We start from the raw sequence: 104,504 nt of genomic DNA on the forward strand, positions 1-104,504 counted from the left end.
ACGCAACCGGATACTTCTTCTGCGAGGACACGACACCCCTGCCCGGCCGAACGGAAACGACAAGGGGAGCCTGCCCGACCCTCAACTCCACCAACCAGAACAATACTTAGCCGCAACAATCTACTAGGCTTGGGTGGATTTGACTCTTTGCGATCACTTCTCAGGGGGAGTCCCACCTATGTCCCGCACACCGTCCAGACGCAGTCTGCTCCGCGGACTCACGGTCGTCGGCGCCGCGGTGATCGGCTTCGATCCCGCCACCCGCAGTTGGGCCGCTGAGGGAACCCAACCGGACACGGGCGCCGATGCCGCTCTCGCGACGGTGCCCAGGCTCGACGGCACTCTCGTCATGGACGAGGCGTCGCTCGCCGCAGCGTCCGAGGACTACGGTCACATGGTCCACCACCGCCCCGTCGCGGTGCTGCGACCGGGGTCGGCCAGCGACGTCGTCGCCATGATCCGCTTCTGCAACGACCACGACCTGCCGGTCGCGCCCCGCGGCCAGGGCCACCAGACCTTCGGTCAGGCCCAGGTGCAGGACGGCCTGGTCATCGAGACCGCGACGCTCGCGGAGATCGGCCCGCTCTGCCCGCAGAGCAGCACCGTCACCGTCGGAGCCGGCGCCAAGTGGAGCGACGTGGCCCGGGTGACGCTCGCCCACGGCCTCACGCCGCCCGTCCTCACCGACTACATCGAACTCTCCGTCGGCGGCACGCTGTCCGTGGGCGGCATCGGCGGCCAGGCCCACCGGTACGGCGTCCAGGTCGACAACGTCGCGGAACTCCGCGTCGTCACCGGCGCGGGTGAACTGGTCCGCTGCTCCCCGGCTCGCCGCTCTGACCTCTTCCACGCCGTCCTGGCCGGTCTCGGCCAGTGCGCCGTCATCGTGGAGGCCACGCTGCGCCTGGTCCGGGCGCCGGAGCGGGTGCGGCACTACCTGCTGACCTACCACGACCTGGAGACCTTCGTCGAGGACCAGCGCCTGCTCGTCGAGGAGGACCGCTTCGCGTACGTCGGCGGCCAGATCTCCGCGGACGCCGGCGGCGCCTTCCGCGTCCACACCCTGGAGGCCGTCGCCTACGGCCCGCCCGTCGGCCCCGCTCCCGACGACGCCGCCCTCCTGCGCGGCCTGCGCCACTCCGGCGTCGAACAGGCCGACCTGCCCTACTTCGACTTCCTCGATCGGCTGGCCCCGCTCGTCGCCTCCCTGAAGGAGGCCGGCTTCTGGACCTATGCGCACCCCTGGCTCAACCTGATCCTCCCGGGCGACCGCGCCGCAGCGCTCAGCGCACCGGTCCTGGACGCCCTCACCCCGGCCGAACTGGGCCCCGGGGTGATCCAGCTCTACCCCATGCGGCGCGACCGCCTCACCACGCCGCTCTTCCGCGCCCCGGACGACCCACTGCCGTACCTCTTCGACGTCCTGCCGGCCACTCCGCCCGACGACAGCGCCGCCGTCGACCGCCGTCTCGCGGCCAACCGCGCCGCCTACGAGGCCGCCGCCGCGGCCGGCGGAACCCAGTACCCCGTCGGGAGCATCCCCTTCAGCCGCGAGGACTGGCAGACCCAGTTCGGGGAGGCCTGGCCGCGGCTGGCGGAGGCGAAGTGGAGGTACGACCCGCGCCAACTCCTGACCCCCGGCCAGGGCATCTTCTGATCGGCACGCCGTGGACGGGCCGCCCGGCGGACCCGGTGGACGATCGCGCCCACCGGGCGGCCCCCGGTGTCAGGAGCAGACCTTGCCGTCCTGCGGCACCGAGCCCTTCAGCAGGTAGGCGTCGATCGTGGAGTCCACGCAGTCGCTGCCGCTGCCGTACGCCCCATGGCCCTCGCCCTTCCAGGTGAGCACCACCCCGACGCCCTTGCCGAGTTCCTGGGCCATCCGCCTGGCGCCCTCGTAGGGCGTGGCCGGGTCGCCGGTGTTGCCGACGACCAGGATCGGCGCCGAGCCCGGCGCGCTCACCTCCGGGGTGTCGTACTGGCCCGGCACCGGCCAGTCGTGGCACCAACCGGCCGTGTCCCAGCCGAGGAAGGACCCGAAGACGGGGGAGATCTTCTCGAACTCCGGCAGCCGCTTCTTCGTGTCCGCCACCGTCGGCCGCTGCTTGTCGTCCAGGCACGAAATGACCCGCTGCGAATGGGTGGTGGTGCCGTAGTGCCCCGAGCCGTCGCGATCGTTGTAGCCGTCGGCGAGGGCCAGCAGCTCGGAGCCGTCGCCCTCGTCGGCCGCCTTCAGGGCGCTGGTCAGGCTCGGCCAGCTGTCCTGGCTGTACAGCGGCAGGACGATGCCCGTGACGGCGAGGGTCTGCGTGAGTTTCCGGCCCGACGAGGTCGGCAGGGGCTCGGAGTCGAGCCGCTTCAGCAGAGCAGCGATCTTCCGGCTGCCCCGGTCGGGGTCCTGGCCGGTCGATCTCAGGTAGTCCTCCAGGGCGCGCTGGAAGCCGCGCGCCTGGTTCTCGGCGTGGCCGACCGTGTCGGCGCTCGGGTCGACGACCGCGTCCAGCACCAGGCGCCCCACACGGCCGGGGAACAGGTGGGCGTAGACGCCGCCGAGCTCGGTGCCGTAGGAGATGCCGAAGTAGTGCATCCTGTCGTCGCCGAGGACCTGGCGCATCAGGTCCATGTCGCGGGCGGTGTCCGTGGTCGACACGTGCCCCATGAGCTTCCCGGCGGCCTTCTGGCAGCCCTTGCCGAAGTCGGTGGCGTCCTTGAGGTACGCCGCCTCCTCGGCCGGGGTGTCCGGTGTGGCGTCGACGGACTCGGCGGCCTGGATCGCGTCGTCGCTGCGGCAGCGCACGCCGTGGCTGGCGGCGACGCCGCGCGGATCCCAACTGACCAGGTCGTACCGCTCGTGCAGGGAGGAGACGAGCGAGGCGTAGGCCGGCATCGTGGCCACGCCGGAGCCGCCGGGGCCGCCGAAGTTGAACAGCAGCGACCCGATGCGGTCGCCGCCCCGGGCCTTCTCTCTGATCAGGGCGAGTCCGATCGTCTCCCCGCCGGGCTTCGACCAGTCCAAGGGGACCTTGAGCGTTGCGCACTGCCAGTCGCCGCCGGGCGCGGGGGAGTCCGCCGTGGCCCGGCAGCGCCCCCAGCCGAGCTTCTGCGCGGTCAGCGACGACGGCAGCTCCGCCGCGGAGCCGGACGGGGCGGACGCGCTGCCCGTCCCCGCGCTCTGGCCCCCGCCCCTGCCGTCGTCGGACGACGATCCGCTGCTGCATCCCGCCACCAGCAGTGCGGCGGCGGCACCGAAGGCCGTCCACCGAGCCAGTCGCACCATGTGCCTTCCCCCCTCGTGAGCCGTCCGCATCGGGCGTCGGACGGCGGTCAGGCCATAGTAGGCGGATCACAGCCCACCCGTCCGAGCCTGTGGATAACCTCCTGACCTGGCGGTTCACTGGATCGGAGGGGAATAGTCCGGGGTCACGGGCCGCAGACGGTGCCGGCGGTGGGCACCTTCCCCTCCAGCAGGTAGCCGTTCACCGCGCTCTGCACGCAGGGGTTCTTGCTGTCGTACGCGCCGTGTCCCTGGCCCCGGTAGGTCAGCTCCACGCCGACTCCGTCGCCGAGCGCCTGCACCATCTTCCGCGCGCCCTCGTAGGGCGTCGCCGGATCGCCGGTGTTGCCGACGACGAGGATCGGCGCCGAACCAGGCGCGCTCACGTCGGGGTGGTCGGCGGCGCCGGGCACGGCCCAGTCCGTGCAGCTGACCATGCCCCAGGCGAGGTAGGCGCCGAACAGCGGCGAGGCGGCCCGGAACTCCGGCAGCTTCTGCTCCACGTAGGCCGTGCCGTACCGGGGCTTCTCGTCGGCGCAGTTGATGGCGACGTTGGCGGCGGTGATGTTGCTGTACTCGCCGTTCTCGTTGCGGCCGTTCAGCGAGTCGGACAGCGCCATGAGGATGCTGCCGTCGCCGCCGTAGGCCTGGTCCAGCCCTTCGGTGAGGTACGGCCAGAAGTCCTTCGAGTACAGGGCCTGCGCGATGCCGTTGGTCGCGTCGGTCTGGGTCAGCTCACGCGGGAAGATGCCCGGGATGGGCTTGCTGTCGAGGCCCGTCAGCAGCTCGGCGATGCGGGCCTTGACGTCCTGAGGGGTGTTCCCGACGGGGCAGTCCTCCTGCTGCGAGGTGCAGTCCTCGGCGAAGTTGTCGAGCGCGAGCTGGAAGCCCTTCGCCTGTCCCAGGGACCCCTGCTCGGGGGTCTGCGACGGATCCACGACCGCGTCGAAGACGGCCCGGCCCACCCGGTCGGGGAACAGGTGGGCGTAGACGCCGCCGAGCTCGGTGCCGTAGGAGATGCCGAAGTAGTACAGCTTGTCGTCGCCGAGGACCTGGCGCATCAGGTCCATGTCGCGGGCGGCGTCGGTGGTGCGCACATGCGGCAGGATCTGCTCGGAGTTCTTCTCGCAGGCCGCGTTGAACCGGCGCGTGTTGTCCAGCAGCGAGGCGCGCTCGGCCGCGTCGTCCGGGGTCGCGTCCTGCTGGAAGTAGGCGTCGAGCTGCTGGTCGTTCTCGCACTTCACGGGGGCGCTGCGCCCGACCCCGCGCGGGTCGAAGCTGACCAGGTCGTAGCGGGTGCGCAAGGTCGCGTAGTCCTCGCCGAAGGCGGGCAGGGTGGTGACACCCGAGCCACCGGGGCCGCCGAAGTTGAAGACCAGCGAGCCGATGCGCCGGCTCTCGGCGCCGGACGTCTTTGCCCGGATGAGCGCGAGGCCGATCGTTTCGCCCTGGGGGTCGTCCCAGTTCAGCGGCGCCTTCATGGTGGCGCACTGCCACGGGGCGCCGTCCGGGAGCGGCGAGGGCGCCGCGCCGCCGCCCTCCGCCGCGGACGGGGCCGGGCAGTCCTGCCAGTTCAGCTCCTGGGCCGTCAGGTCGCCGTCCGCGTCGGCGGTGTCGCTGCACCCCGCCAGCGGGGACGCCAGCAGCAGCGTGGCGGTCAGGGCGGCGGCGCGCAGCCGGGAGGGGTTGGGCATGGTCCCATCCTGCTGCGCGCCGCGCGAACGCGCGCGGGACGCGGGCCGTACGAGGTACGGGGGCCGCGCCTGCTACAGGGCGCCCTTGCGGGTCAGGTGGTTGAACGCCAGCCAGCCGGGCAGCACGGGCAGCCACAGCGTGAGCAGCCGGTACAGCAGGACGGCCGGTGCGGCGACCTCCTTGGGCAGGCCGACGGCGATCAGACCGACGGTCAGGGTCGCCTCGACGGCGCCCACGCCGCCCGGAGTCGGCGCCGCGGAGCCGAGGGCGTTGCCGGCGAGGAAGACGACGGCGACGCTCGCGATGCTCAACGTCGTGGACTCGCTGCCGAAGGCGCGGATGGAGGCGTCCAGGCACATCACGAAGCAGACCGTCAGCAGCAGGATCCCGCCGATGCCGGTGAGCAGCTTCTGGGGGCGCTGGAGCACGTCCAGCATGCGCGGCACGACCCCGGCGAAGAGCGACCGCACGCGCGTGACGACGAACTTCCGCAGGAACGGAACCGAGGTGACCACCAGCACGAGCACCGCCACCGTGAGCAGCCCGGCGATGACCGTGCGGGACGGCGACAGCGACGGGGTCTTCTCGGTGCCGGTGAGGTAGCCGAACGCCAGCAGCATCAGGATGTGCGCGCCGAGCCCGGCCAGCTGCGAGGCGCCCACGCTGGCCACCGCCAGCCCCGGACGGACCCCCGACCGCTGCAGGTAGCGCGTGTTCAGGGCCACGCCGCCGACCGCTGCGGGTGCCACGATCTTCACGAACGAGCCGGCCACCTGGGCCGCCACGGCGCGCAGGAACGGCACCCGCTCCGGTACGAACCCCAGCAGCTGCATGGCCGCCGCGACGTAGCTGAGCGACGAGAACAGCACCGCCGCCGCCACCCAGCCCCAGTTGGCATGGGCGATGAGCGGACCGAACTCGATGTGGGTGAGCTGTGTGAGCAGGAAGTACGCGCCGATGGCGCCGGCGAAGACGCTGATCAGCGTGCGCGGGCGCACACGCTCCAGCCGGGCGGGCTCGACGGGTGCCTGCGGCCGGATACGCAGCACCTCGTGCCGGATCTGCGTGAGCAGGTCCTCTTCGCGCGCCTCCTCCGCGGCCTCGTCGATGGCCCGCTTCTCGGCGCGCGTGTGCGCGCGTGCCGCCTTCTTGTCGGCGACGGACTCCGCGTCCTCGCCGGCCGCCTCCGCGCGGGCCAGCTTGGCCTGCCGGGAGGCGTCCAGCACCGCCTCCCGCTCGCGCTGCGCGCGCTCCCGGGCCAGCTTCCGCAGCGTCGCGCGCGTGTCGCGGGTCAGGGCGATCGGCTGGAGCATCGGCAGGCAGTCGGCGACCGCTTCGGGGCCGAGCACGCTCACGGCGGAGGCTGCGGCCCGTTCGGCGCCCACCCGCAGGGCGAGCGTGGTCACGAGCTGGGCGACGTCCATGCGCAGCAGCAGGTCGCCGGCGGCGATCTCGCCGCCGCGCAGGTCGGTCAGGATCACCTTGCCGGAACGATCCACCAGAATCGCGTCGCCGGCCAGCCTGCGATGCGCGATGCGGCGCGACTGCAGCGCCTGCACCTGCAGCCAGGTGCTGGTCAGCAGTTCGTCGGTGATCTCCTCGTCGGGCAGCGAGTCCAGTGTGTGTCCGCCGGTGTGCTCGTAGACGAGCATCACCGCGTCCGGGCCGAGCTCGGAGGTCGCGATCAGCTTGGGCGCGTTCGCGCCGGCCGCGATGGCCGCGTAGGCGAGCAGCGCCTCCTGCTCCAGGGCCTGCCGCAGCGACTGCAGGCTGCTGCGGGTGGCGAAGCCGCGCAGGGTCAGATTGCGCCAGGCGCGGTAGAAGAAGCCCTGTGCCTGCTGCTCGCGGTCGACGACCGTCACGTCCAGCGGCGGACCGTCCTCCAGGGTGACGAAGTAGCGCCGGCCGCGGTCGGCGTTCTCGGCGGCCTCCCCGGCGTCCTCGCGGGCCGCGCTCACCGGGTGGAAGCCGACGGTCCGCAGGCCCGCCATCAGCGTCTGCCCGGTGGGGCGGACGTTGGGGGAGCCGACCGCGTACAGCGTGCCGTACGCCACCGTCCAGCCGATGAGGACCGTCAGGATGATCGAGAAGGGGGTCGTGTAGCCGGTGACGAGCATCGAGAACGCGTCGAGCAGCAGCACGATCCACAGCACCGACCGCCAGCGCGGTCTGCGGGACATGCCGACGGCGGTCATGTACGCGATGACGGGCGCGAGATAGCCGTGGACCGGGTCCGTCAGCGCCTGGATGTCGCTGGGGGAGGGCTGGGTGAGTGCCTCCTGGATCGAGCCGGGTGCGGCCTTGGCCACCCACAGATCCGTGGCGAGGGTCACACCGTGGGCGAGGACGGCCGCCAGTACTCCGTCGGCGATGCGCAGTCCGTCCCGCTTGATCAGGCGTTCGATCGCGAACGCGACCGGCACCAGCAGGATCGCGATGCTGGAGGCCAGTCCCGCGATCTTGATGAGCAGATCGGGAGCCTGGCCGGTGCCCTTGTTGATGTCCTGTTCGAGACCCGAGGTCGTGCCGTGGGCGAAGGCCGCGATGCCGAGCAGGACCGCGATGGCGAGCACACCCACCAGCAGCCGCATGAGGTCCGAAGGGCGGTGCACGCGCGCGGGGAGCAGCGGCTCGTCGCCCTCCACCTCGTCGATGTGCGCCACCTCACGCGCCTCGCCGGGGGCAGGAGCGTCGTCGTCGCTCCGGTCGTCCGGGGCGGGCTCCGCGCCGTCCTGATCGCTCCGGCCGTCCTGGCCGTCGGTGCCGGGGCGCGACGCCACGCCAGAGGTGCCCTCCGCGTCCCCGGGGTGCACACCCTGCTGTTTCATCGTCTCTTCTTGGTCTCGTATCACCGGTCACCGCCCGCACGATGGTGGCATGCCGCACCGACACACGGGGGCATCAGGGTGCAAATGCGGGGGCGCACAGTCTGCCGGAAGCGCCGCCCCGGGGCGAGGGCCACGCACTGTCCCGCGGCCGTCGCGCGGCCGTCGCCCTGTCGGTGGGGTGGTGCAGGATGGGGCGAATGAGCGAGCAGAGCCTTCCGGGCGACGCCCACCCGGCGTACGCCGACGCGCTGCCCGAGTACGCCGAGCGGGTCCTCGAGGTCGCGGAGTCCGTGCCGCCCGGGCGGGTCCTGACCTACGGGGACGTCGCCGAGTGGCTGCAGGAGGGAGGGCCGCGGCAGGTCGGCCGGGTGATGGCCCTCTACGGGGGTGCCGTGCCCTGGTGGCGTGTCGTGCGCGCCGACGGCGTGCTGCTCCCCGGGCACGAGCTGCGGGCGCTCGCCCACTACCGCGAGGAGGGGACGCCGCTGAAGGAAGCGGGCAGAGCCGCCGAGGGTCATCTGCCGCGCCTCGACATGCGCCGGGCGCGGTGGGACGGCGGTGGACACGCACAGGGTCACACCTGACAGCTTCCGGCATCGTCCGCGTCCCTGTGCGACGCGTGATCCGTACGGGGGAATCGGGGCACGCGGGTGCCATGACGTACGTTCGTGAGGCGAGGGGCCGGCGTGGCCCGGGTGCCAGGAGTGCCGCGCGTGCTCCGCGAGAAGAAGGGGAAGCCCTGCTTCCGCACTGGTCGCCCGCGTAGCGTCGGCCGCGCACGCCCCCTTCATCCCGCCGCCACCGATCCGCACGCGCGGCGGTCGCCCCACCAGAACACCCACCAGGACCGGCGAACCACGTGAGCTCCTCTTCCTCCACCAGGCGCCTCGCGCACCCCCAGGTGCGCGGGGGGAACCGTGGCGCTCACCGACTGGTCCGTACCCCGCCGGCCCGTCTGGCTCCCCCTCGTCTGGACGCCGCCCAGCGCAGCGTGGTTGACCACCGGGTCGGCCCGCTGCTCGTTCTCGCGGGCCCGGGCACCGGTAAGACCACCACACTGGTCGAGTCCGTGGCCGCCCGGATCGCGCGCGGCGGCGACCCCGCCCGGATCCTGGTGCTGACCTTCAGCCGCAAGGCCGCCGTCGAACTGCGCGACCGCATGGCCCTGCGCATGGGAGCCGCCCGCGCCCCCCAGGCGACCACCTTCCACTCGTTCTGCTACGCCCTGGTCCGCGCCCACCAGGACAGCACCCTGTTCGCCGAACCGCTGCGGCTGCTGTCCGGCCCCGAGCAGGACGTCACCGTCCGGGAGCTGCTCGCGGGCCAGACCGGGCTGGAGCGACTCGGCCTCGCACACGTGCGCTGGCCGGACGAGCTGCGGGCCTGCCTGACCACCCGGGGCTTCGCCGACGAGGTGCGGGCCGTCCTCGCCCGCAGCCGCGAACTGGGCCTCGGCCCCGACGCCCTGGCCGCCTTCGCCCGCCGCATCGGCCGTCCCGACTGGGGCGCCGCCGCCGCGTTCCTCGCCGAGTACCTGGACGTCCTCGACCTGCAGGGCGTGCTCGACTACGCCGAGCTGGTCCACCGCGCGGTTCTTCTCGCCGGCCGCCCCGAGGCCGCCGCCCGACTCGCCGACCGGTACGACGCCGTGTACGTCGACGAGTACCAGGACACCGACCCCGCCCAGGTCCGGCTGCTGCACGCGCTGGCCGGCGGCGGGCGCACCCTCGTCGCCCTCGGCGACCCCGACCAGTCGATCTACGCCTTCCGCGGCGCCGACGTCGGCGGCATCCTCGACTTCCCGCAGTCCTTCCCGCGCACGGACGGCCGGCCGGCGCCCGTCGAGGTCCTGCGGGTCTCCCGCCGCTCCTCGGCCGCCCTGCTGGCCGCCACCCGGCTGCTGACCCGGCGCATGCCCCTCACCCGTCTCCCGGCCGACAGGGTGCGCGCCCACCGGGAACTCACCCCCCTCCGCGAGGGGGGCCGCGTCGAGGTGTACACCTACCCGACGTCCGGCACCGAGCTGGACAACATCGCCGACATCCTGCGCAGGGCCCATCTGGAGGACGGCGTCCCCTGGCGTGAGATGGCCGTCCTGGTGCGTGCGGGCTCCCGCACGATCCCCACGGTCCGCCGCACCCTCACCGCGGCCGGCGTCCCGCTGGACATCGACGGCGACGACCTGCCGCTGCGCCACGAACCCGCGGTCGCCCCACTGCTGACCGCACTGCGAGCGGTGGCGGCCGCCGAGGCCGAGCGGCCGGGGGACCGCACCGCGGACGCGCCGCCCGACGAGGACGCCCCGCCCGACGGCGAAGCCCCGTCCGACACGACGGACGCGGAGCCAGGCCCCTGCTGGCTCGACACCGAGACCGCCCTCACTCTTCTCGCCTCGCCCCTCGCCGGCATGGATGCCGCCGACCTGCGCCGTCTCGGCCGTGCCCTGCGCGAGGAGGAGCGCGCCGCGGGCAACCCGCTGCCGCCGCCCTCGGACCACCTGCTCACCCGGGCCCTCGCCGAGCCCGAGCGGCTCGCCGTGCACGACCCGGCGTACGCACGCGGCGCCCAGCGCCTGGGCGCCCTCCTGGGCAGGGCCCGCGAGCGCCTCGCAGGCGGGGGCACCGCCGAGGAGGCGCTGTGGGACCTCTGGGACGGCACGCCGTGGCCCTCGCGCCTGGAACGCGCCGCCCGCCGCGGCGGCGCCGCCGGCCGCAACGCCGACCGCGACCTGGACGCCGTGTGCGCCCTGTTCGCGACCGCCGCGCGCGCGGAGGAGCGCACCGGCGGGCGGGGCGCCCTGAACTTCCTGGCGGAGATCGAGGCCGAGGACATCGCCGCCGACACCCTCACCCGGCGCGCCCAGCGGCCCGACGCGGTCCGCCTGATGACCGCGCACCGCGCCAAGGGCCTGCAGTGGCGCCTGGTCGTCGTCGCGGGAGTCCAGGAGGGCCTGTGGCCCGACGTGCGCCGCCGCGGCTCGCTGCTGGAGGCCGACCGCATCGGCCGCGACGGACTCGCCCAGCCTCTCACCCCGGGCGCGCTCCTCGCCGAGGAGCGCCGCCTGTTCTACGTCGCCGCCACGCGCGCGCGTGAACGTCTCGTCGTCACCGCGGTGAAGGCCCCCGCCGACGACGGCGACCAGCCCTCCCGCTTCCTCACCGAACTCGGCGTCGAGCCGAAGGACGTCACCGGCCGGCCGCGCCGCCCCCTGTCCGTCGCCGCGCTCGTCGCCGAACTGCGGGCCACCACGGTCGACCCGCGTGCCTCCGCCGCCCTCCGGGAGGCCGCCGCCCGCCGGCTGGCCCGGCTCGCCGCCCTCAGCGACGACGACGGCCGCCCCCTGGTGCCGTCCGCGCACCCCTATCGGTGGTGGGGCATGTGGGACCCGACCGAGAGCAAGGTGCCGCTGCGCGATCGCACCCAGCCCGTCGCGCTGTCCGGCAGCGCCCTCGACCAGCTCGCGGGCACCTGCGCCCTGCAGTGGTTCCTCGGCCGCGAGGTCAGGGCCGACGCGCCCGCGACCGCGGCCCAGGGCTTCGGCAACGTCGTCCACGCCCTCGCCGACGAGGTCGCCTCCGGCCACACCCCGGCCGACCTCGCCGTCCTCATGGAACGCCTGGACTCCGTCTGGAACGCGCTCGCCTTCGACGCGCCGTGGAAGTCGCAGCAGGAGAAGGACAACGCGCGCGTGGCGCTGGAGCGCTTCCTGAGGTGGCACGTCATGGACCGCGCCGGCCGCACCCCGGTCGCCAGCGAGCACGACTTCGACGTCACCCTGGAGGCCGGGGACCACACCGTGCGCATCCGCGGCCAGATGGACCGCGTCGAGTCCGACGGCGAGGGCCGCGCCTACGTCGTCGACTTCAAGACCGGCAAGCAGGCCCCCAGCGCCGCCGAGGTGGCCCGCCACCCGCAACTCGCCGTCTACCAGCTCGCCGTGCGCGAGGGCGCCGTCGACACGGCCTTCGACGGGGTCCGCCCCGCACCCGGCGGCGCCGAACTGGTCCAGCTGCGGCAGGGCGCGGCGAAGCGGGAGGGCGGCGAGACGCTGCCCAAGGTGCAGGCCCAGGAGGCCCTGGACGGCACGTCGGGCGAGTGGGTGGGCGAACTCCTCGCCACCGCCGCCGGCAAGGTCCTCGACGAGCGCTTCACCCCGACCGCCGGGCAGCACTGCACGCACTGCGCCTTCCGTACCTCCTGCAGCGCCCGGCCCGAGGGGCGCCACGTGGTGGAGTGACAGGCCGGGCGCGGCCCTGTGACGGAACGCACCACACGCGCTGACCTGCGCCGGCCCCGGCGCGGCGGAGCGGGGCGGCCGTCGCTGTCGGTACCCCCCGCTAGCCTCTCTGAGGTGTCCGCGCGCCTCACCGACCCCGAGCAGCTCAAAGAGCTCCTCGGCATCCCCTTCACCCCGGAGCAGACGGCCTGCATCGTCGCGCCGCCCGCCCCGCAGGTGATCGTGGCCGGAGCCGGATCCGGCAAGACGACGGTGATGGCGGCCCGCGTGGTGTGGCTGGTCGGCACCGGGCAGGTCGCCCCCGAACAGGTCCTCGGCCTGACCTTCACCAACAAGGCCGCCGGCGAACTCGCCGAGCGCGTCCGCAAGGCCCTGGCCGCGGCGGGCGTCACCGACCCCGACGCCATCGACCCCGACCACCCGGCCGGCGAGCCGGTGATCTCCACCTACCACGCCTTCGCCGGCCGTCTGCTGACCGACCACGGCCTGCGCATCGGCCTGGAGCCGACCGCCCGCCTCCTCGCCGACGCCAGCCGCTACCAGCTCGCCGCGCGCGTCCTGCGCGAGGCCCCCGGCCCCTACCCGGCCCTCGTCCGCTCCTTCCCCGACCTCGTCAGCGACCTGCTCGCGCTCGACGCCGAACTCGCCGAGCACCTCGTACGGCCCGAGGCGCTGCGCGCGTACGACGCCGAGCTGCTGTTGAGCCTGGACGGCGTCCGACTCAGCAACGCCGACCTGCGCAAGGTCCCCGAGACGGCCGCCGCCCGCCGCGAGCTGGCCGAGCTGGTGGTGCGCTACCGGAGCGCCAAGCGCGAACGGGACCTGCTCGACTTCGGCGACCAGATCGCCCTCGCCGCGCGGCTCGCCCGGCTCCCCGAGGTCGGCCGCATCCTGCGGGAGGAGTTCCGCGTCGTCCTCCTCGACGAGTACCAGGACACCTCCGTCGCCCAGCGCATCCTCCTCGCGGGCCTGTTCGGCGGCGGCACCGGCCACCCGGTGACCGCCGTCGGCGACCCGTGCCAGGCGATCTACGGCTGGCGCGGCGCCTCCGTCGCCAACCTCGACGACTTTCCCGAGCACTTCGCGCACGCCGACGGCCGCACCGCCACCCGGCAGGCACTCAGCGAGAACCGGCGCAGCGGCGGTCGCCTCCTCGACCTCGCCAACGGCCTGGCCACCCCCCTGCGGGCCATGCACGCGGGCGTGGAGGCCCTGCGCCCTGCCCCCGGAGCCGAACACGACGGAAGCGTGCGCTGCGCTCTGCTGCCGACCCACGCCGAGGAGATCGACTGGATCGCCGGCTCGATCGCCCACCTGGTGCACACCGGCACCGCCCCCGGCGAGATCGCCGTACTGTGCCGGACCGCGACCGACTTCGCGGAGATCCAGGGCGCGCTCGTCGCCCGCGACATCCCCGTCGAGGTCGTCGGCCTCTCCGGGCTCCTCCACCTGCCCGAGGTCGCCGACCTCGTCGCCGTCTGCGAGGTCCTGCAGGACCCCGGCGCCAACGCCTGCCTGGTCCGGCTGCTCACCGGGCCCCGCTGGCGCATCGGCCCGCGCGACCTGGCCCTGCTGGGCCGCCGCGCCCGGCTGCTGGTGTCCCACGCACGCGTGGACGGCGACGAGGACCCCGACCGCCGGCTGGCCGCCGCCGTCGAGGGCGTCGACCCGGCGGAGGTGATATCGCTCGCCGACGCACTCGACACCTTCCTGGAGACCTCGCTCGCCGACGCCGGCCACGACGACGGGCTGCCCTTCTCGCCGGACGCGCGCGTGCGGTTCGCCCGCCTCGCCGCCGAACTGCGCGACCTGCGCCGCTCGCTCGCCGACCCGCTCATGGACGTGCTGCACCGTGTCCTCGCCGTCACCGGGCTGGAGGTCGAGCTGTCGGCGTCCCCGCACGCCCTCGCCGCCCGCCGCCGCGAGACCCTGTCCAACTTCCTGGACATCGCCGCCTCCTTCGCCGCCGGCGACAACGAGGCCTCGCTGCTGGCCTTCCTCGGCTTCCTGCGCACCGCCGCGCAGTACGAGAAGGGCCTCGACAACGCCCTGCCGGGCGGCGAGAACACCGTCAAGGTCCTCACCGCGCACAAGTCCAAAGGGCTGGAGTGGGACGTCGTCGCCGTCCCGGGACTGGTCACCGGCACCTTCCCCAGCGGCCAGGGGCGAGAGAAGTGGACCGCCCAGGCCAAGGTGCTGCCGCACGGCCTGCGCGGTGACGCCGACACCCTGCCCGACGTGCAGGCGTGGGACGCGCGCGGCCTGAAGTCCTTCCACGACGCCATGAAGGACCACCAGCACACCGAGGAGCTCCGGCTCGGCTACGTCACCTTCACCCGCCCCCGCTCGCTGCTCCTCGGCTCCGGGCACTGGTGGGGACCCACCCAGAAGAGGCCGCGCGGCCCGTCCGACTTCCTGCTCGCCCTGTACGACCACTGCGCGGCCGGGTACGGCGAGATCGAGGCCTGGTCCGACGCACCCGAGGAGGGCGAGGAGAACCCCGCCCTGCACCGGGCCACCGCCGACCTGGCCTGGCCCCTGCCGCTCGACGACGAGGCCCTGGCCCGCCGCCGTGCCGCCGCCGAGACGGTCCTGGCCCACCTGGACGCCCTCACCGCCGGGCCGCCCGGCCGCCCGACGGCCACCCATGCCCCGGACAGCCACCACGACCCCGACTGGCCCCCGCCGCCCGCGGAGGACGACCTGCCGTACGACGACGCGGGCTCCCCGTACGACGAGGCGCACCCGGGGGACGAGGACGGTCCGCCGTACGACGGTACCGACCCGTTGTACGAGGACACGGCGCCACCGCCCGACGAGGCCGAACCCCGGTACGACGACGGTGACCCGCCGTACGACCGGGACGACCCGTTCGAGGCCGGGCAGGTGGACGCCGGCCCGCACGGTCACCACGCACCCGGTCGCAGCCCGTTCGACGGCACCTCGCCGGACGGCGATCCGTCCGACGGCCCTGCCCCCCCACGGAACGCGCACCCCACGGATCGGCCGGTGCTCCCGCACCAGGCGACCGCGCCGGAGCCCAGCAGCGCGCGCCCGGGGCGCCCGGAGCACACCGGCGCGCCCGCAGACCCCCGCGCGCCGCTGGCCGCATCCCTCACTCCCGAGGAGGCCCGCACCGTCGCCTCCTGGGACCGCGATCTCGACGCGCTCGCCGGGGAACTGCTGCGCGCCCGGCAGACGGTCACGGAGGTCCCCCTGCCCACGTCGCTGAGCGCGTCGCAGCTCCTGCGCCTGGCCGCCGACCCGGACGGCTTCGCACAGGAACTCGCGCGCCCCATGCCCCGCCCTCCGCAGCCGGCCGCACGCCGGGGCACCCGCTTCCACGCCTGGGTCGAGGCCCGCTTCGAGGAACTCACCCTGCCCCTGCTGGAGCCGGACGAGTTGCCCGGCAGCGAGGCCGAGATCGCCGACGAACGCGAGCTGGAGGCCCTCAAGGAGGCCTTCGAACGCACCGCGTACGCCCAGCGCACGCCCCACCTCGTCGAGGCCCCCTTCCAGATCGACATCGCCGGCCGCGTCGTGCGGGGCCGCATCGACGCCGTCTACAGGGAAGGCGACGGCGACTCGACGACGTACGAGATCGTCGACTGGAAGACCGGCCGCACCCGCGACGCCGACCCGCTCCAGCTCGCTGTGTACCGCCTGGCCTGGGCCGAGCAGCAGGGCGTCCCTCCGGAGTCGGTCACGGCGGCCTTCCTGTACGTCCGCACCGGTGAGGTCGTCCGTCCCGACGACCTGCCCGACCGGGCCGCGCTGGAGCGACTGCTGCTCGGTGAGCCGCCGTGTGACGAACGGCCCAGCCGGGACGTCACCGAGTGCCGATAGGCTCGTGACCATGAGCCAGACCCCGGACAGCGCCGTCCGCACGTACATCCAGCACCACCGCGCCGCCTTCCTCGACGACCTCACCGCATGGCTGCGCATCCCGTCCGTGTCGGCTCAGCCCGATCACGCCCCGGACGTGCGGCGCAGCGCCGACTGGCTGGCGGCCAGGCTCACGGAGACCGGCTTCCCGACCGTCGAGGTCTGGCAGACCCCCGGCGCCCCCGCCGTCTACGCCGAGTGGCCCTCCGCCGACCCCGCGGCGCCCACCGTCCTCGTCTACGGCCACCACGACGTGCAGCCTGCCGCTCGCGAGGACGGCTGGGACAGCGAGCCGTTCGAGCCCGTCGTCCGCGGCGACCGCCTCTACGCGCGCGGGGCCGCCGACGACAAGGGGCAGGTGCTCTTCCACACCCTCGGTGTCCGCGCCCACCTCGCCGCCACCGGCCGCACCGCGCCGGCCGTCCATCTCAAGCTGCTGATCGAGGGCGAGGAGGAGTCCGGCTCGCCGCACTTCCGCGCCCTGGTCGAGGAGCACGCCGGCCGGCTGGCCGCCGACGCCGTGATCGTCTCCGACACCGGCATGTGGTCCGAGGACACCCCCACCGTCTGCACCGGCATGCGCGGCCTAGCCGAGTGCGAGATCCGCCTGAACGGCCCCGACCAGGACATCCACTCCGGTTCCTTCGGCGGCGCCGTGCCGAACCCCGCCACCGCCGCGGCCCGCCTGGTCGCAGCCCTGCACGACGAGCACGCGCGCGTAGCGATCCCCGGCTTCTACGACGGCGTCGTGGAGCTCACCGAGCGCGAGCGGGCGCTCTTCGCGGAGCTGCCGTTCGACGAGGAGCGCTGGCTGCGCACCGCGAAGTCGCACGCCACCCACGGCGAGGCGGGGCACACCACCCTGGAACGCATCTGGGCCCGCCCCACTGCCGAGGTCAACGGCATCGGAGGCGGCTACCAGGGCCCCGGCAGCAAGACGATCGTCCCGTCCTCGGCGACCGTCAAGCTGTCGTTCCGCCTCGTGGCCGGCCAGGAACCGGGCCACGTCGAGAAGGCCGTGCGGGCCTGGGTCGCCGACCAGGCGCCCGCCGGAGTCCGGCACGAGATCACCTTCAGCGGCGCCACCCGCCCGTGCCTGACGCCACTGGACCACCCCGCCCTGCAGTCCGTCGTCCGTGCCATGAGCCGCGCCTTCCAGCAGCCCGTCCGCTACACCCGTGAGGGCGGCTCCGGTCCCGCCGCCGACCTCCAGGACGTCCTCGGCGCTCCCGTGCTCTTCCTGGGCATCTCCGTCCCCTCCGACGGCTGGCACGCCCCCAACGAGAAGGTCGAACTGGACCTGCTGTTCAAGGGCGTCGAGGCCAGTGCCTACCTGTGGGGCGACCTCGCCGAGTCCTGGCGCGATGCGCCCTGACCTCCCGCCGCCGCTCGGAGCGCGTCGAGGGCAGGGGCACACTGGAGGGGCTGCCCCGCGCCCGCCGAACGTCGCCGAGCACCCGCCGAGGCCCGCCCGGCCCGGCGGCCTCCCGCTGTCCGCAGCACTGCCGAACCGCCGTCCGAACCAACCGTTCCACCGGGGGAGTTGGAAGCACCCGTGACCACCTGGACCGATCACACCGCCGACCGACCCATCTCACTGACCGCGCCCAGCGGCATCGACCGCGCGGCACACCACCGTCTGGACGAGGCCTGGCTCGCGGCGGCATGGAGCCATCCCTCGACCCGCTGCTTCGTGGTCTCCGGCGGCCAGGTCCTCATCGACGAGACATCCGACGGCCGGACCGAACTCGTCATGACCCCGTCCTTCGAGGCCCCCCTCACCGAGGCGCACCGCTACTTCCTCGGCATCGACCAGGACGGCGTCAGCTACTTCGCCCTCCAGAAGGACGCACTGCCCGGCCGCATGGACCAGTCCGCCCGCCCGGCCGGTCTGCGCGAGGCCGGCCTGCTGCTGTCGCCGCGCGACGCGGGCCTGATGGTGCACGCGGTCGGCCTGGAGAACTGGCAGCGCACCCACCGCTTCTGCTCCCGGTGCGGCGAGCGCACCGTCATCGCCGCCGCCGGCCACATCCGCCGCTGCCCCGCCTGCGGCGGCGAGCACTACCCGCGCACCGACCCCGCGGTGATCATGGCGGTCACCGACGAGGACGACCGCATACTTCTGGGCCGGCAGGTCCACTGGCCCGAGGGCCGCTTCTCCACGCTCGCCGGCTTCGTCGAACCGGGCGAGTCGATCGAGCAGGCCGTGCGCCGCGAGGTGTTCGAGGAGGCCGGCGTCACGGTCGGGCAGGTCGAGTACGTCGCGAGCCAGCCCTGGCCCTTCCCGTCCAGCCTGATGCTGGGCTTCCTGGCCCGCGCCACCTCCACCGTGATCGACGTCGACGGGGACGAGATCCACGAGGCCCGCTGGTTCTCCCGCGACGAACTGGGGGCCGCCTTCGACTCCGGCGAGGTGCTGCCGCCCTACGGCATCTCCATCGCCGCCCGCCTGATCGAGCTCTGGTACGGCAAGCCCCTGCCGACCCGGAACGTCCGACCATGACGCCAGGGGGCGTCCCGGACCGCTCCCGGACGCCCCCTGGCGTGACCGGCCACGTGCCGGTCCTCCGCCTCACCCGAGCCGGTGTCCGGTGCCGGCGAACCGTCCGCGGCACTCGGCGCGCTCCTCTCAGGTGACGTCGTCGGTGAACGAGTCGGGCTCCCGTGCCACGCAAGTCGATCCGTAGGCCCTGGCGAGTACGGCCACGGTGTCGGCCATGGTCCGCCGCAGCTCGGCCGGCCCGACGACCTCCACGTCGACACCGAGCCGCAGCAACTCGCCGCAGGCGTGCTCGGTGCTCTCGGTCGGGATGACCGCCTCGATCCATCCCTCGTCGCCGACGGCGGTCGCGGTCGAGTCGACTGCCCGCACCACCTCCGGGGGGACGTTGTCGGGCAGGCGACGGCGTCCTTTGCGGGACAGCCGGACGGTGGCCGTGCCGGTGTAGCGGCGCGTCCGGAACTCGTCGAGGTACGAGGTCCAGTACGTGCCCAGATCGAAGTCGTGCGGCCGGTCGAACCGCTCGTCGCTCCGCACCGCGTCGAGGACCTGGGTGACCCGGTAGGTCGCGATCCGGGACTCCGCCGCGGCCACCAGGTACCAGACACCGGACTTGAGCACCAGGCCGTAGGGGCGAAGGCGGCGGCGCACCTCCTGGGGCGCGCGCCAACGGCGATAGCGCACGTCCACCGCGCGCCGGGAGAGCACGGCATCGACCAGCAGGGTCAGACACGGCGTCGGCTCGGGCTCCCGGTACCAGGACGGAGCGTCCAGGTGGAAGACCGCCGCGGTCCGCGCCGCCTCGTCGCGCAGTCCCGCCGGCAGTGCGGCCAGCAGCTTCAGCCGAGCCGCCGCCACGTCCGCGGCGAGCCCCAGGTCGGCGGCGGGCCCGGGCAGCCCGGCGAGGAACAGCGCCCGCGCCTCCCCTGCGCTCATCCCGGTCAGGCGGGTGCGATAGCCGTCGACCAGCTGATAGCCGCCTCCTCGCCCCGGCTCCGAGTAGACCGGCACCCCGGCGGCCTGCAGGCGTGCCAGGTCGCGATAGGCGGTGCGCACGGACACGCCCAGCTCATCGGCGAGCCCGCGCGCCGACACGCGGCCCCGGGATTGCAGCAACAGCAGCACCGACAGCAGACGACCGGCAGACATGCGCGCATTCTGCCCGGAAACCCTGACAGCACCTGGCACACAGCCCCCGTACGGTCGACTCGCGCCCGGCTCAGCCCGATGGAGCCCGAAAAGCGCCCCCGCAGAAGAGAACCGAACAGGAGACTGTCGTGCCCTCCAGCGCCCCCGCAGGCCGCCCCGCCGTGATCGAGCTCCGCCAATACACGCTGCGGCCGGGTCGGCGCGACGAGCTCATCGACTTGTTCGACCGGGAGTTCGTCGAGTCCCAGGAAGAGTCCGGAGCGGTCGTGCTCGGCCAGTTCCGGGACCTGGACGACCCGAATCGCTTCGTGTGGTTGCGCGGGTTCCGGGACATGGCGGCACGGCATCACGCGCTGACGGCCTTCTACGGCGGCCCCGTCTGGGCCGAGCACGGCCCCCAGGCCAACGCAACCATGATCGACTCCGACGACGTCCTGCTCCTGCGCCCCCTGTCGGACGCCGGGGGCCTCGCCGTCCTCCCGTCCCGGCGGCCCCGGCCGGGCGCCTCGGCACCGCAGCGATTCGTCTCAGCCACCGTGTGGTCCTTCCCTTCCGGGCGGCACGAGGGCAGCGCACTGATCAGGGACGGTCTCCTCCCCGTGCTCCGCGAGACAGGACCCGCGCCGCTCGCCGCCCTCACCACCGAGACGGCCCCCAACACGTTCACCCGGCTGCCGGTCCGCGCCGGGGAGAACGTCGCCGCGGTCCTCGCCTCGTACCCCGATGAGAACGCCCACCGGCAGCACCTCGCCCGGGTACGGGCCCAGCCCCGCGCACGGGACGAGGTCCTGCCGGCCGTCGAGCGCGAACAGTCGGCAGCTCCACGGACACTGCGGCTGGCCCCCACAGGCCGCTCCCTCCTCTCCTGACCCGGCTCGTCCGGCCTCGTGCCCGGCCTCGCCCCCGACCTGCGAACGTACGCGGGCCGGTACGCGACACAGGCGGGGTCGCGCCGTCGTACGGCCCAGCCCTCGTGCCGCCGAGCGCTCACGCTGCCGAGCCCTCGTACGGTCCCGTACGCGGGCGGGTGACGTCGGGCGGTGCCGGGGTTCTCCGCCCGCTTCCAGGGAAAGACGGAGCGGCCCCCTCCGGTGGCCTCGACCGGAGGGGGCGCGGTGCCGGGGGCGTCAGGCCGCGAGGGCCTGCCTCACCTGGGCAAGGCTGGGGTTCGTCATCACGACCTCGCTGCCGCCCGCTTCGGGAACCACCCGCACGGTGGGCACCGTCTGGTTTCCGCCATTCGCCTTCTCCACGAACGCCGCGGACTCCGGGTCCTGCTCGATGTTGATCTCGTTGTACGTGATGCCCTCGCGGTCCAGCTGGCTCTTGAGTCGGCGGCAGTAGCCGCACCACGTGGTGCTGTACATCGTCACAGTGCCCGGCATGTGTCTCGTACTCCTTCAGGGGTCGGGATCAGGTGCTCGCAGGGAGGAAACGTACGTGAAAGCGCCACCATTCCCCCGGTCGGCCGCCGCCCGGAGGTGACGCCTGTCGCATTCATAGGACTGCGAGCCCCCGCCTGTGGACAACCGCCGCTCCCGCCTCCGGCGACCTGGCAGCATGGCCGTGTGACAGCAGCAACGCACTCCACCCTCTTCCCGCAGGCACCGGACTCTGCCGACGCGGTGCTCGAAGGGCTCGACCCCGAGCAGCGCGAGGTGGCCACCGCCCTGCACGGCCCGGTGTGCGTGCTGGCCGGAGCCGGTACGGGCAAGACCCGGGCGATCACCCATCGCATCGCCTACGGTGTCCGCGCCGGTGTCCTCCAGCCCTCCAGCGTGCTCGCCGTCACCTTCACCAACCGCGCCGCCGGTGAGATGCGCGGCCGGCTGCGCCAACTCGGCGCGCAGGGCGTCCAAGCCCGCACCTTCCACTCCGCCGCCCTGCGTCAGCTGCAGTATTTCTGGCCGAAAGCGATCGGTGGAGCGATGCCCCGGCTGGTCGATCGCAAGATCCAGCTCGTCGCGGACGCCGCCGCCGCCTGCCGCATCCGCCTCGACCGGGGCGAGCTGCGGGACGTCACCGCCGAGATCGAGTGGTCGAAGGTCACCCGGACCGTCCCCGCCGACTACGCCCTCGCCGCCGCCAAGGCCGGCCGGGAGGCCCCCCGCGACCCCGCCGAGATCGCCCAGCTCTACTCCGTCTACGAGGACCTCAAGCGCGACCGCGCCGTCATCGACTTCGAGGACGTGCTGCTGCTGACCGTCGGCATCCTCCAGGACCGGCACGACGTCGCGGAACAGGTCCGCACCCAGTACCAGCACTTCGTCGTCGACGAGTACCAGGACGTCAGCCCGCTCCAGCAGCGCCTGCTGGAGTTGTGGCTCGGCGACCGGGACACCCTGTGCGTGGTCGGCGACGCCAGCCAGACCATCTACTCCTTCACCGGCGCCACCCCCGACCACCTCCTCGACTTCCGTGTCCGCCATCCCGGCGCCACCGTCGTCCGGCTGGTACGCGACTACCGCTCCACCCCGCAGGTCGTCCACCTCGCGAACGGGCTCCTCGCCCAGGCCCGCGGGCGGGCCGCCGACCACCGCCTCGAACTGGTCTCCCAGCGCCCGTCCGGACCCGAGCCCGTCTTCACCGAGCACACCGACGAGCCCGCCGAGGCAGAGGGAGCCGCCCGCCGTATCCGGGAACTGATCGACGCGGGGGTCCCGACCAGCGAGATCGCGGTCCTGTTCCGCACGAACGCCCAGTCCGAGACCTACGAGCAGGCCCTCGCCGACGTCGGCATCCCCTACCAGCTGCGTGGTGCCGAGCGCTTCTTCGACCGCCCGGAGGTCCGCAGAGCCGGCATCGCCCTGCGCGCCGCCTCCCGCTTCGGCGGCAACGACTCCCTGCTCGCCGACGCCGTCGATCTGCCCTCGCAGGTGCGCGCCGTCCTCTCCGGCGAGGGCTGGACCCCGCAGCCCCCGGCCGGCTCGGGGGCGGTGAGGGAGCGGTGGGAGTCCCTCGCCGCCCTGGTGAACCTGGCGCAGGACTTCGCCGCGGCCCGGCCCGAGGCGACCCTCGCCGATCTGGTCGCCGAACTGGACGAGCGAGCCGGTGCCCAGCACGCCCCCACCGTGCAGGGCGTCACGCTCGCCTCCCTGCACTCGGCCAAGGGCCTGGAGTGGGACGCCGTCTTCCTGGTCGGAGTCGCCGAGGGCATGATGCCGATCACCTACGCGAGAACCGACGCGCAGATCGAGGAGGAGCGCCGCCTCCTCTACGTGGGCGTCACCCGCGCCCGCGAACGCCTGCACGTGTCCTGGGCGCTGTCCCGCTCACCCGGCGGCCGGCCCAACCGCCGCCCCAGCCGCTTCCTCGAAGGACTGCGCCGCGGCGCCTCCACCGCGGGCGCCGGCCGGACCGGCTCGGGCGGCGCCGTCGTCGACCGCGGTCACCCGACGGGCGGCGGGGCGCCGGACAGCGCCGTGCCGCGCCGGCAGCGGCGCACCCCGGCCCGCTGCCGGGTCTGCGGGCGCACGCTCACCGACGCCGGTGAGATGAAGCTGATGCGCTGCGAGGACTGCCCCTCCGACATGGACGAGGGCCTCTACGAGCGGCTGCGCGCATGGCGCGCGGAGCAGGCGCAGCGAAGCGGCCAGCCCGCCTTCTGCGTCTTCACCGACCGGACACTGATCGCGATCGCCGAGGCCGTACCCGACGACGAGCGGGAGCTGTCCCGCATCCCCGGCGTCGGCGCCCGCAAGCTCGGCCGCTACGGGGCCGAGGTGCTGGCGCTCTGCGCGGGCCGGGACCCAGGAGAGGACGCCGGGGAGGCGTCCTCCGAAGACAGGGACGCCAGTTGATGCGAACTCGTCGAAAAAAAAGTTTGCGCATGCCCCAGCAGTCCCCATAGGTTCTTAGGCACGGGGACGGCGGCCTTCTCGAAGGCCCCGATTCCGTGTTGTACTTGCATATCCGCAGGGCTGGGTCACCAGTCCATGAGACGCCGAGAGGAGGCGAGTCCAGTGATCAGCATCAACACCAGCTTCACCAGCACGGTCAAAATGACCGATCGCTCGGCCGTCTCCACGTGCATGCTCGGCGCCTTCGACCTGGGCACCGGTCTGTCCGGCATTCGTGCCGTCCGGCCGGCGTCCTCCGTTGCCCTCACCGGTCTTCCCATCTGTGAGCGCAATGAGCGACCGACGAAGGCACGGGAAGCAGTAGAGGCGCAGGCGCATGCCTATGCCTTTGCGGCGGCCGGTGCCGGATTCCGGAAGCAGACGAAGCAGCACCACCTGATGTGGGCCTTCCGTGGGCCAGAACCCTGGAGTGATCCAGCCTGATCGCCGATCAGGCCGGCGCCTTCAGGGCCGCGGAACCCCATCCGGGATCCGCGGCCCTTCTGCTTTCCCCGAACGGGGAGAGCGGAGCGAAGGGGCCTCGGGGCAGAAAGAACCCGGTACCAGCCGACCCCCGGTCCCACCGGACCGGAACGACCCCAGACGAGGAAGACACACCGTGCAACTCGAAGCGCACGCCCCGTCCGTACCGCCTTCCGACACGATCCCCAAGCCTGGCCTCACGGAGGACCCCGCCTTGACTCCGCTCACCGCGCTCACCGCGCTCGACGACGCCATCGAGAACCTCGGCGTACCCGTCCCGTGCCGCTCCTACGACCCGGAGGTCTTCTTCGCCGAGTCGCCCGCGGACGTCGAGTACGCCAAGTCCCTCTGCCGCACCTGCCCGCTGATGGAGGCCTGCCTCGCCGGCGCCAAGGAGCGGCGTGAGCCCTGGGGCGTCTGGGGTGGCGAGCTGTTCGTCCAGGGTGTCGTCGTCGCCCGGAAGCGGCCGCGTGGCCGCCCGCGCAAGAACCCGGTCACGGCATGAACATCGCAGGAACGATCGACCGCCCCTTCACGCACGACCCCAAGAAGCAGGCCCCGATGAAGCCGTCCACCAGCGAGCTCACGAGCTCCGTGATCGAAGACGTCACCACCACCGGCGCGACCGACTCGCGTCAGAACAGGACCCGAGAGATGCAACTCATCCAAGAAGCCCTGGCGCGTGCGCATATGCACGACCGCCTGCACGAGGCTGAGCGGGAACGCCGGGCCCTGCGCCTGGCCGCCGCCCGCCGGATGCAGCGCCGAGCGGAGCGCGCGTCGCTGCGCGCCCGCCGCGCGCTCGCCATGGCCGTGATGCAGTAGCCGCCACGCGGCAGTGACCTCCCGGGAACGGGAGAAGCAGGCTCCCCGCGGGGGCCGGTCCGAGCGAACGGACCGGCCCCCGCGGTGCGTTGTGAGCGGCGATCCCCCGACCTCGGCGATATCGTCGCCGGGTGAGGAGTCCTTCCGGAGACAGCGACGACGGCGGCGACGCCGAGTCTCAGCAGCGTCTGGTCTGCGCTCGCTGCGGCACCGAGGCACGACCCCCGCAGCCGACGTGGACGTGTTCGGTCGAGAACGGAACACGCCGCTACTTCTGCGACACCTGTTCCCGCGAGCACCTCAGAGCGATCGAGGGACGGCTGGACTCGTCCTGGTGGTAGCGCCGAGGCCGACCCGTCCGCTCATGCCTCCACGGCAGGTGCCTCCCCGATCTCGTCGTCGGTCTCGTCGGGCTCGCCCGGCTCGAATCCCGGCAGCCATTCCTCCAACTCCTCCCGCAGGCGGACCGTCGAACCGAGCTGGCACAGCACGCCGATGGTGCTCAGGGTCACCCGGTGGATCAGCAGATAGGCCGGCGGCAGGTTGAGCTGCTTGCCGAGCTGGTAGGCGGGGGAGCGGGGGTCGGCGATGCGGGCGGCCTGGCTGCGCATCCAGGTGCGGGTGAAGGTGAACGCCTCCACCTGGGCGGGTTCGATGATCGGCAGGAGATAGTCGAGGACCGCGTCCGGGTCGAGGTCGATGGACTCCTTCACGAAGCCCTCGGTGCACAGGAGCTCGTAGACAGACTCGGCCTCCCCGTCCAGCGTCATGCGCAAGGACTCGCCGATCGGGTCGGGCAGGCCGCCCGGGAGACGGTCCACCGTGCCGAAGTCCAGCACACCGAGTCGCCAGTCGTCCTCGCCCGCCGGGCCGCCCGGCAGCAGCCGGAAGTTGCCCGGGTGCGGGTCGGCGTGGAGCAGGCCGGTGCGGGCGGGGCCGGAGAAGAGGAAACGGGCCAGGAGCTGTCCGGCGCGGTCGCGCTGCTCCGGGGTGCCGTCGGCGATGATCTCCGACAGCGGTATGCCGTCGATCCATTCCGTGATCAGGACCTGTTCGCACTGGTGGACCACGGCCGGGACCAGGACGTCCGGGTCCCCCTCGAACTCCTCCGCGTGCGCCTGCTGAGCCCGCGCCTCCAGGCCGTAGTCCAGTTCCTCCGAGACGCGGTCGCGGAGCTCGGAGATCAAGGGCTTGACGTCCATGCCGGGAATGAGCGGACCCAGCAGTCGGGCAAAGCGGCTCAACTGGTTCAGATCGGACAGGAGTGCCTCGCCGGCGCCCGGATACTGGACCTTGACCGCGACCTCCCGGCCGTCGTGCCACACCCCCCGGTGCACCTGGCCGATGGAGGCCGCGGCGGCGGGCTTGTCCTCGAACTCCAGGAACAGCTCCTGCCACCCCTCGCCCAGCCGCTCCCGGAGCACCGTGTGCACCGTGCGCGTCGGCATCGGGGGCGCCGCCTCCTGCAACTTGGTCAGGGCGGCGCGGTACGGGCCGGCGATCTCCTCCGGCAGAGCCGACTCGAAGACGGACAGGGCCTGCCCGAACTTCATCGCCCCGCCCTTCAGCTCGCCGAGCACCTTGAACAGCTGCTCCGCCGTGCGCTGCTGCAGCTCGCGGCCGACGATCTCCGCGGACTCGCCCACGATCCGCTTGCCCAGCCCCCAGGTCGCCCGGCCGGCGAAGCCGAGCGGGAGTGCGGCGAGCTTGGCGGTCCGGGTGACCGCCTTCCGGGGAAGATCAGACATGCGCCCTCCAAGTCCCAGCCGGCCGCGCCGCGCGTGCCTTACGACCCATCGCCGTCGACGACCGTTGCCCACCCATTGTCTCGTGCGGCGCCCCGTCCTCGGGAGCGCGTCCCTCTCTGTCCCTCTCCGCTGCCCCGCACGGGCACGCCGGATGCGCCCGCACCGGCCGGGCGTGCCACTGCAGACCCGGAAGGGAGACCTCCCAACGGCTGCCCGCACTGGAGGGCAGGCGGCCGTCGAGGACGGCGAGCGCGTGCGCCGCGGCCAGCCCGGCCACGGTCGTCGCCAGCGCGAGATCGCACGCACGCACCTGCCGGCGTCGCCCCGATCGCCACTGGGTGACCAGACGCGGCCAGGCCGGGTCCCGGTCGGACCGCGTGCGGTCCAGGCAGCCGGCGCAGCCGGTCTCGCCGGGGAGGACGAGTGGCCCGACCATACCGGTTGCCTCCACCACGCCCGCGTACAGATGAGGCGTGCCGGAGGACACGAGGTGGTCGGCGGCGGACGGGGCCGGGGCATGGACGGCCACGTCGTCCCGCGGGGTGAGGACCACCAGGGAGAAGCCCGGCTCGGCGCCCACGGCAGGGAGGCCCGGGCCGCGGCGCGGTGGCCGGTCCGGCGCGGCGCGGCGCACCGAGCGCCGGGCCGCCTCGTCCCGGCGCTCGCCGACGGCGTCGGCGGGCAGTCCGCCCGGCGCGACGTCCCACGGCTCGACCTGGCCGCCGTCGCACACGTCCACCTCGCCGACCCCCGCGCCCGACAGCAGTGAGGCCAGCACGGCTCCGACCCGGCCCGTGCCACGCACCTGCACACGCAGCGCGCGGCGGGCCGCCAGCCGGCGGATCGCGTCGCCCGCGTCCGCAGTCGTGACGGACAGGGAGGCCAGATCCGGGCGCAGCCGGTCGAGGGCCTCCTTGCTGCCGCGCAGGGTGTCGGCGGCCGGGCCACCGCCGCGCGCGTCGTCCAGCAGCCCGGACCGGGCCAATCGCTCCACCATGAGGTCGGCATGCCCGTCGGGCAGGTCCATCCGGCGGGCCTCCTCCCGCAGGAGCGGCAGCCCGCGCGTGCCGTTGAGCAGTTCCAGGAAACTGCCCGTCGCCGTGTCCATCGGAGCGAGTGTCACCGCGTGCGCCGGAGTCATCCCGAACTGCACGGTGTTGAGGTCGCGCCAGCCGCGCCGCAGCGCGGGCTTCACCACTGGATGCATGACAGGCCCCCGTAGCCCGAGAAGGGTCGTGTATGCCGAAAGTCGCGGAGTCGCCCGTACTTCCGGATGTCGGCGAAGCGGGGGCGTGAGGGTGTCCCCGCTCCGCCGACGAAAGCCAGCATGCCCCGACCGCAGGAGTGGGCGCGGAGAGTTTTCCACAGACAAGGGAGTTCGTCGTACAAATCGGTCGTACAAATCCGGCGAGCGGTGGGGGATGCGAACCGAACCGTCCCGGAGCCGGGACTTCACCCCTGCCCAGCGGGTACGGTCGGGGCGTGTCCGCCGACCCACTGCACCGCGCCGGAACGTCACAGCGCAGTACGACGAGCCATCCGCCGAGCGGCTCGGGAGCGGGCGCGATCGAGGTGCGCCGGAGCACCAGGCGACGCCGGACCGTCTCCGCGTACCGGGAGGGCGATCGCACGGTCGTACTCATCCCCGCCCGCATGTCGGAGGCGGAGGAGCAACGCTGGGTGACCGTCATGCTGGACAAGCTGGCCGCCCAGGAGAGCAAGCGGGCCCTCGGCGACGGCGAGTTGGCCGAACGGGCGCGGCGGCTGTCCGAGCAGTACTTCGACGGCCGGGCCCGCCCCACCTCGGTGCGCTGGGTCACCAACCAGAACACGCGCTGGGGTTCGTGCACCCCCGCCGAAGGCAGTATCCGGCTGTCCCACCGGTTGCAGGGCATGCCCGAGTACGTCGTGGACTACGTCCTTCTCCATGAACTGGCCCACCTCCTCGTACCCGGACACGGCCCCCGCTTCTGGCGGCTGCTGGAGGGCTACCCGCGCACCGAGCGGGCCCGTGGCTACCTCGAGGGCGTGGTGGCCGCCGAACGGCTCCCCCATGTGCCCGGCGCGCGCGACGAGTGAGGCCCACCCAACCCTGCGCCACGACCCGGCAAGGGTTGTGTAGCGGGTGTGTACCGGCATCGTCCGCTGTCCGAGTTTGCCGTTAGCCTGGCGCGACGCACTCACATTCGGGATGGGGGACGGTCGTAACGCATGGCCAGGGAATTCCAACGCGGCCACAAGGCCAGGATCAGTGACCTCACCGCGGGCACCGATCTGTACGTAGGCGTGCAGATCGGTGCCCCGGGACTGAAATTCGACATCAGCTGCTTCGGTCTGGACGCCGACGAACGACTGTCGGACGACCGGTACTTCATCTTCTACAACCAGCCGAAGTCCCCCGAGGAGGCCGTCCAGCTGCTGGGCGCCCAGGCGGGTGACACGGAGTCCTTCCGGGTCACGCTGGACCGGATCCCGCCGCAGATCCACAAGCTGTCCTTCACGGCCACCGTCGACGGCGCCGGGCAGATGTCGCAGATCGCCCCCGGATACCTCCGCATCGTCGCGGGCGGCGAGGAGGTGGCCCGCTACGCCTTCAGCGGGGCGGAGTTCTCCACCGAGCGGGCCGTGATGCTGGGCGACTTCTACCTGAAGGACGTGTGGCGGTTCGCGGCCGTCGGGCAGGGCTTCGACGGCGGCCTGGAGGCGCTGTTGAAGAACTTCGGCGGCGAGGTCCTGGAGGAGGAGGCTCCGGCCGCTCCGCAGGAGCCGCAGTCCTCCGCCGCCCCGGGTTTCGCGCCCCCGGCCGCCCAGCCCGCGGCACCGCCCGCGTTCGGCGCCCCGTCGCCCCCCGAGCCCGCCCCGGCCCCGCAGGGCTATGCGCCCCCGGCCGGCGCCACGCCGCCCCCGAGCCCGGCGCCCGCGCCGTCCGTGCACGCCCAGCCCACCATCGTCGCGCCCTTGGCGCCGACGGGCGGCACGGTCCCGCCTCCCCCGGCCCCGCCCGCCCCGTACGGCGGGCCGCAGCCCCCGCACGGCCCGCACCCGGGGCAGGCGACCATGCCGCCCGGCTACGGCCGGCCCCAGGCGCCGCAGGCCCCGGCCCCGCCCCCCGGCTACGGCCAGCAGCCGCCCGCGCCCCCCGGCTACGGCCAGCAGCCCTACGGCCAGATCCCGGGCCAGCAGACCGCCCCTCAGGGAGCCCCGCAGGGCCCCGGGGTCGCCGCGGCGCTCCAGCAGTTCAAGGAGACGCCCGCAGGACAGCGCTGGACGCAGCAGAACAAGAAGCTCGTCCGCGTCGACCTCGGCGTCGGCGGCCAGCCCGTGCTGGCCCGGCAGGGCAGCATGGTGCTCTACCAGGGCAAGGTCGACTTCAGCTACAAGGGCGCGGGTTTCGCCGGCCGACTCGTGGGCAACGCGACCGGCCAGGAGATGCAGCTGATGCGCTGCACCGGGCACGGGCAGGTGTTCCTCGCGGAAGAGGCCACGCATCTGCACCCGATCGAGCTCCAGGGCGACGCGATCTGCGTCTCCGCCGAGAGCGTCCTCGCTTTCGACGAGAGCCTGCAGTACGAGGTCCGGCGCATCGAGGGCCACGGCATCCCCGGCGGCGCCCTGTTCACCATGCAGTTCAGCGGCGTCGGCACGATCGTCGTGAAGACCCACGGCACCCCCGTCGTGCTGCCGGTCACGCCCACCACGTTCGCCGACTGCAACGCCGTGGTCGCCTGGTCGGCCGCCTCCCAGGTGATCGTCTCCAGCCAGGTGCGCATGCGCCGCAACGCCTACGCGGGCGACACCGGGGAGAGCGTCAACCTCCAGTTCCGGGGCGCGCCCGGCAACTTCATCGTCGTCCAGCCGTTCGAGGTCTGAGGGAGCCCGTCATGAACCAGCCGCTCGCGGGCCATACCCCCGCACCCGTCGCCGCCCGCATGGAGAACCACGGCGACCACATGCTGAAGGTCGCCCTGCAGTCCGGACAGGACCTCTTCGCGCGCGTGGGGTCGATGGTCGCCTACGAGGGCTTCATCCAGTACGAGCCCAACCCCTCCGCCGTGCGCCAGATCGCCCGCGACTGGATCACGGGCGAGGGCGCGCCGCTGATGAAGTGCTCCGGAGACGGGCTGCTCTACCTCGCCGACTACGGCGCGAACGTGGTCGTCATCAATCTCAACGGCGACGGCATCTCCGTCAACGCCACCAACCTGCTCGCCTTCGACGCCCACCTGCAGTGGGGCGTCGAACGTGTCAAGGGCCTGGCCAAGTTCGCCGGGCAGGGGCTGTGGAACACCAGGATCTCCGGGCAGGGCTGGGTCGCGCTGACCTCCCGGGGCAAGCCGATCGTCGTCGACTGCGGCGGGGGTGAGGACGAGACGTACGTCGATCCGGACGCCCTGGTCGCCTGGTCCCCGAACCTGAAGGTGAAGGGCAAGCGCAGCTTCAAGGCCCAGTCGCTGATCGGCCGGGGCAGCGGCGAGGCCTACCAGATGGCCTTCTCCGGCCAGGGCATCGTCGTCGTCCAGCCCAGCGAGGACAGCACCGACCGCCTCCGGATCCGGGGCTGAGGGGGAGCCACAACACCATGCAGAGCCCGCTTTTCGCCTACAACGACCAGCAGACCCAGGACCGCTGGAGTCTGCAGAACAAGCAGATGCTCCGCGTCACCCTGGAGGGCCACGACGACATCCTCGCCCGCAAGGGCACGATGGTCGCCTACCAGGGACTCGTCGAGTTCGACGCCGAGTACCAGAGCAACCAGCAGTCACGCGCGCGTGCGTACACCGGCGAGGGGCTGGACCTGATGCGCTGCCACGGGCAGGGCACGGTCTACCTCGCCAACCTCGCCCAGCACGTCCACCTCATGGACGTCGAGCAGGACGGACTGACCGTCGACAGCAGCTACGTCCTGGCGATGGACTCCTCCCTGCACCACGAGGTCATCGCCGTCGACAGCCAGTACGGGATCTCCGGTTCCGGGAAGTACCAGCTCAACATCACCGGACGCGGCAGGGTCGCTCTGATGACCTCCGGCATGCCGCTGATGATGCAGGTCACGCCCGACCGGTACGTCAACTGCGACGCCGACGCCATCGTCGCCTGGTCCACCGGTCTGCGCGTGCAGATGCAGGCCCAGACACACTCGTCCGGCGTGTGGCGCCGCCGCGGCAGCACCGGGGAGGGCTGGGAGCTCAGCTTCATGGGCACCGGGTTCGCCCTCGTCCAGCCGAGCGAGCTGCTGCCGCCGCAGAACGCGGTGATCGGCCAGGGCATCGCCGCCCAGTACGGCATGGGGCAGCACGGCGCCCGCGGGCAGAACCAGGGCAACGTCTGGAGCTGACTGCGCGCAACGGGGCGGGGGCGGGCCCGGGGGCGGAGGGTTCCCGCACCGTCGGCACGCCCCCCGGCTCACCTCCCGGCCCGCCGGGGTTCAGTTCCCGGCGCGCCCCCGGTGCGGCCCCCGGACTGCGCTCGGATGCGGACGCGGGTCGCTTCCAGCAGCCGTACGACGGAGTCGTCCGCCACGGCCGCGACCTCCTCGTAGGCGAACCAGCGCAGGTCGAGCGACTCGTCGCTGATCGCCTCCGTGGCGCCGGTCGGGGCCAGCGCCGCGTACTGCACGTCCAGGTGCCAGGCGCAGGGCGTGTGATGCCGGTCCAGGCGCACCGGACCGCCGGGCAGCAGGGACAGCCCGGCGATGCCCGATTCCTCGGTCGCCTCGCGCAGCGCGGCCAGCGCCAGTGTCTCGTCGCCCGGCTCGCAGTGCCCGCCCATCTGGAGCCACATGCGCAGCTTCCGGTGCAGGGTCAGCAGGACACGGCCGCGCCGCGGGTCGATCACCAGGGCGCTGGCCGTGATGTGGCCGTCCCCGCACGCCTTCCACATGCCGTCCGGACGGGCTGCGAGATGGTCCAGGTAGGTCTGGCGCAGACCGGGCTGGTCCTCGTAGCCCTTCAGCACGAGGACCGCGTCGTCGTGGAGGCTCACTCGCTGCCGTCGCCCTTGCCGTCGTGCCCCTCGCCGTCGTCCTTGCGGGCGTCGCCGTCGTCCTTGCTCAGGTTCGGCCTGCCGCCCGCGGCCTCGCCGAGCATCTTGTCCAGCTCGGAGAAGTCGACGTGCTCGCGGTGCACGAAGCCGTCCGGGTCGTCGAGGTCGGTCGCCGTCGGCAGCATGTCCGGGTGTGCCCAGAGCGCGTCACGGCCGTCGACACCGCGCGCGTCCGTCAGCGAGGCCCACAGGCGGGAGGCGTCCCGCAGCCGGCGCGGCCTGAGCTCCAGGCCGATCAGGGTGGCGAAGGTCTGCTCCGCGGGGCCGCCGCTGGCGCGGCGGCGGCGCAGGGTCTCGCGCAGCGCGTCGGCGGACGACAGCCGCGGCTTCGCGGCGGCGTGGACCACGGCGTCCACCCAGCCCTCCACGAGCGCCAGCGCCGTCTCCAGGCGGGCCAGCGCCGCCTTCTGCTCGGGGGTGTCCTCCGGCTGGAACATGCCCTGCTGGAGTGCCTGCTGCAGCTCCTCAGGGTTCTGCGGGTCGAACTGGCCGACGACGTCCTCCAGCTTGGCGGTGTCGACCTTGATCCCGCGCGCGTAGCCCTCGACGGCGCCGAACAGGTGCGAACGCAGCCAGGGCACGTGTGCGAAGAGGCGCTGGTGGGCGGCCTCCCGCAGGGCCAGATACAGCCGCACCTCGTCCCCGGGCACGCCCAGGTCCTTGCCGAACGCCTCGATGTTCACCGGCAGCAGCGCGGCCCGGCCGGCCGGGCCGAGCGGTAGGCCGACGTCGGAGGAGCCGACGACCTCGCCCGCGAGCACGCCCACGGCCTGCCCGATCTGCGTGCCGAACATGGCGCCGCCCATCGAGCGCATCATGCCGATCAGCGGGCCGGCCATGGCCTGCATCTCCTCCGGCAGGATGTCGCCCATGGCGCCGCCCACCCGCTCGGCGACCGGGTCGACCAGCTCCTGCCAGGCGGGCAGGGTGGCCTCGACCCACTCCGCCCGGCTCCACGCCACCGCGGAGGCGGCGCCCGAGGGCAGGGCGGTCACATCGTCGAGCCACAGGTCCGCCAGGCGGACGGCGTCCTCGACGGCCTTGCGGTCGGCGGGGCCGACGCTGGCGTCCTTGGTGCCGTCAGAGGTGCCCTGGGAGACCGTCTGGCGGGCGATCTGCTTGGCCATGTCCCAGTTCACCGGGCCGCCCTCGTACGAGAGCATCTGGCCCAGCTGCTGGAACGCGGCGCCCAGATCGGTGGGGTTCAGCGAACCGAACATGGCAGCGAGCGGATTGTCGGCGCCGGGGCTGCCAAAGCCCCCGGCCCCGGGCAGCCCGAAACCGAACGGGTTGGCCGGTCCCTGACCACCACCGCTGTCCTGGTCCTTCTCCTTGCCCTCGTCGCCGTTCTCCGGCTCCTCCGGCGGAAGGCCGAATCCGAATGGGGTGTCACTCACGGGATTCCTCGGCTGGTAAGGCCGCCGGTTCTCTCCGACGGCACGACTGCCCGACAACACCACCCAGCGTAGACACCGAAAGCGGTTCGGGCCTCGGTGCTTCGCCGACCGAAGGCCTGCGGCAGGATGGATGCCACCTGGTACGTACGCGTCACTCGCGCTCGTATGAAGACAACCGCTGGAGACGCCCGGTGAGTTCCCCAGATCCGCAGGTTCGCGCAGCGCGAAACCCGTCAACCCCTTCCGCCCTGCGCGGACCCGTCGTCGCGGTCACCGGTGCCGCGTCCGGCGTCGGCGCGCTCCTCACCGAGCGGCTGGCCGCCTCGGAGGAGATCAAGCAGGTCATCGCCATCGACGAGCGGCGCGGCGACTGCGCGGCGGCGCAGTGGCACATCCTGGACGTGCGGGATCCCGCGATCGCCGACAAGCTGCGCGGCGCCGACGTCGTCGTGCACCTCGCACTCGACCTCGACCTCGGCGCCGATCCCGCCGCCCGGACGGCGTACAACGTCCGGGGGACCCAGACCGTGCTCACCGCGTCGGCGGCGGCCGGCGTGCACCGCGTGGTGCTCTGCACCTCGGCGATGGTCTACGGCGCGCTGCCCGACAACGAGCTGCCGCTGTCCGAGGACGCCGAGCTCAGGGCCACCGCGGAGGCGACCGGCGTCGGCGACCTGCTGGAGATCGAGCGGCTGGCCCGGCGGGCTCCGCGGGCCCATCCGGGGCTGAACGTGACCGTGGTCCGGCCCGCCGTGCTGGTCGGTGGCACGGACACCGCGCTGACCCGGTACTTCGAGTCGCCTCGGCTGCTCGTCGTGGCCGGGTCGCGGCCGGCCTGGCAGTTCTGCCACGTCGAGGATCTGTGCAGTGCTCTGGAGTACGCCGTCCTGGAGAAGGTCGAGGGGGAGCTCGCCGTCGGGTGCGACGGATGGCTGGAGCAGGAGGAGGTCGAGGAGTTCAGCGGCATCCGCCGGATGGAGCTGCCCTCGGCGGTCGCCCTGGGCGCGGCGGCCCGCCTGCACCGGATCGGGCTCACGCCGTCGCCTGCGGGGGACCTCGCGTACACGATGTACCCCTGGGTGATCAGCGGGAGCCGCCTCCACGACGCCGGGTGGCGGCCCCGGTGGACCAACGAGGAGGTCCTCACCGAGCTGCTGGAGGAGGTCTCCGGACGGCACACGGTGGCCGGGCGGCGGCTGGGCAGGAAGGACGCGACGGCGGCGGGCGCGGCCGGAGCTACGGTGGCCCTGCTGGGGGCCGCCGCCGTGGTGCGGCGCGCCCGGAAGGCGCGGCGGCGCGTCTGAGGGCGTGCGGTGTCGCGGGAGGGCGCGCGCCGGACGCCCGGTGCCGTCTCCGCCTCCCGCAGCCCTCCACACCCCGTGCTCCGGCACGGCGTCCCGGCCCGTGCCCTCCGTGCCGCCCGGTGGCCGCCTGCCCGCCGTCGCACCCGGTGCCGTCCGTACGTACCTCCAAGCCGCACGCGCGCGTGCCGGGTGATGAGGCTATTCCCCCTGTTCCCGGCGGTGCGGCACGATGGGGGTATGGCACCCACCTTTGATCATCCGGGCGAGCGGGCGGCGCAGGAGCCCATCAAGCTGATCGCCATCCGGGACGGCGCGCTGTCCGTGGACGAGGTACTCCGGGCCGTCGGGGACGACGCTGCCGGGGGGACCGCGCTGTTCGTGGGCACCGTCCGCAATCACGACGGGGGCGCCGACGTCGACGCGCTCGGGTACTCCTGCCATCCGTCCGCGGAGGCAGAGATGCGCCGGGTCGCCGAGAAGGTCGTCGCCGAGTACCCGGTGCGGGCGCTGGCGGCGATCCACCGTGTGGGTGACCTCGCGGTCGGGGATCCGGCGGTCGTCGTGGCCGTGTCGTGCCCGCACCGCGGTGAGGCCTTCGAGGCCTGCCGCAAGCTGATCGACGACCTCAAGCACGAGGTGCCGATCTGGAAGCACCAGAAGTTCTCCGACGGGACCGAGGAGTGGGTCGGCGCCTGCTGAGGTTCCGACGCCCGGCCTTCCGGTTGCGTAACCCTCCCCCTCACGTGAGCGTTGTCACTGCGGATGGTTAATCTGCTGATCAGTCGTTTGCGGTTGCTCAGCTGGGTCGGGAGGTCGGGATGGGGGCGCTCGTCTGGTTGCTGATTCCCCTGTGCGCTGCGGTCGGGGCCGGGATGTGGGGCAGCTGGGCCAACCGGACCCGCAAGGTCCGCGGCGACGGCCCGGAGCTCGACGGCTACGCCCGGTTCCGCGAGGCCATGGAGAAGCCCCACTCACACACGTGAAACTGTGCCGGGTGCGGCCCTGACGGTGCGCTGACAGAAGCGTCCCGTACTGTCGTGGCATGCCACGCCGCACCGCGACGATGCTCGCCTCCACCCTGATGCTGATCGCACTCCTGTGCGCGGGGGTGTTGATCAAAGTGCCGTACGCCGAGATGTCCCCGGGACCCACCGTGAACACCCTCGGAGAGCACGACGGCGAGCCGGTGCTGCAGATCTCCGGGCACAAGACCTACGCCGCCGACGGGCACCTGAACATGACCACGGTGCGCGTGACCAGCGCGGACTACCGGATGAACCTTGTCGAGGCGGTCTACGGCTGGCTGGCGCACGACACCAGGGTCGTCCCGCACGACACCCTCTACCCGAACGGGAAGACGGAGGAGCAGTCCACGCAGGAGAACGCCGAGGAGTTCAGCCAGTCCCAGGAGAGCGCCAAGGTCGCCGCCCTGAAGGAGCTGGACATCCCCGTGCAGTCCTGGGTGATCGTCTCGACAGTCGTGAAGGGGTCCCCGTCCGAGGGCAAGCTGCACGCCGGCGACGTGATCCGGAAGGTCGACGGTACGAAGGTCGAGCAGCCGTCCGACGTCGCCAAGCTGGTGACCCGACACGCGCCCGGCCAGGACGTCGTCTTCACCATCGTGCCCGCCGAGGAGCAGGCCGCCGCGGAGAAGGAGCACCGCACGGCGACCGCGACACGGGACGTCACGATCACCACGACGACCTCCGACGACGGCGGCGCGAAGCGGGCCATCGTCGGGATCTCCGCGGGAACCGATCACACGTTCCCGTTCACCATCGACATCAAGCTCGCGGACGTCGGCGGGCCGAGCGCCGGCCTGATGTTCGCGCTCGGCATCTACGACAAGCTCACGCCGGGCAGCCTGACGGGCGGCACGTTCGTCGCCGGCACCGGGACCATCGACGACGACGGCAAGGTCGGGCCGATCGGCGGCGTCGAGATGAAGACGGTGGGGGCGCACGACAAGGGCGCCAAGTACTTCCTGACGCCCGCCGACAACTGCGCCGCCGCCGCCAAGGACAAGCCCGACGGGCTGACGCTGGTCCGGGTGAGCACCATCTCCGACGCGCTCGGTGCGCTGAAGGAGATCCGCGACGGGAACACCGCCGACCTGCCCCTCTGCACGGTCAAGGGCTGACCGGCCCGGTACCGCGCCACCGGATGCGACCCGGCGGCGCGGCGGGTGCCGTCCCTCAGTCCTCGAACGTCGCCGCCAGGGCCTCCGCGAGGCCCGGCACCAGGTCGGGGCCGGTCAGGACCTCGGTCGGGGTGTCCTTCTCCCGCAGCCGCAGGGCCGACTCGCGGGCGCCGTCGCGCAGCACCGCGACCGTCATGCGGACCTCCTGCCGCTCGGGGTGCTGGGCCACCCACTGCGCCAGCTTCCGGTCGCTCAGGCCGTCGGGCACCTGTGCCTCGGCGGACGGCGGCAGCATCAGCCGCTCCACGGTGAGCGCGCAACCGGCCACCGCGTCGGGCCAGGCGATGGTGGCCAGGAACTCGTCGAGCGCCCTGTCCGTTCCAATCTCGTCCTGCTCGATCGGGGTGAGGCCGGCGGTCTCCTGCTCGTCCCCCAGGCCGAGCTGGGCGGCGAGCGAGGGTTCCTGAGCCCGCAGCTGCGCGGTGTCTACGAGGGCGAAGAGGCGAGCGGGCTGGTCCCAGCCGAGGCCGGAGGCGTACTCGTCGATCTCGAGCACGGCCCGGGTGAGGGGGCTCGCTGCCATGGGAGTGTTGGACATGGTCACAATCCTGCCTCGTTCCCGGCCGGAATCGGGAACCGAGTAAACGGTGAGTAAGTTGCATAGGTGTGGGCTCGCGATCACCGCGGCCCCAGGGGGGCCGGCGAACACGCAGGCCTGACGGATCGACAGCGAACTTCGAGGTGCGCACCTTGGCTTTCCAGATGCCGGACCGCGGCGGAGGCCCGACGGGGCCACGGATCAGAGTGGGCCGCCCGTCCCGGCGTGCCCGGACCCTGCTGATGACGCTGGGCGTCCTCGCCGTCCTCGGCATGGTGTTCACCATGTTCGCGGGCTTCTGGACGGACTGGCTCTGGTACCGGTCGGTGAACTACTCGTCCGTGTTCACCACCACGCTGTGGACCAAGATCGGGCTGTTCTCCGTCTTCGGCCTGCTGATGGCGCTCGCCGTCGGTTTCAACATCTGGCTGGCGCACCGGCTGCGGCCGCCGCTGAGCGCGATGTCGATGGAGCAGCAGAGCCTCGACCGCTACCGGATGGGGATCGCGCCGTACAAGAAGTGGCTCCTGCTGGGCATCACCGCCCTGGTGGGCCTGATCGCCGGCGCGTCCGCCTCCAGCCAGTGGCGGACCTGGCTGATGTGGGTCAACGGCGTGCCCTTCGGCAAGAAGGACCCGCAGTTCCACCTCGATGTCTCCTTCTACGCCTTCGACCTGCCCTGGTACCGCTTCCTGCTCGGCTTCGGCTTCGCCACGGCGATCCTGTCGCTGATCGCCGCCGCGCTCACCCACTACCTCTACGGCGGACTCAGGATCACCTCGCCGGGTGCCCGGGCCACCTCCGCGGCGACCGGCCACCTGTCGGTGCTGCTGGGCCTCTTCGTGGCACTGAAGGCGGTCGCCTACTGGCTCGACCGGTACGGCCTCGCGGTGAAGTCCAGTGACTTCAAGGCGACGGGGAACTGGACCGGCCTGCGCTACGTCGACGCCAACGCCTACCTGCCGGCAAAGACGATCCTGTTCTGCATCGCGGTCATCTGCGCGCTGCTGTTCTTCGCCACTCTGTGGCGGCGGACCTGGCAGCTGCCCGTGATCGGCTTCGGCCTCATGGTGCTCTCCGCGATCCTGATCGGCGGCCTCTACCCGGCGATCGTGCAGAAGTTCCAGGTCCAGCCGAACGAGCAGGCCAAGGAAGCGCCGTACGTCCAGAAGAACATCCAGGCGACGCGCGAGGCCTACGGCATCGACGACACGCAGGTCGGCGAGTACCCGGGCAGCAGCAGCACCAAGGACAAGACGAAGCTGCGCGACCAGGTCGACTCCACGGCCAGCCTGCGCATCATCGATCCGAACGTCGTCTCGCCCACCTTCCAGCAGCTCCAGCAGATGCGGAAGTACTACGCGTTCCCGAACAATCTGGACGTCGACCGCTACAGCAAGGACGGCAAGGACCAGGACACCGTCATCGGCCTGCGCGAGCTGAACCTCGCCGGCGTCGACAAGCAGAACTGGATCAACACCCACTTCCGCTACACCCACGGCTACGGGGTGGTCGCCGCCAAGGGCACCGAGGCCACCGAGGGCACCTCGCCGGGCCGCCCGGTCTTCACCGAGTCCAACCTGCCCTCCCAGGGCGACCTCGGCAGCTACGAGCAGCGGGTCTACTACGGGGAGAAGACCACGACGTACTCGATCGTCGGCGGCCCCCAGAAGGAGATCGACTACTCCGACAACGACGGCGAGAAGACCACCAGTTACCAGGGCGACAGCGGCGTCAACCTCGCCAACCCGTTCAACCGGGCCGCCTACGCGGTGGCGTTCGGCGAGCCGCAGATCATGTACTCCGGTGCCATCGGCGACGGATCGCGGATCCTGTACAACCGCACGCCGAAGGACCGCGTCGAGGCGGTCGCGCCGTGGCTGACGATCGACGGCGACGCCTACCCGGCGGTCGTGGGCAACCGGATCCAGTGGATCGTCGATGCCTACACGACCACCAACGGCTATCCGTACGCCTCGCGCACGACCCTCGGGGACACGACCGCCGACTCGCTGACCGCGACCAACAACAGCCGCGCGGTGGTGGCCCAGCAGAACCAGGTCAACTACATCCGCAACTCGGTGAAGGCGACCGTCGACGCGTACACCGGCGAGGTCAGGCTCTACCAGTGGGACACCCAGGACCCGGTGCTGAAGACCTGGATGAAGGCCTTCCCCGGCACGGTGCACCCCAAGACCGACATCTCGGCCGACCTGATGTCCCACCTCCGGTACCCGCAGGACCTGTTCAAGGTGCAGCGCGAACTGCTCACCCGCTACCACGTCCAGGACGCCGACACCTTCCTCAGTGGCAGCGAGGTGTGGCAGGTGCCCGACGACCCGACCAACAAGTCGGGCAACGCGGTGCCGCCGTACTACCTGAGCATGAAGATGCCCGACCAGAAGGCGCAGGCGTTCTCGCTGACGACGACGTTCACGCCGAACGGCCGTGACAACCTCAGCGCGTTCATGGCGGTGGACTCCGAGGCGGGCACCGCGGACTACGGGAAGATCAGAGTCCTGAAGGTGCCGACCAGTTCCACGGTCGACGGCCCCAAGCAGGTGCAGAGCCAGTTCAACTCCAACTCGCAGCAGAACATCGCCGAGTTCGTCCGGCTGATCAGAGGCGGCGACTCGGAGATCGAGTACGGCAACCTGCTGACCGTGCCGCTCGACGGGGGCCTGCTCTACGCCGAGCCGGTCTACGTACGCGGCGGCGGCCTCAAGTACCCGCTGCTGCGGAAGGTGCTGGTGACCTACGAGGGCACCACGGCCTTCGAGGACACGCTCGACCAGGCCCTCGACAAGGTCTTCGGCGCCACGGGTTCGACGGCCGAGCCCCCGCAGGAGAACGTCGACCAGCCCCCGGCCGAGCAGCCCCCGACGTCGAGCAACCCCACCGTCCGGGAGGCCCTGGGCGACGCCCAGAAGGCCTTCGAGGCCGGCCAGGAGGCTCTGAAGAAGGGCGACTGGAAGGCGTACGGCGACGCCCAGAAGGACCTCCAGGATGCGCTGAAGCGGGCCGAGGACGCACAGGCCGCAGCGGAGAAGAGTGGCGGTGCGGACGCGACGGCCGGTGCTTCGGGCAGCAGTCCGGGAAGCAGCGCCAGTCCCACGCCCACGAGTAGTTGACCATGCTCCTCCCGCGCCGTGGTACGGTTGCCACACAACGGCGCGGGGTGGAGCAGCTCGGTAGCTCGCTGGGCTCATAACCCAGAGGTCGCAGGTTCAAATCCTGTCCCCGCTACTGAATGCCGAAGGCCCGGATCCACACAGGATCCGGGCCTTCGTGGTGTGCGAACGCATGTGCCGACCGGGGTGACGGCCGTGCCGCGAGGGGGAGTTGGCCGATCTGTGTTTGACTTGTCTCTCTGTGGGCATGTCGACAAAACGCTGAAGTGACCTAACGGGCTGCGGTATACCGGGTGTACCCAGGTTGCAGGTGGTGCGACGATGGACGTTATGGGGGACAAGGCAACTCTGTTCGAGACAGGGCGATTTGTGCAGCCTTCCGGTCGTGAGGCGGACCGGGAGGACTCCCTCGACGAGTCCGCACAGGCGACCGACGACCCCGAGCAGGTTGCGGAGCAGGCCGCGGAGGAGCTGCGCCAGCGGCTCGCCGCCGAGGCCGGTGACGTCGAGGCGATGAGCATTCTCGGGGCGATGCTGCTGCGTCGCGGTGACCTCGACGGAGCGGAGCCGCATCTGCGGGCCGCCACGTCGGCCGGTGACCGGGCCGCGGCCAACAATCTGGGGGTCCTGCTCCATCAGCGCGGGTACGCGGACGAGGCCGCCGGATGGTGGCGGATCGCGGCGGTGGCCGGTTCGGTGGCCGCCGCCCACGCGCTGGGCCGGCACCACCGCGAGCGCGGCGACGAGCCCGCCGCCGAGTACTGGCTGCGGCAGTCCGCCGAGCAGGGTCACGCCCTGGGTGCCTACGCGCTCGCCGATCTGCTGGAGCATCGCGGCGACGCCGCTGCCGGGCAGTGGATGCGGGCCGCGGCCGAGCGGGGCCACCGCGAGGCGGCGTACCGGCTGGCCCGGGCACTCGACCGGCGCGCCGCGCAGGCGGCCGGCGCCGACAACGGTGTCGGGCCCGCCGAGGAGGCGGAGCAGTGGTACCGGCAGGCCGCCGCGCGCGGACACCGCCGGGCCGCGCTCCACCTCGGGACGCTCCTGGAGAAGCGGGGTGAGCTGAAGGAGGCCGGGCGCTGGTACCTGACCTCGGCCAAGGACGGTGAGCCGCGCGCCGCCTGCGCGCTCGGCTTCCTGCTGCGTGACGCCGGGGACGGCGACGGCGCCGCCGTGTGGTGGCTGCGGGCCGCCCAGGACGGCGACGGCAACGCCGCGAACGCCCTCGGGGCGCTGCACGCCGAGCGGGGCGAGACACAGACCGCGGAGCGCTGGTACCGGGCGGCGATGGACGCCGGGGACGTGAACGGCGCCTACAACCTCGGGCTCCTGTGCGCCGAGCAGGGGCGAACGGCCCAGGCCGAGCAGTGGTACCGGCGGGCGGCCTACAGCGGGCACCGGGAAGCCGCGAACGCGCTGGCCATCCTGCTGCTCCGGGGCAGGGACGCCACCGGGGCCGAGCCGTGGTTCTCCAAGGCGGCGGAGGCGGGCAGTGTCGACGCCGCCTTCAACCTGGGGATCCTGCACGCGGGTCGCGGCGAGGACGTCGTCGCTCTGCGCTGGTACGAGCGGGCGGCGGCCGCCGGGCACACCGAGGCGGCCCTCCAGGTCGGCATGGCGCGGCTCCGCGAGGGCGAGGAGCAGGAGGCCGAGCGGCATCTGAGGTGTGCGGCCGGAGGCGGCAGCGCCGAGGCCGCTTACCGGCTCGCCGCCGTCCTGGACGCCCGACGCCCGCCGGCGTCCACGCACGAGCTCGGCGAGGCCCAGCACGAGAAGACCGAGTGCGAGGAGTGGTACGAGCGGGCGGCCACCCAGGGGCATCGGCGTGCGCAGGTGCGCGTCGGAATGCTGGCCGCCGCCCGAGGCGACGTGGTGGAGGCCGCCCGGTGGTACCGCGCCGCGGCCGAGGCCGGGTCGCGGAACGGCGCGTTCAACCTGGGGCTCCTGCTCGCCCGGGAGGGCAGCGAGCCGGAGGCCGCCCTGTGGTGGACACGGGCGGCCGACGCCGGTCACGGGCGGGCGGCGTTGCGGCTGGCCCTCGTCTACGCGCGTCGTGGCGAGCTGGCCGAGGGACAGCGGTGGGCGGACCGCGCGGTGTCGCTCGGGCCGGAGGGGGTGGCGCAGCGTGCGGCGCGGTTGCGGGACGCCCTGGGGGAGGAACTGTCCGCCTGACCCGCGCCCCGGGACCCGCGCCACGGGAGCCGGGGGCTGAGACGTCCTGCGCTCCGAGGCGGGAGTGATCGGTGCGGCCAGGGCCTGTTCAGGAGGTCTCCCGGCCCCGTCCGCCCATCGATTTGCCTCTGGCCGCCCCGCTCACGTAATGTTGCATTCACCGACGCGGGGTGGAGCAGCTCGGTAGCTCGCTGGGCTCATAACCCAGAGGTCGCAGGTTCAAATCCTGTCCCCGCTACTGAAGGCCGAGGGCCGGAAACCGAAAGGTTTCCGGCCCTCGGTTTCTTTGTGCCCCGAGGGCCGGAAGCGCTCTGGTGTCCGATGGTGCCCGCGTCTCGTCCGGGGCGCCCGTGGAGGTCCCGTCGGGCATGGCCAAGCCCCGGATCGCCTTCGGGCGCCGGGCCGGGTCGGAAGGTGCCGGCTACGCTGCCGCGCAGTTCGGGCAGACGCCGCGGTACGTCACCTCGACGTCGGAGACCGTGAAGCCGAACCGCTCGGAGGCGGGCAGGTCGGCGAGCGGGTCGCCCGTCGGGTGGACGTCGCGGATCGCGCCGCATCGAGCGCAGACGAGGTGGTGGTGCGGCCGGTGTGCGTTGGGGTCGTACCGCTTGGCGCGCTTGTCGGTGGCGACTTCGAGCACCTCGCCGAGGGAGACCAGCTCGCCCAGCGTGTTGTAGACGGTCGCCCGCGAGATCTCGGGGAGCTTGGTGACAGCCCTGGAGTGCACCTCGTCGGCCGTCAGGTGGACGTGTTCGCCGTCGAGGACCTCGGCCACCACACGCCGCTGCGCGGTCATCCGCCATCCGCGTCCACGCAGCCGTTCGAGAAGGTCACTCATGGAGACCAGACTAACAGCAAGTGGACCAGGTTCTGAATGGATGTGACTTTCGACGTTGCATGGATTTCGACCCAACCTGAAGTAAGACATGAAATCAACTTGGACTGAATCCAATGCGGGGGTGGAGGTGGCTTCGGTGGAGGAGCGGGACCACCTTTCGGTGAACCGCCCGCAGGCGGTCGACGCCCGCACCCACTCCCGCGACGGGCCCTCCTGCGGCGGGTGGCACGGCGGCGCGAGGGACCTGGCGGTGCGGTCTCCCGGGTCTCCCGCGAGGACATCGCCGAGCGGGCGAATCGGCGATCTCCCCCGGGTGGACGGCGACTTCGGCAAGCGGCCGGAGGTCGCTGTTCGGGTGCCGCGAGGATGGGACGGCTCCGCGGGAACGCCGCCATGGACATCGGTGGGCGCGGACATCGGTGGGTCGAACCCGGTGCCCGGGGCCGACCCCCGGCGTACGACAGGGGGGTGCGGCGGCTGTGCGACGGTGCCGCTATGCCGGTACGTGCTGCCGTGCCGGTGCCCAGCAGCGGATGATGTCGCGGACCGAGACGAGTCCGACCGGCTCGCCGCGGTCGAGGACGATCAGATGACGGAAACCGCCGTGCGCCATGGCGCGGGCCGCCTCCTCCAGGGTCCACGTCGGTGCGGCGAACACGACGTCGGTCGTGGTGTGCGCGTGGACGCGTTCGATGTCCGGGCTCTGGCCCAGACCCACGCAGTTGAGGATGTCGCGTTCGGTGAGAATCCCGATGCCGCCGGCGTCGGGGTCGTGGACCACGGCCGCGCCGACGCGGCGGGCGGACATCAGGGCGGCTGCCTGACGGAGGGTGTGTGCGGGGCCGATGGTGAGGACCACCGTGCTCATGGCGTCGCGGACGAGCATGGGATGGAGCCACCTCCTCGTGATCCGGAACGCTAGTTCACGGATTCACAAATGCACAAGTAGGGGGACTCTCAGAGTGGCAGGTAAAGCCCGGGTCAACAAGGGGGCGCGTGCGGCCCCGCGGGGGCGCGCACGCTCACCTCGGGATTCTCAGCGGCGCCCGTTCAAGTGGTCGAGCAGTGCGTCGTGGAGCAGCCCGTTGGAGGCCGCGGCGTTGCCGCTGTGGGGTCCGGGGCGGCCGTCGAGGCCGGTGAACGTCCCGCCGGCCTCGGTGACCACGATCGCGTTGGCCGCCATGTCCCAAAGGGACAGCTCCGGCTCCGCGCAGAGGTCGACCGATCCCTCGGCCACCATCATGTACGGCCAGAAATCGCCGTACGCGCGCGTCCGCCACACCTCGCGGGTGAGCCCCAGGAAGCCGTCCAGGCGGCCCTGCTCCTCCCAGCCGGACAGGGACGAGTACGCGAAGGAGGCGTCGGCCAGTTTCCCGACCCGGGAGACGTGCAGCCGGGTGGCCGAGGACAGGCTGCGCCCGGCGAAGGCCCCGTGGCCCTTCGCCGCCCACCAGCGGCGTCCGAGAGCGGGTGCGGAGACGACGCCGACGACGGGTTGGTAGCCGCCGTCCCCCGCCTCCGTCAGCGCGATGAGAGTGGCCCAGACGGGGACTCCGCGCACGTAGTTCTTCGTGCCGTCGATGGGGTCGACGACCCAGCGGCGGGGGCCGGTGCCCTCGACGCCGTACTCCTCCCCGATGATCGCGTCGCGGGGGCGGGCGCGCTGGAGATGGCCGCGGATGAGTTCCTCCGCGGCCTTGTCCGCCTCACTGACCGGGGTCATGTCCGGCTTCGTCTCGACCTTGAGGTCGAGGGCTTTGAAACGGTCCATGGTGGTGGCGTCGGCCGCGTCGGCGAGGACATGGGCGAAACGGAGGTCGTCGAGGTAGTCGGGCATGTGAGGCACCGTATCGGGCCTCGTCGGTGGAGGGCCACAGCGGTCGCCGTGTGGACGTCCCCGCAGCCCGTGCTTCCCCCGCACCCGCCTCCCTCCCCGGTCGGTCCACCGAGCGGTCCGCCGTGTCCGGGCGCCCGCCGTGGGCCGCGCGGGCGGTGCGCGGGCGGTGCGGCGCGCCCCCGCGTGACGTCGCGAACCCTTGACAGTGCATGTGTGCGCGTCAAATCTGGGCGCAGAGCCACTTCGCCCCAGGGAGGCGATGATGCCTGCAGCGCGGGAATCCCTGCTGGATGCCGCATTCACGGCGCTGGCCCGTCGGCCGTGGCCTGCCGTGCGGATGGTGGACGTGGCCGCCTCCGCCGGGGTCTCCCGGCAGACGTTGTACAACGAGTTCGGCAGCAAGGAGGGGCTGGCCAGAGCGCTCGTCCGCAGAGAGGCCGACGGCTATCTCGCGGGGATCGAGCGGGCCCTGGCCACGCACAGCGACGCCCGGGACCGACTCGCCGCCACCGCCGAGTGGACGGCCTCGGCCGCCGGGGAGAACGCGCTGGTGCGCGCCATGCTGACCGGCTGCTGGAACGACCGGCTGCCGTCGCCGACACTCTCCGCCGTGCCGTCTTCCTCGGCCGTACCGGCGCAGCGGCGCGCGGACGGCCCGCTTCCGTCCCCCGGCGACTTCGTGGCGCTGGTGCGGGACCGGGCCGTGGCGGTGCTCACCGGGTCCGGCGCCGCGCGCGGCGACGGCGCGGAGCTGGCCAGGTCCTGCGAACTCGTCGTCCGCGTGGCGTTGTCCTGCGTGTGCGCACCACCGCCGGGCGACGGCGGCGTCGCGGACCTGGTGCGCACCGTGCTGCACCGCCAGCCCCTCTGACCGCTGCGCCGAGCCCTCTCGCCCCGCCGGGCCCCTCACCGCGTCCTCCTCGGCCCCGCACCGCGTCCGGACCCGGCGACTTGTCCGGACCCCGCCGTCCCGTCCGGACCCGGCGCCGCGCCCCGATCCCGAGCCGTGTCCCGGGACCTCGCGTCTCCTCGATACCGATGGTCGTCCCGGCCGGGATCGTCGCGACGATGCGACGATCCCGGGGGTGTGGGGTTGTGACACCTCGGAGGACCGAGCAGGGCGGCCGCCGCCGCGTGGGGCTCCCCTGTTCCGGTCGGAGCGCCGCCGCGTCCCGGTCCCGAGCCCGAAACGCCGCCCCGGGATGTCCCGGCGTGCCGCCCGGAGCTTGCGTGGCGCGCGTGCGTGTACCGACCCCGGCCCCGCCCGGCCGTCCCGCCCGCGCACCGCACGGTGGCCGTGGTGTCACCCGACGGAGTGTGGCCGGGCCCTGCGGGCGCCGGTCACCCGTCAGTGGGTGGAGCCCGACAGTTGAAGGCCGATGACGCCCACGATGACCAGGCTGATGGAGATGAGCTTCAGGGTGGAGACCAGGTCGCCGAGGAAGATCATTCCGTAGATCGCGGTGCCCGCCGCGCCGATGCCGGTCCACACCGCGTACGCCGGGCCGACATCGAGCTTGCGCAGGGACAGGGTGAGCAGACCGAAGCTGCCGAGCGCGAAGCAGGCGAAGGCGACGGTGGGCCACAGCCGGGTGAAACCGTGGGACAGCTTCAGGCACACGGCGAAGCCCGTCTCCAGCAGGCCGGCGACGATGACCAGCAGCCACGCCATGTGCTTGTCCTCCCGTACGTCACACGTCTCGCGACCGCTCGGCCGGCACTCGGTGGGGCTCCGGTGAAGCCCTGGAGGGCGGCTCGGTGCGATTATGCCCTTGCCTGACCAGCCCTCTTCCAAACAACGCGGAGGTCAGTCGCCTTCCGTCCGCTCCCGGGTCGCCAGCAATCGGCGCAGGGAGTAGAGGCGAGCGGGGTCCGCATGGCCTTCGGCGACCCACTCGTCCAGCGCGCAGTCCGGCTCGTCGTGGCTGCACGCGCGCGGGCAGCCCTCGGTGCCGGGTTCGAGGTCGGGGAAGGCGTGGATCACGCGCGACGGATCGATGTGGGCCAGACCGAAGGAGCGCACGCCGGGGGTGTCGATCACCCAGCCGCCCGGACCCGCCAGCGGCAGCGCCAGCGCGGAGGTCGTCGTGTGCCGACCGCGGCCCGTCACCGCGTTGACGTGTCCGGTCAGCCGTCGCCGCTCCTCCGGCACCAGGGCGTTCACCAGGGTCGTCTTGCCGACGCCCGAGTGGCCCACGAACGCCGTGACCTTGCCTTCCAGCTGGGCGCGCACCCGGTCCGCCGCGCCGCCGTTCTCCAGTTCCTCGCGGCTGGTCACGACGTAGGGGATGTCCAGTGCGCCGTACAGCTCCAGCAGCTTGTCCGGTGGGGCCAGGTCCGACTTGGTCATCACCAGCAGCGGCTCCAGGCCGCCGTCGTACGCCGCCACCAGGCAGCGGTCGATCAGCCGGGGCCGGGGCTCGGGGTCGGCGAGCGCCGTGACGACGGCGAGCTGGTCGGCGTTGGCGACGACCACCCGCTCGTAGGGGTCGTCGTCGTCGGCCGTGCGGCGCAGCACCGACCCGCGCTCCTCGATGCGGACGATCCGCGCCAGGGTGTCCTTCCTGCCGGAGAGGTCGCCGACGAGCGCCACCCGGTCGCCGACCACCGCGGCCTTGCGGCCCAGCTCGCGGGCCTTCATCGCCATGACCGTGCGGTCCTCGACGAGGCAGGTCAGCCGACCCCGGTCGACGGTGAGGACCATGCCCTCGGCGGCGTCCTCGTGCTTGGGCCGGATGCTGGAGCGGGGCCGGGTGCCCCGGCGGCCGGGACGGGTGCGGATGTCGTCCTCGTCGGTGTGCTTGCCGTAGCGGCGCATGACGTGTCCCTGCGTCCCTACGCCCCGAGCATCCCGGTCCACAGGTCGGGGAAGTCGGGCAGCGTCTTGGCCGTCGTGGCCACGTTCTCGATCTGCACGCCCGCGACCGCCAGGCCGATGACCGCACCGGCCGTCGCCATGCGGTGGTCCTCGTAGGTGTGGAAGACGCCGCCGTGCAGAGCCCGCGGGCGGATGTGCAGACCGTCGGCCGTCTCGGTGACGTCGCCGCCGAGCTCGTTGATCTCCTTGGTGAGTGCGGCCAGCCGGTCCGTCTCGTGCAGCCGAAGGTGGGACACGCCCCGCAGGGTCGACGGGGAGTCGGCGAGGGCCGCGACCGCGGCGATGCCCGGCGTCAGCTCGCCGACCTCGCCCAGGTCCACGTCGATGCCGTGGATCCCGCCCGAGCCGGTGAACACCAGGCCGTACTCGGTCAGTTCGCAGGAACCACCCATTTCGGTGAAGATCTCCCGCAGCCGGTCACCCGGCTGGGTCGTGCGGGCCGGCCAGTCCGGGATGACGATCCGGCCGCCGGTCACCAGCGCCGCCGCGAGGAACGGCTGGGCGTTGGACAGGTCCGGCTCGATGGTCAGGTCCCGGCCGAGCAGGGCACCCGAGGTGACCCGCCAGACGTTCGGCTCGCCACCCGACTCGGGGGTGTCCACCTGGGCGCCGACCGCGCGCAGCATGTCCACGGTCATGCGGATGTGCGGCATGGACGGCAGAGCGGTGCCGACGTGGCGGACCTCCACACCCTGGTTGAAGCGCGGGGCGGACAGCAGCAGCGCGCTGACGAACTGGGACGACGAGGAGGCGTCGACCTCCACCGTGCCGCCGTCGAGGGCGCCCCCGCCGTGCACCGTCAGCGGAAGGGCGCCCCGGCCGTCGTCGTCGATCCGGGCACCGAGGGTGCGCAGGGCGTCGATCACGCCGTTCAGCGGGCGCTCGTGCGAGCGCGGGTCGCCGTCGAAGCGCACGGGACCGTCGGCCAGCGCGGCGACCGGGGGCAGGAAGCGCATCACCGTGCCGGCGTTGCCGACGTCGACCGAGGCCGGCCCGCGCAGGCCCGTGGGAAGCACCCGCCAGGCCTCACCGGTGCCGTCCGGGCCGATCCCCTCCTCGATCTCCACGCCCATCGCGCGCAGCGCGTCCGCCATCAGCAGCGTGTCGCGCGAGCGCAGCGGGCGGCGCAGCCAGCCGGGCTCCGAGGCCAGGGCGGCGAGGACGAGAGCCCGGTTGGTGACCGACTTGGAACCGGGCACGTGGACCGTCGCGTCGACGGCTCCGCTCGCGTGCGGGGCGGGCCAGAGGGCGGTGTGTGCGGGGTTCGGGACCATGGGCCCACTTTATAAGGAGGTCGGGGAGGTCGTTCGTCCGCGGCACCGCGGGTGGACGTCACAGGTCCAGCAGCCAGCGGCCCCCGCCCATCAGCGAACACAGTGACACCGCGTGGAACAGGAACAGCCACAGACCGGCCGGCGCGCTCGTCAGCCGGGCCAGCTGGTCGGCGTCCGAGTCACCCGCCGCGCCCCGCACCCGCTTGGCCTGGAGCTCGAACGCGGGGCGGACGCCGCCCAGCAGCAGGAACCACACCACCGCGTAGGCGAACGCCGCCTGCACCTGCGGTCCGGTCAGCCACGACACCAGCAGGAACGTGCCGCCGGTCAGGAACACCGTCAGCGCGCCGTACGCGTTGCGGACCATCACCAGCATCGCGACCAGCAGAGCCGTCGCCACCCACAGCAGCAGCGTGATGCGGCCCGCGGACAGCAGCGCGGCGCCGCCCAGGCCGAGCAGCGGGGGAGCGGTGTAGCCGGATGCCGCGGTGAGGATCATGCCGAGGCCGTACGGCTTGCCGCGGCTGACGGTCAGGCCGCTGGTGTCCGAGTGCAGCCGTATGCCGGTCAGCTGCCGGCCGGTGAGCAGCGCCATCAGGCCGTGGCCGCCCTCGTGGGCGATGGTGATGGCGTTGCGCGCGACACGCCACAGGGGCCGCGGGACCACCACGGCCAGGGCTACGACCCCGGTGGCCAGGACCACCCACAGGTCCGGGTCCTGCTGCGTGCCGGTGAGCCGGTCCCAGAGGTCGGGCAGCGCGAGGGCGGCGGTGCTGTCCATGTCGGTGAGGGGCTCCTTCGGCTGTGCGGAGTCTGGCAGGGTGGCACGTATGTGCGGACGGTATGCATCGAGTCGTAGGCCCGAGGATCTCGCAGGCGTCTTCGAGATCGAGACGGGGGTCCTCCCCGAGGGGACGGAGCCGCAGGAGACGCCGGCGCCCGACTACAACGTGGCTCCGACCAAAGAGGTGTACGCCGTCCTGGCCCGTCCTCTGAAGGACGCCGACGACCCGCGGCCGGTTCGGCAGCTGCGGAGGCTTCGCTGGGGGCTCGTGCCCGCGTGGGCGAAGACGCCCGAGGGCGCGGCGCGGATGATCAACGCCCGGGCCGAGACCGTCCATGAGAAGCCCGCCTACCGCAGGGCCTTCGCCACCCGGCGCTGCATCCTGCCCGCCGACGGCTACTACGAGTGGGTCACCGGCGCGCAGGAGCGCGATCTGGAGGTCGAGGGGAAGCGGAAGCGGCCCCGCAAGCAGCCGTACTTCGTACTGCCCGCCGACGGGTCGGTGTTCGCGATGGCCGGGGTGTACGAGTTCTGGCGCGACCGGACGCTGCCCGACGACCATCCGCGGGCCTGGTGGGCGACCTGCTCGGTGATCACCACGGAGGCGGAGCGGACGCCGCTGGCCGTGGCGCCCGCCGGAGGCCCGCACTCGCTCGCCGACATCCACCCCCGGATGCCGCTGATGCTCACCCCGGACCGCTGGGACGCCTGGCTCGACCCGAGCCGCACCGACCCCGACGACCTGCGCGGGCTCCTCGCACCGCCGCCGCCCGGCCTGATGCGCGCCTACCCCGTCTCCACGGCGGTGAGCAACGTCCGCAACAACGGTCCGGAGCTGCTGAAGGAGCTGGAGGCACCGGAAGAGGGCACACTCTTCTGACGTGAACACCCAGCACACCGAGACCGTCGAGACGGCCGCCGGCCCCGCCCGCGTCACCTGGCACCCGGCGGGGCGACCGCGCCTGGTCCTCGCCGTGAGCCACGGGGCGGGCGGCGGCATCGAGGCCCGCGACCTGCAGGCTCTCGCCCGGGTGCTCCCGGAGCACGGCGTGAGCGTCGCCCTCGTGGAGCAGCCCTGGCGGGTGGCCGGCAGGAAGGTGGCACCCGCGCCGAAGACCCTGGACACCGGCTGGCGGGGCGTCTGGCCCGCGCTCACCGCCCCCGGCAGGCCGGTGATCTCCGGCGGGCGGAGCGCCGGGGCGCGGGTCGCCTGCCGGACCGCCGCCGAACTCGGCGCGCACGCCGTGCTCGCCCTGAGCTTCCCGCTGCATCCCCCCGGCCGGCCGGAGAAGTCGCGGGCCGGGGAACTGCTCGGTGCGGGGGTGCCGACGCTCGTCGTCCAGGGCGGGCGGGACCCCTTCGGCCGGCCGGAGGAGTTTCCCGAAGGTGGGTACGAACTCGTCGAGGTGCCCCACGCGGACCACGGCTTCGCGGTGCCCCGGCGCGCGGAGACCACACAGGAGCAGGCCCTGGAGGCCCTTACCGGCGCCGTGGCGGAGTGGGCCGGCTCACTCGGGTGAGGGCCGGGAATGCCGGGCACCCGTCCACTGTTGTGGCGGACAGAAGTGCTGGGGCACCAGCGCCGACGTCGTGGGAGAGGAAGTCCGCCGCATGGGTTCGATCTACTGCCCGAGTCGCAGCAGCCGGTCCGACCTGGACTGGACGGTGCTGCACGCGGCCACGACCGCTCCTGTTCGAGCGGCGGGCGGACCGGATCGTCGTCTATCCTCCGATTCGAGTGGGACCGGTCCTGGGACCGGTTTCGGTCTCACGACGACACTTGAGGAGGTGGGTCCGGTCACCGGTACCGACGCAGGGACCGACAACGGACAGGCGGAGCTGCCCGAGGGCCCGGGCACGCGCACGGACGCGGATGCGGAGACGACGGCGGAGCGCAGTGCCCGTTTCGAACGGGACGCGCTCGAGTTCCTCGACCAGATGTACTCGGCGGCCCTGCGCATGACGCGCAACCCGGCCGACGCCGAGGACCTGGTGCAGGAGACGTACGCCAAGGCGTACGCGTCCTTCCACCAGTTCCGCGAGGGCACCAACCTCAAGGCCTGGCTCTACCGGATCCTGACCAACACCTTCATCAACTCGTACCGCAAGAAGCAGCGTGAACCGCAGCGCAGCGCGGCCGAGGAGATCGAGGACTGGCAGCTGGCCCGGGCCGAGTCGCACATGTCGACGGGGCTGCGCTCCGCCGAGTCGCAGGCGCTGGACCACCTGCCCGACTCGGACGTCAAGGAAGCGCTCCAGGCGATCCCCGAGGAGTTCCGCATCGCCGTCTATCTCGCGGACGTCGAGGGCTTTGCGTACAAGGAGATCGCCGACATCATGGGGACACCCATCGGTACGGTGATGTCCCGGCTGCACCGGGGCCGCCGTCAACTGCGCGGCATGCTGGAGGACTACGCGCGCGAGCGCGGACTCGTCCCGGCCGGTGCCGGAGAGTCGAACGAAGCGAAAGGCTCGGGCTCATGAGCTGCGGAGAGCCGCACGAGACGGACTGCAGTGAGGTACTCGATCATCTGTACGAGTTCCTCGACAGTGAGATGCCGGACGTCGATCGCGACAAGTTCCAGCAGCACTTCAGGGAGTGCTCGCCGTGCTTGGAGAAGTACGGCTTGGAGCAGGCCGTGAAGAAGCTGGTCAAGCGGTGCTGCGGACATGACGACGTGCCCACCGACCTGCGGGCCAAGGTCATGGGCCGGATCGACCTGATCCGCTCCGGGCAGGCCGTCCCCGAGCACGACGTGACGGCCGGTGGGGCGACACCGGCCGCGCCGCAGGAGTCCTGACGGTCCCGAGCGGACCGCTGTCACCCGAACGTGCTAATCCGTGGGTCATCCACCCGCGGTCCTCCCCCTCACCGCCCTAGGCTCCCGATTCCGGTACGCCGTGGTCAGGGGGGAGGGGCGCGTGGAGACGGTTCCACCGCGGGTGCGCGCCTACGTCGCCTGCATTGCCGCGTGCGCGTCCGTGCTCCTGCTGCCGCTGCCGTCCGCCCGGGGTGCCGGAGAGACGGTGGCGCTGCTGGCGGTGCTGTACGCCGCGGGCGAGCGCACCGCCCGGCGGCACCTCGCCGGAACGTTCTACCCCGTGCTCCTGGCCGGTGCCTTCCTGCTGCCCCCACCCGCTGCGGCCCTCGTCGCGGTGCCGGGGGCGCTGCTGTCCCCCGGTGCAGGGCGGGTCACGCCGCTGCGGCGCGTGTGGCGGGGCGCGCAGCTCGTCGTCGCTCTGTGGGCCGCCGCCCGCGTGCACGGGGCGCTCGGCGGGCGGGCCGCCGTCACGGCCGCCGACTTCCCCGCGGTGCTCGTCCCGGCCGGGGCGGCCGTGCTGGCGTTCTGCCTCGTCCTCGCCACGCTCGACGCGGCCGTCCTCGCGCTCGCGCAGCACACGCCCCTGCGGCGGACCTGGCGCACGGTGTTCCCGAGCTTTCCCGCGCCGGTCGCGGTGCACGGGCTGGCGGGGCTGATGACGGCCGTGCTGTGGAGCAGTCGGCACGGGCCCGTCGCCGCGCTGCTGGTGCTGCTGCCGATGTACGTGTCGGGGTGGGTGTTCGCCCAGGCCCACCGGGAGCGCACCGCCCATCAGGAGACGATCCGGGCGCTGGTGCAGGCGGTCGACCTCAAGGACGGCTACACGCGCGGGCACAGCGAGCGCGTCGGACGGGCGTCGGTGATGATCGCGCGGGAGCTCGGCCTGGACGCCCAGCGGGTGGAGGTGCTCCGCTTCGCCGGCGTCCTGCACGACGTGGGCAAGCTCGGCGTCCCCACCCGGCTGCTGCGCAAGGACGGTCCGCTCACGCCCGAGGAGCGGCGCGTGATCGAACTGCACCCGGAGTACGGGCACGAGATCGTGCGCGGCATCTCCTTCCTCGGCGAGGCCCGGTCGGCGATCCTGCACCACCACGAGCGCCTCGACGGCAGGGGTTACCCCTACGGCCTGGCCGGCCCGCAGATCCCGGAACCCGCCCGGGTGGTCGCCGTCGCCGACGCGTTCGACGCGATGACCTCCACCCGCTCCTACCGGCGGGCCCGCCCGGTGTCCGCCGCGCTGGAGGAGCTGAGGCGGTGCGCGGGCGCGCAGTTCGACCCGCGGATGGTGGACGCCCTGGTCCGCGCCCTGGGCCGGCACGGCTGGCACCCGGCCGTCACCTCCGACGAGCCCCACCCGCCCCGTCCCCGCACCCCCGCCGCCGGTACCGCACCCCCGCCCACGACACCCGCCGGCCCGGAGCCCGCCGGCCCGCTCACCGGCCCCGCAGGTCCCGACGCGATGCCCGGCCCCGGAGGGGGCCGATGAGCCCTCGGCACGAGGGCGCCCCCCGTCGGTTGCCCCCACTGCTCGTCCTCGTCAGGGCCTCGGCGGGGCTGCTCGTCGCCGGCTGCCTGGCCGGCACCCTGCGCAGCGGGCCGGCCGAGCCGTCCGTCGCCCTGGCCTTCGGCCTGCTCGTGCTGCTCGGGGAACTGACCCGGTGGCGCGGGCCCCGGCTGCGTCAGGCCGCGCCGCTCGGAGCCGCCGGGGCGCTCGCGTACGCGCTGCTGGGCGAGTACGCCGGGCGGCCGACGCACCACGGGGTCGCTCAGGTCGTCGCGGTCGTGTCCGCGGCGTCCGTGCTGGGCAGCGTGCCGCACATCGCGTGCGGCCGGAGCCCCACGCTGGACCACCTGGCCCGCCGGGTGCTGACTGCGGCGTTCGCCGCCCTCTGCTTCCAGCCGCTGTACGACCGGGGCCTGCTCGACACCCTGGCCGGCCCCGCCTACGCCCTGCTCCTGCTGACGCTGACGGCCCTCACCGCGCTGTGCGACGCCGTCCTGGCGGCGGCTCTCGCCCGCGCCCGCACCGGGTGGCCGTTCGGCCCGCAGCTGCGGGACGAGCTGCGGGCGCTGGCCGGCATCGGCCCGGCCGTCTGCGCGACCGGCGCGGTGATGGCGCTCGCGGTGGCCGTGGCGGGGATGTGGGCGCTGCCCGTGCTCTGCCTGCCGCTGCTGCTCGCCCAGCTGTCCTTCCGCCGGTACGCGGCCGTGCGTGCGACCTACCGGCAGACCATCGCCTCCCTCGCCCGGGCCACCGAGATCGCCGGGTACACCCCCGCCGGGCACGCCCGCCGCGTCGCCGCGCTCAGCCGGGCGGTGGGGCGGGACCTGGGTCTGCGCGAGACGGAGCTGACCGTGCTGGAATACGCCGCCCTCATGCACGACATCGGCCAGCTGAGCCTCGTCGATCCGGTGCCGGCCGGGGCGACCGCCGGCCTGCCGCAGGCCGAGCAGCAGCGCATCGCCCTGCTCGGTGGCGCCGTCGTCCGGCGGACCGGGGTCGATCCCCGGGTCGCGACGGTGGTGGAGCGGCAGGCCGACCCCTACGCTGAGCAGCCGGTGGCGGCGCGGATCGTGAGGGCGGTGAACGCGTACGAGGAGAGGACGCGGGAAGCCGGACCCTGCGGGGCGCCGGCCGCACTGGAGGAACTGAGGCTCGGCACGGCGGGCGACTATGCGCCCGACGTGGTGGAGGCACTGGCCCGGGTCCTGGCCCGGTCCGTCTGACGCTGCCCGCGGCTGGGTAACCCATGGGTAATGAGCGCCCTTCCGACCGTACGTGGTTGGATGCGAGGGAGAAGCGAGGGAGAGGGTGTCCGGGGGCACAGGCCAGCCCACTTTCCGGAACCGGAACTGGCAGGCGGGAATCGTGAGGATCTTCGGCAAGGGACGGCACCGGCCCTCCGCCTCCTGGCGGCAGGCCACCGACCGCGCGTTCACGCTGATCGGCGACGGCCGCTACGAGGACGCGGGAGCGCTTCTGACCCGGGCCGCGGATCTGGAGCCCTGGCTGTCGGAGTCGTGGTTCAACCTCGCCCTGCTCCACAAGTTCCGGCACGACTGGGAGCAGGCGCGCACGGCGGGTCTGCGTGCCGTGGCGCTGCTCGACCGGGAGACCGGGGCGCCCGACTGGTGGAACGTCGGCATCGCGGCGACCGCGCTGCAGGACTGGCCGCTGGCGCGCCGGGCCTGGCAGGCGTACGGGCTGCACGTGCCGGGAGGGGCCGCGGCCGCCGGAGAGCCGGTCGGCATGGACCTGGGCAGCGCGGCCGTACGGCTGTCGCCCGAGGGCGAGGCCGAGGTGGTGTGGGGGCGGCGGCTCGACCCCGCGCGCATCGAGGTGCTGTCCATCCCGCTGCCGTCGTCCGGCCGGCGCTGGGGCGAGGTCGTCCTGCACGACGGGGTGCCGCACGGGGAGCGCACCACCTCCGCCGGGCACTCCTACCCGGTCTTCGACGAGATCGAGCTGTGGGCGCCCTCCCCGGTCCCGACCTGGGTGGTGCTCATCGAGGCGGCCACCGAGGCCGACCGGGACGCGCTGGAGCAGCTGGCCGCGGACGCCGGGTTCGCGGCGGAGGACTGGTCGTCGTCGGTGCGGCTGCTGTGCCGGACGTGCTCGGAGTCCCGGATGCCGGCGGACGAGGGCGACGGCGTCCACCTGGACCCGCACGACCACAGCGAACCGGGGCACCCCGGCCCGCTCGGGCACCGCACCGACGGGCAGCTGTGGGTGCCGGAGCGGGAGTGCGGCGTCGCCGCCCCGGCGTCGCTCGTGCGGGGACTGCTGGACGGGTGGGTCGCCGACAGCCCGGAGTCCCGGGACTGGCGCGACCTCGAAGAGGTCTGCTGAGCGCCCGCCGGAGCGGCGCCCCCTTTAGGCTGTACTCGCAGAAATTTCCAGGCTTGCAGGAAGGCGTACGTCGGTCATGGCGCAGCAGGACACCGATCAGCAGCACGCGGGCGTGCTCCCCGTGGACGACGAGGGCTTCGTCATCGACTCGGAGGACTGCGAGGAGCGCGAGCAGGCCTACCGCGAGCGCGGTACCTCTCGGCCGATCACGGTGGTGGGCAACCCCGTGCTGCACAAGGAGTGCAAGGACGTCACCGAGTTCGACGACGAACTGCTGAAGCTGGTCGACGACATGTTCGCCTCGCAGCACACCGCAGAGGGCGTGGGGCTGGCCGCCAACCAGATCGGCGTGGACCTGAAGGTCTTCGTCTACGACTGCCCGGACGACAACGGCGTCCGCCACACCGGAGTGGTCTGCAACCCGAAGCTCGTCGAACTGCCCGCGGACCTGCGCCGCCTGGACGACAGCAACGAGGGCTGCCTGTCCGTGCCGACCGCCTACATGCCGCTGGCGCGCCCCGACTACGCCGAGGTGACCGGGCAGGACGAACGGGGCAATCCGATCAAGGTCCGCGGCACCGGCTACTTCGCGCGGTGTTTGCAGCACGAGACCGATCACCTGTACGGCTACCTGTACATCGACCGGCTCTCCAAGCGCGAACGCAAGGACGCGCTGCGGCAGATGGCCGAGAACGAGCCGCGCTACCCCGTGGTCGCCAACGACTGAGGAACCCCCGGGCCCACCACGGCCCCTCAAGGCCCGCCCGCACCGCTCCTGTTCACCTGTCTCCGGGAACCCCTCGGCCGAACAGGGGCCGTGCTGCGGGCCGTTCGTCTGTTCGTCGCGTGTTCGATCCCGTGCGCACACGTGATGATCCACAAGCAGTCACATAGAGGGAGATTCTCGGCACCCGGGGGTAGTGAATGAAGCAAATCCGTTCCCAGGGCGGTCAGTTGTGGTGCTGAATGGGAAGTGCGGGGATACGCAACGGCGCACGCCCGGTACGGCAGGAGGGCGTGTGTCCACGGGCGGCTGAGAGGGGTAGTTCGTGCACGCTTTCCCATACGGCACCACATACGGCGCCACGGCGGCACCGACCCGGGTGGCTGTGCCGCCGTCACTGGCACTTCCGGCGATCGAGGCGGCGTTTACCCGGCAACTCCATCCGTATTGGCCGAGGCTCCAGGAGAAGACCCGGACCTGGCTGCTGGAAAAACGGCTCATGCCGGCGGACAAGGTCGAGGAATATGCCGACGGCTTGTGCTACACGGACCTCATGGCGGGCTACTACATCGGCGCCCCCGACGACGTCCTGCAGGCCATCGCCGACTACAGCGCCTGGTTCTTCGTCTGGGACGACCGCCACGACCGGTACATCGTCCATCACCGCACCGATGCCTGGGACGAGCTCCGCCGCACGCTGCACGCGGCTCTCGACTCCCCCCGGGCCCATCGGCACCACGACGACCCGCTGGTCGCGGGACTGGCGGACAGCGTGGGGCGGTTGTACGCGTTCCTGTCCGGCAACTGGAACGCCCGGTTCGCACGGCACTTCCACGCGGTGATCGAGGCGTACGACCGGGAGGTCCGCAACCGCATCGGGGGAGTCGTCCCCACGGTCGAGGAATACCTGGAACTGCGCCGGCTCACCTTCGCGCACCGGATTTGGACCGACCTGCTGGAACCGAGCGCGGGCTGCGAACTTCCGGAGCGGGTCCGGAAGAACCCCGCTTTTCGGCGTGCGGCTCTGATGAGCCAGGAATTTGCCGCCTGGTACAACGACCTGTGTTCGCTCCCCAAGGAAATAGCGGGCGACGAGGTGCACAATCTCGGAATCAGTCTCATCGCCCATGAGGGGCTGACGTTGGAACAGGCCGTCGATGAAGTCCGGCGGCGCGTCGAGAAATCAATATCCGAATTCTTGGAGGCCGAACGGGACGCGTTGCGTTTCGCCGACGGCCTCGCCGACGGTACGGTTCGCGGAAAGGCCCTGAGCGTCGCCGTGCAGGCTTGTGTCTCGAACATGCGGAACTGGTTCAGTTCCGTCTACTGGTTCCACCACGAGTCCGGCCGCTACATGGTCGACAGCTGGGACGACCGGTCCGCGCCCCCGTACGTCAACAACGAAGCGGCAGGTGGGAAATGACCGTCGAACAGGCGACGCCCGAGACGACCGAGCCGCAGGCGCCCGATCTGCGCGAACCGCCCCTCGCGGGCGGAGGGATCCCGCTCCTCGGCCACGGCGGGCAGCTGCTGCGCGACCCGCTGGCCTTCATGTCCCAGCTGCGCGACCACGGCGACGTCGTCCGCCTGAAGCTGGGCCCGAAGGCGGTCTACGCCGTCACCACCCCGGAGCTGACCGGCGCGCTCGCGCTCAGTCCCGACTACCACATCGCCGGGCCGCTGTGGGAGTCGCTGGAGGGCCTGCTCGGCAAGAAGGGCGTGGCCACGGCCAACGGGCCGCAGCACCGGCGTCAGCGGCGCACCATCCAGCCCGCGTTCCGGCTGGACGCCGTCCCGGCCTACGGGCCGATCATGGAGGAGGAGGCGCACGCGCTCACCGAGCGCTGGAGCGCCGGCGGGACCATCGACTGCACTTCCGAGTCCTTCCGTGTCGCCGTGCGCGTCGCGGCGCGCTGTCTGCTGCGCGGCGACTACATGGACGAGCGGGCCGAGCGGCTGTGCAACGCCCTCGCCACCGTCTTCCGCGGCATGTACCGCCGGATGGTGGTCCCGCTCGGTCCGCTGTACAACCTGCCCCTCCCGGCCAACCGTGAATTCAACCGGGCGCTGGCCGATTTACATCTCCTCGTCGACGAGATCGTCGCCGAACGGCGGGCATCTGGTCAAAAGCCGGACGATTTGCTGACGGCGCTGCTGGAAGCAAAGGACGAAAGCGGCGACCCCATCGACGAACAGGAGATCCACGACCAGGTCGTCGCGATACTCACCCCGGGTAGCGAAACCGTCGCTTCCACGATCATGTGGTTGCTTCAGGCACTTGCCGAACATCCGGAACACGCGGACAGAGTCCGTACGGAAGTCGAATCCGTCACCGGCGGTCGGTCGGTCGCATTCGAGGACGTCCGCAAGCTCAGGCACACCGGCAATGTCGTGGTCGAGACGATGCGTCTGCGCCCGGCCGTTTGGATTCTGACGCGGCGGGCGGTCACCGAGACGGAACTGGGTGGCTATCGCATTCCGGCCGGGTCCGACATCGTGTACAGCCCCTTCGCGATCCAGCGCGACCCCAGGTCGTACGCCGACAACCTGGAGTTCGACCCGGACCGCTGGCTTCCGGAGCGTGTCAAGGACGTGCCGAAACACGCCATGCACCCCTTCGGCGTGGGCAATCGCAAGTGCCCCAGCGACCACTTCTCGATGGCCCTGCTCAGCCTGATCACGGCGGCGCTGGCGACGAGGTACCGCTTCGAGCAGGTGGCCGGGTCCGACGACACCATCCGGGTCGGGATCACGCTGCGCCCGCACAACCTGCTGGTGGAGGCGCTTCCGCGGTGACGTGAGCGGCGCCGGGCCGCCTGCGGTCCCCGGCACACGCGCCGGTGGGCCTGGCGCTCCGGCGCTCGTGGACCCGTTCCACGAGCGCCGGAGCGACCGCCGGCTCCGCCGGACCGGGCGGGGCGTGACCGGGGCTCAGAAGTCCTCGTCGAGGTCGACCGTGCCCTCCACCGCCACCTGGTACGCCGACGGGCGCCGCTCGAAGAAGTTGGTCAGCTCCTGAACGCCCTGCAGTTCCATGAAGGCGAAGGGGTTCTCCGAGCCGTGGACCGGCGCGAAACCGAGCCGCGTCAGACGCTGGTCGGCGACGCACTCCAGGTACTGCCGCATCGACGCGGTGTTCATGCCCGGCAGCCCGTCGCCGCACAGGTCGCGCGCGAACTGGAGTTCGGCCTCGACCGCCTCGTTCAGCATGTCCGTGACCTGCTGCCGAAGCTCGTCGTCGAAGAGTTCCGGCTCCTCCTTGCGGACGGTGTCCACGACGTCGAAGGCGAACGACATGTGCATCGTCTCGTCGCGGAACACCCAGTTGGTCCCGGTGGCCAGACCGTGCAGCAGACCCCGGCTGCGGAACCAGTAGACGTAGGCGAAGGCGCCGTAGAAGAACAGGCCCTCGATGCACGCGGCGAAGCAGATCAGGTTCAGCAGGAAGCGGCGGCGTTCGGCCCGGGTCTCCAGCCGGTCGATCTTCTCCACCGAGTCCATCCAGCGGAAGCAGAACTGCGCCTTCTCGCGGATCGACGGGATGTTCTCGATCGCCGCGAAGGCCGCGGTGCGCTCCTCGGGGTCGGGGAGGTAGGTGTCCAGCAGCGTCAGATAGAACTGGACGTGCACGGCCTCCTCGAACAGCTGGCGCGACAGGTACAGGCGCGCCTCCGGGGAGTTGATGTGCTTGTAGAGCGTCAGCACCAGGTTGTTCGCGACGATCGAGTCGCCCGTCGCGAAGAACGCCACCAGGCGCCCGATCAGGTGCTGCTCCCCGGGGCTCAGCCTGGCCAGGTCGGCGACGTCCGAGTGGAGGTCGACCTCCTCGACGGTCCAGGTGTTCTTGATCGCGTCCCGGTAGCGCTCGTAGAAGTCCGGGTAGCGCATCGGGCGCAGCGTCAGCTCGAAACCGGGGTCGAGCAGGTTCTGGGTTCGGGAGCTCATCACTGACAGGCCTCGCAGGACTCGGGGTTCTCCAGGGAGCAGGCGACGGCCGCTTCGGGGGCGGCCTGCTGCACGGGCACGGTGGCCTGCGCCCGGGCGGCGCGGGCGATGCGCGTCGCAGGGCGCGAGCGCAGGTAGTACGTCGTCTTCAGCCCGGACTTCCAGGCGTAGGCGTACATCGAGGAGAGCTTGCCGATGGTCGGCGTCTCCAGGAACAGGTTCAGGGACTGGGCCTGATCCAGGAACGGGGTGCGGGCCGCCGCCATGTCGATCAGGCCGCGCTGCGGGATCTCCCACGCCGTGCGGTACAGCTTCCGCACCTCCTCGGGGATCCAGACGAAGTCCTGCACCGAGCCGTTGGCGTCCCGCAGGGCCTCCCGGGTGCGGGCGTCCCACACGCCCAGGCGCTTGAGGTCCTCCACCAGGTAGGAGTTGACCTGGAGGAACTCACCGGACAGCGTCTCGCGCTTGAACAGGTTGGACACCTGCGGCTCGATGCATTCGTAGACCCCCGCGATCGAGGCGATCGTCGCGGTCGGCGCGATCGCCAGCAGCAGCGCGTTGCGCAGGCCGACGGCGGCGATCCGCTCGCGCAGCGCCGCCCAGCGCTCCGGCCAGGCCGGCTCGACGCCGTAGTGGTCGGGGTGCAGCACGCCACGGGCCGTCCGGGTGCTGTCCCAGGCGGGCAGGGGCCCGTTGCGCTCGGCGAGGTCGGCGGAGGCCTCGTAGGCGGCCAGCATGATCCGCTCGGCGATCCGGGTGGACAGCGCCTCGGCCTCGGGGGCGCCGAAGGGCAGGCGCAGTTTGAAGAACACGTCCTGCAGACCCATCGCGCCCAGGCCCACCGGGCGCCACCGGGCGTTGGAGCGGCCCGCCTGCTCGGTCGGGTAGAAGTTGATGTCCACGACCCGGTCGAGGAAGGTCACGGCGGTGCGGACCGTCTCGTCCAGGCGCTCCCAGTCGATGCCGGTGCCGGTCACGAAGGCGCCCAGGTTCACCGAGCCCAGGTTGCAGACCGCCGTCTCGCCGTCGTCCGTGACCTCGAGGATCTCCGTGCAGAGGTTGGAGGAGTGGACGACGTGGCCCGGCTCGGCCGTCTGGTTGGCGGTGCGGTTGGCGGCGTCCTTGAAGGTCATCCAGCCGTTGCCGGTCTGCGCGAGCGTGCGCATCATCCGCCCGTACAGCTCGCGGGCGGGCAGGGTCTTCCTCGCCAGGCCCTTCGCCTCCGCCGCACGGTACGCCGCGTCGAACTCCCCGCCCCACAGGTCGACCAGCTCCGGGACGTCCGCGGGCGAGAACAGCGACCACGGCCGGTCGGCCTCGACCCGGCGCATGAACTCGTCCGGGATCCAGTGCGCCAGGTTCAGGTTGTGCGTACGGCGGGCGTCCTCGCCGGTGTTGTCCCGCAGCTCCAGGAACTCCTCGATGTCGGAGTGCCAGGTCTCCAGATAGACCGCCGCGGCACCCTTGCGCCGGCCGCCCTGGTTGACGGCGGCGACCGAGGCGTCGAGGGTCTTCAGGAACGGCACGATGCCGTTGGAGTGCCCGTTCGTGCCGCGGATCAGCGAACCGCGGGAGCGGATGCGGGAGTACGACAGCCCGATGCCGCCGGCGTGCTTCGACAGCCGCGCCACCTGGTGGTAGCGGTCGTAGAGGGAGTCCAACTCGTCGAGCGGGGAGTCCAGCAGGTAGCAGGACGACATCTGCGGGTGCCGTGTGCCGGAGTTGAACAGGGTGGGGGAGGAGGGCAGGTAGTCGAGGCGGCTCATCAGCCTGTAGAGCGCCGCGACCTCGTCGACCGAGCGGGGGGTGTCGTCCTCGGCGAGACCGGCGGCGACGCGCAGCAGGAAGTGCTGGGGCGTCTCGACGGCCTTGCGGGTCAGGGGGTGTCGGAGCAGGTAGCGGGAATGCAGGGTGCGCAGGCCGAAGTAGCCGAAGCGGTCGTCGGCGTCCCCGTCGACGAGGGCGTCCAGCCGTTCGGCGTGCAGCCGTACGAACTCCGCGGTCCGGTCGGCGATGAGCCCCTCGCGGTGGCCGGTCGCGATCGACTCGGTGAAGGTCGTCACGCCCTGCGAGGCGGCCTCGTCGCGGATGGTGAGGGTCAGCAGCCGGGCGGCGAGCCGGGAGTAGGCGGGGTCCTCGGAGATCAGGCCGGCGGCGGCCTCCGTGGCGAGTTCGCGCAGCTCCGCGAGGGCGGCCTGCCCGCCGGCCCGCGCCGACCGGCCGCGCAGGGCCGCGGCGGCCACCCGGCCGGGGTCGGCGTCGGGGAGGTCGGCGGTGAGCTCGGTCAGGGTCCGCAGCAGGGCGGTTCCGGGGCCGTCGGTCTCCTCGGGCACCGGGCCGGCTGAAGCCGGTTCGGCTGGCGCGATCGTCACGTGGGGCTCTCCCTCGCTCGGCACGGGGCCTCGGCGAGGGAAGGGGGGCAGCACGAGCGCACACGGCGTCGCGTCCACCGGCCCATTCCACGAGGCCCGGACGTCGGAGCACACCGGCCGGACGGCCGGGTGCGCTGTCGGCAGGTCCTCGGACTGACTCCCGTGCGCGGACACGCACAGGTACACCGTTGCGGGACAGTTCCGGATTCGCACCGGATTCCCCTGCGGCGACAGCGAGCATGAGCATACATCTTGTGCTGGGCTGTGGTGTCACCCCCAGATGTTGTGTTGCTCCCGTCTCAGAGCGTCAACTCGTACGTGAGCAGCGTGAGGTCGGGGACCTCCGGGAGGGGGCTCCAGTCCCGGCCCGGGGTGCGGACGAAGCCCAGGCGTTCGTAGATGCGGTGGGCGGTGCGCATGGCGGACTGGGTCGACAGGACGATCCTCGTGCGGTCGCCGGTGGCGCGGGCCCGGTCGATGCAGGCCCGCACCAGGGCCTCGCCCGCGCCCCGGCCGCGCCCGGCGCGGGCGACGGCCAGCATCCTGATCTCGGCCTCGCCGGGCCGGGCGATGTCGGCCATGGGGCCGCCGTCGGGGACGAACGTGATGCCGCCGAGCAGCCGCTCGCCCTGAACGGCGACCAGGACCTCGGCGGCCGCGGCGCGTTTGCCGACGTCGCGCAGTGCGCCGAGGTAGGCGTCGCTCGCGCCGAAGTCGAGGAGTCCGTCGCCGAGGTAGGCCTGGGCGGTGATGTCGCCGAGTGCGGCGTATTCGCTGGGTTCTGCGGCCCGGATCACGATGTCCATGCCGACGAGTGTGGACGACGGCGGGCCGCCGGTCATCGTGCTGTCCGGCGGCCCGCTGCGATCGGTCCTGGTGGCTCACGCGGCTCACGCGGCTCTCAGGGTCTGTCCGGTTCCCCGCGCGCGGTGCGGTCGGCTCAGTGGGCGCTCTCCGCGGTGGCCGGTGGGAGCTCCACCTGGACGCCCGGGTCGCCCGCGTCGGCCGTGTAGTCGTCCGCCCGGGTCTCGTCGACGCCCTCGGGGGCCTTCAGGGCCTTCAGGACGAAGGTCAGGACCACCGTGACCGCCACGTTCAGGACGAACGCCGTCAGGCCGATGTAGCCGATCTCCCCGATGCCCGGGATCTCCTTCGACGAACCGCCGAAGTGCTTCTTCGTCGGCGAGGCCACCCCGTACGCGGCGACCGTGCCGTACACCATGCCGACCGCCCAGCCGGCCAGCAGCGCCCAGCGATGGAACCACCGGGTGAACAGGCCGCCGACCAGCGCCGGGAAGGTCTGCAGGATCCAGATCCCGCCCAACAGCTGGAAGTTGATGGCGACCGTCTTGTCCATGGTCAGGACGAAGACCAGCGCGCCCACCTTCACCAGCAGCGACACGATCTTGGAGACCCGGGTCTCCTGCGCGGCCGTGGCGTCCGGCTTGATGAAGTCCTTGTAGACGTTGCGGGTGAAGAGGTTCGCCGCGGCGATCGACATGATGGCGGCCGGAACGAGCGCGCCGATGCCGATCGCCGCGAAGGCCACGCCGGCGAACCAGGACGGGAACATGTCCTCGAAGAGCTGCGGGATCGCCAGCTGGCCGTTGGCGACGTCGATGCCGTCCGCGATCGCCATGAAGCCCAGCAGCGCCAGCAGGCCCAGCATCAGCGAGTAGAGCGGGAGGATCGTGGTGTTGCGGCGGATCACCTCGCGGCTGCGCGAGGACAGGGTCGCCGTCACCGAGTGCGGGTACATGAACAGGGCCAGGGCGGAGCCGAGCGCGAGCGTGGCGTATCCCCAGTGCCCGGCGGGCGCCGGAAGCAGACCGCCCTTGCCCGCCGCGGTGAACTTCTCGCCCGCCTTGGCGAAGATGTCGTCGAAGCCGCCCAGCTTGATCGGGATGTAGATGATCGCCACGGCGATGACGATGTAGATCAGGGCGTCCTTGACGAACGCGATGAGGGCCGGTGCGCGCAGCCCCGACGAGTAGGTGTACGCGGCCAGCACGCCGAAGGCGATCAGCAGCGGCAGGTCCTTCACGAACCAGTTGCTGTTCTCACCGCCGCCGACGCCCATCACGTCCAGCACCGCCTGGATGCCGACCAGTTGGAGCGCGATGTACGGCATGGTCGCGAGGATGCCGGTCAGCGCCACCGCCAGCGACAGGCCCTTCGAGCCGAACCGGCCGCGGACGAAGTCGGAGGTGGTCACGTAGCCGTGCCGGTGCGAGACCGACCACAGGCGCGGCAGGAACGTGAAGATCAGTGGGTAGACGAGGATCGTGTAGGGCACCGCGAAGAAGCCGGCCGCGCCCGCCGCGTAGATGGCCGCCGGGACCGCGACGAACGTGTACGCCGTGTACAGGTCGCCGCCGAGCAGGAACCAGGTGACCCAGGTGCCGAAGGACCGTCCGCCCAGGCCCCATTCGTCGAGGCTGTGCTGGTTCTCGGCCTTGCGCCAGCGTGCGGCCAGGAATCCCATGGCCGTCACCAGCAGGAAGAAGAAGACGAAGACGCCGAGCGCTACGCCGTTCACGCCGTCCTTCACTCGCCGGCACCACCCTTCTGCGAGGCCCGGGCGCGCTGATCACGGCGCCACAGCTGGTGCGCGACCACGGTGAGTGCGGTGGCGATGACCACCCACAGCATCTGGTACCAGTAGAAGAAGGGGATCCCGATGAACGCGGGATCCGTCTTGGCGTACGAACCGACCCACAGCATCGCCACGAAGGGCGCGATCAGGCAGAGGGCGATGACGACGCGCACCGGCGTCACCACCTGCCCTCCGGAATCCTCTGGGGCTTGTGACATCAGGCGGCTCCGTCCCCTCGCTGATCACCTGTGCAAGCGCAGGCAATGTAGGTGACGGATAAAGCCCTGCGGAAGACCCCGTCCGCACATCTGCTCGGAAAATCCGGCCGACGGGCGAAGGCGGGGCTCCGCAACTCCTGTTCTCTGCCCTTTTTCTGAGGGTGCCTAATCCTGTGGACGTTTCAGGCGCGCGACGAACTTGTACCGGTCGCCGCGGTAGACCGACCGCACCCACTCGACCGGCTTGCCCTCCTTGTCCACGGAGTGCCGGGAGAGCATCAGCATCGGCAGGCCCACGTCGGTGCCGAGCAGGCCGGCCTCGCGCGGGGTGGCCAGCGAGGTCTCGATGGTCTCCTCGGCCTCGGCCAGATGGACGTCGTAGACCTCGGCGAGGGCGGTGTAGAGGGACGTGTACTTCACCAGCGACCTGCGCAGCGCGGGGAAGCGCTTGGCGGACAGGTGGGTGGTCTCGATGGCCATGGGCTCGCCGTTGGCCATGCGCAGCCGCTCGATGCGCAGCACCCGTCCGCCGGCGCCGATGTCCAGCAGCCCGGCGAGGCGGTCGTCGGCGGTGATGTAGCCGATGTCCAGCAGCTGCGAGGTGGGCTCCAGGCCCTGGGCCCGCATGTCCTCGGTGTAGGAGGTCAGCTGCAGCGCCTGCGAGACCTTGGGCTTGGCGACGAACGTGCCCTTGCCCTGGATGCGCTCCAGCCGGCCCTCGACGACCAGCTCCTGGAGCGCCTGCCGGACGGTCGTGCGCGAGGTGTCGAACTCGGCGGCCAGTGTCCGCTCCGGCGGCACCGGGGTGCCGGGAGCCTGTGTCTCCGTCATGTCGAGCAGGTGCTTCTTCAAGCGGTAGTACTTGGGCACGCGCGCGGTACGGACGGTCGCCCCGGCCTCGTTCTCCGCACTGCTGACGTCGGTGCTCATGCTCTGCCTTCCCGGCCCTCGGTGCCGAAGCGACCGACACCCCATCGGCCGCGGCTCACATCGTGGCACGGCTTCGTGTGTGGGGGACCGCGGTGGGTTCCTCCGCACGCTCCGTGATCCCCTCTGTATACCCCCACCCTCTCCTTTGGTCTAGTCCATAAGGCAATGGTCTACCCGGGTGCATTCCTCGCGGTGGAGGTCTTTCTGGTCGCTGAAAAAAGAAAAGTCCCTGCATATCGCGGTCCCATAACGGACGACACGGGGCCCCTCGAACTCCCTTGACAGGCCTATTGGTCTGGGCCAAGCTCCAGCCTACTGGTCTACACCATTGGTCCAGTCCCGGCCCCACGCACCACAGCGTTCACCGCGGGGAGCCTGGGGGGTTTATGGGCATCCCTGAGGAGGGTGGCGTGAAGCGCAAGCTGACAGCCGCGATCGGTATCGCGGGCATGATGGTCTCCATCGCGGCGTGCGGGGACAGCGACGGCAAGAGCAGCTCGGACAAGGGTGCCGACGTCAAGGAGCTGACCGTCTGGCTCACCGTCGATGCGCAGAACAACTGGCCGGAGCTGGTGAAGGCCGCCGACGACGCGGTGGCGAAGAAGCACCCCGGCATCAAGATCAACCACGAGTACTACGGCTGGCCGGACAAGAACGCCAAGCTGGACGCCGTCCTGGCCACGGACAAGGCACCCGACGTGGTCGAGATGGGCAACACCGAGATGCTCGCCTACATGGTCAAGGGCGCCTTCGCCCCCCTCGACCAGGCGAAGTTCGACAACTCCTCCGCCTGGCTGGACGGCCTCAAGGCCTCGGTGACCTATGACGGCAAGACCTACGGCGTGCCGTACTACGCCGGTGGCCGCGTCGGCAACTGGCGCAAGGACCTCTTCGCCTCCGTCGGCGTGACGGCCCCGCCCAGGACCTACGCGGAGCTGACCGCAGCCCTGGACAAGGTCCAGAAGAAGGAGGGCGACAAGTTCAGCGCCTGGTACCAGCCCACCCGCGACTGGTACGCGGCCATGTCCTTCGTCTACGACGCCGGCGGCTCCATCGCCGAGGAGGAGGGCGGCCAGTGGAAGGCCAACCTCTCCTCGCCCGAGTCGGTCAAGGGCCTGACCGAGTTCAAGAACGTCGTCGACACGTACATGCACGGCGACAAGACCAAGGACGAGTCCGACCGCTACATCGTCTACGGCCAGGGCAAGTCCGGCATGATCTTCGGTGCCGCCTGGGAGGGCGCCACCAGCGAGATGCCGGAGAACGACAAGACCGGCAAGCTCAAGGGCAACCTCGAGAACTTCGTCATGCCCGGCCCGTCCGGCAGCAACCTGCCCGTCTTCCTGGGCGGCTCCGACCTCGCCGTCCCGGTGAAGTCCGACGCGCAGGCGGTCGCCGCCGAGTGGATCAACGCCTTCACCGGTCCGGCCGGCCAGAAGGGCCTGATGGGCAAGGGCAACCTGCCGAACAACAAGACCGATCTCGCGACCCTCAAGAACGACCCGAAGACGGCCGTCCCGGCCACCGCGGCCGAGTCCAACTGGTTCGTCCCGATGGCCCCCGGCTGGGGCCAGGTCGAGAAGGCCCAGGTCCTGCAGACCATGCTGCAGAACATCGGCACCGGCAAGAAGTCGGTCGAGGAGGCCGCCGAGGAGGCGGACGCCGCGATCGACAAGGTCATCAACACCAAGTGACCTTCGGGCGGGGCTCCCGGCACGGGGAGCCCCGCCGTCCGTACGACCGTGAGGGACCGCTGAGGAGCGCGCGATGAGTGCCGCAGACACGACCACCCCTGCCAAGGTGCCGCCGCCGCGGCAGGCGCCACCGCCCGCGCCGAAGCGCCCCGGGGGCAGACCCACCTCCGGCGGTGCCGCGACGCCGTGGCTGCTGCTCGCGCCCTGCCTGCTCGTGCTCGTCCTGGTCATGGGCTACCCGCTGCTGCGCCTGGTGACGCTCTCCTTCCAGAAGTTCGGACAGGCCCAGCTGTGGGGCTTCCAGCCGGCCGAGTCGGTGGGCCTGGACAACTTCGCCGAAGTGCTGGGCGACAGAGAGTTCTGGGCCGTCGTCGTGCGCACGATCATCTTCGCGGGCGGCGCCGTCGTCCTCACCATGGTGATCGGCATGCTCCTCGCGCTACTGCTCCAGCGGGTCTCCGGCTGGCTGAAGACGCTCATCAACATCGTCCTGGTGGCCAGCTGGGGCATGCCGGTCATCGTCGCCACGACCGTCTTCAAGTGGCTCTTCGACACCGACTACGGCGTCTTCAACGCCCTGCTCAGCAAGCTGCCCGGGGTCGACATGATCGGCCACAACTGGTTCGCCGACGGCCCGCAGGGCCTGGCCGTGATCATGCTGCTGGTGGTCTGGGGTGCGGTCCCGTTCGTCGTCATCACCCTCAGCGCCGGACTCACCCAGGTCCCCAAGGAGCTGGAGGAGGCCGCCCGGCTGGACGGGGCCGGTGCCTGGGGCGTCTTCCGGTTCGTCACCCTGCCCATCCTCAAGCCGATCGTCGTGATGCTCACGACCCTGTCGGTCATCTGGGACATGGGTGTCTTCCCGCAGGTCTTCGTCATGCGCAACGGCCACCCCGAGGCCGAGTTCCAGGTCCTCAACACCTACTCCTACGACCGCGCCTTCGTGGTCAACGACTACGCACAGGGCTCGGCGATCGCCCTGCTGACCGTGCTGCTCCTGCTCGGCGTGGTCGCCGTCTACATGCGTCAGATGCTGAAGATCGGAGAGGTCGAATGAGCACCGCCGCCACCACGGACCGCCGCAGGTCGCGGCTCGGCTGGAACCTCGTCGGCCTGCTGGTCTTCCTCGTCGCGGGCTTCCCGCTCTACTGGATGCTGAACACGGCCTTCAAACCGGCCAAGGACGCCATCGACCCGGACCCGAGCCTGCTGCCGACCGGCATCACCCTCTCCAACTTCACCCGGGCCCTGCACATCGCCGACTTCTGGGGCCCGGTCGGCCGCAGCCTGGTCGTGTCGCTGACCGTGGTCCTGATCGGCGTCGTGGTGGGCACGCTGGCCGCGCTCGCCATCTCCCGGTTCGCCTTCCGCGGCCGCAAGATCGTCATCGTGGGCATCCTCGCGGTCCAGATGGTGCCTCTGGTCGCCATGATCATCCCGGTCTTCCTGCTCCTGAACGACCTCGGCCAGTACGACCGGCTGACCGGCCTGATCATCACCTACCTGACCTTCATCCTGCCGTTCACGGTGTGGACGCTGCGCGGCTTCATCGTCAACATCCCCAAGGAACTGGAGGAGGCTGCGATGGTCGACGGCTGCTCCCGCACCGGCGCCTTCATCCGGGTCGTCTTCCCGCTCCTGGCCCCCGGCATGGTCGCCACCTCGGTGTACGGCTTCATCCAGGCCTGGAACGAGTACCTCTACGCCCTGATGCTGCTCAGCCAGAAGAACCAGACCGCGACCGTCTGGCTCGGCAACTTCACCACCAAGCACGGCACCGAGTACGCCCCGATGATGGCCGGCGCCACCATGATGGCCGTGCCGATCGTCGTCCTGTTCCTCTTCGTCCAGCGCAAGATGGCCGCGGGTCTGACCGCCGGCGCCGTGAAGGGATGACGCCACCCGATGACGACAATCGCCAGCGGAACCGACACGCTGACACGTGACGCCCTGACGGTCCTCCAGCCCGGCTTCACCGGCACCACCGCCCCGGACTGGCTGCTGCGCCGCCTGGGCGAGGGCCTGGCCTCGGTCGGGCTGTTCGGCCGCAACATCGCCTCGACCGGGCAACTGGCCGCGCTGACCGCCCAGCTGCGCGCCGAACGCGACGACGTCCTGGTGGCCATCGACGAGGAGGGCGGTGACGTCACCCGCCTGGAGGTGCGCACCGGCTCCTCCTTCCCCGGCAACCACGCCCTCGGCGCGGTGGACGACGCCGAGCTCACCCGGGAGGTCGCCCACGAGCTCGGCCGCCGCCTCGCCGCCTGCGGGGTGAACCTCAACTGGGCCCCGTCGGCGGACGTGAACTCCAACCCCGACAACCCGGTCATCGGCGTCCGCTCCTTCGGCGCCGACACCGACCTGGTCGCCCGGCACACCGCCGCCTACGTGCAGGGCCTCCAGGCCGCGGGCGTCGCCGCCTGCACCAAGCACTTCCCCGGCCACGGCGACACGGCCGTCGACTCGCACCATGCCCTGCCGCGCATCGACGCGCCCGCCGACGTCCTGGCCGCCCGGGACCTGGCACCCTTCCGCGCCGCGATCGCCGCCGGCACCCGCGCGGTGATGAGCGCGCACATCCTGGTCCCGGCCCTGGACGCCGAGCGCCCGGCAACGTTGTCCCGCCGGATCCTCACCGACCTGCTGCGCGGCGAACTCGGCTACGACGGTCTGATCGTCACCGACGGCATGGAGATGCAGGCCGTCTCCGCCACCTACGGCATCGAACGCGGCAGTGTCCTCGCCGTCGCGGCCGGCGCCGACGCCATCTGCGTGGGCGGCGGCCTCGCCGACGACGAGACGGTGCGGCGCCTGCGCGACGCCCTCGTGGCCGCCGTCCGCTCCGGCGAGCTGCCGGAGGAGCGCCTGGCGGACGCCGCGGAACGGGTCCGCGCCCTGGCACGGTGGACGGTACAGGCGCCGCGCACCGCGGGCGGGGCCGGATCCGCGGCCGGACGGGCCGGTGCCGGGCGGCCCGACGTGGGACTGGCCGCGGCCCGGCGCGCCCTGGAGATCACCGGCGCCGACGGCTTCGCCCGGCTCACCGAGGCGCCCTACGTCGCCGCCCTGACGCCGGTGGCCAACATCGCCGTCGGTGACGAGACCCCGTGGGGTGTGGCAGCCGAGCTCGCCCGGCTGCTGCCCGGCACCGAGACCGGCAGCTTCGCCGGCGAGGACGCGGGTCCCGCCGCCCTGGTCGCGGCACGCGACCGCCGGATCGTGGCGGTCGTGCGCGACGAGCACCGCCACGCGTGGATGACCGCGGCCCTCGACGCCCTGCTCGCGGCCCGTCCCGACACGGTCGTCGTCGAGATGGGCGTCCCCCAGGCCCCCCGCCGCGGCGCCCTGCACATCGCCACCCATGGCGCGGCCCGCGTCTGCGGCCGGGCTGCGGCGGAGATCATCGCGGGCGGCGCGGGGGCCTGAACGCGTCCGCCGGAGGTGCCGCGGTACGACGTCGGTCGACCGCGGCGCCGTCGCGTCCGGTCGCTCGGTTCCCCGCGCCCCTTCGGGGCGCTGCCGGACCGCGGTGGATCCGTCCCACCCGCGTGCCTCCTCCGCCGAGCCCGCATGAGCACGAGGGCGCCGGACTCCGACGCGGAGTCCGGCGCCCTCGGCGTCCGCGGCGGATCAGATCCCCTGCCACTCCGGCTTGTCGGCGTAGGTGTGGCGGAAGTAGTCCGCGAGCTTCAGCTCGGAGGCCGCGGCCTCGTCGACGACGACCGTGGCGTGCGGGTGCAGTTGCAGTGCGGAGGCCGGGCACACCGCGGCGACCGGTCCCTCGACGGTCGCCGCGACCGCGTCCGCCTTTCCTTCCCCGGTGGCCAGCAGCACCAGGTGCCGGGCCTCCAGAATGGTGCCGATGCCCTGCGTGATGACGTGGTGCGGCACCTGTTCGATGTCGCCGTCGAAGAACCGCGCGTTGTCGACGCGGGTCTGCTCGGTCAGCGTCTTGATCCGGGTGCGCGAGGCGAGCGAGGAGCACGGCTCGTTGAATCCGATGTGCCCGTCGGTGCCGATGCCCAGCAGCTGGAGATCGACCCCGCCGGCCTCGGCCAGCGCCCGGTCGTACGCCTCGCACGCTGCCTGCACGTCCGGGGCCGTGCCGTCGGGGCCGATGAAGTTGTCCATCGGGATCCCGAGCGGTTCGAGCACCTCGCGGCGCAGCACCGAGCGGTAGGACTCGGGATGCTCGGCGGGCAGCCCCACGTACTCGTCGAGCTGCGCGACCCGCGCGTGCGCGGGGTCCACGGCACCGGAGCGCACCTTGGCCGTCAGCGCCCGGTAGACGGGCAGCGGGGTCGAGCCGGTGGCGACGCCGAGCAGGGCGTCCGGCGTGTGCCGCAGCAGGCGTGCCATGGCCTCGGCGATGAGCTCGCCACCCGATGCGGCGTCCGGAACGATGACAACTTCCACGCTGGCCTGCCGTTCTGAGAAGGGGGCGGGAGAGGGCCCGGGGAGGACTATGTGGTTTAGACCAATCTAACAGAATCGGCCGTCCCGGCCCATGGGGCCGGAGGCGCCGGACCGCCCCGCGCGCGGCGGGCCGCAGTGCCGGACGGGCCCCTCCCGCCACGTCGAGGCGACGGCCGGCGGCCCGGTGCGGACCGGGGTCGCCGGGCCGTCGCAGACGCCCGCACGGGCGCCTGTGCGCTCACGCGCCGGCCGGCTGCGGCCATGCGGAGGCGGAGGGGTTCCCGCGCGGCAGGCGCAGCGCCCCTGGCCGCCTCGGCCGAGGGGTGCGTCCGCGCCGACGTCGAAGCGGGGGGACTGTCCGCGGGCACCGATGGCGCCGTGCTCGCACCGTGCACCCGGAGTGGCCGTCCAGGGCGTTCCCGACAGGCGCGCGACGGCGCAAACAGGGAGCGAATGGAAGCGGTCGCGGAAATCGCCATGTCCATCCGGCCCCGTATCTGACCTGGTGCGGCTAGGCTGCGGGGGGACAGTGGCCGGGCGCCGCCGACAAGCGGCCTCCGACACATGGACACACCGAGTGGTCTAGTCCACAATACTGAAGTAGAAACGCGCAAGGGTGCGCAGACACGAGCCTCCGTCTTCCCCGCACAGGAAGGCGGACCGAGGAACCGGAGCTCTCTGCCCTGACTGCCCCGGCTCCTCATCCTTCGGCCGACCGGGACCGCACACCCCACGGCCGATGTTGCTCCGGGCTGCGGTGCCGGGAGGGTTGAGGGTCCCTCCCAGGCGCCGCGGCCCGCGGGTGTTTTTCGGGCCCGCGCAAACCTGCCGGTACGCTCACTGACGTGCCCTCCATGAACGAACTGGTCCGCCAGCACACCGCCCTCGACGACTCCGACCTCGAGTGGCTGCACCTGCTGGTCTCGGAGTGGCAGCTGCTCTCCGACCTCTCCTTCGCCGACCTGGTCCTGTGGGTGCCCACCAGCGACGGCACGCGCTACGTCTCCGTGGCCCAGATGCGGCCGAACACCGGCCCGACCTCCTACCAGGACGACATGGTCGGCCACCTCGTCCCGCGCGGCCGCCGGCCCATGCTGGACGCGGCCCTCGACGAGGGCCGGATCGTGCGCGAGGGCGACCCGGAGTGGCGCGAGGAGGTCCCCGTCAGGGTGGAGTCGATCCCGGTACGGCGTGAGGGGCGCGTCCTCGGGGTCATCGCCCGCAACACCAATCTGCTCACTGTGCGCACCCCGAGCCGGCTGGAGCTGACCTACCTCCAGAGCGCCTCCGACCTCGCGCAGATGATCGCGGCCGGTTCCTTCCCCTTCCCCGACCAGCAGGTCGACATGGACGCCTCACCGCGGGTCGGGGACGGGCTGATCCGCCTGGACGCCGACGGCATCGTCCAGTACGCCTCCCCGAACGCCCTGTCCGCCTACCACCGGCTCGGCCTCGCCGCCGACCTGGTCGGCCACCACCTGGGGCGGACCACCGCCGAGCTCGCCCCGACCCGGGGGCCGGTGGACGAGGCCCTCGTCAAGGTCGCGAGCGGCTGGGCGCCGCGCGAGTTCGAGATCGAGGCCCACGACGGGGTCATCCAGGTCCGGGCGATCCCGCTCAAGCCCAAGGGCACCCGTATCGGATCCCTGGTGCTGCTCCGCGACGTGACCGAACTGCGCCGCCGCGAGCGTGAGTTGATCACCAAGGACGCGACCATCCGGGAGATCCACCACCGGGTGAAGAACAACCTCCAGACGGTGGCGGCGCTGCTGCGGCTCCAGGCCCGCCGTATCGAGTCCGAGCGTGGCCGGGCGGCCCTGGAGGAGGCCGTGCGCCGGGTCGGCTCGATCGCGATCGTGCACGAGACGCTGTCGCAGAACCTGGACGAGCGTGTGGAGTTCGACGAGATCGCCGACCGCGTCCTCGCGATGGTCGCCGAGATCTCGCCGGGCAAGGTGGCCGGCCGCCGCACCGGCCGCTTCGGCATCCTCGACGCCGAGGTCGCCACCCCGCTGTCCATGGTCCTCACCGAGGTCCTTCAGAACGCGCTGGAGCACGGCTTCCGCGACGGCGACACCGGCACGGTCGAGGTCTCGGCCGTACGCGGTGGCACGACGAAGGAGGCGCGCCTCCTCGTCACCGTCCAGGACGACGGCGTCGGGCTGCCGGAGGGGTTCGACCCGCACCGCTCGGGCAACCTCGGCCTGCAGATCGTGCGGACCCTGGTGGAGGGCGAACTGGGCGGCAGTTTCGACATGGTGCCGGCACCGGAGCGGGGGACGCAGGTGGTCCTGGACATCCCGGTGCGCGCGCACAAGTAGCACCCCCGAAAGTTCTCGCACGGCGTTCACCTCCCGCACGCGTGTCCCGGCACTCCGTGGCGCGCGAGGCCGGCGGGGCTCAAGTGGCCTGTGCCACAGGGGTGTTGAGGTCGACATCACACAGAGTCATCGGCAGCGGTGACGTCGGAGGTGCCGGGTGCCGGGTGCCGGGCGGAGCGTGCGCCGGACGCCGGCGCCGGGCGCAGCAAAAAGCCCCGGACCGCCTGGGTCCGAGGCTGATGCTCGACTGCTGCTCTGCTACTTCAAGCGCATCGGGGATACTGCGCGCTGCGGCTCGGGGGCGGGAGATGCGTATGCCGTCCACGGACTCATGCCGTCCGGCACACGCGCCGCCAAGCTCAGGCTGTCAGCAGGGGTGGCTGTGTCAGGCGGAGGCCTGACGGGCCCGGTTGCGGGCGGCGCGGCGCTTCATGGCGCGGCGCTCGTCCTCGCTGAGACCACCCCAGACGCCGGAGTCCTGACCGGACTCGAGCGCCCACTGCAGGCACTGCTCGATCACCGGGCAGCGGCGGCAGACGGCCTTGGCTTCCTCGATCTGCAGCAGCGCAGGACCGGTGTTGCCGATGGGGAAGAAGAGCTCGGGGTCTTCCTCGCGGCAAACGGCGTTGTGACGCCAGTCCATGGCTGCTACCTCTCCTTGGTATTACGTGCAAGTTGCTTGTGAATGTGAACGCTTTCACGAATCCCTCAACAAGGGAAGGGCCGACCGCCGGGTTGCCCGGCGTGGTCCTTGGTTTGAAGAGGGGTTCTGGTGATCAGTGGGAGGCCGGTCCTGCGGGCCGTCCCGATCGCCACGTAGAGACTCGCAAACCTCAGCGGCGGATACAACCCCTTCCAGAAAGTTTTTTTTGATTCTTCGGTGTCGACTAGGTCACAGCCGTACTTCCATGGGGTGGATCCTGGCCTAAACGTTCGAGTGAAAGGACTTTAGGCCCTTCCGCTCACACAATCACACGCAGTGCACGGCGTACGCCTGTGAACGTCACGCTGCTACGCAGCCCCAGGTGGTCACCGTCCATCTGGAGGGGGAGCGGAGCCTTCGAATGCAAGGTGAACCGGTCCAGATCGTGCAGGGAGAGTGCATGCCTGCCGTGCGGTCCACGCTCCGGGGACGAAGTGAGCAACTGGGTGCCATACCGGGCAACCGCGGCGGTCGACAGACGGCTGAGACCGAATACGTCGAGCCCCGTATCGAACGAGGCCTTAGGTGACGCATAGATCGGGCGATTGCCCAGGAACGTCCAGGGCGAGGTGTTCGAGACTATGGACAGCACGAGGTCCGTCACCGGCTCTTCGCCCGCCCGCTCCAGCGTGATCGCCCCGTGCCGGCGGTTCGGCTCGCCCAGCAGCTGGCGCACCACCTGGCGGACGTACAGCGCGTGCGTCGACTTCCTGCCGCGCTCGCGGTGCTGCTCGACCCGGCCGACCACGCCCGCGTCGAACCCCAGCCCGGCGTTGAAGGTGAACCAGCGGGCCGGCGCCGCCTCGTCGGGGGTGCCGGGCGTACCGGAGGCCCGCCCCAGGCCGACCGTGCGTTCGGTGCCCTCGCGCAGCGCGTCCAACAGCGCGCCGGTCGCCTCCACGGCGTCGTTGGGCAGACCCAGGGCGCGGGCGAAGACGTTGGTGGAACCGCCGGGGACCACGGCGAGGCCGGGCAGCCGTTCCGGGTCGGGGCCGTCGTGCAGCAGGCCGTTGACCACCTCGTTGACCGTGCCGTCGCCGCCGAGCGCCACCACCAGGTCTATGTCGTCGCTCAGCGCCGCCTGCCGGCCCAGGTCGCGCGCGTGGCCGCGGTACTCGGTGGTGACCGCCTCCAGTTTCATCTCGCTGGCGAGCGCATGGATGAGAACGTCACGCGTCCGCGCACTCGTAGTGGTAGCCGCCGGATTGACCACGAGAAGTGCACGCATGACTGGCAGGGTACCTACTGGGCGGTACCGGGCCCAGCGCCAGGTGGGGATCCGGCAGCGCACGACCTGGTCCGGGCGTGGGAACCGGCGCCAGGGCGGCGGTACCGCGAGGGCTACCCTTCAGGGGTGAGCAGTGAGCAGACCCCCACCACCGCAGCGACCGCCGGCCCCCGCCCGCGGCGCCTGACGTACGCCGCGGCGCTCGCCGCCCTGGAGGGGCTCGCGCTGGTCGCCGGCGGAATCTGGATGCTCGTCCTCGCCGTCACGGGCGACCCGGACGACCGGCAGCAGGCCGTCACCGGGGGCATCACCCTGATCGTGCTCGCGCTTCTGCCGCTGCTGGCCGCGCGCGGGCTGCTCGCCCGCCGCAGCTGGAGCCGGGGCCCGGCCGTCGTCACGCAGATCATGGCGCTGCCGGTGGCCTACAGTCTGCTGACCTCCGACGGCAGCGGGATTCCCGTAGGGATCGCGCTCGCCGCCGTCGCCGTCGCCTCACTGGTCCTGTTGATCAACGCGGAGACCACGCGGGCCCTCGGGATCCGGGGGCCCGGCCGCGCGGGCAAGTGATCCCGCTCACTCCTCGACGAGGAGCTTCTCCCGCAGCTGCGCCAGCGTCCGCGCCAGCAGTCGCGAGACGTGCATCTGGGAGATGCCGACCTCCTGCGCGATCTGCGACTGGGTCATGTTGCCGAAGAACCGGAGCAGCAGGATCCGCTTCTCGCGCGGCGGGAGGTCCTCCAGCAGCGGCTTGAGCGACTCCCGGTACTCCACGCCCTCCAGCGCCTCGTCCTCGGCGCCGAGGGTGTCGGCGACCGCCGGGGACTCGTCGTCGGTGTCGGGCACGTCCAGGGACAGGGTGGAGTACGCGTTGGCGGACTCCAGGCCCTCCAGGACCTCCTCCTCCGAGATGGCGAGCTTCTCGGCGAGCTCGTGCACGGTGGGGGAGCGGCCGTGAAGCTGCGACAGCTCCGCCGTCGCCGTCGTCAGCGCGAGCCGCAGCTCCTGCAGCCGGCGCGGCACCCGCACCGCCCAGCCCTTGTCGCGGAAGTGCCGCTTGATCTCGCCGACGACCGTCGGGGTCGCGTACGTCGAGAACTCCACGCCGCGATCCGGGTCGAACCGGTCCACCGACTTGATCAGGCCGATGGTGGCGACCTGCGTGAGGTCGTCCAGCGGCTCGCCGCGGTTGCGGAACCGGCGTGCGAGGTGCTCCACGAGCGGCAGGTGCATGCGGACCAGCCGGTTGCGCAGCTCGGCGTACTCCGGGCTGCCCGCCTTCAGCGTCCGCAGCTCGACGAAGAGCGCACGCGCCCCGCTGCGGTCGTGCGGATCGTGCCGCACGACCGGCGCGCCCTGCCCGCCCCGCGCGTCGTCCTCGGCGTATCGCTCGTGCTCGCTCATCGTCCCGCCCGTTGCCCTTCCCCGAGCTCTCGCCTGTGCTCGGACAGGGGTGACCCCGATCCGCTCGTCCAGAGGCGTGCTCTGCGCGGCATCGTCGCGATCCCGCCGCCCGCCGTCGGGGACGACCACGTCAGCGGGATCGTCCACCGGATGCTGCCGGGCCTGTTCCGGGATGCCGTCGATGCCGTCCGCCGCGCGCCGGGACGCGCCCTGGGGGTCCAGGGCGTTCCCGGCCGGCAGTCCCCGCGTGCCTTCTTCGTCCCGCACCGGCCCGTCCCCGTCCCTCACGCCGGCCCGGGTCCCGCGCCGCGCTGTTTGTAGAGGCTGATCGAAACGGTTCTGTCCTCGTCCACCGCAGAGGAGACCTTGCCCGCCAGTGCGGACAGCACGGTCCAGGCGAAGGTGTCACGGGAGGGGGCGTGGCCGTCGGTGGTCGGTGCCGACACGGTCACCTCCAGCGAGTCGTCGACGAGTCGGAAGACACAGGAGAGCACCGATCCGGGCACGGCCTGCTGCAGCAGGATCGCGCAGGCCTCGTCCACTGCGATGCGCAGGTCCTCGATCTCGTCGAGGGTGAAGTCCAAGCGGGCCGCGAGACCGGCCGTGGCCGTCCGCAGCACCGACAGGTAGGCACCCTCAGCCGGCAGCCGGACTTCCACGAAGTCCTGGGTCGCGGGCTCGCCGTCGATCTGGGACACCCTCACCTCCAAGGTGGTACAAGCTGTTCGGGGCCGGGGGTCGCCCCCCGGGGTAACGCGATGGGTGGTTCAGCGGTGACGCTATCGCGCTCTGAACAATCCTGTCCCCGGGACCCCAACCCCTTGCCGTCACTCATAGTAAAGCTGCGGATACGCTCCGTGGCTAGAGGCTGGGCGGGCCCAATTGGGAAGAGCGCGCGCCGGGTTGACGTACCCAGACGTCAGACGTCCGAACCGTACCCGCCGGACTCACACCAGGACATGGTCCACGAAGCACCACCGCCAGTCCTCACCCGGCTCGAAGGTCCGCATCACGGGATGACCGGACTCGGTGTGGTGGCTGCTCGCGTGCCGTCCCGGCGACGAGTCGCAGCAGCCCACGTGCCCGCACGTCAGGCACAGCCTCAGCTGCACCGGGTGGGTGCCGTCCCGCAGGCACTCCGGACACGTCTCGCTCAGCGGGGCCGGTTCCGGGAGCGGCAGCGCGCCCGCGTGCGTGCACTGTTTCATGATTGCCAGATTACGACGCCTGTGCGGACGACCGCGCGGAAGAAGAGGGTGGGCGAGGCCGATGGACGTGATGCCACTGCTCCTGCTGGTGGCGGGCAGCGCCGCGATCGCCGCGGCGGGCCGGCGCAGCCCGGTGCCGGCCCCGCTGCTGCTGGTCGCGGCCGGCCTGGCGGTGTCGTACGTGCCCGGAGTCCCCGACTACACCCTCGAACCGGACGTGGTCCTGCCGCTGCTGCTGCCCCCGCTGCTGTACACGTCGGCCACCGACAGCTCCTACCTGGACCTTCGGGCGCAGAAGCGGCCGGTGGCGCTGCTCTCCGTCGGATACGTGCTGTTCGCGACCGTCGTGGTGGGGTGGGCAGCCTACGTGATCGTGCCCGGCCTGCCGCTGACCGCGGCGCTGGTGCTGGGGGCCGTGGTGGCGCCACCGGACGCGGTGGCGGCGTCCGCGGTGGCCCGCCGGGTCGGGTTGCCCTCGCGGATCACCACGATCCTGCAGGGTGAGTCCCTCCTCAACGACGCCACCGCGATCACCGCCTACAAGGTCGCCGTCGCCGCGGCCGTCGGCGAGGGCGCCTCGTGGGGCGGCGGGATCCGGGAGTTCCTGGTCGCGGCGGTCGGCGGCGTCGCCGTGGGCCTGGTGCTGATGGCGCCGCTCCACTGGCTGCGCACCCGTCTGAAGGAGCCGCTCCTGCAGAACACGCTCTCCCTGCTCATCCCGTTCGTCGCCTATGCCGCCGCCGAGCAGTTCCACGCCTCCGGCGTGCTCGCCGTGGTCGTCGTCGCGCTCTACCTCGGGCATCGCGCCTGGGAGGTCGACTTCGCCACCCGCCTCCAGGAGGAGGCCGTGTGGAAGATGGTCGCCTTCGTCCTGGAGTCGGCGGTCTTCGCGCTGATCGGCCTGCAACTGCCGGTGGTGCTGCGGGGCCTGGGCGAGTACGAGGGGATCGACGCCGTCCGGTACGCGATCGCCCTGTTCCTCGTCGTCGTGGCGGCCCGCTTCCTGTGGGTGTACCCGGCGACCTTCCTGCCGCGGATGCTGTCGGCGCGGATCAGGGCCCGCGAGGAGAACCCCACCTGGCGCGCGCCCGTCGTCATCGCGTGGGCCGGGATGCGCGGCGTGGTCTCACTCGCCGTCGCCTTCTCCATCCCGCTCACCGTGCACCACGGCGAGGAGCCCTTCCCGCAGCGCAACCTGGTCCTCTTCCTGACCTTCACCACCGTGATCGGCACGCTGGTGGTGCAGGGGCTGACGCTGCCGCCGCTGATCCGGCTGCTGAGGTTCCCCGGCCGGGACGTCCGGGCCGAGACCCTCGCCGAGGCGAACGCCCAGGCCCAGGCCTCCCGGGTCGCCGAGGAGCGCCTCGACGCGCTCCTCGCCGACGAGCGCAACGTCCTCCCACCGCCGCTCGCCGACCGCCTCCGTACCGTCCTCGAACGCCGCCGCAACGCCGTCTGGGAGCGGCTCGGCCAGGTCAACCCGGTCACCGGCGAGACCGTCGACGACACCTACCGCAGACTCTCCCGCGAGATGATCAGCGCCGAACGTGAGGTCTTCGTCGAGCTCAGGGACGGCCGCCACATCGACGACGAGATGCTGCGCACCCTGCTGCGGCGCCTTGACCTGGAGGAGGCCGCCGCCTTCCGGGAGGCGGCCTGACCAGGGGCCGCGGCCCGATCCAGGGCCGCCGCAGTCCGATCCGGCGGAGGGGGCGGAACCGGGTCCGGAACGGCCGTGAGGCCGCCGCGCCCCGACGGAGCGGGTGGCTCAGGCGAGCGGGCGGCCGGTGATCACGGCGGCGACGGTCGTTCCGCGCGGGAAGGCTCCCTCGGTCGCGAGGGCGACGAGTCCGTACAGCAATTTAGCGACATAGAGACGTTCCACGGGCAGGCCGTGGCGCTGCTCGAAGTCGGCGGCGAACGCCTCCAGCACGGCCGGCACCCTGGCGTACCCGCCGAAGTGGAACCGGTCGTCGAGGGACCACTCCCCACGCGGGCCGCCGAAGGCCTGCGTCTGCAGCCGCCGCGTCTCCCGCGCCAGGAATCCGCCCCGCAGGACGGGGACGCCCAGTGCCCGCTGCCCGGGATCGAGACCGGCGGCCAGTCCGGCGAGCGTGCCGCCCGTGCCGCAGGCCACGGCGGCGACGCCGGCGGTGCCGCGCAGCTCGGCGCCGAGCGCCGCGCAGCCGCGGACGGCGTGCGCGTTGCTGCCCCCCTCGGGGACGACGTGGGCGCCGGGCGCGTCGACCGCGCGCAGGATCCGCCCCAGTGTGTCCGGCTCGGCCTTGCGGCGGTACGTCGTCCGGTCGACGAAGTGCAGCCGCATGCCGTCGGCCGCGCACCGGGCCAGGGAGGGGTTCAGGGGGCGGTCGGCCAGTTCCTCGCCGCGGACCACGCCGGCCGTGGGCACGCCGAGCAGGCGGCCCGCTGCGGCGGTGGCGCGCAGATGGTTGGAGTAGGCGCCCCCGAAGGTGACGATCGGCCGGCCGGACGCCGCGTCCAGGTTGGGGGCCAGCTTGCGCCACTTGTTCCCGATCAGCTGGGGGTGGATCAGGTCGTCGCGCTTGAGGACCAGGCCGACGCCCTGCCGCCCGAAGCGGTCGTCCCGCACCTCCTGGACGGGGGAGGGCAGGCGGGGCTGAAGGGCGTCCGGACCGGTCACCGCACCATTGTCACCGTCGTCCACCGTCCGCTCGCTTCAGGCGGTCCCGGATCCGCTCCCCGCACGGAGGCCGTCGTGAAGCCCCGCGGATCCACCTTGCCCGGCTGCCACTCCAGACGGCCGATCACCGACCGCTCCGTCCAGCCGTGCCGCCGGCAGATCGCCGCCGCGGCCTTCTCGACGGCCGTCGGCTGTGCCGGCGGCCAGGGGTCCGCGCCGTCGCCGAGGTTCTCGCACGCGAAGCCGCGGAAGTGGCGGTTGCCGTCGATGCGGGCCTCGTCGTCGTGCGGGAGGGCCCTCTCCGCGATCACGGCGCGCAGGACGTGTCGTGGCCGAGGCCGGCGTGGTTCGCGCGGCCGTGCCCGACGAGATGGACGGCGCGCAGGACGTGTCGTGGCCGAGGCCGGCGTGGTTCGCGCGGCCGTGCCCGACGAGATGGACGGCGCCGTCCTCGGTGACGACGCCGTGGCCCAGGGGGCCCGGGAGCCCGGCGTAGCCCGTGCGGCACAGCTCGCGGTCCGCGCGGCGCCCCGGGGCGCCGTGGGAGGGATCATCACGCCGTCGACGGGCTCCCACGGGCCCTTGTGGTTGCGATGGCGACGGCGCCGGTCGCCGACCTCGACGACGGGCAGGCCTTCGCCCCGCAGGGCCTCCAGGATCGTGTGCGCGGACAGGGGAGAGGCCGTGCCGCCTCCTTCGTGCTGGTGTGCCGCCGCTGCTGCCGGTCGCGGCCGGGGCCGAGCGGCATGTCGGTATATCGGTGCTTGTGCTGAAAGAAGCCGACAGGGCGCACATCGTTCGCACGGCGCGGGAACGGATCCGGACAGCGGACGGGGGTGTGCCCCCGGACGGCGCCGGAGGCACTGGACAGGATCCCTCTTTTTGCCCAGTCGGCGGAGATCCAATCCCGCTCGTTCGTGTAATGGCACCGGCACGCTGCGTGCTGAAAGGCTGGTCGCGAGATCGATGGCCGGCGCAGTCCGCTGCCGGTGCATGACCGGGAGGGCAATTCCTTATGTCGGTAGGCGAAGAGATCCGCACGGAGCAGGGCAAGCCGCAGCAGAGCCTGGGCACCGCAGCTGCGCGGAACCTGGCCACCACCACCAAGTCCGCACCCCAGATGCAGGAGATCAGCTCACGCTGGCTGCTGCGGACACTTCCGTGGGTGAACGTCCAGGGCGGCACGTATCGCGTGAACCGCCGCCTGACGTACGCGGTCGGCGACGGACGGATCACGTTCGTGAAGACCGGCGACCGTGTCGAGGTCATCCCCGCGGAGCTCGGCGAACTGCCGGCCCTGAGGGCCTTCGAGGACGACGAGGTGCTGGCGGAGCTCGCCCAGCGCTGCCGGCAGCGGGAGATCGCCGCAGGCGAGATCATCGCCTCCTTCGGCAGCCAGTCCGACGAGGTCTACCTGCTCGCCCACGGCCGGGTCGAGAAGGTCGGCACCGGCCCTTACGGCGACGACCAGGTGCTCGCCGTGCTCGCCGACGGTGCCTACTTCGGCGACGCAGCGCTGCTCTCCGAGGACGCCATCTGGGAGTACACGGCCCGCGCCGACACCGCGTGCACGGTACTGACCCTCTCCCGGCAGGACGTCCAGCAGGTCGCCGAACGCGCCGACTCCCTGCGCGCCCACCTCCAGCAGCAGCGCTCCGTCCCGCAGCAGCAGACCAACAAGTACGGCGAGAAGGAGGTCGCCCTGGCCGCCGGCCACAGCGGCGAGCCCGACATCCCGCACACGTTCGTCGACTACGAGGCCCGGCCCCGCGAGTACGAGCTGAGCATCGCCCAGACGGTGCTGCGCATCCACACACGCGTGGCCGATCTCTACAACCAGCCGATGAACCAGACCGAGCAGCAGCTGCGGCTCACGGTAGAGGCACTGAAGGAGCGCCAGGAGCACGAGCTGGTCAACAACCGCGAGTTCGGCCTGCTGCACAACTGCGAGTACGACCAGCGGCTCCAGCCGCACGACGGCGTGCCCGGCCCCGACGACATGGACGAGCTGCTCAGCCGGCGGCGCGGCACCAAGATGTTCCTCGCCCATCCGCGCGCGATCGCAGCGTTCGGCCGCGAACTCAACAAGCGCGGCCTGGTGCCCGAGACCATCGACATCGGCGGCAACCGCATCCCCACCTGGCGGGGCGTGCCGATCTACCCGTGCAACAAGATCCCGGTCACCCCCGAGCGGACCAGCTCGATCATCGCGATGCGTCTCGGTGAGGAGGATCAGGGCGTCGTCGGCCTGCGTCAGGCCGGCATCCCCGACGAGATCGAGCCGAGCCTGTCGGTCCGGTTCATGGGCATCAACGAACAGGCCGTGATCAAGTACCTCGTCACGGCCTACTACTCCGCCGCCGTCCTGGTCCCGGATGCCCTCGGCGTCCTGGAGAACGTCGAGATCGGCCGCTGGCGATGAGCCTGCCCGCCGCCTCGGCGACGCCAGGCGCCCTCCCTCCGGGGCGGGCGCACCGCGGGTGTCCGCGATCGCACGCGGCCCCCGCCCTCTCGTCCGCCGGCTCTTGGAGGGAGCACCGATGACCGATTCCCTGATCCAGCCGGTCGACACGCAGCGCAGAGCGCCCCGCCGCATCGGCGCACAGGCGAGGACGGCACACCCCGCGGGTGCGGGCGACGGGCATCCCGCTGACGCGGCGGACGGGCACGAGGCGGAGGAGATCCTGCGGCGCACGCGCGCCTCGGTCGACCCGGAACTGCGGGCGGCCCTCGACGGCCTGCCGGGTCCCATGCGCCGTGCCGCGCTGTACCACTTCGGCTGGCAGCACCCCGACGGCAGCCCGGCCGCAGGCGGCGCCGGCAAGGCCCTCCGGCCCGCGCTCGTCCTCGCCGCAGCAGCCGCACTCGGCGGTCCCGCGGCCAGGGACCGCGCCGTACGGGCGGCGGTGGCGGTCGAACTCGTCCACAACTTCACACTGCTGCACGACGACGTGATGGACCGGGACGCCACCCGGCGGCACCGGGCCACCGCCTGGACCGTCTTCGGCGACGCCGACGCGATCCTGGCGGGCGACGCCCTGCAGGCGCTCGCCCTCGGACTGCTCGCCCGGGACGTCCATCCGGCCGCCCCCGCCGCCGCGGCCCGGCTCGCGGACTGCGTCGTGGAGCTGTGCGCCGGGCAGCACGCGGACACCGCTCTGGAGGGGCGCGGGCCCGGCGGGGTCGGCCTCGGTGAAGTGCTCGACATGACCGAGGCCAAGACGGGTGCCCTCCTCGGGTGCGCCTGCGCCATCGGCGCCCTCTACGCGGGGGCGTCCGCGCAGGACGTCGACGCGCTGGACGCGTTCGGACGCGAGGCCGGACTCGCCTTCCAGCTCATCGACGACATCATCGGGATCTGGGGCGACCCGCGGCGCACCGGCAAGCCGGCCGGCGCGGACCTCGCCGCTCGCAAGAAGTCCTTGCCGGTGGTCGCGGCCCTCGCCTCCGGCACCCCCGCGGCGGCGGAACTGGCCGCCCTGTACGCGCGGCCCTGGGACGCGGAGGACCTGGAGTCCACGGTGCACGCGGTGGAGCGGGCCGGCGGGCGGGACTGGGCGCAGGTCGAAGCCGCCGACCGGATGGCCCGTGCGATGCAGGCACTGTCCCGGGCGATCCCGGAGCCGGAGCGGGCGGAGAGCCTGCTGGCCCTGGCCGAGTTCGTCACCCGGCGCACCAGCTGACGGCCCCGCGCCGGGGCCGGCAGGCCCTCGGTGCGGGCCCGCGGCAGCGCCCACCCGGACCCCGGTGTCACCGGGACCGCGCGGTTCCTGACCCCGCGCGGCACCCCGGTGGCACCGGTCGGGGCGGGTCCCGCACATCCCCACGGCGTGCGGGCCCCGCCCCTCCCACCGCATCGGGTGCCCCGACGCACCCCGGGCCACGGACGGCGAGCCGTCGTCGATAGGCTCAACACCCCTACGGACACGACAGGTTGAGGCAAGGGGGCCGGCATGGGCATGGCGATCCGCAGAGCAGGACCGGGCGACAGGGAACGCGTCGTCCGGCTGCTGGACGACGCCTTCCAGGACGACCCGGTCAGCGGGTGGGTGTTCCCCGGTTCCGAGTACCGCCGCGCGACACATCCGCGGATGATGGCCGCCTTCACCGACGTCGTGCTCGCCGAGGGCCGGATCGACCTCACCGCAGACGAGGCCGCCTGCGCCCTGTGGATGCCCGTCCCGGCGGGCGCGCACGCCGCGGACGGCGACGGCCCCGCCCGGCTGCGCGCCGCGGTCGACCCGGCGAACGAGCGCGTGGAACTGATCGGTCGGCTGACCACCGGTATTCATCCTGCGGACCTGGCCCACGAGTACCTGTGGATGATCGGGGTGGCCCCCGGCCGGCAGGGTGAGGGGCTGGGGACCGCGCTCATGGCGCGTGTACTCAAACGCTGCGACCGCGACCGGGTGCCCGCCTACCTCGAGGCGAGCAGCGCCCGCAGCCGTGCCCTGTACGAGCGCCTGGGCTTCAGGACCCTCACCGAACGCGTCCTGGACCTCCCCGACGGCCCGCGCATGTGGCCGATGTGGCGCGAGCCCCGCAGCTGAGCCCACCGGGAGACGCCGCGCCCCGTCGCAGCACGCGCCGGGCCGCGGCCGAGGGCCTCGCCCGGCACTGCGGCCGGTTCGCCGGGGCGCGGTACGCATCACCGCCGGGCCCGGAGCTCGTGCACGCCTGCGCCCGGGGGCGTCGCGGCCGGGGGCGCTCTACGCTGAGGACATGGACAGCGAGGAACCCGTCTGTCCCGTCTGCGGACAGCCCGTCGGCACGGTGGTCAGGCGTCACAAGACACTGGGTGCGTGGGTGCCGGTGTGGGTCCGCGAACCCTGCCGGAACCGCGACTGCGAGGCCTACGTCGACCCCGCCACCGAGGAGCACCCCCGCGAGGCCGCCGTCGTCCAGCCCACGCCGCGCGCACCGGCAGGCACGGCGGCGGCGACACGGACCGCGACGGGGGCTCCGACGGGGCGGAAGCCCGACGCCGTGGACACGGGCCCGCCGGACCCGGCGGGCCGGCCACCCGGCACGGGCACCGAGACCGAAGCCCCCTGACAGCCCACGGTCCCGACGTCCCGCGTACCAGGCCTCCCCACCCTCGACTCCGGTGCCGGACCGGCCTGCTGCGGGCTCAGCCGGCAGCGGCTCCGGTGGCGGCGGCTCCGGTGGCGGCGGCCCGGTCGGCGTGCCCCGCGGCTGCCGGTAGCGTCGCCTCATGACCCAGCAGCACATCCTCCACCTCACCGAACGCTCCCTGTGGGAGGAGGCCCGCGCACACGGCGCCTACACCATGTCGACCCGGGGCCGCACCCTCGCCGAGGAGGGCTTCATCCACTGCTCGACGCGTGCCCAGTTCCCCGCCGTGGCCGCGTTCCTCTACAGCTCCCCGGACCGCCCCGAGGACCTGGTGGTCCTGGTCGTCGACCCCGAACGGCTGGCCGCACCGGTGCGGTACGAGGCACCGGAGCCCGGCGGGGAGGAGTTCCCGCACGTGTACGGGCCCATCCCGGTGGAGGCGGTGGTGGACGTCGAGCCCTGGACCTGACCGGCGCCCGCGGTCAGGGGAGGCGCGGCAGTCCGCCCGTCGCAGGGTCGCGTTCCGTCAGGCAGTACACGCCGCCCGCGGGGTCGCGCATCACCGTGAAGTGGGCGCCCCGGGCGACGAGGGCCGCGCCGAGGTGCTCGTGGCGAGCCCGTGTGGCCTCGGGGTCGGCGCAGGCGAGGTCGAGGTGGGCGGACAGCGGCCGCTCCCCGCCGAGACGCTGGAGGAGGATGCGTATCGGCAGGCCGGGCGGGGGTGCGACGACGTGGAACTCGGGCAGTGAGCCGCCACGGGACTCCCACTGCGGCAACAGGTCTGTCCAGAAGGCGACTTCGGCGTCGTACGCCGACGGCGGGACGTCGAGGCACACCTGGTCCAGCCGGCTGCCGTCCACCACGGGCGGCCGCACCGACTCCCCCTGCCACGGCACCGCGCAGAACAACTGTCCGCCCGGCGACCGCAGTACGGCCCACTCCCCGTGGTCGGCCACGCGGGTCGCCCCCTGCCGCAGCGCCGCCGCGACGAAGACGGGCACGTCCTCCACGCAGAGGTCGAGATGGGCGCCGCCCTCACCCCCGTCGACCCCCTGCGCCTTCACGCAGGCGTCCGCGCGGTCGGCGAGCAGGGTCGCGAACTCCCCCCGCCCCCCGCGGCGTTCGGACAGCCGGGTGCCCGTCACGGCCGTCCAGAAGACGCAGGCGGCGTCGACGTGCTCGGCCGGGCGGTCGATGAAGGCGTACGTCCACGCCACACGCGGGGTCATACGCGCGATCGTACGTGCCGGGTCGTCCCCCGTGCCGCGACGGGAAGGGGCGCCGGCTCACCGGCCGCCGGCCTCCATGAACCGCAGCATGTTGCCCGCCGGATCGCGGAACGCGCAGTCGCGCACCCCGTACGGCTGGTCCGTCGGCTCCTGGAGCACGTCCCCGCCGGCGTCCTGCACGCGCCGGTAGAGGGCATCGCAGTCCGTGGTGGTGAAGTTGACCCCGCGCAGCACGCCCTTGGCCAGCAGGCGTGCCATCGCCTCGCGGTCGGCGGGGGAGAAGTCCGGGTTGGCGGCCGGCGGTTCCAGCACGATCTCGACGTCCGGCTGGAGCGGCGAGCCCACGGTCACCCAGCGCATGTCCTCGAACGACACGTCGTTGCGGACCTCCAGACCGAGAACGTCCACGTAGAAGGCGAGTGCCTTGTCGAAGTCGTCGACGGCGATGAAGCACTGTTTCAGTTTCACGTCCATGGCGGTGAACCTAGCGTCGGCGCGGGCGGGTGAAGGTGCGCGCCACGCAGGGCGGGATCGGCTCGCCCGCCTCGTGCGAGCGGGCCCGGTACGCGCTCGGCGTCTCGCCGACCAGTTCGGTGAAGCGGGAGCTGAACGAGCCGAGGGAGGTGCAGCCGACGGCGAGGCACACCTCCGTCACCGTGAGGTCGCCGCGGCGCAGCAGGGTCTTGGCGCGTTCGACGCGGCGGGTCATCAGGTAGCCGTAGGGCGTCTCGCCGTAGGCCTCGCGGAAGGTGCGCTGGAAGTGTCCCGGAGACATCAGCGCGGTCCGGGCGAGCGACGTGATGTCGAGCGGTTCGGCGTACTCGCGGTCCATCCGGTCGCGGGCCTGCCGCAGCCGGACCAGGTCCTCGCGCGTCGTCATGCCCACAGCATGGCATGTGCCGTGTCACCCGTGCGCAGGCTCGCGGCGGCACCCCGCCCGCACGTCGGGGCGCCGGCCGGGCGGCGCCCCATTCCCTCCCGCACCGGTCCCCGGGCCCGCCCGGTCGCCGCGCGTCACCGCGGACGGGGCGCGGCACCGTCCGTGCCGGCCGGCAGCGCCGCGGCGATCAGGTCGTGCACGAGGTGCTCGGCCGGTGACCGGTTCTCCTTCAGCCGGTCGAGATCCCCGGGCCCGAACCAGTCGCAGGCGGTGTGCTTGGACCACTCCAGCGCGGGCCGGTCGAGGTCGCCGTCGACCTCCACGAGGTAGTCGGCCTCGCGCCGTGTGCCGCCGCCGTCGTCGCCGGTCCAGGAGGTGACCCCGAGCAGCCGGCGGACCCGGCGCAGCCGCCAGCCGGTCTCCTCCTCGATCTCCCGGGCCAGGGCCTCCAGGAGGGACTCGCCGGGCTCGACGTGCCCGCCGACGATGTCCCAGCAGTCGGGGAAGAGCCGGCGGTCCGGTCCCCGCCGCTGCGCGAAGGCCCTGCCGTGTCCGTCGAGGACGACCGCCCCGACCGTCCAGGTCTCCCCGCCGGCCGGCTCCGGGAACTCGACTCCGTCGTCCACGACGACATCGCACGCACCGTTTTCCCCGTGTCTCATGGCCACCACTGTCGCGGGCGGGCCGCCGCGACGTCACCCGGACCCCGGCCGGCGCCCCGTGCCCGGCCGGCCCCGTCCGCCCCGACCCGCAGCGCCCGCCGCCCGCCGCGGCCGTGCCGCCGCCCGCCGCCGTCCGCGCACGGGTGCGGATGCCGCGAGGCCGGGCGCTTTCCGCGGGCGGAGCGGGAAAGGGAAGGACCGCACCCGGTCCGCCAGGGGGTGCCGGGTGCGGCGTCCTGCGGACCGGGAGCGGTCAGGGTGACCGGGGCGACCGTGGAGGTCGCGGGTCGGGAGGCGTGATCGAGGATCAGGCCTTCTTGGTCTCCTAGTAATGGGCCAGGTCGGTGACCTGCGGGGATCTACCCTGTGGGGCGCTGACCTGGCCTTTTGCTGATGGCTGGCGATGGGGTGCGACGGTCGTGATCGGGTGTCCTGCGGACTGTGTGCGGACTCCTCGCTTGCCGTAGCCCTGTGCGTTAGTTAGGCGGCGCACGGATTACCAGGTCCGGTGGTCTGGCGCGGCACCGTCGTCCCGAACAGCCCAGGCGATCATTCGCTCGGCAGACTCCTTCAAGGATCGGTAGAAACGCTCTTCCACAGAGCCCTGCTCCAAGGTGGCCATGATGGATGCGGCCCGGTCGCGAATGTCGACATCTTCCGCATATGGCTCGCCGGGACTCCCCCTTCGCGTACCCGTGGTCACTGAGCTATGCAGGCTTCCACCAGCGAGCTGAAGCACCTCCGCAGAGGTGCTCGCTGCGGTTCGCAGAACTTCGCTGACGAACGCGGGTTCCTGCCACACCAAATCATTGCCGGCCGCCTGGAGCAGGATCGCTGCCGCTCGCTTCTGGTCAGGACTCCCTGTTCGGAACCACTCCACAAACAGCCTCTGCACCTCGTGATCGAAAGTCACTGCAACAGCCTGAAAGATCTCCGGCGCGTAGTGCTCTCTACGTGATGCGGCCCGCGATCCTGCCTCTACCGCAGCGGTCCACTCCTGGACGCGCCGCAGGTATTCCATACGTCGTGAGCTGTCAGAGAACCTCAGGGGAACGTGCCAGCCAAAAGGAAGAGGAGTGTACGTGGGGAGCCGCTCAAGAGCGGACTCCCAGTGCTCAACCCGGCTCATCATGAGTTCAAGTACATCGTCTCCATGTGACGCCGAGAGAGCAGATAGAAGGCGCTGCAGGTCGTACCCATCCAGCTCAGGAACTTCGCGTAGTTGGGCGAGCACAGCGGATGCGTGGTCAGGCGCTAGGTCAGACCAGTCCAGCCAGCGGTAGATAGTTACGGCTCTCGCGAACTCTTCGGCAACGTCGGCGGAGCCCCGAATTGGTACCGAAGTCACGAGATCGACAGCTGCTGCATGGTTGGTCTGGGACAACGTCGCTGCCGCCACGATGACCAGCCGACGCACAACCGAGTCGTTATGATCAGCCAGCTCGCCGCTTAGGATGAGAAGCGCGTCTGGCGCCACTTTCTTGCCGGGCCTGCGTTCCGTGAGTGCGATCGCCACCGCACGCGCTAGAGACGGCTGCCCAATGGACACCAGGGCTCTCGCCCGCTCAACTCCGTCAGAGGCCGTTTCACGGAGAAGCGCCCTCAATGCCGCAGGAAGTACTGCGTGCTGCACTGGTTCTGGACACTGGACCACTTGCGTGCAGATGACCTCGGCGAGTCCGGGCTGGGCGTCGACGAGGTGGTCCATAAAGGCATGAGCATTCTCAGGGCCGATACCGAATACATCGAAGCCTTGAGTCAGCAGCGATTCCACCTGTTCCCAGGTGCGCTCGGGTGTCCATGTAGCCGAAGCCATAGCAATCTCGTGAAGCTTGGCGTCCCAGGCTTCTCCTGCTGCCTGATAGTCGCCACTGTCTCCGCGTCTCACTTCGGTCCACCAGTTGCTATGCAGCGCGATAGCAATTTCGTGGCTCACCGATGCCGGCAGAGCATCGATCACTTCCTGAGCTGCCTCCTGGCCTTGCGCAGACCCGTAGGTCGTATCCCAGCTCACGGCACGGCGCATGGCGCACGAGGCTAGTGGGCCGGGCTGAATCTCTCGCGTGCGGTCTCGTAGTTCGTTCAGCAGGGTGACGACATGCGACCCACCGGCTCCCCGTGAATTGCGGAGAACTTCCTCGAACGAGAGCGCAGCCTTAGCGGAACGGCATGGGTCTGTACTCTCATACTCCGAATACAGCAAATCCAGCGCTTGGCGACGAATATTCTGCACCAGGTCTAGATTCACGGCACTGCGACGGATTGTAAGGGTCCACCCCTCCTGTATCGTGCTTTCCGCTTCCGAGGCGAACACGGGATCGAGCAACGCAAGTGGCATGCGAGAGTGGACAGATTGGGCGGCTGCAGATCCAAGCCACCGGGCAACCGCACGGATAATGGCTTCCTGATACGCGAACGCCTTTCCCGGCTCATAGGAGGCGAGTTGTGTCAAGATGCGCAGCGCATGATCTGGATGCGCGTTGAGCGTCCGCGGGTCGTTGCGGCCCAGCTCCCACAGCAGGTCTGACGCTTCATCGACATAGTCGAGATCGTGTGCAACGGCCTCAAGTGCAGGAGCCATCGCCCGTTGCACGAGGGGGCTCGGGCGGCTCTCGTATAGCCAATGAAGAAGCCGACTGACGCGCTGAGGCTGGAAGACCCCAATCTGACGAAGAAACGGAAGATACGCCATCTGTTCATCCGGGCCGGCGGCCTGGACAGCATCCGTCACGACTTTCCATAGAGGGTCTACGAGTGAACTTGTCTGAGGCTTGTCCATACGCCATTGCCAGTCGACCCGACTCGCATTGACGAGAGCATTCAACAGAGGTTCTCGCTCCTGAATTACGGCGTATGCTCTTTCCAGATAGCCCGTTGACGACCCGGACGACGTCATCAGTGCGGCGTCGGATAGCACGACATCGCCGAGCAGGTCAGGGACGATACGCAAAGAAGTTCCGCGGCGTAGCAATACACCCGCGTCCTCAAGCGCCTTCAGGTGAGGTGCGAGCTCATAGAAAGGCTGGTCCGCCAGGGCTGCCAAAGCTGTTTGAAATGATGGCACGTTCTCGCGGAACGGCTGCAGCAAGGAAACCGCACGGAGAACACCGCGAAGGAATGAGGAGTCGCCAACTCGACCGGCAGTCGCTGTATGCAGGAAGGAATCAGCGACCTCTCGACGGATCTGCTCATCCGTCTCCAGCAGTCGTGTGCTAAGCCTGCCATCCCGAATCTGAACGGCACCAACTACTAGTAGCAGAGGGCAATCCCCGACAGCGCGGGCCAGCCGCGTTGCGAGATTGCCCATGTCGCTTCCGAGTGCCTCCGCGGCGAGGGCTGCGGCCTGTGTGGTCGACAGCTCCGTCAAGGTCCAAGTTGGGACAACTGAGTGGTCCACTCCAAGATTACGTAGCGCCTCGCGAACGGCAGGCAGGCCATACGGACGAGTAGCCATGAGGATCTTGGCATCCGGGCGTTCCCTTCGAACGCCAGCAATCAGCGTCCGGAGACCTGAACCGTGCTCATGAGCATCGTCGACAATGAGGACCAGTTTGCGATCATTGGGAAGAAGATCGAAGTCCTCCGGCCCCACAGGTTCTCGCGGGGCGATCCGAACGACCATCGCAGCGCCTTCTTCGAGTCGCTGAGAGACAGCCTTCAGCAGGCGGCTCTTGCCCGCACCAGCCGCCCCAATCAGCAGACCCAGCGGAGACTCCTCTGTGGGCGCCTCGGCAAGTCGGGTCAGCGCGTCGAGTTCCGCAGAACGGCCCACGAGTGTCCACCGATGCGAGTACCTGTCGCCTTGGCCGAAACGATCAAAGGCTTCCGCCGCCGTCTCCCAGGGGCTGGGAGTCCGAATCCCCAGAAACGGCTCACGGAACCCAGGAAAATACCTATCTACGATGCGCAGTGCTGCGTCTCGGGGAAGGCCACGCACTTTCCTCGCCAGAACATCTGCGTCCCAGATCTCCCAGGTGGGGAGTTTGGCGGCACGCTGTTGGACCTTGACGCTCGCTGGCACTGTAAGGAAGAGGACGCAACGATCGATCGCAGCGCTGTCAGGGTCGAGCTCTGCGACTGCGGCATCGAAGCTCGCCGGCTGGAACTTTGCGTAGCGCTTGCACTGGATGCCCACACGTTCACCGGTGGGCATCACAACACGAATGTCGATCCCATGCTGCTTTTCGCCCCTGCCGCCAAAACGGGTGACCGACGCCTCGGGCGAGAGCTCGCTAGTCAAGTCAGCCGAAAAGGACTCGAACTCATACTCGTCAAGGATATTGAACGGCAACTCAGTGAGTCGCGGCAGCCCGACAGGCGTCGTCGATGCGGAGACTCGCCCGTGGTCGAGCCCCAGGAGGGTTTGCATCAGGCCAAGGGTCGCGTCCGACGGGGTCGCCTTGCCTCGCTCCCACCTGCTGACGGCCTGCTGGCCGACACCGAGCCGCCGAGCTAGCTCCTGCTGCGACCAGCCCTGGGCCTCGCGGGCCGCCTTGATCCGTGACGGGAAATCCACCATGCATGGAATCCTACGCTTGCCCTGCGTGAGAATCGAGTGCCCATGGTGCGCGCCCCAGTCCTCTCGGATCATGTCCTTGTGGGGCGCAGGGTCAGCGCCAGCCGTCCAGGGATACCTCGGGTCCACGAATCAGGTATTGGCGGAGGGCACTGGCGGTGGTGTCCACGAAGGCTTCGGGGATGGAGTCGGCGTCGACCCAGCGGACCTGGGAGTGCTTGCGGGGTTCGCGGTTCCCGGGTTCGCCGGCCCATTCGTGGGCGGCGAACACGACCGTGAGGAAGCCGTTGGGGGCCTCGACACCCCAGGCGCCGTGGATGATGTGGGCGACCTTGAGGGACTCGGGCTTCACCGTGAGGCCGGTTTCCTCGTACAACTCGCGGACGGCCGTCTCGGTGATCGGTTCGCCCGGTTCGCTCTTGCCGACGGGGAGGTCCCACATCCCCTGGGCGAACTTGGCGTTCTCGCTGCGCTGGAGGAGGACGACGCGGTTGGTGGCCTTGTCGTGGACGATGACGGCGGCGACCAGCAGGGTCATCGATTCGAGCGCCGGCTTGAGGACCTTCGGCGGTCGTCGGTCTGCTGGGTCACTGGGTTCCCTTCGTCGGGCGGGTGTTGGGCATGTGAGGGCGATGACTCGTCGGTACGGGCCTCGGCGGTGAGGCTGCCGCCGAGGTTCTGGTTGCTGGCGATGGGGCGTGACGGTCGTGATCGAGTGCACCTGGGACTGCAGTCGCGGCCTCTGCCGCTGGAGTGACGAGGGGCCTATTGCTGGAGCGGGGTGTTGGTCCAGAAGGAGTGGGCCTTCTTCAGGAGCTCCTCGGCGGCGTCGCCGTACGATGCCGCAGCGCACAGAGCGGCGAAGGCTTTGTTGTAGAGGTCGAGTTCGCTCTGTTCCGTGATGTCCACGGAGGAGGAGACGAGTTCGACGTGGGCCCGGTCGTCATCGCCGTAGATGTTGAACGCGTGGACGGGGAACAGGTCCACTCGCGCGGTGGAGGGAAGGATCCCCAGCGTGAGAGAGGTCAGGCCGAGTTCTCTCAGGAGGCGCTCGATCTGTTCTCGCATGACCTCGGGCCCACCGATGTTCGTGTAGAGAGCCTGCTCCCCGAGGACGACGTCGTAATGGTGCTCGCCGTCGTACAGCACCTGCTGCCGTTGCATGCGCTTGGCGACGCCCGCCGGCACGTCGTTCGGGTGGCGAGGAAGTCGACGACCTGGCCGAGGATCACGGTGGCGTACGCCTCGGTCTGGAGCGTGCCCCAGATCATCGTGGGCACGTACGCCTTGCCCTCGCGCGTGCTCTGGTACCAGCGCACCACGTCGTCCTGAGTCGCTTCCGTACCGGTGGACAGACGATCCGTCCAGGGAACTGAACTGGTCACCGCATCCCCTCCTGGGTGGTGCCGCCGGGGCGGCTTCGATGGGCGTTGCCGTTCCGGTCGAGGATGGCTGCGAGTGTCCGATCTTGTAAGAGCTGGAACCGGTCAGGCCATGCGCTTCATCTCGATGGCGAGGGCTCCGAGGGCTTCCTTCTCCGGCCCGTAGATGGTGCGGATGTTGGCCAGCTGCTGGTCGCGGGTGGCGGTCGGGTTGACGTTGGGCGGGCCCTCGCCGTCGAGGAGGGCTTCGAAGTCGGGGTACTCGGTGACCCGGAGGACTTCGACGTCGCAGGTCTCGTCTGTGCCCTTGATGCGGAAGCGGATGGTGTCGCCGGCGGCGAGGTCCGCGAGGCGCGGGTACTTGACCCGCACCTCGATGGTCTTGGTGCCCGCGGCGACGAGCTCGAAGTACTGGCGGTAGAGGTTGAGCTCGCGGACGCGGGCGGTGCGGTTGGTCATCGGGAGGGAACGCTCCTGGGGGATGGGGAGGTGATCAGGCGGCCGATCTCGGCGGCCGAGTACGAGCGGAAGAAGTGGCGGGGGTCGGAGAGCAGGGTCTCGGTCATGGCGAGCAGCTGGTCGGCGTACTCGGTGACGGTGCCGGGCCACTGTCGGGTGTCGAGCATCCAAGGGGCGGCGCCCTCGGGCAAGGGGGCACGGCCTTCTCGTATGAGGGATTTCGACAGCTTGGCGCCGGTGTCGGTGACGACCTGGGGGCAGAACAGGCGGGCCGGCAGCTGGGCGCGGGTGAGGCCCACGGCCTGGAGGGCCTCGTCGACGAGGTGGGAGCCGAAGACCCAGTCGCCGCCCTTGACCATGACGTGCAGGGTGCCCTGGGGGCTGGTCAGGGCGAGTTCCTTGACCAGGTTGCGGTAGAGGGTGGCCAGGTCGAGGTAGCCGCCGGCGGTGGGCGTGATGGTGGCCTCGTACGGGCCGTGGTGGAGGCAGACGGCGGAGACCGCCGCCGACTCGGGCCCGGTGAGGCGGACCCGGGTGCGTTCGGCGTGCTTCTCAGCCCAGCCGCAGTCGGGGTGTGGGCAGGGGACGCGGAGGTGCGGGGTACCGGTGGAGGGGGCGAGCCACCAGCGGGCGGCGTCGATGCGGGGGAGGAGTCGGAGCCACGTGCGGCGGTAGTGCTCGCCGGCCTGCTGATGGGTGTACGTCTCGATGCGGTGCGGGATGCCCAGGCGCCTGGACAGAGCGGTGAAGAGGGGCTGGTAGAGGGCGGTGACGAGGTCGATCAGGGCCTGCTCGCCGAGGGCCTGGGCGTAGGCGCGCTGGTAGCGGTTGCCGCTGGCCGGGTCGGTGGCCAGCTCGTACGGGGCGTTGTCGAGGGCGCTGAAGAGCACCTCGGTGGGGAGACCGAAGCGGTCGCGCAGGCGGGCGGCCATGGCGAAGGCCAGGGACTGCACGAGCGAGGTGCCGATGTGCGGGGCGCCGTTGATCTGGGTGCCGACGACCAGCACGATCCGCTCGGGCGGGGCAGCCAGGATGCGTGGGGTCAGGACGTCCTCGGCGTGGTGGAGGGCGTTGGCGAGAACGGTGTTCGGCGAGACGGGGTGCGTGGTCACGAGGTGTCTCCCTGGGGGACGGTGGTGCGGGGCGGCAGGGGCGCGGCCCCGTTCTTGGCACGGTCGAATGCGGCCCAGACGCACTTTCCGGGGCCCGTCCGCTCCTTCACGCCCCAACTGTCCGCCGTAGCCGAGACGATCAGCAGGCCACGGCCGTCGACGGCGGACTCCCCGGGATCGCGCTGGATCGGAGTGTCGTCGCCGGCGTCGTGGACCTCGATGCGCAGTTGGTCATCGAGGGAGCCGACACGCACGAGGACGAGACGTCCCACGGGTGCTCCATGAAGCACGGCGTTCGTGACGAGTTCCGAGGTGCACAGCCGCATGTCGTCGAGGCGGCTCGTCTCACCCCATTCGGTCAGCGTGGCGGCGACGAAGTCGCGAGCGGTACGCGGTGTGGTCCGGCGGCGGGGGAACAGCATGGTGCGGTGCCGACCCGTGCTCGGAAGGAGATCCGGGGCGGTATCGGTCGCCTCGTTGGTGAGTCTGCTTGCCATGGTCAACAGCAAAGCGACTTAACTCATTTGGGTCGGGAGCCAGCACGGGGGCCAAGACGGGGGCCACTATGGGGGCCAGAGGTCACGTGTTCCTGGGGGACGGCATGGGCGACACCGGGATCGGCGCCTTGCTCGTCCGGCTGCGTACCGCGCGCGGCTGGAGCCAGCAGCGGGTCGCCGACGAGTACAACGCCCTGGAGGGGCGCTCCGCGAAGACCGGCAAGGAGATCGGGCGCTACGAGCGCGAAGCCCGAGTTCCTGTTCCCTACACCCGGAATTACCTGGCGCAGGTCTTCAGTGTCGATGTCGCCGTGCTCGACCAAGCCGTTGCCGTCAGCAAGGGGCAGCGGGACGGGTCCGATACCGCCGAGGTCGAGATTGTGCCGCCGGTGCTGCCGCCCGAAGACACCCACGTCCGTGGAGACCCACTCTCTGAGGACGCGGTGCGGTCGGCGGACTTCGCCCGCTTCATCGCGCAGCGGAACGCCGACGAGTTCGTCGTGGAACAGTTGGAGGCAGACGTCGGCCGGCTCGCCCGTACGTACGTCAGCCACCCGTTGATGGAGCAGTACGTCGAGATCAGGCGGTTACGGGACGGGGCCTTCGCACTGCTGCGCGGGCGCCAGCACCCCCGACAGACCACCGACCTCTACCTCTCTGCCTCTCGCCTCTGTGGCCTGTCCGCGCACGTCTGCCTCGACCTCGGTGACTACGACTCCGCCGCCACCCACGCCCGTACCGCACGCGCCTGTGCCGAAGCGGCTGGGCACGAGGGGATGCTGGCCTGGGTACGGTCCGTGGAGTCGTTGATCGCGTACTGGACCGGGCGGTACGAGCAGGCGGCCCGGCTGGCCCAGGTCGGCCGTCGGCACAGGGCAAGTGGCAGCATCGGCGCACGGCTGGCGAGTCTGGAGGCGCGGGCGTTGGCGATAGTCGGCGACACGGCAGGTGCGCTCGCTGCCCTGTCGGATGCCGAACGATCGCGCGAGGCGATCTCGGGTGGGGACGAGGTGCTGGGAGTCTTCGACTTCCCTGCGGCCAAGCAGTTCGCTTATGCCGGAACGACCCTCTTGGCCGTGGGCGGGCAGGAACACATCCACCGGGCCATCATCAGCGCGGAGACGGCGATCCGCCTCTATCGCAGCGCGGACGGAGATGACCAGTCGGTCGGTGATCTGTTCGCCGCGCACCTCGACCTCGCCCGCGGGCACCTGCTCCTGGGCGACCTGGATGGCACGGAGGAGATGCTCGGCTTCGTGCTCCAGTCCTCGCCGGAGCGCATGTCGGCCAGTATCGTGCGCCGGCTCACCGTTCTCGGGCGGGAGCTGGAAGGGCCGCAGTACGGTGGAGCCGCGCAGGCAGTGCACCTGCGCGAACGACTCCAGCACACGGCCGTCCGTGCGTCCCTGCCCGCCCCCCACCAACCGGAGTTGCCGACGTGACCGACCTGTCCGCCGCCCACGACGCTGCTGTCACCGACCGGACCCGCCTGGCGGGCAGCGCCTACAACGGAGACCGGGACCTGGCCGCCCGGCAGTCGCTCTACCAGTGGCAGACGCCCCGGTACGACCTGCCCGGCCTCGTCGCCGAGCGGCTGGGCAACGCACGCGGGCGCGTTGTCGACATCGGCTGCGGCAACGGCAAGTTCATCCAACGGCTCCGTCAGGACCGCCCGGACCTGTCCCTGCTCGGCCTCGACATCGCTCCCGGCATCCTCGCTGGCGTCCCTGGCCCGGTTGCCGTGGCGGACGCCACGCGGCTTCCGCTGGCGGCGGGCAGCATCGACGCCGCTCTCGCGCTCCACATGCTGTACCACGTGCCCGACATTCCCCAGGCTGTCAGGGAGCTGGCCCGGGTCGTCGCCCGTGACGGGCTAGTGGTCGCCTCCACCAACAGCGACCGCGACAAGGCCGAACTCGACGACCTCTGGCAGCGGGCCGCTGGCGACGTCCTCGGAATCGAACGAGGCCCTGCCCGCATCTCGCTCAGTGCCCGGTTCTCCCTGGAGAAGGCCCCGGCCTTCCTCGGCGAGGAGTTCGGACAGGTGGAGGTCACCGAACTGCCGGGGACCATCACGGTCCGCGACCCCGAGCCGGTCATCGCTCACATGGCCTCTTATCGCGCCTGGTCGGACCAGCACGACGTGCCCTTCGACGCGACCATCGACCGGGCCCGTGCCCTCGTCGCCGACGACATCGCCCGCAATGGCGCGTACGAGATCACCTGCCTTGGCGGCATCCTCGTCTGCCGCCGGTGAGGTCAGCCCAGTGGCGGCCAGGGCCCGGCGAGCAGGCGTCCCGCCTCCTCGGTGATCTCTTCCGCTAGAGGTTCCCGGTCGCCGCGTTGGATCGCTGCCCAGTCGTTGTAGGCGTCGGTCTTGTCGACCAGGGGTCTGAGTGACTGCGGGCGGGCCAGTGCGCCCCATCCTTCGTACGTGATCAGGTCACCGCCGGCGCCGGGGTCCAGGCTGCCGTTCACGATCAGCCGGAGCCACCAGCGGACGAGTTCCCAGCGCGCCGCTTCCCACGGGAGGTCGGTGGTGTCGGCCGGGAGGTCCTGGAGCAGGCCGAGTTCGTCCAGCACCTGGCCGAAGAAGGCGTCGGCCTGCGCGTGCTCGGAGCGTGACAGGCCAGCGAGGAGGGGGAGAGACTCCGTCTCGACGTCGAGAACCAGGGCCGTGAGGCCGGCTTCGATGAGCTGCTCTGGGTGGTGCCGGCGGCCGATCAGGCGTTCCAGGGCCAGCATCCGGAAGCAGTCGACGGCCTCCTGCGCGGTCGTGGCGTACGGCGTGAACGGCGTGGGCAGGGAGACGTCGATGCCCGGACCGCCCTCGACGAAGTACGACCAGAAGTCGACTGTCGTACGAGCGAGGAGGCCGCTCGATCGGCCGGCGAACTCGTGGTGGATGTAGTCGGCGAGGTCGTTCCCGTACAGGATGATGTCGGTCTGGTAGACGGACAGGACGGGGTGCCCGTGCTCGCCCGCCGTGCCAGGCAGGTAGCGGTGTCCGTAGACCGGGACCAGTCGCGGCACTCTCTCCAGCTCAGTCCTCGCGACGCGCAGTGCCTCGGACGTCTCCGCCGGCCTCGACGGCCAGGCGGGATGCCAGAACCCGTTGTGCTCCACGTCGAAGAGCACGCCCTTCACCGGCCACGCCAGCCGCCCGGCCAGGTCCTCGGGGTCGCCGTCGCGCCAGTCCGGCCACCGTGACGAGCCGTGCGGGAGCCCGGCGGAGAGGAAGACACGGTGGTCGGCCGAGAAAGTGAAGCCGAACCGCGTCTCGACCGCGTCGAGCTCTCGCTCGGTGAGCCCTGGCCCGATCTCGGTTCGGAGCATGCCCTGAAGGGCACGGGCGGCTTCCAGGGTCAGGCGGGGCGTCGACGGCGTGTTCACGTCTGCCAGCGTAGTGAGCGGTACGGCCGCACACGCCAGGACGCTGTGGCAGTCCGCTGCCTCATCGCGCATTCGCTGCGACGGACTGCGACGACCTCGGCGCTGTTCGGGCTCCCTGCAGTGTCCGCCCAGAGTGGAGCGATTGGCAGGTCTGCCGGCGTGGTGGCGCCTACCCGAGGGCGGCGGCAGCGGCCTTGTAGTCGGCGGCCTGGGCCGGGGTGAGGTAGTGGCTGACGCGGATGAGCACGGTGCCGCTGACAAAGTCGTACTCAGAGAGCATGGGCATGCCCTTGGTGACGTTCTGGATGTAGTCGGCGCGCGCCTGGGCGTCGGCTGCGGTCGTGAAGACCTCGATCGCTCCGCCGAGCCCGACGCTGCCGGGCTCCGCGCCGGCTACCTCGTCGACCTTGATACGGGAGTCCGTGAACGTCACCTTGCTGGTGTACTGGTTGGGGCGGCCGAGGAGATGGTTCGGGTCGTCGTCCTCGGTGACAACTCCCGAGAGCTTGGCGGACGCGACCTTGCCGGAAATGACCTTGAAGGCGTCGCTCGCGGTGAGCTCCCTTGCTGCAGGCTTGGTCGGGACGCCAGCGGTTGCAGTGGTGGTGTTCTTCGGCTGGTCGTTCTTCTGATCGCTCCCCGACCCGCATGCCGTCATGGCCGCGAAGGCGATGACGAGGGCGGCAGCGGACAGGGCGGGCTTACGCATGATGGCTCCGAAGTATGGCGGGTTTGGGTGTGTTGATCAGGTCGCAGAACTATTGCACTGCGATGTGGCAGTGCGTGCGGATACCGGAAGACCGGCTGGTGTCAGTGCCCGACCGGGTAGGTGGTGGTGGGTCGATCGTGGAGGAGCGCGGGGGCTTGTCCGCTGGCGTCTATCGGCAGCTTCGGAGGTTCAGACGTGCGGGATAGGGCCATGGACCGGGGAGAGCCGCTTCTGGGTACGGAGGTTGGCCCCCGGCATGCTCTTCCCCACGGCTGCTGGGTAGCGTCCCTCGGGTGAATCTTCACCTCATCAACGATGTGCCCGACGGCCTGACCCGACGAGCGCGATCCTTTGTCGCCGCGCATGGCGTCAAGGTCGACGTTCGCCCCGTCGAGGGGCACAGGCAGTGGTGGCTTGAGCGGGACATCCCAGCAGCGGTGATCGATCGAATGGCGGCCTACCAAGAGCGATGGGGCGGTCTGCTCTTGCCGCCCGCACCGCAGTACGACGGCGGAAGATTTCAAGTCCAGTGAGACGGTCGTGACGCTATGAGGTTTGTGGTGCGGGTTCCCTGCGCTTGGCCGGGTCGTTGATCCATGCCTGCTGGGGTATCCGGGGTGGTCGGGGGCGGCGGCCGA

Annotated in this window: 89 protein-coding genes, 2 tRNA genes, 3 pseudogenes and 1 riboswitch; of the genes and pseudogenes, 51 read left to right on the forward strand and 43 right to left on the reverse strand. The window is 71.6% G+C overall.

The window, feature by feature from the left end:
* Positions 1-178 precede the first annotated feature (178 nt).
* On the forward strand, positions 179-1,657 hold the full coding sequence (locus JS756_RS28095) for an FAD-binding protein (RefSeq protein ID WP_205386038.1): 1,479 nt from the start codon (positions 179-181) through the stop codon (positions 1,655-1,657).
* 69 nt (positions 1,658-1,726) lie between these two features.
* Here the strand turns inward: JS756_RS28095 and JS756_RS28100 are convergent, their stop codons facing one another.
* The 3 genes from JS756_RS28100 to JS756_RS28110 all read right to left on the reverse strand — a co-directional run bounded on the left by JS756_RS28100 (position 1,727) and on the right by JS756_RS28110 (position 7,797).
* On the reverse strand, positions 1,727-3,277 hold the full coding sequence (locus tag JS756_RS28100; protein WP_205386039.1) for an alpha/beta hydrolase: 1,551 nt from the start codon (positions 3,275-3,277) through the stop codon (positions 1,727-1,729).
* Between the two features lie 143 nt (positions 3,278-3,420).
* On the reverse strand, positions 3,421-4,968 hold the full coding sequence (locus tag JS756_RS28105; RefSeq protein ID WP_205386040.1) for an alpha/beta hydrolase: 1,548 nt from the start codon (positions 4,966-4,968) through the stop codon (positions 3,421-3,423).
* A gap of 72 nt (positions 4,969-5,040) precedes the next feature.
* A complete protein-coding gene (locus JS756_RS28110) occupies positions 5,041-7,797 on the reverse strand; it encodes a lysylphosphatidylglycerol synthase transmembrane domain-containing protein (RefSeq protein WP_205386041.1) in 2,757 nt (918 codons plus the stop codon).
* 197 nt (positions 7,798-7,994) lie between these two features.
* Here JS756_RS28110 and JS756_RS28115 point away from each other — a divergent pair, with 197 nt between their 5' ends.
* The 5 genes from JS756_RS28115 to nudC all read left to right on the forward strand — a co-directional run bounded on the left by JS756_RS28115 (position 7,995) and on the right by nudC (position 18,422).
* Entirely contained in the window at positions 7,995-8,381 is a 387-nt protein-coding gene (locus tag JS756_RS28115; RefSeq protein WP_205386042.1) for an MGMT family protein, read from the forward strand.
* A 275-nt stretch (positions 8,382-8,656) separates the two neighbouring features.
* On the forward strand, positions 8,657-12,034 hold the full coding sequence (locus tag JS756_RS28120) for an ATP-dependent helicase (protein WP_205386043.1): 3,378 nt from the start codon (positions 8,657-8,659) through the stop codon (positions 12,032-12,034).
* Positions 12,035-12,148: 114 nt separating this feature from the next.
* A complete protein-coding gene (locus JS756_RS28125; RefSeq protein ID WP_205386044.1) occupies positions 12,149-15,880 on the forward strand; it encodes a UvrD-helicase domain-containing protein in 3,732 nt (1,243 codons plus the stop codon).
* A gap of 10 nt (positions 15,881-15,890) precedes the next feature.
* Positions 15,891-17,294 carry a dipeptidase gene (locus JS756_RS28130; protein WP_205386045.1) on the forward strand — a complete coding sequence of 468 codons (1,404 nt, stop codon included), beginning with the start codon at positions 15,891-15,893 and terminating at the stop codon, positions 17,292-17,294.
* 180 nt (positions 17,295-17,474) lie between these two features.
* Entirely contained in the window at positions 17,475-18,422 is a 948-nt protein-coding gene (nudC, locus tag JS756_RS28135; protein WP_205386046.1) for an NAD(+) diphosphatase, read from the forward strand.
* Between the two features lie 126 nt (positions 18,423-18,548).
* Here the strand turns inward: nudC and JS756_RS28140 are convergent, their stop codons facing one another.
* Positions 18,549-19,568 carry a helix-turn-helix transcriptional regulator gene (locus JS756_RS28140; RefSeq protein ID WP_205386047.1) on the reverse strand — a complete coding sequence of 340 codons (1,020 nt, stop codon included), beginning with the start codon at positions 19,566-19,568 and terminating at the stop codon, positions 18,549-18,551.
* Positions 19,569-19,696: 128 nt separating this feature from the next.
* Here JS756_RS28140 and JS756_RS28145 point away from each other — a divergent pair, with 128 nt between their 5' ends.
* The gene (locus JS756_RS28145) at positions 19,697-20,437 is read left to right on the forward strand and encodes an NIPSNAP family protein (RefSeq protein ID WP_205386048.1); all 741 of its coding nucleotides are present in this window, start codon (positions 19,697-19,699) and stop codon (positions 20,435-20,437) included.
* Positions 20,438-20,695: 258 nt separating this feature from the next.
* Here JS756_RS28145 and JS756_RS28150 read toward each other — a convergent pair whose 3' ends face one another.
* A complete protein-coding gene (locus tag JS756_RS28150) occupies positions 20,696-20,953 on the reverse strand; it encodes a mycoredoxin (RefSeq protein ID WP_205386049.1) in 258 nt (85 codons plus the stop codon).
* A gap of 183 nt (positions 20,954-21,136) precedes the next feature.
* On the opposite strand from JS756_RS28150, the gene JS756_RS28155 reads away from it, so the two are divergent.
* The 5 genes from JS756_RS28155 to JS756_RS28175 all read left to right on the forward strand — a co-directional run bounded on the left by JS756_RS28155 (position 21,137) and on the right by JS756_RS28175 (position 25,056).
* Positions 21,137-23,368, forward strand: coding sequence for an ATP-dependent DNA helicase UvrD2 (locus JS756_RS28155; protein ID WP_307791143.1), 2,232 nt, complete (start codon positions 21,137-21,139; stop codon positions 23,366-23,368).
* 162 nt (positions 23,369-23,530) lie between these two features.
* Positions 23,531-23,851 (forward strand): hypothetical protein, encoded by a 321-nt coding sequence (locus JS756_RS28160; RefSeq protein WP_205386051.1) that lies wholly within the window; start codon positions 23,531-23,533, stop codon positions 23,849-23,851.
* Positions 23,852-24,026: 175 nt separating this feature from the next.
* A complete protein-coding gene (locus JS756_RS28165; RefSeq protein ID WP_205386052.1) occupies positions 24,027-24,395 on the forward strand; it encodes a WhiB family transcriptional regulator in 369 nt (122 codons plus the stop codon).
* Positions 24,392-24,715 (forward strand): putative WhiB-interacting protein, encoded by a 324-nt coding sequence (locus tag JS756_RS28170; protein WP_205386053.1) that lies wholly within the window; start codon positions 24,392-24,394, stop codon positions 24,713-24,715. Before JS756_RS28165 ends, JS756_RS28170 begins: the two co-directional genes overlap by 4 nt.
* Before the next feature lie 131 nt (positions 24,716-24,846).
* A complete protein-coding gene (locus JS756_RS28175) occupies positions 24,847-25,056 on the forward strand; it encodes a hypothetical protein (protein ID WP_205386054.1) in 210 nt (69 codons plus the stop codon).
* Between the two features lie 21 nt (positions 25,057-25,077).
* On the opposite strand, the gene JS756_RS28180 is transcribed toward JS756_RS28175, so the two are convergent.
* Both JS756_RS28180 and JS756_RS28185 read right to left on the reverse strand, forming a co-directional pair.
* Positions 25,078-26,463 carry an ABC1 kinase family protein gene (locus tag JS756_RS28180; protein WP_205386055.1) on the reverse strand — a complete coding sequence of 462 codons (1,386 nt, stop codon included), beginning with the start codon at positions 26,461-26,463 and terminating at the stop codon, positions 25,078-25,080.
* Complete coding sequence (locus tag JS756_RS28185) at positions 26,456-27,670, reverse strand: TOMM precursor leader peptide-binding protein (RefSeq protein WP_205386056.1); 1,215 nt, start codon at positions 27,668-27,670, stop codon at positions 26,456-26,458. The genes JS756_RS28180 and JS756_RS28185 overlap by 8 nt, the downstream gene beginning before the upstream one ends.
* A gap of 275 nt (positions 27,671-27,945) precedes the next feature.
* Between JS756_RS28185 and JS756_RS28190 the strand changes: the two genes are divergently transcribed.
* The 4 genes from JS756_RS28190 to JS756_RS28205 all read left to right on the forward strand — a co-directional run bounded on the left by JS756_RS28190 (position 27,946) and on the right by JS756_RS28205 (position 31,798).
* Complete coding sequence (locus JS756_RS28190) at positions 27,946-28,542, forward strand: M48 metallopeptidase family protein (protein WP_205386057.1); 597 nt, start codon at positions 27,946-27,948, stop codon at positions 28,540-28,542.
* Positions 28,543-28,674: 132 nt separating this feature from the next.
* Entirely contained in the window at positions 28,675-30,333 is a 1,659-nt protein-coding gene (locus JS756_RS28195) for a TerD family protein (RefSeq protein ID WP_205386058.1), read from the forward strand.
* An 11-nt stretch (positions 30,334-30,344) separates the two neighbouring features.
* A complete protein-coding gene (locus tag JS756_RS28200) occupies positions 30,345-31,025 on the forward strand; it encodes an AIM24 family protein (RefSeq protein WP_205386059.1) in 681 nt (226 codons plus the stop codon).
* A gap of 17 nt (positions 31,026-31,042) precedes the next feature.
* On the forward strand, positions 31,043-31,798 hold the full coding sequence (locus JS756_RS28205; RefSeq protein ID WP_205386060.1) for an AIM24 family protein: 756 nt from the start codon (positions 31,043-31,045) through the stop codon (positions 31,796-31,798).
* Positions 31,799-31,866: 68 nt separating this feature from the next.
* Here JS756_RS28205 and JS756_RS28210 read toward each other — a convergent pair whose 3' ends face one another.
* Positions 31,867-32,445: an NUDIX hydrolase gene (locus JS756_RS28210; RefSeq protein ID WP_205386061.1), complete on the reverse strand. Its 579-nt coding sequence runs from the start codon at positions 32,443-32,445 to the stop codon at positions 31,867-31,869.
* A complete protein-coding gene (locus JS756_RS28215) occupies positions 32,442-33,902 on the reverse strand; it encodes a zinc-dependent metalloprotease (RefSeq protein WP_205386062.1) in 1,461 nt (486 codons plus the stop codon). The genes JS756_RS28210 and JS756_RS28215 overlap by 4 nt, the downstream gene beginning before the upstream one ends.
* 191 nt (positions 33,903-34,093) lie before the next feature.
* On the opposite strand from JS756_RS28215, the gene JS756_RS28220 reads away from it, so the two are divergent.
* The 4 genes from JS756_RS28220 to JS756_RS28235 all read left to right on the forward strand — a co-directional run bounded on the left by JS756_RS28220 (position 34,094) and on the right by JS756_RS28235 (position 37,346).
* Positions 34,094-35,206, forward strand: coding sequence for an SDR family oxidoreductase (locus tag JS756_RS28220; protein ID WP_205386063.1), 1,113 nt, complete (start codon positions 34,094-34,096; stop codon positions 35,204-35,206).
* 237 nt (positions 35,207-35,443) lie between these two features.
* Complete coding sequence (locus JS756_RS28225) at positions 35,444-35,905, forward strand: molybdenum cofactor biosynthesis protein MoaE (RefSeq protein WP_205386064.1); 462 nt, start codon at positions 35,444-35,446, stop codon at positions 35,903-35,905.
* 119 nt (positions 35,906-36,024) lie between these two features.
* Positions 36,025-36,189, forward strand: coding sequence for a hypothetical protein (locus JS756_RS28230; RefSeq protein WP_205386065.1), 165 nt, complete (start codon positions 36,025-36,027; stop codon positions 36,187-36,189).
* A 59-nt stretch (positions 36,190-36,248) separates the two neighbouring features.
* Entirely contained in the window at positions 36,249-37,346 is a 1,098-nt protein-coding gene (locus tag JS756_RS28235) for a YlbL family protein (protein WP_205386066.1), read from the forward strand.
* A 55-nt stretch (positions 37,347-37,401) separates the two neighbouring features.
* Here the strand turns inward: JS756_RS28235 and JS756_RS28240 are convergent, their stop codons facing one another.
* Positions 37,402-37,944 carry a PPA1309 family protein gene (locus tag JS756_RS28240; protein WP_205386067.1) on the reverse strand — a complete coding sequence of 181 codons (543 nt, stop codon included), beginning with the start codon at positions 37,942-37,944 and terminating at the stop codon, positions 37,402-37,404.
* A gap of 164 nt (positions 37,945-38,108) precedes the next feature.
* Between JS756_RS28240 and JS756_RS28245 the strand changes: the two genes are divergently transcribed.
* From JS756_RS28245 to JS756_RS28260, 4 genes are all read left to right on the forward strand, one after another.
* Positions 38,109-41,075 carry a UPF0182 family membrane protein gene (locus JS756_RS28245; RefSeq protein ID WP_205386122.1) on the forward strand — a complete coding sequence of 989 codons (2,967 nt, stop codon included), beginning with the start codon at positions 38,109-38,111 and terminating at the stop codon, positions 41,073-41,075.
* Positions 41,076-41,116: 41 nt separating this feature from the next.
* A tRNA-Met gene (locus JS756_RS28250) sits at positions 41,117-41,190 on the forward strand.
* A gap of 206 nt (positions 41,191-41,396) precedes the next feature.
* Positions 41,397-43,247: a tetratricopeptide repeat protein gene (locus JS756_RS28255; RefSeq protein WP_205386068.1), complete on the forward strand. Its 1,851-nt coding sequence runs from the start codon at positions 41,397-41,399 to the stop codon at positions 43,245-43,247.
* 164 nt (positions 43,248-43,411) lie between these two features.
* Positions 43,412-43,485 (forward strand) — tRNA-Met (locus JS756_RS28260).
* A 183-nt stretch (positions 43,486-43,668) separates the two neighbouring features.
* Here the strand turns inward: JS756_RS28260 and JS756_RS28265 are convergent.
* From JS756_RS28265 to hisN, 3 genes are all read right to left on the reverse strand, one after another.
* Positions 43,669-44,085 carry a Fur family transcriptional regulator gene (locus JS756_RS28265; protein WP_205386069.1) on the reverse strand — a complete coding sequence of 139 codons (417 nt, stop codon included), beginning with the start codon at positions 44,083-44,085 and terminating at the stop codon, positions 43,669-43,671.
* Positions 44,086-44,578: 493 nt separating this feature from the next.
* Complete coding sequence (locus JS756_RS28270) at positions 44,579-44,971, reverse strand: CBS domain-containing protein (RefSeq protein ID WP_205386070.1); 393 nt, start codon at positions 44,969-44,971, stop codon at positions 44,579-44,581.
* 150 nt (positions 44,972-45,121) lie between these two features.
* On the reverse strand, positions 45,122-45,922 hold the full coding sequence (gene hisN / locus JS756_RS28275) for a histidinol-phosphatase (protein WP_205386071.1): 801 nt from the start codon (positions 45,920-45,922) through the stop codon (positions 45,122-45,124).
* A gap of 259 nt (positions 45,923-46,181) precedes the next feature.
* On the opposite strand from hisN, the gene JS756_RS28280 reads away from it, so the two are divergent.
* Positions 46,182-46,793 carry a TetR/AcrR family transcriptional regulator gene (locus JS756_RS28280; protein WP_205386072.1) on the forward strand — a complete coding sequence of 204 codons (612 nt, stop codon included), beginning with the start codon at positions 46,182-46,184 and terminating at the stop codon, positions 46,791-46,793.
* A 477-nt stretch (positions 46,794-47,270) separates the two neighbouring features.
* On the opposite strand, the gene JS756_RS28285 is transcribed toward JS756_RS28280, so the two are convergent.
* The 4 genes from JS756_RS28285 to JS756_RS28300 all read right to left on the reverse strand — a co-directional run bounded on the left by JS756_RS28285 (position 47,271) and on the right by JS756_RS28300 (position 50,855).
* Positions 47,271-47,594 carry a DMT family transporter gene (locus JS756_RS28285; RefSeq protein ID WP_205386073.1) on the reverse strand — a complete coding sequence of 108 codons (324 nt, stop codon included), beginning with the start codon at positions 47,592-47,594 and terminating at the stop codon, positions 47,271-47,273.
* Between the two features lie 135 nt (positions 47,595-47,729).
* On the reverse strand, positions 47,730-48,740 hold the full coding sequence (gene rsgA / locus JS756_RS28290; RefSeq protein ID WP_205386074.1) for a ribosome small subunit-dependent GTPase A: 1,011 nt from the start codon (positions 48,738-48,740) through the stop codon (positions 47,730-47,732).
* Between the two features lie 17 nt (positions 48,741-48,757).
* Positions 48,758-50,074 (reverse strand): 3-phosphoshikimate 1-carboxyvinyltransferase, encoded by a 1,317-nt coding sequence (aroA, locus tag JS756_RS28295; RefSeq protein WP_205386075.1) that lies wholly within the window; start codon positions 50,072-50,074, stop codon positions 48,758-48,760.
* 58 nt (positions 50,075-50,132) lie between these two features.
* Entirely contained in the window at positions 50,133-50,855 is a 723-nt protein-coding gene (locus JS756_RS28300) for a M50 family metallopeptidase (RefSeq protein ID WP_205386076.1), read from the reverse strand.
* 49 nt (positions 50,856-50,904) lie between these two features.
* Here JS756_RS28300 and JS756_RS28305 point away from each other — a divergent pair, with 49 nt between their 5' ends.
* The 10 genes and pseudogenes from JS756_RS28305 to JS756_RS28350 all read left to right on the forward strand — a co-directional run bounded on the left by JS756_RS28305 (position 50,905) and on the right by JS756_RS28350 (position 61,050).
* On the forward strand, positions 50,905-51,738 hold the full coding sequence (locus JS756_RS28305; protein WP_205386077.1) for an SOS response-associated peptidase: 834 nt from the start codon (positions 50,905-50,907) through the stop codon (positions 51,736-51,738).
* Between the two features lies 1 nt (position 51,739).
* A complete protein-coding gene (locus JS756_RS28310) occupies positions 51,740-52,378 on the forward strand; it encodes an alpha/beta hydrolase family protein (protein ID WP_205386078.1) in 639 nt (212 codons plus the stop codon).
* A 268-nt stretch (positions 52,379-52,646) separates the two neighbouring features.
* The gene (sigR, locus tag JS756_RS28315; protein WP_205386079.1) at positions 52,647-53,342 is read left to right on the forward strand and encodes an RNA polymerase sigma factor SigR; all 696 of its coding nucleotides are present in this window, start codon (positions 52,647-52,649) and stop codon (positions 53,340-53,342) included.
* Positions 53,339-53,659, forward strand: coding sequence for a mycothiol system anti-sigma-R factor (gene rsrA / locus JS756_RS28320; protein ID WP_205386080.1), 321 nt, complete (start codon positions 53,339-53,341; stop codon positions 53,657-53,659). The genes sigR and rsrA overlap by 4 nt, the downstream gene beginning before the upstream one ends.
* 121 nt (positions 53,660-53,780) lie before the next feature.
* A complete protein-coding gene (locus JS756_RS28325; RefSeq protein WP_205386081.1) occupies positions 53,781-55,166 on the forward strand; it encodes an HD-GYP domain-containing protein in 1,386 nt (461 codons plus the stop codon).
* Positions 55,163-56,427 (forward strand): annotated as a pseudogene (locus JS756_RS28330) (HD-GYP domain-containing protein). Before JS756_RS28325 ends, JS756_RS28330 begins: the two are co-directional and overlap by 4 nt.
* Before the next feature lie 122 nt (positions 56,428-56,549).
* Entirely contained in the window at positions 56,550-57,530 is a 981-nt protein-coding gene (locus JS756_RS28335) for a tetratricopeptide repeat protein (protein WP_205386083.1), read from the forward strand.
* Between the two features lie 76 nt (positions 57,531-57,606).
* Positions 57,607-58,257, forward strand: coding sequence for a peptide deformylase (def, locus tag JS756_RS28340; protein ID WP_205386084.1), 651 nt, complete (start codon positions 57,607-57,609; stop codon positions 58,255-58,257).
* 322 nt (positions 58,258-58,579) lie between these two features.
* Positions 58,580-59,677, forward strand: a complete 1,098-nt coding sequence (gene cyc1, locus JS756_RS28345) for an epi-isozizaene synthase (RefSeq protein ID WP_205386086.1) — start codon at positions 58,580-58,582, stop codon at positions 59,675-59,677.
* Entirely contained in the window at positions 59,674-61,050 is a 1,377-nt protein-coding gene (locus tag JS756_RS28350; RefSeq protein ID WP_205386087.1) for a bifunctional albaflavenone monooxygenase/terpene synthase, read from the forward strand. Before cyc1 ends, JS756_RS28350 begins: the two co-directional genes overlap by 4 nt.
* Before the next feature lie 135 nt (positions 61,051-61,185).
* Here JS756_RS28350 and JS756_RS28355 read toward each other — a convergent pair whose 3' ends face one another.
* The 6 genes from JS756_RS28355 to JS756_RS28380 all read right to left on the reverse strand — a co-directional run bounded on the left by JS756_RS28355 (position 61,186) and on the right by JS756_RS28380 (position 68,318).
* Positions 61,186-62,199 (reverse strand): ribonucleotide-diphosphate reductase subunit beta, encoded by a 1,014-nt coding sequence (locus tag JS756_RS28355; protein WP_205386088.1) that lies wholly within the window; start codon positions 62,197-62,199, stop codon positions 61,186-61,188.
* Positions 62,199-64,574: a ribonucleoside-diphosphate reductase subunit alpha gene (locus tag JS756_RS28360; RefSeq protein ID WP_205386089.1), complete on the reverse strand. Its 2,376-nt coding sequence runs from the start codon at positions 64,572-64,574 to the stop codon at positions 62,199-62,201. The genes JS756_RS28355 and JS756_RS28360 overlap by 1 nt, the downstream gene beginning before the upstream one ends.
* Before the next feature lie 122 nt (positions 64,575-64,696).
* Positions 64,697-64,821, reverse strand: a riboswitch (cobalamin riboswitch).
* A gap of 52 nt (positions 64,822-64,873) precedes the next feature.
* Positions 64,874-65,380 carry a GNAT family N-acetyltransferase gene (locus JS756_RS28365; protein WP_205386090.1) on the reverse strand — a complete coding sequence of 169 codons (507 nt, stop codon included), beginning with the start codon at positions 65,378-65,380 and terminating at the stop codon, positions 64,874-64,876.
* A gap of 134 nt (positions 65,381-65,514) precedes the next feature.
* Positions 65,515-67,125, reverse strand: a complete 1,611-nt coding sequence (mctP, locus tag JS756_RS28370; protein ID WP_205386091.1) for a monocarboxylate uptake permease MctP — start codon at positions 67,123-67,125, stop codon at positions 65,515-65,517.
* Positions 67,122-67,388, reverse strand: coding sequence for a DUF3311 domain-containing protein (locus JS756_RS28375; RefSeq protein ID WP_205386092.1), 267 nt, complete (start codon positions 67,386-67,388; stop codon positions 67,122-67,124). The genes mctP and JS756_RS28375 overlap by 4 nt, the downstream gene beginning before the upstream one ends.
* A gap of 165 nt (positions 67,389-67,553) precedes the next feature.
* A complete protein-coding gene (locus tag JS756_RS28380) occupies positions 67,554-68,318 on the reverse strand; it encodes a GntR family transcriptional regulator (protein WP_205386093.1) in 765 nt (254 codons plus the stop codon).
* A 410-nt stretch (positions 68,319-68,728) separates the two neighbouring features.
* Between JS756_RS28380 and JS756_RS28385 the strand changes: the two genes are divergently transcribed.
* The 4 genes from JS756_RS28385 (at position 68,729) to JS756_RS28400 (ending at position 73,438) form a co-directional block, all read left to right on the forward strand.
* Complete coding sequence (locus JS756_RS28385; protein ID WP_205386094.1) at positions 68,729-70,012, forward strand: extracellular solute-binding protein; 1,284 nt, start codon at positions 68,729-68,731, stop codon at positions 70,010-70,012.
* Between the two features lie 73 nt (positions 70,013-70,085).
* On the forward strand, positions 70,086-71,069 hold the full coding sequence (locus JS756_RS28390; RefSeq protein ID WP_205386095.1) for a carbohydrate ABC transporter permease: 984 nt from the start codon (positions 70,086-70,088) through the stop codon (positions 71,067-71,069).
* A complete protein-coding gene (locus JS756_RS28395; protein ID WP_205386096.1) occupies positions 71,066-71,908 on the forward strand; it encodes a carbohydrate ABC transporter permease in 843 nt (280 codons plus the stop codon). The genes JS756_RS28390 and JS756_RS28395 overlap by 4 nt, the downstream gene beginning before the upstream one ends.
* Positions 71,909-71,917: 9 nt before the next feature.
* Positions 71,918-73,438, forward strand: a complete 1,521-nt coding sequence (locus tag JS756_RS28400) for a glycoside hydrolase family 3 protein (RefSeq protein ID WP_205386097.1) — start codon at positions 71,918-71,920, stop codon at positions 73,436-73,438.
* Positions 73,439-73,642: 204 nt separating this feature from the next.
* Here the strand turns inward: JS756_RS28400 and nagB are convergent, their stop codons facing one another.
* Positions 73,643-74,428 carry a glucosamine-6-phosphate deaminase gene (gene nagB / locus JS756_RS28405; RefSeq protein ID WP_205386098.1) on the reverse strand — a complete coding sequence of 262 codons (786 nt, stop codon included), beginning with the start codon at positions 74,426-74,428 and terminating at the stop codon, positions 73,643-73,645.
* Between the two features lie 854 nt (positions 74,429-75,282).
* Between nagB and JS756_RS28410 the strand changes: the two genes are divergently transcribed.
* On the forward strand, positions 75,283-76,749 hold the full coding sequence (locus tag JS756_RS28410) for a sensor histidine kinase (protein ID WP_205386123.1): 1,467 nt from the start codon (positions 75,283-75,285) through the stop codon (positions 76,747-76,749).
* Positions 76,750-77,134: 385 nt separating this feature from the next.
* Here JS756_RS28410 and JS756_RS28415 read toward each other — a convergent pair whose 3' ends face one another.
* Positions 77,135-77,392 (reverse strand): WhiB family transcriptional regulator, encoded by a 258-nt coding sequence (locus JS756_RS28415; protein WP_003992873.1) that lies wholly within the window; start codon positions 77,390-77,392, stop codon positions 77,135-77,137.
* Positions 77,393-77,711: 319 nt separating this feature from the next.
* On the reverse strand, positions 77,712-78,680 hold the full coding sequence (locus JS756_RS28420) for a diacylglycerol/lipid kinase family protein (RefSeq protein WP_205386099.1): 969 nt from the start codon (positions 78,678-78,680) through the stop codon (positions 77,712-77,714).
* Positions 78,681-78,806: 126 nt separating this feature from the next.
* Between JS756_RS28420 and JS756_RS28425 the strand changes: the two genes are divergently transcribed.
* Positions 78,807-79,247: a hypothetical protein gene (locus JS756_RS28425; RefSeq protein WP_205386100.1), complete on the forward strand. Its 441-nt coding sequence runs from the start codon at positions 78,807-78,809 to the stop codon at positions 79,245-79,247.
* Positions 79,248-79,253: 6 nt separating this feature from the next.
* Here JS756_RS28425 and JS756_RS28430 read toward each other — a convergent pair whose 3' ends face one another.
* From JS756_RS28430 to JS756_RS28440, 3 genes are all read right to left on the reverse strand, one after another.
* Positions 79,254-80,348 carry an RNA polymerase sigma factor SigF gene (locus JS756_RS28430; protein WP_205386101.1) on the reverse strand — a complete coding sequence of 365 codons (1,095 nt, stop codon included), beginning with the start codon at positions 80,346-80,348 and terminating at the stop codon, positions 79,254-79,256.
* Positions 80,349-80,365: 17 nt separating this feature from the next.
* Entirely contained in the window at positions 80,366-80,779 is a 414-nt protein-coding gene (locus tag JS756_RS28435) for an ATP-binding protein (protein ID WP_205386102.1), read from the reverse strand.
* A 249-nt stretch (positions 80,780-81,028) separates the two neighbouring features.
* Entirely contained in the window at positions 81,029-81,289 is a 261-nt protein-coding gene (locus JS756_RS28440; protein WP_205386103.1) for a UBP-type zinc finger domain-containing protein, read from the reverse strand.
* A 61-nt stretch (positions 81,290-81,350) separates the two neighbouring features.
* On the opposite strand from JS756_RS28440, the gene JS756_RS28445 reads away from it, so the two are divergent.
* A complete protein-coding gene (locus JS756_RS28445) occupies positions 81,351-82,949 on the forward strand; it encodes a Na+/H+ antiporter (RefSeq protein ID WP_205386104.1) in 1,599 nt (532 codons plus the stop codon).
* 108 nt (positions 82,950-83,057) lie between these two features.
* Here JS756_RS28445 and JS756_RS28450 read toward each other — a convergent pair whose 3' ends face one another.
* Entirely contained in the window at positions 83,058-83,951 is an 894-nt protein-coding gene (locus JS756_RS28450; RefSeq protein ID WP_205386105.1) for a 1-aminocyclopropane-1-carboxylate deaminase/D-cysteine desulfhydrase, read from the reverse strand.
* Positions 83,952-83,961: 10 nt separating this feature from the next.
* A pseudogene (locus JS756_RS28455) lies at positions 83,962-84,625 on the reverse strand (N-acetylmuramoyl-L-alanine amidase).
* 341 nt (positions 84,626-84,966) lie between these two features.
* On the opposite strand from JS756_RS28455, the gene JS756_RS28460 reads away from it, so the two are divergent.
* The 5 genes from JS756_RS28460 (at position 84,967) to JS756_RS28480 (ending at position 89,496) form a co-directional block, all read left to right on the forward strand.
* The gene (locus JS756_RS28460) at positions 84,967-86,373 is read left to right on the forward strand and encodes a family 2B encapsulin nanocompartment shell protein (protein WP_205386106.1); all 1,407 of its coding nucleotides are present in this window, start codon (positions 84,967-84,969) and stop codon (positions 86,371-86,373) included.
* Between the two features lie 118 nt (positions 86,374-86,491).
* Positions 86,492-87,634, forward strand: coding sequence for a family 2 encapsulin nanocompartment cargo protein polyprenyl transferase (locus JS756_RS28465; protein WP_205386107.1), 1,143 nt, complete (start codon positions 86,492-86,494; stop codon positions 87,632-87,634).
* A gap of 270 nt (positions 87,635-87,904) precedes the next feature.
* The gene (locus JS756_RS28470) at positions 87,905-88,501 is read left to right on the forward strand and encodes a GNAT family N-acetyltransferase (protein WP_205386108.1); all 597 of its coding nucleotides are present in this window, start codon (positions 87,905-87,907) and stop codon (positions 88,499-88,501) included.
* Between the two features lie 172 nt (positions 88,502-88,673).
* Positions 88,674-89,006, forward strand: coding sequence for a competence protein CoiA family protein (locus JS756_RS28475; protein WP_205386126.1), 333 nt, complete (start codon positions 88,674-88,676; stop codon positions 89,004-89,006).
* Between the two features lie 160 nt (positions 89,007-89,166).
* On the forward strand, positions 89,167-89,496 hold the full coding sequence (locus JS756_RS28480; RefSeq protein WP_205386109.1) for a DUF952 domain-containing protein: 330 nt from the start codon (positions 89,167-89,169) through the stop codon (positions 89,494-89,496).
* 13 nt (positions 89,497-89,509) lie between these two features.
* Here the strand turns inward: JS756_RS28480 and JS756_RS28485 are convergent, their stop codons facing one another.
* The 7 genes and pseudogenes from JS756_RS28485 to JS756_RS37060 form a co-directional block, all read right to left on the reverse strand.
* Positions 89,510-90,256, reverse strand: coding sequence for a VOC family protein (locus tag JS756_RS28485; protein WP_205386110.1), 747 nt, complete (start codon positions 90,254-90,256; stop codon positions 89,510-89,512).
* 57 nt (positions 90,257-90,313) lie between these two features.
* Positions 90,314-90,730 carry a VOC family protein gene (locus JS756_RS28490; RefSeq protein ID WP_205386111.1) on the reverse strand — a complete coding sequence of 139 codons (417 nt, stop codon included), beginning with the start codon at positions 90,728-90,730 and terminating at the stop codon, positions 90,314-90,316.
* 10 nt (positions 90,731-90,740) lie between these two features.
* A complete protein-coding gene (locus JS756_RS28495; protein ID WP_205386112.1) occupies positions 90,741-91,136 on the reverse strand; it encodes a helix-turn-helix transcriptional regulator in 396 nt (131 codons plus the stop codon).
* Between the two features lie 134 nt (positions 91,137-91,270).
* Positions 91,271-91,798, reverse strand: a complete 528-nt coding sequence (locus JS756_RS28500) for an NUDIX hydrolase (protein WP_205386113.1) — start codon at positions 91,796-91,798, stop codon at positions 91,271-91,273.
* A 496-nt stretch (positions 91,799-92,294) separates the two neighbouring features.
* Complete coding sequence (locus JS756_RS28505; RefSeq protein ID WP_205386114.1) at positions 92,295-96,317, reverse strand: helix-turn-helix domain-containing protein; 4,023 nt, start codon at positions 96,315-96,317, stop codon at positions 92,295-92,297.
* 91 nt (positions 96,318-96,408) lie between these two features.
* Positions 96,409-96,905, reverse strand: a pseudogene (locus JS756_RS28510) (NUDIX domain-containing protein).
* Between the two features lie 174 nt (positions 96,906-97,079).
* Positions 97,080-97,502 carry a Scr1 family TA system antitoxin-like transcriptional regulator gene (locus JS756_RS37060; protein WP_307791152.1) on the reverse strand — a complete coding sequence of 141 codons (423 nt, stop codon included), beginning with the start codon at positions 97,500-97,502 and terminating at the stop codon, positions 97,080-97,082.
* Between the two features lie 9 nt (positions 97,503-97,511).
* Between JS756_RS37060 and JS756_RS37640 the strand changes: the two genes are divergently transcribed.
* On the forward strand, positions 97,512-97,646 hold the full coding sequence (locus tag JS756_RS37640; protein WP_275892742.1) for a hypothetical protein: 135 nt from the start codon (positions 97,512-97,514) through the stop codon (positions 97,644-97,646).
* Between the two features lie 155 nt (positions 97,647-97,801).
* Here the strand turns inward: JS756_RS37640 and JS756_RS28520 are convergent, their stop codons facing one another.
* From JS756_RS28520 to JS756_RS28530, 3 genes are read right to left on the reverse strand one after another with little or no spacing between them, the layout of a single operon-like run.
* Positions 97,802-98,155 (reverse strand): ASCH domain-containing protein, encoded by a 354-nt coding sequence (locus JS756_RS28520; RefSeq protein ID WP_205386116.1) that lies wholly within the window; start codon positions 98,153-98,155, stop codon positions 97,802-97,804.
* Entirely contained in the window at positions 98,152-99,267 is a 1,116-nt protein-coding gene (locus JS756_RS28525; protein ID WP_205386117.1) for a hypothetical protein, read from the reverse strand. Before JS756_RS28525 ends, JS756_RS28520 begins: the two co-directional genes overlap by 4 nt.
* Positions 99,264-99,764 carry an ATP-binding protein gene (locus tag JS756_RS28530; protein WP_205386118.1) on the reverse strand — a complete coding sequence of 167 codons (501 nt, stop codon included), beginning with the start codon at positions 99,762-99,764 and terminating at the stop codon, positions 99,264-99,266. Before JS756_RS28530 ends, JS756_RS28525 begins: the two co-directional genes overlap by 4 nt.
* 104 nt (positions 99,765-99,868) lie before the next feature.
* On the opposite strand from JS756_RS28530, the gene JS756_RS28535 reads away from it, so the two are divergent.
* Together JS756_RS28535 and JS756_RS28540 are read left to right on the forward strand one after the other, a co-directional pair.
* A complete protein-coding gene (locus JS756_RS28535) occupies positions 99,869-101,206 on the forward strand; it encodes a helix-turn-helix domain-containing protein (RefSeq protein ID WP_205386124.1) in 1,338 nt (445 codons plus the stop codon).
* Positions 101,203-102,021 carry a class I SAM-dependent methyltransferase gene (locus tag JS756_RS28540; protein WP_205386119.1) on the forward strand — a complete coding sequence of 273 codons (819 nt, stop codon included), beginning with the start codon at positions 101,203-101,205 and terminating at the stop codon, positions 102,019-102,021. The genes JS756_RS28535 and JS756_RS28540 overlap by 4 nt, the downstream gene beginning before the upstream one ends.
* Positions 102,022-102,023: 2 nt before the next feature.
* Here JS756_RS28540 and JS756_RS28545 read toward each other — a convergent pair whose 3' ends face one another.
* Both JS756_RS28545 and JS756_RS28550 read right to left on the reverse strand, forming a co-directional pair.
* Positions 102,024-103,157, reverse strand: a complete 1,134-nt coding sequence (locus tag JS756_RS28545) for a hypothetical protein (RefSeq protein ID WP_307791154.1) — start codon at positions 103,155-103,157, stop codon at positions 102,024-102,026.
* Positions 103,158-103,326: 169 nt separating this feature from the next.
* A complete protein-coding gene (locus JS756_RS28550; protein ID WP_205386120.1) occupies positions 103,327-103,866 on the reverse strand; it encodes a hypothetical protein in 540 nt (179 codons plus the stop codon).
* Between the two features lie 293 nt (positions 103,867-104,159).
* On the opposite strand from JS756_RS28550, the gene JS756_RS28555 reads away from it, so the two are divergent.
* A complete protein-coding gene (locus JS756_RS28555; RefSeq protein ID WP_205386121.1) occupies positions 104,160-104,399 on the forward strand; it encodes a hypothetical protein in 240 nt (79 codons plus the stop codon).
* Positions 104,400-104,504 lie beyond the last annotated feature (105 nt).

Origin of the sequence: Streptomyces actuosus, from assembly GCF_016921115.1 — a bacterium.
Taxonomy (GTDB): domain Bacteria; phylum Actinomycetota; class Actinomycetes; order Streptomycetales; family Streptomycetaceae; genus Streptomyces; species Streptomyces actuosus_A.

Bases quoted from the DNA above. Each gene is read 5' to 3' on its own strand.
- JS756_RS28400 (WP_205386097.1), top strand. From the start codon at position 71,918: ATGACGACAATCGCCAGCGGAACCGACACGCTGACACGTGACGCCCTG.
- JS756_RS28375 (WP_205386092.1), bottom strand. From the start codon at position 67,388: ATGTCACAAGCCCCAGAGGATTCCGGAGGGCAGGTGGTGACGCCGGTG.
- JS756_RS28245 (WP_205386122.1), top strand. From the start codon at position 38,109: ATGCCGGACCGCGGCGGAGGCCCGACGGGGCCACGGATCAGAGTGGGC.
- JS756_RS28485 (WP_205386110.1), bottom strand. From the start codon at position 90,256: ATGACCCCGCGTGTGGCGTGGACGTACGCCTTCATCGACCGCCCGGCC.
- JS756_RS28230 (WP_205386065.1), top strand. From the start codon at position 36,025: ATGGGGGCGCTCGTCTGGTTGCTGATTCCCCTGTGCGCTGCGGTCGGG.
- JS756_RS28235 (WP_205386066.1), top strand. From the start codon at position 36,249: ATGCCACGCCGCACCGCGACGATGCTCGCCTCCACCCTGATGCTGATC.
- JS756_RS28180 (WP_205386055.1), bottom strand. From the start codon at position 26,463: ATGTCTGATCTTCCCCGGAAGGCGGTCACCCGGACCGCCAAGCTCGCC.
- JS756_RS28480 (WP_205386109.1), top strand. From the start codon at position 89,167: ATGACCCAGCAGCACATCCTCCACCTCACCGAACGCTCCCTGTGGGAG.
- JS756_RS28270 (WP_205386070.1), bottom strand. From the start codon at position 44,971: ATGCTCGTCCGCGACGCCATGAGCACGGTGGTCCTCACCATCGGCCCC.
- JS756_RS28280 (WP_205386072.1), top strand. From the start codon at position 46,182: ATGATGCCTGCAGCGCGGGAATCCCTGCTGGATGCCGCATTCACGGCG.
- JS756_RS28225 (WP_205386064.1), top strand. From the start codon at position 35,444: ATGGCACCCACCTTTGATCATCCGGGCGAGCGGGCGGCGCAGGAGCCC.
- JS756_RS28520 (WP_205386116.1), bottom strand. From the start codon at position 98,155: ATGACCAACCGCACCGCCCGCGTCCGCGAGCTCAACCTCTACCGCCAG.
- JS756_RS28415 (WP_003992873.1), bottom strand. From the start codon at position 77,392: ATGGACTGGCGTCACAACGCCGTTTGCCGCGAGGAAGACCCCGAGCTC.
- JS756_RS28505 (WP_205386114.1), bottom strand. From the start codon at position 96,317: ATGGTGGATTTCCCGTCACGGATCAAGGCGGCCCGCGAGGCCCAGGGC.
- JS756_RS28100 (WP_205386039.1), bottom strand. From the start codon at position 3,277: ATGGTGCGACTGGCTCGGTGGACGGCCTTCGGTGCCGCCGCCGCACTG.
- JS756_RS28110 (WP_205386041.1), bottom strand. From the start codon at position 7,797: ATGAAACAGCAGGGTGTGCACCCCGGGGACGCGGAGGGCACCTCTGGC.
- rsgA (WP_205386074.1), bottom strand. From the start codon at position 48,740: ATGCGCCGCTACGGCAAGCACACCGACGAGGACGACATCCGCACCCGT.
- JS756_RS28130 (WP_205386045.1), top strand. From the start codon at position 15,891: ATGAGCCAGACCCCGGACAGCGCCGTCCGCACGTACATCCAGCACCAC.
- JS756_RS28300 (WP_205386076.1), bottom strand. From the start codon at position 50,855: ATGGACAGCACCGCCGCCCTCGCGCTGCCCGACCTCTGGGACCGGCTC.
- JS756_RS28365 (WP_205386090.1), bottom strand. From the start codon at position 65,380: ATGGACATCGTGATCCGGGCCGCAGAACCCAGCGAATACGCCGCACTC.
- JS756_RS28195 (WP_205386058.1), top strand. From the start codon at position 28,675: ATGGCCAGGGAATTCCAACGCGGCCACAAGGCCAGGATCAGTGACCTC.
- JS756_RS28350 (WP_205386087.1), top strand. From the start codon at position 59,674: ATGACCGTCGAACAGGCGACGCCCGAGACGACCGAGCCGCAGGCGCCC.
- JS756_RS28390 (WP_205386095.1), top strand. From the start codon at position 70,086: ATGAGTGCCGCAGACACGACCACCCCTGCCAAGGTGCCGCCGCCGCGG.
- JS756_RS28475 (WP_205386126.1), top strand. From the start codon at position 88,674: ATGGACAGCGAGGAACCCGTCTGTCCCGTCTGCGGACAGCCCGTCGGC.
- JS756_RS28460 (WP_205386106.1), top strand. From the start codon at position 84,967: ATGTCGGTAGGCGAAGAGATCCGCACGGAGCAGGGCAAGCCGCAGCAG.
- JS756_RS28420 (WP_205386099.1), bottom strand. From the start codon at position 78,680: ATGCGTGCACTTCTCGTGGTCAATCCGGCGGCTACCACTACGAGTGCG.
- JS756_RS28170 (WP_205386053.1), top strand. From the start codon at position 24,392: ATGAACATCGCAGGAACGATCGACCGCCCCTTCACGCACGACCCCAAG.
- JS756_RS28410 (WP_205386123.1), top strand. From the start codon at position 75,283: ATGAACGAACTGGTCCGCCAGCACACCGCCCTCGACGACTCCGACCTC.
- JS756_RS28265 (WP_205386069.1), bottom strand. From the start codon at position 44,085: ATGAGTGACCTTCTCGAACGGCTGCGTGGACGCGGATGGCGGATGACC.
- JS756_RS28140 (WP_205386047.1), bottom strand. From the start codon at position 19,568: ATGTCTGCCGGTCGTCTGCTGTCGGTGCTGCTGTTGCTGCAATCCCGG.
- JS756_RS28285 (WP_205386073.1), bottom strand. From the start codon at position 47,594: ATGGCGTGGCTGCTGGTCATCGTCGCCGGCCTGCTGGAGACGGGCTTC.
- JS756_RS28115 (WP_205386042.1), top strand. From the start codon at position 7,995: ATGAGCGAGCAGAGCCTTCCGGGCGACGCCCACCCGGCGTACGCCGAC.
- hisN (WP_205386071.1), bottom strand. From the start codon at position 45,922: ATGCCCGACTACCTCGACGACCTCCGTTTCGCCCATGTCCTCGCCGAC.
- JS756_RS28185 (WP_205386056.1), bottom strand. From the start codon at position 27,670: ATGCATCCAGTGGTGAAGCCCGCGCTGCGGCGCGGCTGGCGCGACCTC.
- rsrA (WP_205386080.1), top strand. From the start codon at position 53,339: ATGAGCTGCGGAGAGCCGCACGAGACGGACTGCAGTGAGGTACTCGAT.
- JS756_RS28495 (WP_205386112.1), bottom strand. From the start codon at position 91,136: ATGACGACGCGCGAGGACCTGGTCCGGCTGCGGCAGGCCCGCGACCGG.
- JS756_RS28200 (WP_205386059.1), top strand. From the start codon at position 30,345: ATGAACCAGCCGCTCGCGGGCCATACCCCCGCACCCGTCGCCGCCCGC.
- JS756_RS28305 (WP_205386077.1), top strand. From the start codon at position 50,905: ATGTGCGGACGGTATGCATCGAGTCGTAGGCCCGAGGATCTCGCAGGC.
- JS756_RS28395 (WP_205386096.1), top strand. From the start codon at position 71,066: ATGAGCACCGCCGCCACCACGGACCGCCGCAGGTCGCGGCTCGGCTGG.
- JS756_RS28355 (WP_205386088.1), bottom strand. From the start codon at position 62,199: ATGAGCTCCCGAACCCAGAACCTGCTCGACCCCGGTTTCGAGCTGACG.
- JS756_RS28445 (WP_205386104.1), top strand. From the start codon at position 81,351: ATGGACGTGATGCCACTGCTCCTGCTGGTGGCGGGCAGCGCCGCGATC.
- JS756_RS28205 (WP_205386060.1), top strand. From the start codon at position 31,043: ATGCAGAGCCCGCTTTTCGCCTACAACGACCAGCAGACCCAGGACCGC.
- JS756_RS28530 (WP_205386118.1), bottom strand. From the start codon at position 99,764: ATGGCAAGCAGACTCACCAACGAGGCGACCGATACCGCCCCGGATCTC.
- def (WP_205386084.1), top strand. From the start codon at position 57,607: ATGGCGCAGCAGGACACCGATCAGCAGCACGCGGGCGTGCTCCCCGTG.
- JS756_RS28490 (WP_205386111.1), bottom strand. From the start codon at position 90,730: ATGGACGTGAAACTGAAACAGTGCTTCATCGCCGTCGACGACTTCGAC.
- JS756_RS28150 (WP_205386049.1), bottom strand. From the start codon at position 20,953: ATGCCGGGCACTGTGACGATGTACAGCACCACGTGGTGCGGCTACTGC.
- JS756_RS28465 (WP_205386107.1), top strand. From the start codon at position 86,492: ATGACCGATTCCCTGATCCAGCCGGTCGACACGCAGCGCAGAGCGCCC.
- JS756_RS28535 (WP_205386124.1), top strand. From the start codon at position 99,869: ATGGGCGACACCGGGATCGGCGCCTTGCTCGTCCGGCTGCGTACCGCG.
- JS756_RS28500 (WP_205386113.1), bottom strand. From the start codon at position 91,798: ATGAGACACGGGGAAAACGGTGCGTGCGATGTCGTCGTGGACGACGGA.
- JS756_RS28095 (WP_205386038.1), top strand. From the start codon at position 179: ATGTCCCGCACACCGTCCAGACGCAGTCTGCTCCGCGGACTCACGGTC.
- JS756_RS28255 (WP_205386068.1), top strand. From the start codon at position 41,397: ATGGACGTTATGGGGGACAAGGCAACTCTGTTCGAGACAGGGCGATTT.
- JS756_RS28440 (WP_205386103.1), bottom strand. From the start codon at position 81,289: ATGAAACAGTGCACGCACGCGGGCGCGCTGCCGCTCCCGGAACCGGCC.
- JS756_RS28550 (WP_205386120.1), bottom strand. From the start codon at position 103,866: ATGCGTAAGCCCGCCCTGTCCGCTGCCGCCCTCGTCATCGCCTTCGCG.
- JS756_RS28240 (WP_205386067.1), bottom strand. From the start codon at position 37,944: ATGTCCAACACTCCCATGGCAGCGAGCCCCCTCACCCGGGCCGTGCTC.
- JS756_RS28105 (WP_205386040.1), bottom strand. From the start codon at position 4,968: ATGCCCAACCCCTCCCGGCTGCGCGCCGCCGCCCTGACCGCCACGCTG.
- aroA (WP_205386075.1), bottom strand. From the start codon at position 50,074: ATGGTCCCGAACCCCGCACACACCGCCCTCTGGCCCGCCCCGCACGCG.
- JS756_RS28380 (WP_205386093.1), bottom strand. From the start codon at position 68,318: ATGAGCACCGACGTCAGCAGTGCGGAGAACGAGGCCGGGGCGACCGTC.
- JS756_RS28470 (WP_205386108.1), top strand. From the start codon at position 87,905: ATGGGCATGGCGATCCGCAGAGCAGGACCGGGCGACAGGGAACGCGTC.